Below are 115,343 nucleotides of genomic sequence, written 5' to 3'. Positions count from 1 at the left end.
TCGGCTGCATCGGGCTGAGGGTGGGCAAAGAGACGGTCGTACAGACGAATCTCGGCGGCAATCGCGTGCTCGGCGCTGATCCAGGTGATATTGCCCTTGACCTTGACCGAGTCCGCGCCGGGCGTGCCGCTCTTGGTGTCGGGCAGGTATTCCGCCAAAACCTGGGTGACATTGCCTTGCTCGTCCTTGACGCAGCCGGTGCAACGCACGACATAGCCGTACTTCAGACGCACGGTATTGCCGGGGAACAGGCGGAAGTACTTTTTGGGTGGCTCTTCCTTGAAGTCCTCGCGTTCAATGTACAGGCGACCGGAGAAGGGGAACTCGCGTTGGCCGGCCTCCGGATTGTGTGGGTTGCGCGGTGCGTGACACAGCTCGCTTTGGCCTTCCGGGTAATTGGTAATGATCAGTTCGATCGGGTCCAGAATGGCAACGCTGCGGTCGGCCACCGGGTCCAGATCATCGCGCAGGGCTTGTTCCAGCAGGCTGTAGTCCACATGTTGGGCTGCCTTGGACACACCCAGGCGGTCGGTGAACAGGCGGATGGCACCGGCGCTGTAACCACGGCGGCGCAAACCGGCCAGGGTAGGCATGCGCGGATCGTCCCAGCCCGATACGTGGTTTTCCTGAACCAGCTGGCGCAACTTGCGCTTGCTGGTGACCACGTAGGACAGGTTCAGACGCGAGAACTCGTACTGCTTGGGCAGCGGGTCGGACAACTGACCCAGTTCGACCAGGCGTTCCAGAATCCAGTTATAGAAGGGACGCTGGTCTTCAAATTCCAGGGTACACAGACTGTGGGTGATGCGCTCGAGCGCGTCTTCCACAGGGTGCGCCCAGCTGTACATGGGGTAGATACACCATTTGTCGCCAGTGCGATGGTGTTCGGCATGGCGGATACGGTACATGACCGGGTCGCGCATATTGATATTGGGCGAGCCCATATCGATCTTGGCGCGCAGGGCCATGCTGCCATCGGGGTGCTTGCCGTCGCGCATTTCGCGCAGCAGCTTGATGGACTCCTGGGCAGGGCGGTCGCGCCAGGGCGAGTTCACGCCTTTTTCAGTCAGGGTGCCACGGTTGGCACGCATTTCTTCGGCGCTTTGCTCGTCAACGTAGGCATGGCCCGCGTTCACCAGGGCTTCGGCGAACTGGTACATATAGTCGAAGTAGTCGCTGGCAAAGTACAGGTTCTCTTCTTTATTGAAGGTCCAGTCAAAGCCCAGCCATTTCACCATGTCGATAATGGCGTCCACGTACTCCTGTTCTTCTTTTTCAGGATTGGTGTCGTCAAAGCGCAGGTGGCAGGCACCTTGGTAGTCGCTGGCCAGTCCGAAGTTCAAACAGATACTTTTAGCGTGCCCAATGTGCAGATAGCCGTTGGGCTCGGGGGGAAAGCGCGTACGGATACGCGCGGCATCAACAGCCGCCCCTTCCTGGGTACTGGCCGGGCCTGGCTGACCGGCCCAGGATTTTTGTGCGTAACGGCCAGCGCTCAGATCCTGGTCGATGATCGTGCGCAGAAAATTAGATACGGGAGCGGGAGTGGTGTCAGAGGTCATACACGTTTGAAATAAAGAAGCCGACAGACTAATCGGCCATTTTGCCACGTTCTTGTTTTAGAGGGGTATTTACCCCATGAACGGGTTCTAAAAAATCAGGGAAGAACTTGGGGTAGTATGGTGGCGTTTGCAGGCCAATTCACCCTACACTAGCGCTCATTATGACGCACTCCGCCCTTTCTCTGTCTCATGCCCAGTTTTTCCTTAGCCTGGGCTTCATGCTGCTGTTTCTGGCCCTGGAGCTGGGACTGGCCTGGGTGTTGCTGTATTTCAAGATCAGAACCTTTGGCAACAAGGCCGCGGCCTGGATGGGGGCGTACCGTTTTTGGGTGCGTCTGTTTGCACTGGCGTTTATTTTAAGCTTTGCGGCGTCCATGCCCGTGCTGCTTCAGTTTGGCAGTGTCTGGCCGGGCCTGATGGAGCAGGTGGGTGATGTCATCGGTCCCATGCTGGCCGCCTCCATGCTGTCCTTGTTCATTTTCAAATCCTGCTTTTTGGGTGTGATGCTGTTTGCCCAGCGCATGCTGTCCAATCTGGTTCATACCGTGGTGGTGCTGATGGTGGCCCTGGGCGTTACCGTCACGGCGTTCTGGCTGGTGGCGATTGTGGCCTGGATGCAGGTGCCAACGGGTGTCGATGTGATTGAAGGCCATTATGTGGTGATGGAATGGCTGGATGTGCTCAGCACGCCCGCCTTGCCCTGGTATGCCGGTCTTTTGTTTGCAGGCAGTTTGCTGACGGTGGCCTTTTTCATGTTGGGTGTAACCTGCGCCCAGACCATGCAAAAGCCAGTTACCGACCAGGAGCGTCTGGCCTTTCGCAGTGCCCTGTTTCTGGGCGGGGTGGCTTGGCTGGCCCTGATCCTCGCTGTGATAGGCAATGGTTTCATGACTGCGGAGCATCAGCCTGCCAAGGCAGCGGCTGCGGCGGCGTACTGGGAAAGCGGCTCGCAGCCTGATTTGATTCTGGTGGCGGCGCCCTCCGCCATGCAGGACAGTGTTCTGGGTGTGCTGCGCTGGTCTCATGCAGGTGGACGCTGGTTGGGTCGTAATGACAGTGGCATTTTGATGGGTCTGGATCAGTTTTCCGACGCCATGCCGCCCGTCACCCTGACCTTCTGGTCCTTCCGTGTAGCCGTGCTGGCAGGAGCCTTGATGCTGTTCCTGCTGTTGTGGGTCTTGTTGCGCACTCGCCGTTATGGCCTGGACCCGCACTCTCTTTCTTATAGAGAACGTCAGCTCATGGTGGTCGCCTCGGTGTTGGGCTGGATCATGTTGCTGGGTGGCGCAGCCTACGTCTTGTTGGGCTTTTTGCCTTATCTGGTCGGTAACGATATTCAGGCCGTGCAAGTGCAAAGCACCGAGAGCGTCTTTACCGTCGGGCTGGGTTTGCTGAGTTACGGCCTGGTCTACATCTTGTGCATGATTGGTTTTTTCCAGAAGTTGCGACATGCCGTTCGTTTTGGTGTGGTACCGATCGCGCGTCATCGGGGGCGGGCATGATTGACTCTTTTGCAAATGCGTTGGGCCTGGGCGCCCATGATCCGGCGTTCTGGATGCCGCTGGCGTTTCTGGCCCTGTTCTTTTTGATTATTGTGGCCGGGACGGTTCTGGACGGCTTCGATATTGGCGTGGGCTGTCTGTCCTTGCTGGCACCGGACTCCTTGCGTCCCCGCATGCTGTCATTGCTGAGCCCCTGGCGCGATGCCAACGAGTTCTGGCTGTTTCTTGGCCTGGGTTTGTTTGTCTGCGCTTTCCCCAAAGCCTGGGGGGCGGTGATGGGCGGTCTGTACGGACCGTTATGTGCGCTGGGCGTGGGCGTTTTTGCCCGTTCCGTCTCCTTCGAGTTCCGACTGCGCGCGCCGGTAGAGCGTCAGTCCCGCTGGCAAATGGGTTTTGCCCTGGGGTCCTGGTTGACGGCGTTCTCCCATGGTGTGTTGCTGGCGCAGGTCGTAGTGGGCTTTCAGAGCGATGCCGGTTATATCTGGTTCTCTGTCTTCATGGGCTTTTGCGCTATTGCCGCTTACTGCTTGCTAGGTGCTAGCTGGCTCATCATGCGTGAAGCAGGCGAGCTGCGTGCCCGAGCGGTCAATTGGGGCCGTCGTTCGGTACGCTGGTTTGCGGCCGGTGCCGTGGGTGTGTCCGTCGTGTTGGCCTTTGTGAATGCCGGCGTGCTGCTTAAATGGAGCGACGGGCCGTATTGGGGCTTGGTATTGTTCCTCTGGGCCTTGATTCTCAGCTGCTTTGTGTCGATTGAAATGAGCCTGCAGCGCATGATCAACAGCAGCTATCGCACCACGACCTTGCCCTTTTTGCTGACCCTGTTCGTGATGGTGTCCGTCATGGCCGGGCTGGCGTTCAGCTTCTTCCCCTATCTGATCCTGGACGAGATGACGATCTGGGACGCCGCTGCCGGGGTGCCAGCCCTGAGCCTGATCCTGTCGGCGATTGTGATTACCTTGCCCATCGTGCTGATTTTCAACGTGTGGGTGTACTGGCGCATGTTTGGATTGTCTCGCCCACCTTTGCCGCCCAGCTTTAAAGGCTGACCTTTTTTATGATTGCCCATTCCGTGCTGTCGATGCGCAAGCGTCTGCAGGGTTTCAAGTGGTTGTCTGATATGCCCGCCATGCTGGCCTGGGCGGTCTTGGCTGGTATTTTGGGTGCCTTGGCGACTTTGGCCTTTCATCAGGGCATGCGCTTTGTGCAGCAAGTTGTCACGGGTCAGCACGGCGGGATCGTCGCAGTCACGGAAAGTCTACCCTGGTACATGCGCCTCCTGTTTCCCACCTTGGGCGGTTTGTGTGCCGGTATCCTGCTATGGCTGGCAGGGCGTCTGCCGTCGGGAAGCAATTCTGACTATATGGAAGCTGTGGCCATTGGCGATGGCCGCTTGTCCATTCGCCAGGGGCTGCTGCGATCCTTGTCGTCCTTGATGACGGTGGCCTCGGGCGGCTCGATCGGTCGGGAGGGGGCGATGGTGCATCTGGCCTCCTTGTCCGCTTCCGCGATTGGCCGTTTCACCTTGTTTGGTGAAGCCCGTCTGCGCCTGCTGGTGGCCTGTGGTGCCGCAGCCGGTGTAGCTGCCGCTTATGGCGCTCCGATCGCCGGTGCCGTGTTTGTGGCCGAGATTGTGCTGGGTACCATGACCATGAGCAGCTTTGGCCCCCTGTTGATGGCGGCTGTCAGTGCTCACCTGACCATGCGTATGCTGGGCGGTTATCACGCCCCTTACGAAATGACGAATGTTCAGGCCGTTGCGGGTTGGGACATCTTGCCCTTTCTGGTCCTGGGTGTGCTGATTGGTCTGGCTGCACCCGCTTTCCTGAAATTGTTGAATCTGTTCCGCACCCTGTTCAAGCGTACTGGCCTGGGTTTGCCTTTGCGCTTGGCTTTGGGTGGTTTGTTGCTGGGACTTTTGCTGATTGTCATGCCGCGCGTGGCCGGTAATGGCTTTAGCGTAGTGTCCTCCATGCTGCACAGCGACTGGGCCTGGTACAGCGTGCTGCTTATCCTGGCGTTCAAGGTTCTGGCCACAGGGCTGACAGTTGGTTCGGGCGCTGTCGGCGGTGTGTTTACCCCCGCCATCTTTGTGGGCGCGGCCTTTGGCACCTTGTTTGGTCAACTGACTTTGCTGATCTTGCCGGGTCTGGATTTACCGTTGTACTTGTTCACCCTGGTGGGCATGGGCGCGTTTCTGGGGGCCGCCACCAACGCTCCCTTCATGGCCATACTGATGCTGTTTGAAATGACATTGAGCTATCAGTTGGTGCTGCCCTTGATTGTGGCCTGTGTCATGGCTTATTTTGTGTCCCGTGGTGTGGCCGAGGTCGCCATGTATGAAGTCACCCTGGTGCGCGAGCGGGATGCCTTGCTGCGCCACAAGTTGCGTCACACCACCTTGGCCGAGCTGGTACGTCCGGCTGATACCGTCGTCAGCACCACCACCCAGATGCGCGATGCCTTGCAGATGTTTCTGGACTACCCCGTGCGTTATTTGTATGTGGTGAACGAAGAACAGGTTTATCAAGGTGTGATTGCTCAGCCTGACCTGACTCGAATGTTGTTGGACGACAACGCTGCCCAGGAGCGTGTGGTGGGCGATATTCTGCGCATGGATTTCGTCAAGACGCTCTACCCGAACATGAGTCTGGACGAGGCTCAGGAACACTTTGTGAGCTTTGCTGGAGAGCGTCTGCCCGTATTGAATGGTGACGGCTCGGGTCGTCTGATTGGTGTAGTCTATAAGTCTGCTGTGCTGGAAAAATACTCCGCCATCAAACGCTCCCTGGATGCGAGCGGCGAAGTGATGCTGGATGCCCGGCGCTAAACTCTTTTTGTGACATAAATCATGCGTACAAAAGCTTGCCAGCGAGGCTTGGCAGGCGGGCTGTTGGTCGGTCTTGCCATGCTGTTCGCTGTTCCATTGGCCACCGCTCAAAATCGTGTTGGGCTGGAGAGTTTGTCTGCTACCCGCGTGTATGGCGTGGATGAGGCACAGGCCATTCCGGCCCAGGAACTCCCGCCCGTGGAGCCATTTTTTGATGCTACGCAGTGGCATCGCCAAGGAGATCAGGACTTGCTCAGTCCAGCGGCCTCCATGGATTACACATTTTCCGATTTCAGTCTGAGCGGTGCCAGCACCGCCAGTCTGGCGCGCTCCATCCAATATAGTCAGCAGTCCTCTCCAATTTGGAGTGCCCGCTGGTTGAGCAGTGCGCCCGACCAGGTCTGGCAGTTTGGCGAGCGCAACTGGCGTTATGTGAATGAAGACGGGCTGCAGCTGACCTTGGGCAATGACACGGTTACCGCACCGGACTGGGCGCGGCCCGTGGAACTGGGCGGTATCAATATCACTCAGCAGTTCGAGCAGGGCCCGGCCGGGCCATGGCGTTATGCCCTGGCTGTTGGCGCGCTGGATATGACGGGCAAGCAGGATAACGGGGATCTGGTGTATGGCTCTTCGGCCGGCAGCTTGATGCTCAGCACCGATGTCACCAGTCGTACCAGTATTGATACTCAGATGGAAAGCGCTCGTGATTTTGGGCTGACCGGTCTGGGTGCAACCTATCGATCGCCGGACTTTGGCGTGTGGCAGGCCAGCGTGGCTAAAGCTTCCCATGCGGTGGGGCAAGGTTGGCGTTATCAGGCAGCCTATGGCCTGGATGTGCTGGATGATTTGCATCTGCAGTGGCAGGGTGAACGCTACCAGGACAATTTTCTGGATTTGAGTCGTTACCAGGGCATGAAGGTGGATGCGGCTAGCAGTCGGCAGATTGTCGGCCTGTCCGTGCCCCTGCGCCGCTGGGGTGAAGTGAAGACTCAGTACGAGGTGCAGCAGGTAGTTGCCGGGGGGGAGAACCGCTACCTTGGGGTCACGCAGCAGTTCTGGTACAGTCCCCACCTTAGGGTGGGTTTGCAAGCTCGCCGTCATCTGGAAAGTCGTCAGTCGAACATCGCGCTGCGTTTTTCTATTCCGATTTTTTAAGCAGGCGGCATGGCCCAGTCAGCACTTGAGGTTCTTCAGGAAGTTTTTGGTTATGACAGTTTTCGTGGTTCTCAGCACGAGATTATCGAGACCCTGATCCAAGGCGGCGACGCCCTGGTCTTGATGCCCACCGGCGGCGGCAAGTCGCTCTGTTACCAGATTCCTGCTTTGGTGAGACCCGGCACCGGTGTGGTGGTGTCTCCCCTGATTGCCTTGATGCAGGATCAGGTGGACGCCCTCAACGAGTTGGGCGTTAACGCGGCGTATCTGAATTCCACCCAGGATTGGCAAACTGCCCGCGAGGTCGAGCGCGAGTTTCTGACGGGGCAGTTGGATCTGCTCTATGTGGCTCCCGAACGTTTGCTGACAGACCGCTGTCTGGATTTGCTGGCACGCGGCCAGATTTCCCTGTTTGCCATTGACGAAGCCCACTGCGTATCGCAATGGGGTCACGATTTTCGCCCTGAGTATCTGGGTCTGGACTTGCTGGCCCAGCGTTGGCCAGGTGTGCCACGGGTTGCCTTGACGGCTACCGCCACTCAGTTGACGCGGGTAGAAATTGCCCAACGCTTGAAGCTGGAAGAGGCCCGGCATTTTGTTGCCAGTTTTGATCGTCCCAATATTTGCTACCGCATCATCGAAAAGAACGAGGTGCGCAAGCAGCTCTTGAGCTTCATTCAGGAGGAGCACTCCGGGGATGCGGGGATTGTGTATTGTCTGTCGCGTTCACGCGTGGAAGACACGGCCGAGTTCCTGTGCAAGAACGGTATTCATGCCTTGCCCTACCATGCAGGGTTGGATGCGCAGCAACGCGCCATTAACCAGGCTCGTTTTCTTCGAGAAGAAGGAGTGGTCATGGTGGCGACCATTGCCTTTGGCATGGGCGTCAACAAACCGGATGTGCGCTTTGTGGCCCACATTGACTTGCCCAAATCGGTAGAAGGGTATTACCAGGAAACCGGACGGGCAGGGCGCGATGGCGAAGTGGCCACGGCCTGGCTGGCTTATGGCTTGCAGGACGTGGTGCAATTGCATCGCATGATTAACCAGTCGCAAGGCGATGCGGCACACCGACGCCAGCAGGGTCACGCGCTGGATGCCATGTTGGGCCTGTGCGAAACCATTTCCTGCCGCCGTCAGCGCTTGTTGGCATATTTCGATCAGCAGATCGAACCTTGCGGTAACTGCGACACCTGCCTGGAAGCGCCAGAAGCCTGGGATGGCACAGTGGCAGCGCAGAAAATGCTCTCCACCATCTATAGACTGTGGCGTGAGCGTGGTCAGCGCTTCGGGGCCGGGCACCTGATCGACATTTTGCTGGGCAAGCTGACGGATCGTGTCAAAGAGCATGAGCACGACAAGCTGACCGTCTTTGGTGTGGGCAAGGATTTGACCGATCAAGCCTGGCGCGGAGTGCTGCGCCAGTTGCTGGCGCATAGCTTGGTCACGGTGGACCCGGAAGGCTACGGCACCTTGTTGCTGACCGAGGCCAGCCGTGAAGTGCTCAAAGGGGAGCGGACCTTGATGTTGCGGCGCGAAACCGTAACACGTGGACCGGCTGCACACCGAGTAAAAGGTCAGGCGCCTGCCGGACCTGCTCTGGAACCCGACCAACAGAGGCGGTTCGAGGCTTTGCGCGCCTGGCGTGCGGCTACCGCACGCGAACATGGTGTGCCGGCCTATGTCATTTTCCATGATGCCACTTTGCGCGAAGTGGCTATTCGTTGCCCTAGTTCAGAGGCTGATCTGGAGCCAATTACAGGCATAGGCGTACGCAAAAGAGAGGCCTATGGCGAGGCTTTGCTGCGCTGCGTGCAAGAGTTCCAGACGCAATAGGAAATTGTTAGCAGAGCAAAGTTTGGTTGCATTTTTATGTGCCGAATCTGCTCTGCAGTTCAAAAACCGCTATTCGCTCAATCCGCTATATGTAGTAGAATGACGTCAATATCACACTATATATGGTGTGCATCAACTGACGCTGGCGGCTGCAAAAGCCGCGTCTTCCGTCAATCTTCACCGATTTCCGAGACTGAAATGCAATCAACCGAACAGTTAATGGTCACTAAAAGAGATGGCCGTACAGAACCTATTAACCTCGACAAGATTCACCGAGTGGTTGATTGGGCCGCTGAAGGTCTGAGTAATGTGTCCGTCTCTCAAGTAGAGCTGCGCTCTCACATTCAGTTCTATAACGGCATTCGCACTAGCGACATCCACGAAACGATCATCAAGTCGGCTGCGGATCTGATCTCCGAAGATACGCCTGACTACCAATATCTGGCTGCCCGCCTGGCGATTTTCCATCTGCGCAAAATCGCTTTTGGTCAGTTTGAACCTCCAAGCCTGTTCGATCACGTGACCTTGCAAACCAAGGAAGGTCGCTACGATCCGCATCTGCTGCAAGACTACACGCGCGCCGAGTTCGATGAGCTGGATGCTCATCTGGATCACTGGCGTGACATGAACTTCTCTTACGGTGCCGTCAAGCAGCTGGAAGGCAAGTACCTGATTCAAAACCGCGTGACCAAGCGCATCTACGAAAGCCCCCAGTTCCTGTACATGCTGGTGGCCATGTGCCTGTTCGCCCGTTACCCTGCCGACACTCGTCTGGGCTTTATCAAGCGTTTCTACGACGCGGTATCGCAATTCAAGATTTCCTTGCCCACGCCCATCATGGCTGGCGTGCGCACACCCACTCGTCAGTTCAGCTCTTGCGTGCTGATCGAATGTGACGACAGCCTGGACAGCATCAATGCTACGACCAGCGCCATTGTTCGTTACGTATCGCAGCGCGCCGGTATCGGTATCAACGGTGGTCGCATTCGCGCCGTCGGCAGCGAAATTCGCGGTGGTGAGGCTCAGCACACCGGCTGCCTGCCTTTCTTCAAGATGTTCCAGGCCGCTGTGAAGTCCTGCTCGCAAGGCGGCGTGCGTGGTGGTGCGGCAACCTTGTTCTACCCCATGTGGCACCTGGAAGTGGAAACACTGCTGGTTCTGAAGAACAACCGTGGTGTAGAAGAAAACCGTATCCGTCACCTGGACTACGGTGTTCAGATCAACCGCTTGCTGTACCAACGCTTGATCAAGGGCAGCCATATCACGCTGTTCTCGCCTCATGACGTGCCCGGTCTGTACGAAGCCTTCTTTGCCGACCAGGACGAGTTCGAGCGTCTGTACGAGATGTACGAACAAGATCCCGCCATCCGCAAGCGCAGCCTGCCTGCTGTGGAGCTGTTCTCCCTGCTGATGCAAGAGCGTGCCAGCACCGGCCGTATCTACATTCAGAACGTGGACCACTGCAACACGCACAGCCCATTCCAGGCTGACCGCGCTCCCGTGCGCCAGTCCAACCTGTGCATGGAAATTGCCCTGCCCACCAAGCCTTTGAACGATCTGAACGATCCCGAAGGTGAAATCGCGCTGTGCACCCTGTCGGCTTTCAATCTGGGTGCTCTGGAGTCCCTGGACGAGCTGGACGGTCTGGCTGAACTGATTGTTCGCGCTCTAGATGCTTTGCTGGACTATCAGGACTACCCGGTCAAGGCTGCACTGAACGCAACCAACAAGCGTCGCTCCCTGGGCGTTGGCGTCATCAACTACGCTTACTACCTGGCCAAGAACGGCACCCGTTACTCCGACCCGGCAGCGTTGGGCCTGACCCACCGTACCTTTGAAGCCATCCAGTACTACCTGTTGAAGGCTTCGGTACAGTTGTCGCGTGAATACGGTCCTTGCGACGCCTTTGACGAAACAACCTATGCCAAGGGACTGCTGCCTACCGACACCTACAAGAAAGATGTAGACGGTATTTGCAACGAGCCGCTGCACCTGGACTGGGAAGCCCTGCGTGCTGACATCGTCAAGCACGGTCTGCGCAACTCCACCCTGACCGCCTTGATGCCTTCGGAAACCTCCAGCCAGATTGCCAATGCCACCAATGGTATTGAGCCTCCGCGTGGCCTGGTGTCCGTCAAGCAGTCCAAGGACGGCATCTTGCGTCAGGTGGTGCCTGAATTTGAAAAATATAAGGATCAGTACGAGTTGCTGTGGCAAATGCCCGGTAACGACGACTACCTGAAGTTGGTTGGCGTGATGCAGAAGTTCGTTGACCAGTCGATCTCTGCGAACACCAACTATGACCCACAGCGGTTCGAGGGTGGTCGCGTACCGATGAAGCAACTGCTCAAGGACTTGCTGCTGGCCTACAAATACGGTGTGAAGACCTTGTACTACCACAACACCCGCGACGGTGCCGATGATTCGCATGGCGAAGTAGAGGACGACGGTTGCGCAGGCGGCGCGTGCAAGATCTAAGCAAGGGTAAATAGCATCATGACTACCTATAGTACTTTTTCTAAAACGGATAACGACCAGCTCAAAGAACCCATGTTCTTTGGGCAGCCGGTGAACGTGGCTCGCTACGACCAGCAAAAATATCCGATTTTTGAAAAGCTGATTGAAAAGCAGTTGTCCTTCTTCTGGCGTCCGGAAGAAGTGGACATCACCCAGGATCGGATCGACTACCAGAACCTGCCTGACCACGAAAAGCATATTTTCATCAGCAACCTGAAATATCAGACCTTGCTGGATTCCATTCAGGGCCGCAGCCCCAACGTGGCCTTCCTGCCTCTGGTATCGATTCCGGAGCTGGAAACCTGGATTGAAACCTGGGCTTTCTCCGAGACAATTCACTCGCGCTCGTACACGCACATCATTCGCAATATTGCCAATGATCCGTCCGTTATTTTTGACGACATCGTGCGTAACGAAAACATTCAGCTGCGTGCGGCCGATATTTCTTCGTACTACGACGATCTGATCAGCGACACCATGCTGTATGCCCAACTGGGCGCGGGCGAGCATGAGATCAACGGTGAAACCCGCACGCTAAGCGTCTACGAGCTGAAGAAGAAGCTGTACCTGTGCATGATGAGCGTCAATATTCTTGAGGCCATCCGCTTTTACGTCAGCTTTGCCTGCTCCTTCGCTTTTGCCGAGCGCAAGTTGATGGAAGGTAATGCCAAGATCATTCGCTTGATTGCGCGTGATGAAGCGTTGCACCTGACTGGTACGCAACACATCATCAATATCCTGCGTTCCGGTAGCGATGATCCCGAGTTCGCTCAGATTGCCCGCGAACTGGAGCCGGTCTGCTTTGATATGTTCAAAGACGCGGCCGAGCAGGAGAAACAGTGGGCGGATTACCTGTTCCGCGACGGTTCCATGATTGGTCTGAACAAGGACATTCTGGGACAGTACGTGGAATACATCACCAATATCCGTATGGGTGCTGTGGGCCTGAAGCCTGCGTTTGAGTCCGTCAAACACAACCCCATTCCCTGGATCAACACCTGGCTGTCCTCGGACACCGTGCAGGTGGCACCTCAAGAGGTGGAACTGAGCTCTTACCTGGTCGGTCAGATCGACTCGGCCGTGTCGGCTGGCGACTTCGACGGTATCGAGTTATGAGTCAAGTCCGGACAACTGATCATGACTTTCAGTTGCGGGACGGCGAAACTTTGTTGGAAGGTTTGGAACGAACCGGCCATCAGGTTGAGTATCAATGCAGGAGCGGCTATTGCGGCTCCTGCCGTATTCCTCTTGTGTATGGAAAGGTTGCTTATAAAGAGCAGCCTTTAGCGTATGTCGGCCCAGGCGAGGTTCTGCCGTGTTGTTGCACGGTACTCGAACCGATCATGGTCGACTGTCAGCGCATTGCCCGGATTGAGGAGGAACCGGAGGATCAGTTCGGCTTTACCGGGCTGAATCCCTGATTCCTCTGTCTCCCTTTAGCTGGCCAAGCGCTTTTCTTCCAGCTTTTCCCAACGTTCAAATAACTGCTCCAGGTCAGTGTTGAGCTGATCCAGTTGTTGGTTGATCTCGTCGGCTCGAGCAGAGCCATCTTTATACAGATCCGGTGCGCTCAGCTGTTCTGCCAGTTCGGCTTGCTGGCTTTCTATAGCCGCAATCTTCTCGGGCAGCGCGTCCAGTTCCTTTTCTTCCCACGGGGCCAGACGGCCAGGCTTGTTAGCCTTGTTGTTGCGCTCTGCAGCAGGCTTTTCAGTGGCGGCGGGAGTTGGAGTGCTGGCTGCCGGTGTCTCGGCTTTGGCTTGCGGGCGTTGTGCCAGCCACTCGTCGTAGCCACCCACATACTCACCCCAATGGCCGTCGCCTTCGGCCGCAATCACCTGGGTGACCACGTTGTCCAGGAATGTACGGTCGTGGCTGACCAGCAGCACGGTGCCTGTGTAATCCTGAATCAGGTCTTCCAGTAGCTCCAGAGTTTCGATATCCAGATCGTTGGTCGGTTCGTCCAGTACTAATACATTAGTAGGTTGGGCAAACATGCGGGCCAGCGCCAGTCGGGCACGTTCACCGCCAGACAGACTGCGTACCGGGGAGTGAGCGCGGGCTGCCGGGAACAGGAAGTCTTCCAGGTAGCTCATGATGTGCTTGCGCTGATTGCCAATTTCCACCCACTCACTGCCGGGGCTGATGGTGTCCGCCAGAGTGGCGTTTTCGTCCAGGCGACTGCGCATCTGGTCAAAGTAGCCAATGTTCAGTTTGGTACCGTGGCGTACAGTGCCAGAATTAGGCTCTTGCAAACCCAGCATGATGCGTAGCAGTGTGGTTTTGCCGGCGCCGTTGTGGCCGATCAGGCCAATACGGTCTCCGCGCATCAGCACGGTGGAAAAATCCTTGATCAGGATGCGGTCGTCGTAGCCGTGTGTGACATCTTGTAGTTCAGCGACCAGCTTGCCGGAGCGCTGGCCTTCGGAAATGGCGAATTTGACGTCGCCCGAGCGCTCGCGTCGCTCGGCACGATCACGGCGCAATTGTTCCAGGCGGCGAACACGACCTTCATCTCGGGTGCGGCGGGCTTGCACGCCTTTGCGAATCCAGACTTCTTCCTGGGCCAGAAATTTGTCGAATTTGGCATTTTGTTGCTTCTCTGCTTCCAGGTATTCAGCCTTGCGTTCCTGCCATTGGCTGAAGTTACCGGGGAAACTGAACAACTTGCCGCGATCCAGCTCGACAATCCGCGTTGCTACCACATCCAGGAAACGGCGGTCGTGGGTAATGATGACTGCGCTGCCACGGAAATCCAGCAGCAATTGTTCCAGCCAAAGAATGCCGTCAAAGTCCAGGTGGTTGGTGGGTTCGTCCAGCAAGAGCAGGTCGGGTTCGTTCACCAGGGCATTGGCCAGGGCGACGCGCTTACGCTGTCCGCCCGACAAGCTGCCAGCCAGTGCATCCGGATTCAAGCCCAGCTTGTCGATCAGGGCGTTGACGCGGGCAGGGCGTTGCCAGTCTTCGGCTTCGGTGAAATCGCCACACAGCAAATCGTAAATGCTCAGATTCGGATCCAGCTCCGGTTCTTGTTCGACGGTGGCTACTTTCAGCCCGCCCAGTCGTTTGACCTGACCATCGTCGGGAGCTTGACGTTGATCCAGAATTTTCAAAAGCGACGATTTGCCAGCACCATTGCGCCCGATCAGACCGATACGTTCGTTGCTTTGAATGACCAGATCGGCATGGTCCAGCAAAGCATGGTGGCCGAATGCCAATTGGGCATCGGTCAGGGAAATCAGATTGGTGGACATAAGACTCCAGATAAATCAGCGCGTCCTGCGAATTTCTCTATTGTCGCAGGTTACAATGCATCTGTGAGGCAGGCTGGGCAGTCGCGGTACGCAAGTATCGAGGAAGGTCCGGACTCCATAGAGCAGGGTAGCGGCTAACAGCCGTCCGGCAAGTGTGGTATCACGCCAGACGAGCCGAGGACCAGGGCCACAGAGACGAGACCACAGCAAGGGCTTGCGCAAGCAGGCACAGATACGGCGACTTCCGTGTTTTCTTGTACTTCGGTGCAAAGTGCTGTGGGGTGAAACGCGGTAACCTCTACCCGGAGCAATACCAAATAGGCATACGCAGGCTTTTAGCCCGAGAGGCGGCTCGTCTCAGTATGCGGGTAGGTAGCTAGAACCGGCCAGTAATGGTCGGTCCAGAGGAATGATTGCCGGCCAGCGGGTTCCCGCTGGCATACAGAATCCGGCCTATAGGCCTGTCTCACACTTCTCCCGGCGTTCGCCACCAATTGCACCGATTTCGTACATTTGAAAGCAATTGTTAAGGATGTTGAATCCTTGGCAAGAGTCGCTTGCGCGCATTTTTATAACAATTCACTTTTAATGCGCCCTGCAATTTCTTGATTTCACACAGTATTTTTTTTTAGCCACTTCTAGGATAGTGCGCTAAGTGCTTGTTGTGATTGAAAAAATTGCAACCACTGCCTTGACCGCAAAGGCTTTCCCCCGTAGAGTGGGGAAAAGTAGGAAATAGTGTAAAAAAGTGGGGGAAAATAGTGTTCCAAGGCAGCAGCGCACTCACACTGGATGCTAAGGGTCGGATGTCCATTCCGACTCGGCACCGTGACGCGCTTTTGCAGCAGGAACAAGGCCGCTTGACCCTCACTCGCCATCCCGACGGCTGTTTGCTGGTGTATCCGCGCAGTGTGTGGGAAGAAAAGCGCGAACAAATTGCCCGCTTTCCCATGAGTGCCCGTTTCTTGCAACGCCTGCTGCTGGGTAGTGCTCAGGACGTTGATCTGGACTCCGCTGGTCGGATATTGATCGCTCCCGAACTGCGCACCGCAGTGGGGTTGGAGCGCGACGCCATGCTGCTGGGTATGGCCACCCATTTTGAGTTGTGGAATGCGCAGGAACTGGAACGCCGACAGGCCCAGGATCTGGCTGAAAACTCCACAGACGTATTCGACACTTTTTCTTTCTGAGTAAGTCATGACGCTGGTACATCGATCCGTGCTGCTGGAGCCTACGGTGGCGGCCCTCGTGGATCCGTCCTTTGAGGCCCGGCGCTGGGCGCAAAACCCCGAAATCCAGGGTTTGGTCGATGGTGTGTACGTCGATTGCACTTTTGGTCGTGGCGGTCACAGCCGTCTCTTGTTGTCGCACTTGAGTCCCCAGGGGCGCCTGATCGTGATCGACAAGGATCCGCAAGCGATCGCCGTGGCCCAGGAGCTGGCAGCACAAGATAGCCGTGTGACGGTTGTACATAGTGGTTTTGGTGATTTGGCCCAGGCTCTGGACGAGCTGGATGTGGGGCCATTGCAAGGCGTCATGATGGATTTGGGCATTTCCTCGCCACAAATCGACGACGCAGAACGAGGTTTCTCTTTTATGCGCGAAGGTCCGTTGGACATGCGCATGGATACCAGCGGTGGTTTGACCGCTGAACAGTGGCTGGCCGAGGTCAGCGTAGAAGTTTTAAAGGAGGTCATTGCAGAATATGGCGAAGAACGGTTTGCTTTCCAGATTGCAAAGGCGATTGTTGATCGCCGCCAATCCCGCCCGCTACATACAACGCGTGATCTCGCCGAGCTCGTCGCCGGTGTCGTCCGCACGCGCGAAAAGGGTCAACATCCGGCAACCAGGACCTTCCAGGCTATACGGATTTACCTCAATCGTGAGCTCGAAGAGCTCGCGCACGCGCTTCCGTCAATTCTGAGTCGATTGGCGACTCGGGGCAGGCTTGCGGTGATTGCATTTCATTCACTGGAGGACCGCATGGTCAAACAGTTCATGAACGCAGCTGCGCGTCCCGCGCAGGAACAGTCACGTCTACCTATTCTTGAAAAAGACTTGCCCCAGCCTCTGGTGCAGTCTTTGGGCAGAATCTTGCCCACTGACGAGGAGTCCAGCGACAACCCCCGAGCCCGCTCGGCGGTATTACGTGTGGTGCAACGCACCGACACCCCCATCCACCAGGACTGGATGCGCAGCGCCAGCGAGCGTCTGCTGCAACAGGCCGCCTATAGCCGACAGCCCGCCGGCAAGCGAGGCCGCCGATGATGCGCCTGGTCATCACCCTCTCTTTGGTGTTGATGCTTTCGGCCATCTCTTTGGTGACGGCGCGCTATCAGGCGCGCGAGCTGTTTGTGCAAACCGATCGTCTGGTCACCAAAGCCGGTGAACTGGATACGGACTGGCGTCGTCTGCAACTGGAACGGGCCGAGCTGGCCCGTAACGCTCGCGTGGACGATATTGGTCGCAACGAATTGGGCCTGGTGTTGAGCTCTCCCGAGCGCACTCTCTATTTGCAAGGGGGTGAGCTGAGCTCGACCCAGGTGCAGTCCGGAGGGCGGCCATGAAACGATTCGGTTATCACGAAAATCCCGTCCTGAGCGTCCAGATTCCATTCTGGCGCTCGCGTTTGGTGCTGGTCCTCTTGTTTCTGGGTTTTGGCGCCCTGATCGTCAAGGCTTTGTATTTGCAGGGCCTGTCTACCGAATTTTTGCAGCAGCAAGGCGAGCGCCGTTATGAGCGCACCCAGGTGCTGCCGCCCATGCGTGGCAAGGTTTTTGATCGTACGGGTTCTGTGGTGCTGGCCTCCAGTGTGCCTGTTAAAGCCATCTGGGCTATTCCTGATGATGCTCGGAATGCCAAACCCGAGCAGATCGGTCAGTTGGCCAAGCTCCTTGGTATGGGGCAGTCCGATATCGAGCGTCGTCTGTCCGTTGAAGATCGTAACTTCGTCTACATCAAGCGTCAGGTGGATGTGGATGTGGCGGCTCAAATCGCTGAACTGAAAATCCCTGGTATCCACCAACAAGAAGAAATGCGTCGTTTCTATCCCGAAGGGGATGTCATGGCGCACATTGTGGGCTTTACGAATATTGAAGACCAGGGCATCGAGGGCATTGAGCTTGCCTTCAACTCTGCCTTGTCCGGCACGCCCGGTTCGCGCCGCGTAATTCGTGACCGTCTGGGACGTGTGGTGGAGGACGTGCGCGCCATCATCCCGCCTACCCACGGTCAGGATTTGCACTTGTCCATTGATGCCGGCTTGCAGTTCGACGCGTACACCGCCTTGAAAAAAGGTATGGAAGACGTCAAGGCCAATGCCGCTGCGGCCGTGGTCATGGACGTGAAAACCGGGGAGATTCTGGCCCTGGTGAACTTGCCTACCTACAACCCCAACGACCGGGATGATCGCAAGGGTCCGGCCCTGCGTAACCGTGCCTTGACCGACACCTTTGAGCCCGGTTCCATCATGAAGCCGTTTACCGTGGCTCTGGCGCTGGATATCAACCGCATCACCACCGCCACCCAGTTCAACACGGGCAATGGTCAGTACCGCTACCAAGGTAGCGTGATCAGTGACGTTAGTCGCAACAATGGCATGCTGGATGCTGCCGGTATTTTGCGTCGGTCCAGCAATATTGGCATGACCATGATTTCCGAGCGCCTGACTTCGCAGGAAATGTGGAACAAGTTTACCGAGCTGGGTTTTGGCCGTTCTCCGCAGGCCGATTTTCCCGGTATTGCCAGTGGAAGACTGCGCCCCTGGGAGCGCTGGCGTCCCATCGAGCGCGCCACCATGTCGTATGGCTATGGCCTGTCGGTTTCCCTGCTGCAAATTGCCCACGCCTACACGGCGTTTGCGCGTAATGGCGACATGGTTTCCATGACTTTGCTTAAGCGCGAAGGCAAGCCCGCCAGCGTTCAGGTTTACACCCCTAAAGTGGCCGCGGAAGTTCGCGCCATGCTGGAAGCTGCGGCGGGCCCCGCCGGTGCCCGTCTGGCTCAGGTGCAAGGCTATCGCGTCGCTGGCAAGAGCGGCACGGCCCGCAAGATTGTGGATGGTCGCTACAGCAAGTCCTTGTATCGCGGCTCTTTTGTCGGCTTCGCGCCTGTCTCCGACCCTCGCATTGTGGTGGCCGTCACGATCGACGAACCACATAGTTCCAATTATTACGGCGGGCGTATTGCCGCGCCGATTTTTTCAGAAATTGTGGCCCGGAGCTTGCGACGCCTAGGTGTCCAGCCTGATGCGCCCATAGATTCGCTGGTGGCCGTTGGCCCCGGTGCGGAGAATGTACGATGAACGCCGCAGCAATATTGGAGTGGCTGGCGCAGCATGTAGCGCCCACGGCTAATCTGTGTTTGGATTCCCGCCAGATCAAGGCGGGTGATGCGTTTTTCGCCTGCCGCGGCCATCAGGGTGATGGTCGTGAGTACGAAGTTCAGGCTGTGCAGCAAGGTGCAGTGGCCATTGTGCGCGAGCGGGGCGATCAAACAGTTGATCCCGGTGTGCCTGTTTTGCAGGTTCCCAATCTGGGTGCCTTGCTGGGTGAAGTGGCCCACGAATGGTGGGGCCGTCCTTCCGAGGCCATGACTGTCGTGGCGGTGACCGGCACCAATGGCAAGACGTCCACCGTGCAGTGGGTGGCGTCGGCCTTGAATCATTCCCAAGTGCCTTGCGGCACTATCGGTACGCTGGGCGTGACCTTGCCCGATGGCTCCAATCTGGGTGGCGTCCTGACCACGCCGGACGTGCTGACCGTACACCGTAGCCTGGCTGCTATTCGCGCCCAAGGCGGCAATGCCGTGGCCCTGGAAGCCTCGTCCATTGGTCTGGAACAAGGCCGTCTGGATGGTGTCCGTATTGATATTGCCGGGTTCACGAACCTGACGCATGATCATCTGGACTATCACCACAGCATGGAAGAGTACAAACAGGCCAAGCTGCGCCTGTTCAGTTGGCCTGGTCTGCGTAGCGCCGTCGTGAACGCTGACGATGAAACGGGCCGTGAATTGATGCAGGCCGGTCTGGCCGCCCGTGTGATTTCCTACTCCATGAGCCAGCCCGAGGTAGATTTGCTGGCTCAGGACGTGCATACCGGTGCCGACGGCCAGGTATTCAATCTGGTGACCGCTCACGGCACCGCACAAATTTTGACCCACTTGCTGGGCGAGCATAACGTGGCCAACCTTCTGTTGGTGGCGGGTGTACTGCAAGAAGTGGGTTGGCCTGTGTCCAAGATCGCGCGCATCATGGACAAGCTGGAGTCCGTGCCTGGCCGTTTGCAAATTGTGACGCCCAAGAGCACCGCAGGTCGTCAGCCCTTGCCTTTGGTCGTGGTGGATTACGCTCATACTGCCGATGCGCTGGAACGCGCCCTGCAAGCCTTGCGTGAAGTGGCCAGCGTACGTGGCGGCAAGCTGATTTGCGTATTTGGTTGCGGCGGTAACCGCGACACGGCCAAGCGCCCCATTATGGGTGAAGTGGCGGCTCGTCTGGCTGACAGCGTTCTGGTCACGACCGACAACCCTCGTTTTGAAGATCCTGCCGAAATCATTCGTCAGATCGTGGCTGGTATGCCTGAAGCGCCGGCCGTGCAAATGGATCGGGCTCGCGCCATCCTGTCTTCGATCTGGGCTGCCAGCCCTGAAGATATTGTTTTGCTGGCCGGTAAGGGCCACGAAACCTACCAGGAAGTGCAGGGCGAGCGCTCTGTGTTTGACGATTCCGACTGGGCCAAAGCCGCCTTGCTGTGGTTGCGTGGCGTGCGTTTGAGCACCGATTCCCGCAGCCTGAGCAAAGGTGATGTGTTCCTGGCCCTGAGCGGCGAGCAGTTCGATGGTCATCGCTATCTGGAAAAAGCGAAAGAGCAGGGCGCTGTGGCGGCCCTCGTGGCTCAGCGTGATGCCGACGTCGAACTGCCACAAATTGTGCTGGGCGATACGCGTCGTGCGCTGATGACCTTGGCGACCGAGTGGCGCTCGCGCTTTGACATCCCTGTCATTGGCGTGACCGGCAGCAATGGCAAGACCACGACCAAGGAAATGATTGCCGCGATCTTGCGTGCCTGGTTGGGCGAAGCAGAAAGCTTGGCAACTCGCGGTAATTTGAATAACGATCTGGGCGTACCCCTGTCCATCCTGCGTTTGAGCTCCGAGCACAAAGCCGCCGTTCTGGAAATGGGCATGAACCACCCCGGTGAGATTGCCGTGCTGGCGTCCATGGCTCGCCCCACGATTGCCCTGATCAATAACGCACAGCGTGAACACCAGGAGTTCATGCACAGTGTGGAAGCGGTGGCTCGTGAAAACGGTGCCGTGATCGACGCGCTGCCACAAGATGGCGCGCTGGTGATTCCTGATGATGATGCCTTCAGCGCCATGTGGGCTGAGCAGGCTGGTCAGCGTCCCGTATTGCGTTTTGGCCTGAGCGGTCAGGAAACGGTCTTTGCGGCCGATATGTTTGTCGAGCCAGCTCAAACCCGTTTTGTGTTGCATGTGGCAGGCCAGTCTGCTGCCCTGACCTTGAACAGCCCCGGTATCCACAACCTGCGCAATGCCTTGGCCGCTGCCGCTTGCGCTCATGCCGCCGGTGCGCCGTTGAGCGCGATTGTGCAGGGTCTGGAAAGCTTCCGTCCTGTCACGGGCCGTATGCAGCCCAAGCAGCTGTCTTCCGGTTACCAGTTGATTGACGACACCTACAACGCCAACCCGGATTCGGTACGTGCTGCCATTGATGTGCTGGCACAGCTGAAAGGCCGCAAGGTGCTGGTGCTGGGCAATATGGCCGAGATCGGTGATAACAGCTCCGAATTGCACGCTGAAGTGGGTGCCTACGCCAAAGAGCGTGGCATGGATGAATTGCTGACCTTGGGTGGCGATGCCAGCCATGCTGCCCAGGCTTTTGGTGCGCGTGCGCATCAATTCGAGACTTTGGAAGACATGGTGGCTTACCTGCTGGCCCTGGAGCCGTCTCATGTGTTGATCAAGGGTTCGCGCAGCGCTCGTATGGAGCGTGTGGTTGCCGCCCTGGAAAACCACTTCTCCCATAATGAAGGGGCCACTCATGCTTCTTGAACTGGCACGTTGGCTATCGGACGATCATATTCGCGCCTTTGGGGTGTTTGAGTACATCACCCTGCGTGCTATTTTGGCCAGCGCCACTGCGCTGGCAATTGGCTTGTTGGCAGGACCCTGGGTGATTCGCAAGCTGACCGAACTGAAAATTGGTCAGGCTGTCCGCGCTTACGGTCCGGAATCGCATTTGCAAAAGAACGGCACGCCCACCATGGGCGGTGTCCTGATCCTGATTTCTATCGGTATCAGTACCTTGTTGTGGGCAGACTGGACCAACCGTTTTGTGTGGGTTGTTCTGCTGGTGACTTTTGGTTTTGGCTGGATTGGTTGGGCAGACGACTACAAGAAAGTCGTCAATCGTGACCCCGAAGGCATGTCCTCGCGTCAGAAATTTTTCTGGCAAGCCTTGATCGGTATCGTTGCGGCCGTGTACCTGAGCTTTGCCGTTTCGGTGCCTGCCAATACTGAGCTGTGGCCTTTGTTCAAAGAGTGGGTCCTGAGCGGCTTCACCATGCCCCTGCCTACGCAGGCTGACCTGATCGTGCCGTTCTTCAAGTCCGTCAGCTACCCGCTGGGTGTGCTGGGCTTTGTGGTACTGACCTGGGCAGTGATTGTTGGCTCCAGCAACGCCGTCAACCTGACGGACGGCCTGGACGGTCTGGCCATCATGCCTACCGTGCTGGTGGGCGCTGCCCTGGGTATTTTTGCCTACGTGGTTGGCCGGGTCGACTACTCCAAATATCTCTTGTTCCCCTATATCCCCGGCGCGGGTGAGTTGATGGTGATCTGTGCGGCCATTGCCGGTGCGGGTCTGGCCTTTTTGTGGTTCAACGCCTATCCCGCCCAAGTGTTCATGGGTGATGTGGGTGCGCTGGCCCTGGGCGGTGCGCTGGGCACGATTGCGGTGATCGTTCGCCAGGAAATCGTGCTGTTCATTATGGGTGGCGTGTTTGTGGTGGAAACCTTGTCGGTGATGCTGCAGGTGACCTGGTTCAAGTACACCAAGAAACGCTACGGGCAGGGCAGACGAATGTTCCGTATGGCGCCGCTGCACCATCACTTTGAAGTTGGCGGCTGGAAAGAAACACAGGTGGTGGTTCGCTTCTGGATCATCACCATGATGCTGGTCATGGTCGGTTTGTCTACATTGAAATTGCGATGAATGCGTTGAGTTTTCCTTCGATCCGTAAAGACGGTCTCATGCTTATCCTGGGGTTAGGCGAGACAGGCTTTGCTGCGGCTCGCTGGTCTTTGGCCCAGGGGGCCAGCATTCGTTTGGCGGATACACGCGAGAACGTGCAGGGTCTGGACAAGCTTCAGGCCCTGAGCAACGCGCCTCTGGACGTGCGTCTGGGGCAGAACGCCTTGCAGGCCGATAGCCTGAGCGACGTGCATACCCTGGTGATCAGCCCAGGCTTGTCGCCCCTGGATCCTGCTCTGGCCGCCTTTTTAAGCCAGGCACGAGATCGTGGAATCGAAGTCATTGGCGAGATCGAGCTATTTGCCCGTGCCTTGAAAGATCTGGCTGATCAAGGCCATGAAAGCCGTGTGGTGGCCATTACCGGCACCAATGGCAAGACTACCGTCACGGCCATGACGCGCCACTTGCTGGAGCAGGCAGGTGTTTCTGCACTGGCCGTGGGCAATATCAGCCCTGCTGCGCTGACCGCCCTGTGCGACGCTCTGGAAAACAATGCCTTGCCGCAGGTCTGGGTGCTGGAGTTGTCCAGCTTCCAGCTGGATAGCACTTTTAGCTTGCAGGCGGATGCTGGCGTTGTACTGAATATTTCGCAGGATCATCTGGACTGGCACGGCGGTATGGACGCTTACGTCGAGTCCAAGCAGCGCATGTACAGCATGTGTGATGTGGCCTTGGTCAATCGTGATGATCCAGCCGTTATGGCCATGATTCCCGATGCCAGCCAAGAGTCGGTGCGCAGCTTCGGTTTGGACCAGCCCGCTTTGCTGGGCGATATGGGCTTGCTGACGGATGGCGGCATGCAGTGGTTGGTGGCCAATGAGCCTACCGATTTTGAGCTGCCGGCCACAGGCCTGAAAAAACGTAATGCACCGGCTGAGCCTGCCGTGCGCGGTAAAGGTGGCTTGAAACGCTTGATGCCGGTTGAGGCTTTGCAGATCAAGGGGCGTCACAACGCCTTGAATGCCCAAGCAGCCTTGTTGCTGGCTCGTTGTCTGGGTCTGGGTTGGGCTGAGTTGCTCAATGGTCTGCGCACCTATCAAGGGGAGCCGCACCGTGTCGAACTGGTGCGTGTGATGGACGGTGTTCAATATCTGGATGACAGCAAAGGTACTAATGTCGGCGCGACTGTTGCCGCCTTGCGGGGGTTTGATCAGCGTGTCTGGCTGATTGCCGGTGGTTTGGGCAAGGGCCAGGATTTTGAGCCGCTGGCCGTTGCGGCTGCCTCGAATGTGGCTGAAGTGTTTTTGATTGGGCAGGACGCCAAGCTGATTGCCTCTGTTCTGGACGCTCATGATGTCCGTCATCGTTTCTGCGAGGGTCTGGAAGCTGCTGTGCAAGCTGCTGCCGAGCAGGCGCGTTCGGGCGATGTGGTCTTGCTGTCTCCGGCCTGCGCCAGCATGGATATGTTCAAAAGCTATCACCATCGCGGCATGTGTTTTGTCGCCGCCGTGACCGAGATGGCACTGGATAGAGGAGAGCCGGCATGAGTCTGTTTGCTGAGCTGACCTCGGGTGTCAATGCCGTACGTCCCGGACGCACGGCATTGCCTGCGTTTGATCGCCCCTTGCTGGCCGCCACACTGATGCTGACCCTGTTTGGTTTGCTGATGGTGTATTCGGCCTCGATCGCTCTGGCAGACGGACCGCGCTATGAAAGCTACGGTCGTTACTACTTTGTAATTCGCCACGCCTTGTTCATTGTGGTGGGTGTGGTGCTGGCCATGTTTACCGCAACCGTGCCGCTGCGTGTGTGGCAGAAGTTGGCCGTGCCTCTGTTTGCTCTGGCTATTTTCTTGCTGCTGGTGGTGCTGGTTCCCGGCATTGGCCGTGAAGTAAACGGTGCACGTCGCTGGTTGCCTTTGGGCATCATCAACTTCCAGCCTTCGGAGCTGATGAAAGTAGCCATGGTTCTGTATGCCGCTGATTACACCGTGCGCAAGCAGCAGCACCTGCATACCTTTATTCGGGGTTTCCTGCCTATGGCGGTGGCCCTGGGTCTGGTTGGTGTGTTGCTGTTGATGGAGCCTGACTTGGGCGCCTTCATGGTCATTGTGGCCATTGCGGTAGGCATTTTGTTCATCGGCGGAATTAACGGCAAGTTGTTCTCTGCCTTGCTGGGCATTATGGTCAGCAGCTTCCTTTTGCTGATCTGGCTCTCACCGTGGCGTCGTGAACGTTTGTTCGTGTATCTGGACCCCTGGAATCCTGACAATGCTTATGGCAGTGCCTATCAGTTGTCGCACTCGCTGATTGCTTTGGGCCGAGGCGAATGGTTTGGCGTGGGTCTGGGTTCCAGTGTGGAGAAACTGCATTACCTGCCTGAAGCCCATACCGACTTCATCGTCGCGGTAATTGGCGAAGAGCTGGGCTTTGTTGGCGTGGCCGCCCTGATCCTGACCTTTGGCTTTGTCGTATGGCGCAGCTTCAATATTGGTCGTCAGGCCTGCGCCATGGATCGCTTGTTCAGCGGTGTCGTCGCTCAAGGTGTGGCGCTGTGGTTCGGCGTGCAGGCTTTTATCAATATTGGTGTGGTGCTGGGTTTGTTGCCTACCAAGGGTCTGACCTTACCTTTGGTCAGTTACGGTGGTTCGGGCATTGTGATGAATCTGGTGGCTTTTGCCTTGTTGCTGCGGGTGGATTTTGAGAATCGGCAAATGATGCGAGGTAAGCGCACATGAGCACTCCAACCATCCTGATCATGGCAGGCGGTACAGGTGGGCACATCATGCCCGGGCTGGCCGTGGCTGAAGCCATGCAGCAACGCGGCTGGCAAGTGTTGTGGCTGGGTCATCCCGAGCGCATGGAAGGTAGCTTGGTCCCACAGCATGGGATTAAAATGCTGCCTCTGCGATTTTCCGGACTACGAGGCAAAGGCGTGAAGGCATTGCTCTCTTTACCCTTTACTTTGATCCGTGCCTGCAGGCAGGCGCATCGCTGCCTGCAGGAAGCCAAGCCGGATGTGGTACTGGGTATGGGCGGCTACGTGGCTTTCCCCGGTGGCCTGATGTCTTTTGTGTCGCGCCGCCCGCTGGTAGTGCACGAGCAAAATGCGGTGGCCGGTACGGCGAATCGCTACCTGGCCAAAATGGCGACCAGTGTGTTGACCGGCTTCCCCGGTGCCTTGCCTGGTGCAGTAACTGTGGGCAACCCGGTGCGCGATGCCTTCGTAGGCCAAGGTCCGGCTGCCGAGCGTTATGCCAAACGCAGCGGACCGCTACGCATTCTGGTGGTAGGGGGCAGCCTGGGGGCCGCCGCGCTGAACAAAGTGGTGCCTGAGGCCATGGCGCTGATCCCTGCCGAGCAGCGTCCGCATGTAACCCATCAGTCCGGCCAGCAGCATCTGGAAAGCTTGCAGCAAAGCTACGCAGACAATCAGGTGCAGGCCGACTGCAAGGCCTTTATTGGCGATATGGCGCAGGCCATGAAAGAGGCCGATGTGCTGATTTGTCGCGCCGGTGCCATGACGGTAGCTGAAGTGGCTGCAATCGGCGTAGCGGCTCTGTTCGTGCCTCTGCCACACGCGATTGACGATCACCAGACAGCCAACGCCCGCTACCTGAGCGAATGCTCGGGTGCGTGGCTCAAGAAACAATCGGAGTTGACGGCTCAGTGGCTTGCGCAGTGGTTGCAAGGACTGAACCGTGAAGAGTTAAGTCGTGTGGCCAGCCACGCGCAAGAACATGCACAGTTGAATGCCACGCAGCAGATTGCCGAAGCATGTCAGCAGGCGGCAAGGAGGGTGGGATGAAACACCGCATTCAACATATTCATTTTGTAGGGATTGGCGGCTCGGGCATGAGCGGCATTGCCGAAGTCATGCTGAACCTGGGCTTTGCCATCAGTGGCTCGGATATTCAGGAAACGGCGGTAACTCGTCGCCTGGAACAGCTGGGTGCTCGTATCGTGATCGGCCATAAAGCCGAAAACGTCGCTGGCATGGGCGCGATCGTCACCTCCACCGCCATTGCGGGTGACAACCCCGAAGTGCTGGCCGCGCGTGCCGCCCGCATTCCGGTGGTGCCACGTGCCCTGATGCTGGCCGAGCTGATGCGCTTGAAGCGCGGCATTGCCGTGGCTGGTACGCACGGCAAGACCACCACCACCAGCCTGGTAGCGAGCCTGCTGGGCGCGGCTGATCTGGACCCCACCTTTGTGATCGGTGGTCGCCTGAATTCGGCCGGTGCCAATGCCCGCTTGGGGCAGGGCGATTACATCGTGGTGGAAGCGGATGAGTCTGATGCTTCTTTCCTGAACCTGTTGCCGGTGATGGCCATCATCACCAATATCGACGTCGACCATATGGACACCTATGGTCATGACGTTGCCCGACTGAAAAGCGCCTTCATCGACTTCACGCACCGCCTGCCGTTTTACGGTAGCGCCATCGTGTGCAACGACGATGCGAATGTGCGCGAAATCATTCCTTTTGTATCGCGTCCTGTCACGACTTACGGCATTGATACCGATGCCCAGGTCCGCGCGATCAACATCGAAAGCCGTGGCACCACCATGTGTTTTGATGTGCAGCGCAAAGGGGCCACAGGCGATCTTCCCCTGCTGTCCGTGTGCCTGAATCTGCCCGGAAAGCACAATGTACTCAATGCCTTGGCTGCCATTGCGGTTGCCACTGAGCTGGGTGTCAGTGATGAGGTCATTGCCCGTGGCCTGAAAGAGTTCACCGGCGTGGGGCGCCGCTTCTCCATGGTGGGTGACTTTCCGGTTTCTCAGGAGCAAGGTGGTGGCACGTTTACCGTTGTTGACGATTATGGTCACCATCCTGTCGAAATGGCTGCTACCTTGGCGGCCGCACGTGGTGCTTGGCCTGATCGCCGCATCGTGCTGGCATTCCAGCCGCACCGCTACACACGCACCCGTGATTGCTTTGAAGATTTCGTGCAGGTACTTAGCCAGGCCGATGCGGTCCTCCTTGGAGAGGTCTATCCCGCCGGTGAGGCTCCCCTTGTGGCCGCCGATGGCCGTGCCTTGAGTCGCGCAGTGCGTGTGCTCGGCAAGGTCGAACCCATTTTCGTGGCCGAAATCAGCGATATGGCACAAGCCGTTCTGGACTTTGTCCGTGACGGCGATGTGGTGTTGGTAATGGGTGCAGGGTCCATCAGCCGGATTCCTGCTCAATTGGGAGAAATGGCATGACAGCGGATTTTGGTCGGGTCGGCGTGTTGTACGGCGGCAAGTCCGCCGAACGTGAAGTGTCCTTGATGTCTGGCGCAGGCGTGCATGAAGCGCTGTGCAGCATGGGCGTGGATGCGCATTTGTTCGATATGGGCGAGAAAGGACTGACCGAACTGGCTCAGGCCGGTTTTGACCGCGTGTTTATTGCTTTGCATGGTCGTTACGGCGAAGACGGCACCTTGCAGGGTGCTTTGGAGTGGATGGGCATTCCTTACACCGGCAGCGGTGTGATGGCCTCCGGCTTGGCCATGGACAAGATCATGACCAAGCACATCTGGCAGCACCTGGGTTTGCCCACTCCCGGTTTTGCGCAACTGGATCATGTCAGCCAGGTTGCCGCTGCGGTTGAACGTCTGGGTGTGCCCCTGATCATGAAGCCGCCCCATGAAGGTTCCACCGTGGGGGTGGTGCGTGTGGATCGCCCCGAGGAGGCTGTTGCCGCCTTTGAAACCGCCATGCATTACGACACGGTCGTGCTGGCTGAGCAATTCATTCGTGGTCGCGAATTGACTGTACCCATCATCGGCGTTGGTGCCCAGGCACGTGCCTTGCCCGTGATCGATATTGTGGCCCCACAAGGCAATTACGACTTTGAACACAAGTATTACTCGGACGAAACCCAGTACTTCTGTCCTGCAGATCTGTCGCCTGAGTTGACGGCACATATCCAGGATCTGTCTGTCCGTGCGTTCAATGCACTGGGCTGCGAAGGCTGGGGCCGTGCCGATTTCATGCTGGACGAGCAAAACCGCCCCTGGCTGCTGGAGATGAATACCTCTCCGGGCATGACCAGCCACTCTTTGGTGCCCATGGCAGCCAAAGCAGAGGGCACCAGCTACGCCCAGTTGTGCGTGAACATTTTGGCAACGGCGCGCTGCAAGGTGCAGGCCATTGCTCGCAGCCTATAGAACGGGGAGCCTGACTCATGTTTTCCGATGCACGTCTGACCAACCTGATCGCCAATACGCTGGCTTTGCTAGCGGTGTCGGCATTGGTGATCAGTGTTGTGGTTTGGGCTGTGCGTCGTCCGTACTTCAATATCGAACGCATTCAGATCGAGTCCTCGCAAGGCGAGCGTCTGGCTTATGTGACTCCTGAAGGGGTGAAAGCCACGATTGCCGGTCGCCTGCAAGGCAACTTCTTCACAGTAGATCTGGACAAGTCCCGCGCTCTGATTGAAACGGCTCCTTGGGTACGTCGCGCGCAGATCCGCCGCGTTTGGCCCAATAGCTTGTCGGTACGGATTGAAGAACAGCAGCCGCTGGCCTATTGGAACGAAGACGAAATGATCAACACCTGGGGTGAATCATTTTCGGCCAATAAAGCCGTGGTGCCTGATGACGTGGATTTACCCCAGCTAAGCGGTCCTCCGAATTCGGAGCGTCTGGTGGTGCAACGGTATGCCGAGCTGGCACGCTGGTTTGGGCCGCTGGATGTACAGGTCAGTGAAGTGACGCTGAGCCCGCGCTACGCCTGGGATGTGGTGTTGTCCAACGGCATGCAGCTAAGCCTGGGGCGTGACCCGGCTGCTGATATTGCCGACCCGCACGGTCGTAAAGGTGCATTGCCCTTTGCGGTACGTGTTGAACGATTTGTGCAGGCTTGGCCTGCCTTGATGCAACGGCTTGGCGACCGTGCTTTGCAAAGTGCCGACTTACGTTACCCGAATGGCTTTGCGATAACGCTGGCTCCGGTTTCATCTACCCCTGTGAAGTAAAGAACATATGACTCGTGACATCAAAGACCTGATCGTTGCATTGGACATCGGCACCAGCAAAGTGGTTGCGGTGGTGGCCGAAGTGCTGCCGGAAGGCCGGTTTGAAGTGCTTGGTCTGGGACAGCATGAATCCCAGGGCATGCGCAAAGGGGTGGTCGTCAATATTGAGACGACAGTCAATTCCATCCAGCGCGCTTTGGAAGAGGCGGAGTTGATGGCCGATTGCAAGATCCGTGAGGTCTACACCGGAATTGCAGGCAGCCACATCACCAGCTTTAACTCCAGTGGCATGGTGGCGGTGAAAGACAAGGAAGTCACAGCGACCGATGTGGCACGCGTGATTGAAACGGCCAAGGCCGTGAATATCCCCACCGACCAGCAAGTGCTGCACGTGCTCACGCAGGAGTTCATCGTGGATTCGCAAGAAGATATTCGCGAACCCATAGGCATGAGCGGTCTGCGTCTGGAAGTGCGGGTACACATTGTGACTGGTGCCGTCAGCGCAGCGCAGAACATCGTCAAGTGTGTGCGTCGTTGTGGTCTGGAAGTACAGGACCTGATTTTGCAGCCTCTGGCCTCCAGCCTGTCTTGCCTGACGGCGGACGAGAAAGAGCTGGGCGTGGTGCTGGTAGACATTGGCGGCGGTACGACCGATATCGCCATCTACACCGGCGGTGCGATTCGTCATACCGACGTGATCCCGATCGCGGGCGACCAGATCACCAGCGACATTGCTGCCATGTTGCGCACCCCTACGCCGGATGCGGAAGAGATCAAGCTGCGTTTTGGTGTGGCCAAGCAATCGCTGGCCCATCCGGAAGAAATGATTGAAGTGCCCGGTCTGGGTGATCGTCCCAACCGACAGGTCAAGCGCCAGGCCCTGGGTGCTGTGATCGAGCCGCGTGTGGAAGAGCTTTTTACTTTTGTGCAGCAAAGCCTGCGCGAATCGGGCTACGAAGACTTGCTGTCCTCGGGCGTGGTGTTGACTGGTGGTACGGCCATGTTGCCGGGCATCGTGGAGCTGGCCGAGGACGTGTTCTTGAAACCTGTGCGTATTGCTGTGCCCAGCTATGAAGGTAGCTTGGCTGATGTCATGCGCAACCCACGTTTTTCGACCGTGATGGGTTTGTTGACCGAAGCACGCCTGCAAAGCGCTCGTGGCCGCAAGGTGGCTCAGCAAAAAGGCAGCGTCAAAGGTCTGATGGCCCGTATGAAGGAATGGTTCATGAATTAAGGGCGTTGCAAGACGCTCAGGTCGGGCAGCCTGAAAGGGCGGTCCAGGAGGCAGTTCAAACCGGGTGCGAACCCCTTGGTTGGCAGATGTTTTGAGCTGATTCCAAATTTCAGTTGTATCGGGGAAGTACGTAGAAACTTGACTAATTAAGTGTTTGAGTGGGAGTCAATCATGATGAACTTTGAAATGTTAGATACCAGCGGTAGCGGCACGGTCATCAAGGTCGTGGGCGTGGGCGGCGCAGGCGGTAACGCTGTGACGCATATGATCAACTCTGGTGTTCAGGGCGTTGATTTCATTTGCGCCAATACCGATTCGCAGGCGCTGGCCAGCAGCGATGCACCTATCCAGATTCGTCTGGGCCGCAGCGGCTTGGGCGCCGGTGCCAAGCCTGACCAAGGCCGTGCAGCCGCTGAAACCGCTCGCGAAGAAATTCGCGCAGCCTTGAACGGCGCCAACATGGTGTTTATTACAGCCGGTATGGGCGGTGGCACCGGTACGGGTGCCAGCCCCGTTGTGGCTGAAGTGGCCAAGGAATTGGGCATTTTGACCGTGGGTGTCGTCACCAAACCTTTCTCCTTTGAAGGCAATCGCCGTCTGCGCATGGCCGAAGAAGGGATCGAGGAGCTGAGCAAGCACGTTCACTCCCTGATCGTTGTATTGAATGAAAACCTGTACGACTTGATGGATGAGGACGCAACACAGTCCGATTGCTTCAAGGCAGCTGACGATGTCTTGCACAATGCCTGCGCCGGTATTGCCGAGATCATCAATGTTGAAGGTAACGTGAACGTCGACTTCGAAGACGTGAAAACCATCATGGGCGAGCAAGGCCAGGCCATGATGGGTACCGCTGTGGCTTCCGGCTCGAACCGCGCTCGTGAAGCGGCTGAGCGCGCCATCGCTTGCCCATTGCTGGAAGGTGTGGACCTGCACGGTGCCCGCGGCATGCTGGTGAACATCACCTCCTCGTCGTCCCTGAAGATGCGCGAAACGCGCGAAATCATGGACACCATCCGTGGCTACGCTGCAGAAGACGCCACCGTTATCTTTGGTACCGCTTACGATGAGTCCATGGGCGACAGCCTGCGCGTGACCGTTGTGGCTACCGGCCTGGGTCGCAAGCAAGCGCGCCCACAGTTGGTACAAAACAACGAAGAAGTGTTACGTACAGGTACGGACAACATGCCTGTCATCGGTGCGGATTACGCCAACGCCGACGTGCCTGCCGTCATCCGCAATCCACGCAGCCAGGCTTCGGCTCAGGTGCGTGCACTGGAGACTGCCGGTATGGATCACTTCGACATTCCGGCGTTCTTGCGCAAGCAGGCTGATTAAAAATCAGGTTCGGCGATTACCCGAGTCGCCAATTTGATTTCTCCCACGACTCCCCCTGGGCGTTCGCGCTCAGGGGGCGTAAGTGTTTTGTTGTGTCGTGGTGTTTGACGCTTGACAATTGCTTATGTTTTTAGAAAGCGTATAGTGGATAACCCGTATTACGGTTACAATAGTCTTTGCGAACAACACTTTACAAATACAAGAACAGCCATGCTTCGTCAGCGCACCATCAAGAATGTCATCAGTACCAAAGGAGTCGGCTTGCACTCTGGTCGTCGTGTCGAACTGACACTGCGCCCTGCTGCGCCTGACACGGGTATTGTGTTTCACCGTATCGATCTGCCCGAAATCGTGGATTTGCCCGCACAGGCAGACAAGGTCGGTGGTACGCGTATGGCTTCGGTGCTGATCAAGGATAATGTTCGGGTTTCAACCGTCGAGCATTTGATGTCGGCCATCGCTGGCCTGGGCATTGATAATCTGCACGTGGACCTGACGGCTGAAGAAGTGCCCATCATGGATGGCAGCGCCGGCACATTCGTGTATTTGTTGCGTTCGGCGGGCTTGCAGGAGCAGGAAGCCGCCAAGAAGTTTTTGCGTGTCCTCAAACCCATCGAAGTCTCTGAAGGCGAGGGGCAGGACATCAAGTGGGCCCGTCTGGAGCCCTACGAAGGCTTTGCCCTTCAGTTTTCTATCGATTTTCACCACCCGGCCATTGATGCAACGGCCAATTTTGCCGAGGTGGATTTTGCGCATGACTCGTACGTGAAGACTATTTCACGTGCGCGCACCTTCGGGTTCGCCAGCGAAGTGGAAGCTTTGCGTGCGGCCGGTCTGGCCCGTGGCGGCAGTTTGGACAATGCCATTGTCATGGACGAGTACCGTGTCCTGAACAGCGACGGTCTGCGTTACGAGGACGAGTTCGTCAAGCACAAGATTCTGGATGCTATTGGCGACTTGTACCTGATTGGCCACCCCCTGATTGCACGCTATGTGGCGTGCAAATCCGGCCATGGTTTGAATAACCAGCTGGCGCGTGCCTTGCTGGCCGCCCAGGATAGTTGGGAGCTGGTGACTTTCGAGTCGGCTGCCAGTGCACCCCACGCTTTTTCCAGCGAGTGGAAATTCGCTTGATACTTGCTTAGGGGCCCGATCCTGGTGCTTTGCTTAGCCGCGATGATGACGCAACAAGCGTTCGATGGCTTGCGCCAAGGGACCTTGCGGCAATGAGTCATGCAGCTTTTCAAATGATTCCAAGGCCCGTTCGTCCAGGACTTGTACCTGGCGTGCGGGCTTTTCTGTCACAGCTGCAAACAAATGGGCTTGCACGTGCACCAGCGCCTCGCTAATGTTCCAGCCAGCGGCATTCATCTGCCGTGTGACAGTGGGCAACAGCTGACGCAGCTTGGCCGCATGTGCGGCGCTGGGAACTGCCAGCGTCAATTGCTGTCTGTCTATACGGGCTACTTTACAAGCCTTGCCCAAAGCAGGTGGCAAGGCTTTGCTTACATGGGTCTGCGCCGCCATCAGCTGCCGGGCCATTTCCAGTACCTGGGAACCTTGCTGGTCGCTGGCCAGCCAACCCAAAGCGTGGCTTTGCCCGCTACTGCGTTTTGGCGCGGATGAGGAAAAAGGGGGCTTCCAGGTCATGTTCGAGGTTATACGATAGTGGATCAACATAAAGACTATACGTCCTTAGATGCCAAAGCCAAAGGGGTGCGCCGTACGGTGATCGCCCTGGTGGCTCTGGTATCGCTGGGCGTTTCCGCAGCGGCGGGAGCTCTGGTGCAGTCGCACTGGGGTGAACGCGGGGGCGTGTCGCTGGATGCGGACATGGCCCAAAGCCAGGCCGCTGCCATGCAGGACAACGTTACCCGCCTGGCCGAAAAAGTCGGCGGTTTGCAGGCCAAACTGATCGAGATGGATGGTGTCAGCAAGCGCGTGGCCAAGGCGGCCGGCATTGAGTACACCGATCCGGAGCTGGCCGGTGCCATGCCCGTGCAGGATCTGGCCGTCATGGATAGCATGGATGGAGCCGACCTTGTCTGGAACGCCGACCGTCTGGGCGAGCAGCTGGATAATCTGGCCAAACAGATGTCCGAGCAACAGGACTGGTTTCAGATGCTGGACTCCGTGCTGACCGAGCGTACCGGCAACGAAGCCCGTCTGCCCAATTACCGTCCGGTGGATTATGACGAGGTGGCCTCCTCCTTTGGCTGGCGTCGTCACCCGATTTCGGGCCGTCATGCCTTGCACGAAGGTTTGGACTTTCCAGCACCCAAGGGGACGCCTATCTATGCCGCATCCGGTGGGGTGGTATCGGAAGCCCGCTATATGACAGGTTACGGCAAGCTGGTAGAAATCAATCACGGCAATGGCATGAGCACGCGATACGCCCATGCCTCATCAATCGTTGTTAAATTAGGCGACGTAGTAGAAAAAGGGCAGTTGATCGCCCGTGTCGGATCTACCGGGCAGTCCACAGGCTCACACCTGCACTTTGAAGTGCGCATGGCCGGACATGCCCTGGATCCCAAGCTTTTTCTGCCGGCGCGTGAGTACGTAGAGCAGCAAGTCGCGCAATTGGATTCGGACAAGTAGTTCCGTCTTGCAGCATGTGCGTTAAACTGATTGTTTGCTTGCGCATCCCTTTTAACCAGAGATAGGCTCGAGGCACAGATTCAAGCCCTTGCGGCCTCGCCTACATTGACGACACAAGAATGGTTTCATTGCTGAAAAAGCTTATTGGCAGTCGTAACGACCGATTGCTCAAACAGTACCGTAAGCAGGTCGCCCAGATTAATGCTCTAGAGCCTACTATTCAGGGCCTGAGCGACGAGGCCTTGGCAGCCAAGACGCAGGAGCTGCGCCAACGTGTTCAGGATGGCGCCTCGCTTAACTCGCTCCTGCCCGAGGCTTTTGCTGTAGTGCGCGAGGCGGGTGTCCGTGTATTTGGCATGCGCCACTTTGACGTGCAGATGCTCGGTGCCATTGCCTTGCACAACGGCAAGATTTCCGAAATGCGTACGGGTGAGGGTAAAACCCTGACCGCGACCTTGGCCGTGTACCTGAATGCACTGTCCGGCAAAGGCGTGCACGTGGTGACCGTCAACGATTACCTGGCTCGACGCGATGCGAACTGGATGGGGCGTCTGTACAACTTCCTGGGTCTGAGCGTGGGCGTCGTAGTTCCCCAGCAAGACAATGCCGAGAAGATTGCTGCCTATCAGGCTGACATTACCTACGGTACCAACAACGAATTTGGTTTTGACTACCTGCGCGACAATATGGAATACCGCGCCGAGGATCGCCGCCAGCGCGGTTTGTCCTACGCGATTGTCGACGAAGTTGACTCCATCCTGATCGACGAAGCCCGTACACCGCTGATCATCTCCGGCCAGGCCGAAGATAATACCGAGCTGTACGTGCGCATGAACGTGGTTCCGCCCATGCTGACCCGCATGACGCAAGAGCCTCGTCCACACGAGCCCGAGCCCGAAGGCGACTTCTGGGTCGATGAAAAGGGCCAGCAGGTTCATATTTCCGAAGCCGGTCACGAACGTGCCGAGCAGATCCTGACCGAAATCGGTTTGCTTCCCGAAGGTGAGTCGCTGTACGAGCCACGCCACATTTCCCTGATGCACCACCTGATGGTCGCCCTGCGCGCCCACAACCTGTTCTTCCGCGATCAGCAATACGTGGTCCAGGACGGCGAAGTGGTGATTGTGGACGAATTTACCGGCCGTTTGATGGCTGGTCGCCGCTGGTCGGATGGCTTGCACCAGGCTGTGGAAGCCAAGGAAGGCGTTCGCATCCAGAACGAAAACCAGACGCTGGCTTCGATTACTTTCCAGAACTACTTCCGTATGTACGACAAGCTGTCGGGCATGACGGGTACGGCCGATACCGAAGCCTATGAGTTCCAGGAAATCTATAGTCTTGAAACCGTCATCATTCCACCGAATCGTCCGCTGGCCCGTAAGGACCAAAACGACCAGGTCTTCAAAACCGATGACGAGAAGTTCAATGCCATTCTGAAAGACATTCAGGACTGCCACGAGCGTGGTCAGCCTGTACTGGTGGGTACCACCAGCATTGAAAACTCCGAGCTGATCTCCACACGCCTGAATGCCGCTGGCGTCAAGCACGAGGTACTGAACGCCAAGCAACACGCCCGTGAAGCCGACATCGTGGCTGAAGCTGGTATGCCCGGTCACGTGACCATCGCCACCAATATGGCCGGTCGTGGTACGGACATTGTCTTGGGTGGCAGTATCGAACGTGCAATTTCTCAGGTGCGTGAAGACGAGTCCCTGAGTGCTGAGCAAAAAGAAGCCAAGATCCAGGCTATTCGTGCTGCTTGGGAACCGCTGAACCAGCAGGTCAAACAGGCTGGTGGTTTGCGCATTATTGGTACCGAGCGTCACGAATCCCGCCGTATTGACAACCAGCTGCGTGGGCGTGCCGGTCGTCAGGGTGACCCAGGTTCCTCGCGTTTCTACCTGTCGCTGGAAGATTCGCTGATGCGCATCTTCGCCGGTGATCGTGTGCGCGCCATCATGGAGCGTCTGCGTTTGCCGGAAGGCGAGCCTATCGAAGCCCGCATGGTGACTCGTTCCATCGAATCCGCTCAGCGCAAGGTCGAGGCCCGCAACTTCGATATTCGTAAACAGCTGCTGCAGTATGACGACGTGGCCAACGATCAGCGCAAGGTGATCTACGCCCAGCGTAATGAAGTGCTGGAGTCGGCTGATATTTCCGACACCATCAGCAGCCTGCGCGAAGCTGCCGTCAGTCGTCTGTTCCGTGAATACGTGCCGCAAGACACCATGGAAGAGCAATGGGATATTCCCGGCTTGACCACCGCTTTGCAGAGCACCTTCCAGATTGAGCTGCCTTTGGCTGAAATGCTGGAGAAAGAGTCCAATCTGACCGACGATGACTTGCATGATCGCGTTATCGAAGAATCCCAGCGTCTGCTGCAAGCCAAGATTGATCTGGTGGGTCAGCCTAACTGGGGCAACTTCGAGCGCTCCGTGCTCTTGCAGTCCATTGATACGCAATGGCGTGGCCATTTGCAGGCCCTGGATCACCTGCGTCAGGGGATTCATCTGCGCGGTTATGCCCAGAAAGACCCCAAGCAGGAATACAAGCGCGAAGCTTTCGAGCTGTTCTCCGACATGCTGGACCGTGTGCGTGATGAAGTGGTCAAAGTGCTGATGACCGTGCGTATTCAGACTCCGGAGCAGGTCGAGGAAGCCGCGGTTGAGGTTCCTGCCAACTCCAATGTCCGTTTCCATCATTCGGACTACGATGCTGCCTTGAGCGGTGAAGATCCCGGTCTGGACGAAGCGACCAAGGGCGAAGTGCCACGCGTGGGCCGTAACGATCCTTGCCCATGCGGCAGCGGCAAGAAATACAAGCAGTGCCATGGCCGCTTGAATTGATTCTGACTCAAGCTGCCCAGCCTGCAGGCTGCGAGATCAAACCCCATGAGCCCCTGGCGCATGGGGTTTTTTCTTGGATGCCAGCTTTGTTGCTGCGAACTGATCTGTGAATGGTTATATCCCGCTCATGCAGGGCCGTTTTTCCCTGTAAGCTACGGGACGCAGCTTGGTGCTACCGGCTGCGGCTGATCGTTTCTTCTGTGTGTTTTTCTATGACAACATCTCCCTTATTACATCGTGTTGCCCTGATCGGGGCGGGCGAAGTCGCGCGTTTTTATGGTGCTGCCTTGAAGTTGGCTGGTGTGCAGGTGCCGTTTATCCTGGTGCGCCGGGAAAGTGCCGCAGCCAGCGAACTGGCGCAGCAATTGGGAGCGAAACTGTGTTTGCAGGCGGATACGGATTGGCGGAGTCTTGACGGCGTGTTGTCGGCAGTGACGGGAACACAGGCATACATAGTGGCCAAGGCCGTCATGCCGCATTTGTCTGTGGGAGCGCTGTACATGGATTTGTGTACGGCCGAGCCCCAGGACATGGAGAGCATGGACGCTTTGGCGCAAGAGCACGGAATCGAGCTGGCTGACCTGGCGATTATGGGCTCTGTGCCCTCTACAGGCGCTCAGACGGCTTTGTTGGCGGCAGGGCAAGGGGCAGGCAGGGCTGCGGCGTTTTGGCAGGCTCAGGGCGCTTCTGTGCGTATCTTGCCGGGACAGGCGGGGGATGCAATGCGCTTGAAGCTGCTGCGCAGTTTGATGACCAAGGGGCTGGAGGCCTTGGGAATTGAAAACTTGATGCTGGCCGAGCGCATGGGTTTGCGGGCCGAGCTGTATGAAGTCCTGGAGGATTTGAATCAGCGGGGCTTGCAGGACTTTATGGAGTCCTGCCTGCGCAGCCATCTGGTGCACGGCGTGCGCCGCCGTGACGAGGTTCTGCAAGTGCGTCGTCAGCTGGAGCTGGCAGGGATCGCGCCGCGAGTGACCAATGGCGTACTGGATTTTTTTGAGCACACGGCGCAGACCGAGTCTTTGCAAAGAGCTCAGGCCGTGGGGACCCAGGAGAGTCTGGAAGTGTTCTTGGAAGAGGCCCGACAGTCGTCCTCACGATCTTAGTTGTGTGGAAGGATAGTTTGGTGCGCGTGTTTGAGTTTGCAGCAACTTCTGAGATTGGCTACCACGTTTTTCCCCGGGAAAAGGTAGAGAGCTTGTGCTTAACAAGATAAGGCAAACATACTGAAATCCAACGGACCAACGGACCAACGGACCAACGGACCAACGGACCAACGGACCAACGGACCAACGGACCAACGGACCAACGGATCAACGGATCAACGGATCAACGGATCAACGGATCAACGGATCAACGGGCCAACGCCCCGATATTTTGGTGTTCCAGTGTTCGGATTTTCAGGTTCCCTGGGGCCAAAAGATTCAAAGAGGCGATTTACTCCTTTTGATGCAGAAATCAAAAAACCGGCCAGAAGCCGGTTTTTTTTAATCATACCCGCAGGCGATTTACAGCAAGAACACCGTCGCCAGTCCCAGGAACAGCAAGAAACCTAGCGAGTCCGTCGCAAAGGTCAGCAATACCGAGGAGCCCACAGCCGGGTCATTGCCAAAGCGATCACGCAGAATCGGGATCATCACGCCCAGCGCCGCGCCAATCAACATATTGCCGATCATGGCGGCCATCATCACGGCAGCAATGGCGATCGAGCCGGAGATAAACCAGGCAAAGAATGCCGTTACCGCGCTGCCACAGACACCAACCAGAAAGGTCACCAGCAGTTCGCGCTTGATCAATGGCAGGACGTTGGAACCTGTGACTCGGCCAGTGGCAATGGCACGAATGATCATGGTCATGGTCTGGTTGCCGGAGTTGCCACCAATACCGGCCACAATCGACATCAGGAAAGCCAGGATCACGATGTGGCTGACAGTGTCCTCAAAGCGCGAGGCAATGAAGGAAGCCGTTGCTGCCGTACAGAGGTTGATCAGCAGCCAGGGGGCCCGGTTGCGGATAGCCGTACGGATGGGCGAGAAAATGTCGTCCTCTTGCAGACCGGCACGAGACAGGGCCTGTTCTTCCGAGTCCTCTTGCAGCACGTCCACTACTTCGTCAATGGTGACTCGGCCAATCAGGCGGCCAATATCGTCCACCACAGGAGCAGACACCAGGTCATAACGCTCAAAGGCCCCGGCTGCATCCGAGTCCGAATCCAGTGGATTCAGAGTCAGATAATCGGTGGACATGACGGAGGACACCAGGGTTTCAGGCTCGCTGACCAGCATGCGGGTCAGGGACAGTGTGCCTTGCAGTTTATCGGCCCGGTCCACCACGAAAATCTGGTCAGTGTGGTCTGGCAGTTCCTGCAAACGACGCAGGTAACGCAGGACCACTTCCAGGGTGACGTCCTCGCGTACGCGCACCATGTCAAAGTCCATGATGGCGCCCACGGTGTCTTCGGGGTAGCCCATGGCTTCGATCAGCTGTGCACGCTCCTCGTCCGTCAGGCCGCGCTGCACGGCTGCCACCACATCGGGCGGCAGGTCAGGGACCAGATCGGCAATTTCGTCGGCATCCATATTGCCGGCGGCCGCGATCAGGTCCGCGGCGTCCATGGAACGAATCAGCGATTCACGTGCCCAGTCCGCTACTTCCAGCAGTACGTCGGCGTCGTGCTCGGCATCCACCAATTGCCAGATGGCCTGGCGCTCCAGCTCGGGCAAGGACTCCAGAATGAAGGCAATGTCGGCCGGGTGCAGATCGTTCAGGATGGCCTTGATCTCGCTCTCATGCTGGCGATGGATCAAGCCCTCAAGCAGGTTGGAGCGGTCGTCGTCCTCGAACTGGCGCTGGGCCAGCGATTCCACCACTTCCTGGCGCTTGAGGATGTTTTTCAGGCGATAAAGTGCATGCTGCGCATCCTCGGGCTCCAGGCGGCGTGGCTTGGGAGTGTCACTGGGCGAAGTAGGGGGTACCAGGTTTTCCTGCATAGGCCTGCCTGTCACGAATACTTAGAGAGGGGGCAGCGGGCGGCTGCGGCGCTCGTCATCGGTAGCCACATAGGTAAGCGTGGCTTCCGTTACCTTGACCGTTTCAAGTTGCAGGCGTTTGCGTTCTGCATACACTTCCACCGAAACCGTAATGGAGGTGCGGCCTGTTTTGATGATTTCTGTGTAGAAACTGAGCAAATCACCCACAAACACGGGCTGCTTGAAGGTGAAGGCATTCACGGAAATGGTGGCGACCCGGCCTTGGGCGCGTCGTGTTGCAGGAATCGCTCCGGCAATGTCCACCTGGGACATGATCCAGCCACCAAACACGTCACCGTGAATATTGGCGTCTGTGGGCATGGGCATGACGCGCAGGGTGGGGGCTCCGTCCGGGAGCGAAGAGATGTTGCTTGAAGTAGTCACAAATACTCCCGTATAGGAAGAAAGGGTGGTGGGACAGATGCCCGTCGCGCGGAGCGCACGCCGTCAACAATAGAACCTGCCATTGTAACGGCAAGCTTTGGCCCCGCTATGAAACATTTGTTAAAGCATCAACGGTGTTGCGCCAGCCAGTCCAGAGCCAATTTGGCCCAATAGCTGGCGCCAATAGGAATCAGGGCGTCGTTGAAGTCGTAGCTGCCGTTGTGCAGCATGCACGGACCCATGCCGTGGCCCTGGCTGCGGTGGTCGCCATCGCCATTGCCTAGCCAGACATAGCAGCCGGGGACTTCTTGCAACATGAAGGAGAAATCTTCGGCGCCCATGGAAGGGCGGATGTCCTGACGCAGCTTGTCGGGGCCAACCAGCTCCTTGATGACTTGCGCGCAAAAGGCCGCTTGCTCGGGATCATTGATGGTGGGAGGGTAGCGGCGGTCAAAGTCGAACTCGGCCTTGCAACCCTGGGCGGCACAGCTTTGCTCGCACAGTTCGCGCATGCGGGTCTCGACCAGGTCCAGGGCTTCGGTGGAGAAGGTGCGTACCGTGCCGCGCATGACTGCTTCGTTGGGAATAACGTTATCGGCAGAGCCGGCATGAATCTGGGTAATGCTCAGCACCACGGGTTCGAGGGGGTCCACATTGCGGCTGACAATGGTTTGCAGACTTTGCGCCAGTTGCACGGCCGCCATGATGGGGTCCACGCCCAGATGGGGCATGCCTCCATGGGCGCCTTTGCCTTCAATGCGAATTTCAAAGGTATTGCTGGAGGCCATCATGCCGCCTGGCAAAACCCCGAAGGTGCCGGCAGGCATGCCGGGCCAGTTATGCAGGCCAAAAACAGCTTGCATGGGGAACAGCGTGAACAAGCCATCCTTGATCATTTCGCGTGCGCCGCCAAAACCCTCTTCGGCAGGCTGAAAAATCAGATAGATGGTGCCCGCAAAATCACGGTGCTCGGACAGGTAGCGCGCTGCACCCAGCAGCATGGCGGTATGTCCATCGTGTCCACAGGCATGCATCTTGCCGTCGTGACGGCTTTTGTGTTCGAACTCGTTCAGCTCCTGCATGGGCAGGGCGTCCATATCGGCGCGCAGCCCCACGGATGGACCTTCGCCGCCCGTACCCTTAAGGATACCGACAACGCCTGTCACGCCCAGGCCACGATGTACCGGAATATCCCATTTCTCCAGCCAGGACGCGACTTGATCGGCCGTCCGGGTTTCCTCGAAAGCCAGTTCGGGGTAGGTGTGGAGATCGCGCCGGATGGCCGCAATTTCATGCGACCAGGCGGAAATGGGTTCAAACAGCTTCATGATGCGGGCTTGTCCTTGGGTTTGAACAATAAAGTAGAGTAGAGTTAACCATAAATAAACACGTATTAGGTGACAAGCCCTTGGATACTCAGCAAAAACCTTGGCTCGAGCATTATCCGGCCTCCGTGCCCCATGAGATTCAGTTAGGCGCCGAGCAGACTTTGATCGATTGTCTGGATGCCGCCATGAAAAAGCATAAGGACAGGACTGCGCTGACCTTTATGGGGCATGACATTTCCTATGAACATCTGGACCGTAGCGCGGATGCCTTCGCGGCCTGGTTGCAGGCACAGGGTCTGGAGCGTGGCAGCCGTGTGATGCTGATGCTGCCCAATGGTTTGCCCTTCCTGATTTGCCTGCTGGGCACCATGCGGGCGGGCATGGTGGGCGTCAATACCAACCCGCAATACACCGAACGCGAACTGGAGTTCCAACTGGCCGATAGCCAGGCCCAGGTCATTGTGATTCTGGAAACCTTTGCGCATGTGCTGCAGCAAGTTCCTGACAATGTGAAGCCTGCCCACGTGGTGTTGAGTACCGTGGGTGATCTGATGGGGCTCAAGGGCAGCGTGGTGAATTTCGCCGTGCGTTATTTGAAACGCATGGTGCCGTCTTATTCCTTGCCGGGTTCGCACAGTCTGGAGGCCGTGCTGGAGCAGGGCAGCAAATTGAGCCTGAGCCGTCAGCCCGCCAAACCGGATGATCTGGCGCTGTTGCAATACACGGGCGGCACAACGGGCCGTCCTAAAGGCGCCATGCTTAGCCAGCGCAATTTGATGGCAAACGTCTTGCAGGTGGAGGCCGTGGGCTTTCCCGCTTTGGGTGACTTTAAAGGCCCGGCTTACACCATGATGGTGGCCTTGCCGCTCTATCATATCTTCGCGCTGACGGTTTGCGGTCTGTTTGCCATGTATGCAGGTATGCATATGGTGCTGGTGATGAATCCGCGCGATCTCAATTCGGTTTACAAGGCCTGGAAACGCAATCCGCCTGAAGTCGTTCCAGCGGTGAATACCTTGTTCAATGCGCTGGCGAATCACGAAAAATTCCGTACCTTGCCGTTTGCGCAGCTCAAACTGTGTCTGGCCGGTGGTGCCGCCTTGCAAAAAGCCGTGGCCGAGCGTTGGCTGGCTGTGACGGGCTGCCCTTTGATTGAAGGCTATGGTCTGTCGGAAACCTCCCCGGTGGTGGCGGTGAACTCGACGGATTCACGCGATTACAGTGGCACGATTGGATTTCCCTTGCCTTCAACCGATGTGCTCTTGCTGGACGAACTGGGGCAACCGGTTGCCATGGGCGAACAAGGCGAGCTGGCCGTCAAAGGGCCGCAGGTTATGTCGGCTTACTGGAATCAGCCAGAGGAAACCGCCAATGTCTTTACACCCAATGGTTTCCTGAAAACGGGCGATATTGGTGTCATGGATCAGCAGGGACGTATTCGTCTGGTGGATCGCAAGAAAGACATGATTCTGGTGTCGGGCTTCAACGTCTATCCGAATGAAATTGAAGACGTAGTGGCGGCGCATCCCGATGTGCTGGAAGTGGCGGCGGTGGGGGTGCCCAGCGAACACAGTGGTGAAAGCATCAAGCTGTTCGTGGTCAAACGTAATCCGTCCTTGACTGAAGCCGATATCAAGCAATGGTGCAAAGAGCGTCTGACGGCGTACAAGCGTCCCCGCATTATTGAGTTCCGTGATGAGCTGCCCAAAAGCAATGTGGGCAAGATCTTGCGCCGCGTCCTGCGGGATGAGCAAGCCAAGCCTGAAGCGCAGGCTTGATTTGGAGGTTTGGAGGACGGGGCGATTATTCAGCAAATCGCTGAACCTGGCCTGCAACCTGATCTGCATGAAAAAAGCGAGCCGTTTTAAATGGCTCGCTTTTTTATCGGGCGATGAAGATCGGAGCAGGAAGTCCGGCAACGAGCCCAGGATGTTGCATTAAGGCTTGGGTTTGGTCGGACGCTGTGTCAGCGACGGACGCACCATGCCCAGCAACTCATCGGCAATGTGGGCATTGCCTGCGTAGACGTGACCGCTGACGGGCCAGGGCTCTTCCTGATACAGGTCCTGACACACACCCTTGGCTTCACGCACCAGCAAGGTGCCAGCGGCAACGTCCCAAGGGGCCAGGCCCATTTCCCAGTAACCGTCGTAACGGCCACAAGCCACCCAGGCCAGATCCAGCGCGGCGGCACCCATGCGGCGCACACCACGGCTGCCTGTAATGGAGGCGTTCAGGCTGGGCATGTATTGGTCGGAAAAAGAGAAGTCGCGGAAGGGAAAGCCTGTGGCCAATACCGAGTCCGCCAGTTTTTTCGATGAGGATGTCTGAATACGGCTGCCATTTAACCAGGCGCCCACACCGTACATGGCGGTAAACAGCTCTTCGCGATTGGGGTCGTAGACCACGGCAATGACCGGCGTGTCCTGGGCCAGAACGCCGTTATCCATTTGCGTGCCGGCCGGGGCAATCAGGGCAACTGAGACGGCATAGTGAGGAATGCCGTGCAGGAAGTTGGTCGTGCCATCCAGCGGGTCGATATACCAGGTGGGACGGCCTGTATTCACGCCGCCGCTTTCCTCGGCCACGATATCAATGTCCGGGGTGCGCTCCATCAGCACACTGATGCAGGCCTGCTCGGCTTCATGATCGGCTTGCGACACCAGATCGTTGTGCATTTTGTTGCTGATCACCAGAGAGCTACGGTCCGACGCATAGGCTTGTAAAATAGCGGCGGCGGCATGGGCTGCGGTAACAGCAGCGTCCAGGCAGGCGCTGAGCGGTAAACGTGACAATGGCATGGCAATCCGGTTTTAAAAAAGAAAAGTCTGAAGCTGAGACTTTTCATTGTACGTGTTTGTTGGTGTCAGTTTGATTAAGGCCAGTTTAAGGGGTTAGAGCGTGTGTGAGTGTTGTTATGGGCAGGAAAATTAATGGCTGCCTCTGCGTTTGAGCCCCTGGTCCCGGCCGTTCTGGAATTCAATGAGCATGGCGTGCCTGTCAGCGCGGTGTATCAGGATAGCTATCACCCGGCAGATGGCCCTTTGGGGCAGGCACGACGGGTGTTTCTGCACGGTAATGGTCTGCCCGAGCGTTGGCGGGGGCGATCCCAGTTTACGATTTGTGAAACCGGCTTTGGACTGGGGGCCAGCTTTCTGGCTACCTGGCAGGCCTGGCGTCAGGACCCGGAGCGCAGCCAGCGGCTGCATTTCGTGTCGGTTGAGGCCCATCCTTTCCGCCAGTCAGATTTGGCGATTCTGTACGCCCGCTTGCCCGAGGAGTTGCAGACCCAAGCCCAGGAACTGCTGGCAGCCTGGCCCATACTGGTGCCGGGCATACACAGGCTGGAGCTGGATAGGGGACAAGTCACACTGACCTTGGCCTTTGGGCAAGCCGAAACCATGATGCGCGAGCTGCACTGCCATGCGGACGCGTTTTACCTGGATGGCTTTGCGCCCCGTGGCAATCCTTCCATGTGGTCGCGGTCGGTCCTGGGGCAACTGGTGCGTCTGGCTGCGCCGGGGGCGACAGCGGCTTCCTGGTGCTGTGCCGGGCAGGTGCGACGTGATCTGGCCTCGGTAGGTTTTGAAGTGGAAAAAGTCCCCGGTGCCGGGGGTAAGTGGTGCACCATTCGCGCTCGCTTGCGTGCCCACCTGGGACGACGCAGCAATTTGCCACCACAGCAAGGGCGGGCGGTAGTGATTGGTGCCGGTTTGGCGGGGGCGGCCTGTGCCTGGGAGTTGGCCCGCAAAGGTGTGCCCGTTCTGGTTTGTGATCCGGCACTGAGTCAGGGCCTGGATGCAACGCATCAAGGTCACCGTCTGGCTGCCATCTCCCCCGTGTTCGCCCTGGATGATGCCCCCTTGGCCCGCTTGAGCCGTAATGCTGTTCTGCATGCCTGGCAGGGCTGGAAAGACTTGCCGGAAGCGGCTCGCCCGCGTCGAGTTGGAACCTTGGTGTTTGGGCAGGCGGGCAATAGTGATGCCGAAATTCAGCAGGCGCTGGAGCGTTTGGCCTTTGATCAGGATTGGGTGCAATGGCTGGATCGTGAGCAGGGCTCGGCCTTGGCTGGGGTGCCGCTGCAAGGCGGTGGCCTGTATTTTCCGCAAGGCATGGTGGTGAATCCCGGTGCACTGGTCGCCCATCTGCTGGATCACCCCTTGATTCAATGTCTGCCAGAGCAGGTGTCCTTGCGAGCTGGCCCGGAGCCGGAAGTGTGGGAGGTCTGCAATCGGCAGGGGGAGTGCCTGGAAAGCAGCAATCGTGTACTGATAGCTGCGGCAGCCCAAAGCCTGAGTTTGCTGCCCGACGAGTTCTTGGCCCAGCATCCCCTGCCACGGCTGGCGGCCATGCAGCGTCTGGCCGGGCAGGTGACATACTTGCCTGCCGAACAGGCTTTGACTCGTGGCGAAGTGACTTTAAGCGGTCAGGGCTATATCCTGCCTGTAGGCCCGCAGGGGCAAGTCATTGGTAGCACCTACGAACGTTTGGGTGAGGCTGCCCAGGTCAGCCGCCAGGGTCATCAGCAAAATATAGAAAAAGTTTCTGCCATGCTGGCTCATCCCGCTGTGGCGGTGGCAACACCCGAACAAGGATGGGCCGGTTGGCGCTGTGCTTTAAGTGATCATTTGCCCGTGATGGGTTTTGTGCCGGGCCCGCCCGGTTTGTTTATGGCTGCGGCTTACGGCTCACGTGGTTTGAGTTGGAGCCTGCTGGCAGCCAGTTTGTTTGCCGCTTATTGTCTGGAGGAACCCATTCCTTTGGAGCGGCGTTTGGAGCAAGCCTTAATACCTCGCTAAGGCCCTTTTTTCGAATTATTTCGGCGAAATTTGAAGCAACATTTTCCTTTGTAGCGCAAATACGTCAAAATAGTGGCCTTGTTAAGTAATCTTGAGCGTGACCCTGCGATCAGCATCGTGCCGTTCGCTCCACTCTGACGACGTGACACAATTGTTTAATCATCTGAGTTTGTTGACGACGAAACCGGCCCAGGCCGATTTCGCTTTTGTCGAAACCGATTTTGCGCTGCGCATCGAAGCTCATGCGCCGGGTGTTTTTCGTTTCCGCTGTATGCCGGCTACCCGGCTCGATAATGAAAAGCTCAGTACCCGTGCCAAAGCTTTGGGCGATATGCTGCTGGCCCGCCATGAGGCGGTCAGCGAATTTCAACTGGAAGCAGCCGATTCGGGCTGGCGGATTGAGCAGGGCGAGCTTGCCCTGCACATTCAGGCCAATCCGTGGCGCTTTGAAGTCCGGCGTGGCGAGCAACTGCTCTTGAGCAGTGGCGATCAGCCATTGACACTCGAGCAAGAGCCCAACAGTTGCTGGCAGCTGGCTCTGGCCCTGGCCGAGGAAGATGCCCTGTATGGTTTGGGCGAAACCCTGGGCGAGCTGGACCGCCGCGAGGAAACAGTCGACACCGATCGCCCGGACGACCGCAGCCTGCCTTTGCTCTGGAGCACCCAAGGCTGGGGTTTATACATCAATACCTTCGAGCGGGTTGAACATGATCTGGGTCAGCAAGATCTGGATGCGTACCGCGCTCGTGTACACGCTGCCGACCTGGATTTCTTCCTGTTCCTGGGTGATCCCAGCGAAATTATCAACCAGTACTCCGCCTTGACGGGCCGTGCTGGTCAGCCCGGTGTCACGCCTATGGGCTTGTGGCTGGATGGCGCTCAGGCGCAGGATGTAACGTCCTTGCGTGAGCTGGCCAATCAGTGCCGCGAGCAGGGCATTGCGCTGGATGTGGCCGTCTTGCCGCCACCGGAGCCTTACGATTTTCAGCAGGACAAGCCTACGCTGGAGTGGGATGCCGCCCGCATGGCTGACCCTCGCGACGCTTTCTCTGCCTTGCAGAATGATCAGTTGCAGCTGGCCGCCTGGACTCGTCCTTGCGTACTGGCGGGCACCAGCTTGTTCGAAGAGTGGGAAGATCGCGGTTGGTTGCTTATCAATGATGACGACGGCTGCGCCTATGTCTTCCCTGGCGATGAGCTAAGCGGTGGTCGCGACTACGGTTTGCTGGACCTGACCCACAAAGACGTGTTCCGCATGTGGACCGAGCGCCAGCGTCAGATGGTCGACGATGGTCTGGGTGCCGTGTTGTGCAATGCCCGTTTTGATATTCCGGATGCCATCACCAGCCGTGGTGGCGAGTCTGGCGCCCTGTTGCGTGCAATTTACCCTGTGCTGGCACGTCAGGCCCTGTTTGATGCTGTTGCCGGTCACAAGACACCGCAAGAAGGCGTGGTTGCCAGCCGCGACCTGAGCCCATCTTCCCAGCGCTTTGCCTGGCAGTTGGGCCCGCAGGTGGAAAATACCTGGGCAGGTCTGACGCAATCCTTGAAGTCCGCCTTGGCTACCGGTAATAGCGGCGTGCCTATCCAGATTCATGGCTGGGGCAATGCGGCTGCATCGACTAGCGAAATGACGCCAGAGTTGTATCTGCGTTGGTTGGCCATGTCGGTTTTCTCGGCAAACTTCAGTCTGCAAGGTATTCCTGCCTTGCGTCCTGATGCGTTTGATGAAGAAACCCAGGCTCAGGTTGCTCATTGGCTGGAGTGGCGTTTCCGTCTGGTGCCTTATGTATTGGGCATTATTGAAGACGCCGTGCGTACTGGCTTGCCGGTACAGCGCTCCATGGCTCAAAGCTTCCCGGCAGATGCCCAGGCTCGCTTGTGGGATACCCAGTATTTGTTGGGTCCTGCCTTGCTGGTGGCTCCTGTCTTGCAGCCCGGCCAGGATATCGAGGTCTACCTGCCTGAAGGCGATGCCTGGTGGGATCTGAGCACGGGCTGGCGCTATGAAGGCGGCACCATCCTGAAAATGACCGTGGGTCTGGACCGCTTGCCGGTCTTTGGCCGCGAAGGCCATATGCTGTGTCTGGGACCGGTGGTCAAGCATACATCCGAGTTCAACTCGGCTCGTTTGCTGGATGAGGTCTGGATGTTTGGCATGCCCGAGCACAGCCCGGTTGTGATGCGCAACAAGATTCGCGTCATGCAGATGCAGGGTTCCAGCTACATCAAGGGTCTGGAAGGATTGAAGATCCTGCCGTCCGAAGGGCTGGAGGTCAAACGCCGTGGTGCCGAGGTTCGTATTTCTCGTGCCCGTTAAGCGCTAGACGAGCCTGATCGTCTTTGAATGCCTCCCGGCATTGGGGTCTGACCTCAGTCTCGGGAGGCATTTTCTATTTTCAGCAGTAAATGCTCCTGGATAGATGTTCCGATTTTGTTTCTGAAACAGGGAAAAGGGCTGGGGCGGGGCCTTAGCAAGACGCTGTTTTCAGGTTTTTTAAAGAAAAACGCCTTTTTTCCAATTATTTTGCATTTAGTGCTTGACGGCTCCTTCGAATCAGGCCATAATTTCATCTTTCAGTCGGGGGTCGTTAGCTCAGTCGGTAGAGCAGCGGACTTTTAATCCGTTGGTCGCGCGTTCGAGTCGCGCACGACCCACCACTAAACTGAAACGTAGAAACAAGGCCGCTCTTAGCGGCCTTTTTCTTTGGGCGCTTGCCTTGCACAGCCAAGGTCACATCCGCGCATTGGCCGGTCGGAAATCTTGCTATACAGTGCAGCCCTCAGTATGGTTTCAATATTTCCTTGGGTTATATCTATCTGGTCATAGTCAAATTTGCTTTATGGTAAATTTCGCTTACAGCTCAGGCTTTTATAACTCGACTGACTAACTAGGCTGAGTTCATCTTGATTCGTCTTGAACACATCTCAAAAACCTATTCCTTGGCAGGCAAGACCGTTCATGCTTTGAACGACGTTTCCTTGCAGATTCACCAAGGAGAGGTCTTCGGTATTATTGGTCGCTCGGGTGCTGGGAAAAGTACGCTGATCCGCATGCTCAATCTGCTTGAGCAACCCAGTTCAGGTCAGGTCTGGGTACAGGATCAGGACATCACACGCTTTTCGGGTGCGCAGTTGCGCGCGTTCCGACAGGGCGTGGGTATGGTGTTCCAGCATTTCAATCTGCTCCATTCCCGCACGGTTCTGGATAATGTCTGTTTTCCTCTGCGCCTGGCAGGGGTGGATCGCGCCCAACGTCACGCTCGTGCTCTGGAAGTGCTGGAGCTGGTGGGCTTGAAGGACCATGCCAACAAGTATCCCCGTCAGTTGTCGGGCGGACAGCAGCAGCGCGTCGGTATTGCCCGTGCCCTGGCTAATCGGCCACAGCTTTTGCTGTGCGACGAAGCGACCTCGGCGCTGGATCCGGAAACCACCCAGTCGATCTTGCGTTTGCTGCGCGAGATCAATCAGGAGCTGGGGCTGACGATTGTCCTGATTACGCACGGCATGGATGTCATTCGCTCAGTCTGTGATCGGGTTGCCGTGATTGATGCTGGCAAGATTGTGGAGTGTGGCGAAGTGCTGGATGTGTTCCTGCACCCGCATCACCCCACCACGCAGTCCTTGCTCAGTGAAAGCGGCGTGAACGCTGATGACTGGCACGCGCTGGCCGAAGGGGTGACTGGTAGCGTCATGCGCCTGAGTGTGCGTGGTGTGGCGACGACAGAGCCCCTGATCAGTCGTATTACCAGCCAGTTGGGGCTGAATGTCAGCATCTTGCAGGGAGCCATTGGCCGCATCAAAACCGAGCCCTACGGACAACTGGTCGTGGCCGTGCAAGGGGATGCGCAGGCTAAAGCAGGGCTGGATGCCTTGCTGACTGAATTGAATGTCCAATTTGAGGTATTGCGACCATGAACTTTAGCAACCTGGATTGGGCGCTGATTGGTGAAGCCACGATTGATACCTTGTTGATGACGGGTATTTCGCTGGGCTTTACCGCAATTATTGGTTTGCCATTAGGCGTGCTGCTGTTTCTGACCAGCCGCAAGCAGATGCTGGACAATGCCTGGATCTACCAGAGCTTGTCCCTGATCGTGAATATTTTGCGGTCCGTGCCGTTCCTGATTCTCCTGATCGTCATTATTCCTTTGACACGCATTCTGGCCGGTACGTCGTTGGGGGTGCAGGGCGCTATTCCACCCTTGGTCCTGAGCGCCGCGCCGTTTTTTGCCCGTTTGGTGGAAAACGTCCTGCGTGAACTGGACCCCGGTGTGAATGAGGCCTGCCGTGCCATGGGAGCGAACTCCCGTCAGACCGTTTTGCTGGCTTTGCTGCCTGAGGCGACGACCGGCATTGTGGCGGCCCTGATTGTGACCGCCATTGCCCTGGTGGGGTATTCGGCCATGTCCGGTGTGATCGGCGGTGGTGGCCTGGGTGACCTGGCCTTGCGCTTTGGTTATCAACGATATCAAACGGATGTCATGGTGGTGACCGTGACTATCCTGGTGGTGCTGGTGCAACTCCTGCAGGTGTTTGGAGACGCCATGGTGGCTCGCTTGAGCCGAAAATAAGTCCTGGCAGCTATCGTCATAGTCTTGCCTTTCTGAAACTGGAGTCGCTCATGTCTTTGAAGAAATTTGTTCCCGTTCTGGCCTTGTCCGTGTCGGCTCTGCTGGCCAGCGTGGCCCAAGCTGCCGAGACCCTGTCGGTTGCTGCTACCCCCGTGCCGCATGCCGAGCTGCTGGAGTTTGTGAAGCCTGCTTTGGCCAAGGAAGGTGTGAACCTGGATATCAAGGTGTTCACCGATTACGTGCAGCCCAACCAGCAAGTGGCTGACGGCCATATCGATGCCAACTTCTTCCAGCACAAACCTTACCTGGATACCTTCAATAAAGAACACAAAACCGATCTGGTGTCGGTGGCTGTGGTTCACGTTGAGCCCTTCGGTGCTTACTCCACCAAGATCAAGAGCCTGGATGAGCTGAAAGAAGGCGCGTTGGTGGCGATCCCTAACGATCCTTCCAACGGTGCCCGTGCCTTGCTGCTGCTGCAAAAAGCCGGTGTTCTGACTCTGAAAGATCCCTCCAACATTCTGGCAACCTCGCGTGATGTGGACCAGAACCCCAAGAAGCTGAAGTTCAAGGAGCTGGAAGCCGCTACCTTGCCTCGCGTTCTGGCTGATGTGGATATCGCCCTGATCAACACCAACTACGCGCTGGAAGCCGGTCTGAACCCCACCAAGGATGCTTTGGCTATCGAAGGTGCAGACTCCCCTTACGCCAACTTGATCGCTGTAGCTGCCAAGTCCAAGGATGACCCACGCGTGGCCAAGCTGATCCAGGCTCTGCATAGCGAAGACGTGAAGAAATTCATCGCTGACAAGTACAAAGGTTCTATTGTTCCTGCGTTCTGAATTTGAGTGTTGATACGACTCGCTGTATGAAAAAACCTCGGGATTTCCCGAGGTTTTTCTTTTTTTAAAACTATTAAATACAAACAGTTGTGCTGCTTCGGGTAGGATAGATCAACGCTGGGGCAGGTCATGAGCCTGCGCTGACTTGGGTAAAACATCGAACTGGCTGGTTTTGGGTCAGTCCCTACAGAGGAGTAACGGATGTTCAATAAGAAAATGAAAACCCTGATGGCCGGTTTGGCCTTGGCTTTGGCTTTGCCCGCTGGGCAGGCTCTGGCACAACAAGGCAAAGAGCTGGTGGTCGCAACCGATACGGCGTTTGTGCCTTTTGAGTTCAAGCAAAACGGTAAATACACCGGTTTTGACATCGACCTGTGGGATGCGGTCGCCAAGAAGGCCAATCTGAATTACCGCTTCCAGCCCATGGACTTCAACGGCATTATTCCGGGCCTGCAAACTCGCAATCTGGATGCTGCGCTGGCCGGGATCACCATTCGTGATGACCGCAAGCAAGTGATTGATTTCTCCGATCCTTACTACGAAAGCGGTCTGGCCATTCTGGTCAACACCGATAACTCGGCCATCAAGACTGCCTCCGATCTGGAAGGCAAGACTGTAGCGGTGAAGATCGGTACCGCCACGGTGGACTTCATGCAGCGCTCGGTACCTACTGCCAAGCTCAAGCTGTTCCCCAATATCGACAATGCCTTCCTGGAGCTGGCAACAGGCCGTGTGGACGCGGTGGTGCACGATACGCCTAACGTGCAGTACTACGCCCAGACCGGCGGTAAGGATCGTGTGAAGGTCACTGGCGCCGTGAAAAGTGGCGACTTCTACGGTATTGCCTTTCCCAAGGACAGCGAACTGGTTCCGGTCGTGAACCAGGCTTTGAAAGATATTCGTGCTGATGGCACCTACGACAAAATCTACCAGAAATGGTTTGGTAAACAGCCTGAATAAACAGGCGTAAAGCCAAGCGCATGCCAAGCGGTGATCGCGTGTCGTAACGGGATCACCGCTTTTATTTTTTGACGCTCTGTTGTGGGCGTTTATTCAAAGACAAAGGTAGCACTGTGACTTTTGAATGGGACGCTATCTGGGGGGCTTTACCCAGCCTTCTGGAAGGTACAAAAATGACGCTGCTCATTACCCTTTTGGGGTTGGTGGGTGGCGCTATATTGGGTTTTCTGACCGGGGTGATTACCACCTATATTCGGGTACCGGTCACCTGGCGCCGAGCCGCCTTGTTCGTGTTGGGCGTGTTTGCACTGGGCTTTGCGCTCAAGGGCCTGTCCTGGCTGATGAGCAATTGGCTAAGCTTTGTGCCAGCCTGGATCTGGAGCTCCATACAGGCGCTGATCGCTCTGTCGCTATTGGGTTTTTTCAGACGCTATCTGCTGTATGTACTCTCTTTCCTGTGTCAGCTTTACGTGCTGTTCATCCGCGGCACGCCTATCGTGGTGCAGGTGATGTTCATCTACTTCGCGCTGCCCATGCTGGCCAGTATCCGAATTGACGGGCTGACCGCGGCGATCTTCACCTTGATGATCAACTCCGGGGCCTATATTTCCGAGATTGTGCGTGGTGCCTTGCAATCTGTGCCCAAGGGCCTGAAAGAGGCCGGAGAGGCCATGGGCCTGCCATTTCACAAGATCTTGCGCCACATTATTGGACCGGTGGCGTTTCGCCGCATGATTCCCGCCATGGGTAACCAGTGCATCATCAGCTTGAAGGATTCTTCGCTGTTTATTGTGATTGGGGTTGCCGAGCTGACTCGTCAGGGCCAGGAAATTATTGCGAATAACTTCCGTTCGGTGGAGATTTGGGGAGCGGTGGCGGTGATCTACCTGATCCTGACCAGCCTGATTGCCCTGACTCTGAAGTTTATTGAACACCGCATGAGGATTGTATGAGTATTGTCGAGTTCAAGAAGGTAACCAAGCGCTTTGGCGACAATATCGTGCTCGACGATATCAGTCTGAATATTGATAAAGGCGAAGTGGTTGTGGTGGTTGGCCCGTCCGGGTCGGGGAAATCCACCTTCCTGCGCTGCATCAACAAGCTGGAAGACATTCAGGCTGGCGATATCGTGGTCAATGGTTTGAGCGTCAATGGCACGCCCGCTCAGGTACGCGATTTGCGCCGGGAAGCAGGGATGGTGTTCCAGCAGTTCAATCTGTTTCCACAGATGAGCGCTTTGGAAAACGTCATGTTCGGGCCTATCCATACGCGTGGCACCAGCCGCTCTCAGGCGCGTGAGGAAGCGACGGAGTTGCTGGCCAAGGTCGGTCTGGCCGAGCGTATGAACCATTATCCTAACGAGCTGTCCGGTGGTCAGCAGCAGCGGGTCGCCATTGCTCGTGCCTTGGCGATCAAACCCAAGCTGATGCTGTTTGATGAGCCTACCTCCGCACTGGACCCGGAACTGCGTCAGGAAGTGCTCAAGGTCATGCAGTTGCTGGCTGAGGAGGGCATGACCATGGTGGTGGTGACACACGAGATGGATTTTGCGCGTCGTGTGGGTAGCCGTCTGATCTTTATTGATCAGGGCAGGGTGGCGCACGATGGCCCGCCTGCGGAGTTGCTGAGCAATCCACCTAGCCAACGTTTGAAAGACTTTTTGCAGCACGTGGCTTAAGAGTCTGGCTGGATCGTCGGCTAAAAAAAGCCCTTCAGGATTTTGGCGATGAAGCCAAGGGCCTGAAGGGCTTTCTTGTGACTATCAGCCTGTGCGTGACAGGTCAGCGCTTATCGGGAGGGCGTCACGTAGATGGTGCGCGTGGCAACGACGCGGTTCGCGCCATCCGGCTTGATGCGGATCGTGACCTGACGGGGCGTAAAGCCGGCGGGCAGCTCTGCGGAGCCATTGATGTAGGCGTAACGGCCGACGCTGACAGGCTGGCTGGGCAGGTCCACATTGCCGCTGCGACCATTGCTGTAGCGGCCAGCAGCAACCAACTCCATGGTGCCGGTGAATTCGGCGTCCTTGCCCTTGTCCTGCATTAGCAGCACAAAGTGGTTCAGTTGGCCGTCCGTAACCGAGAACTCGGCAGCGCGAATGCCAGGGGAGGTGCCGCGCGGGTCAGGAGGCATGGCATCGGCAAATAGCGCGATATCCTTTTCCAGCTTGGTGACCATGGCCTGCAGATCGCTGGTCTGTTTGCCCAGCTTGTCTTCCTTCTGGCTGACATCTTCAAGATCGCGACTGGTCTGGTTCAACTGAGCTTGCAGACGTTGCTTGTCAGCATTGGCGCTGTTGAGGTCATAGTGCAGTTGTTCCGACTGCTCCACGGTCAGGCGCGTAGGGCCATAACTTTTTTGCAAGAACAGCAGGCCACCAGCACCTAGGGCAATACCTGTCAAAAGCAGGACAAACCAGCGTGGAATACGGCGTTTTCGACGGCTGGAGCCGTAGGCGGTGGGTTTGAATACGGTGCGTTTGGAGGAACCAAGCATGAGAACAGACGTTCCTGTCAGACAAGGGACTCAAAGCAAATCAAGTCCCGATTACAAAACCCATTAGCATAGACGTCATTGGGGCTACGGAGGCGGGATGGCTGGCTTTGTTGCCCTTTGTTGTGCTTGGAAACGTCTGCCAGCTAGCCTGGAAAATATCAGTTTACTGTGAGGGTGCTAACGATTCCAAGTGTTGGTTTAACTGGGCTAATCGTTCGGGGGTACCGACATCCATCCAGAAACCTTCATGCAGACTGCCCAGCACCTGCCGGCGCTCGATGGCGGCATGCAGCAGGGGGGCGGCTTTGGCAGGCTGATCTTTGGGCAGATGGGCAAAGAGTTCGGGTTTGTAGACCCCTATGCCGCTCAAGGTGGCGCTGCGGGCACCCGCAAGGGTTTTGGCACATAGGTGCAATTGTCCTTCTTGCATGCCAAAGTCGCCTTCGGGGTGGTGGGGCGGGTTGGGTGTCAGGATCAACCAGGCCTGCTCCCGGCCAGCTTGCAAACGTTCGGCCATGGCAAAGGCTTGGGCAGGATCCCAATCGGACCAGATATCGCCATTCATTAACAGGAAAGGCTGGCCCTGGAAAAAATCCAGTGCCTTGGCAATGCCACCGGCAGTTTCCAGGGCAGATGATTCAGGCGAGTAGCTCAGGCGCAGGCCCCATTGGCTGCCATCACCCAGAGTGGATTCAATCTGCTCACCCAACCAGGCGTGGTTGATGATGACTTCTCGAAAGCCGGCTTTGGCCAGCGCGCGCAAGTGCCAGACGATGAGAGGCCGACCACCTGCCGGAATCAGGGGTTTGGGGCAGGTGTCGGTCAAGGGGCGCATGCGCTCACCTCGACCGGCCGCCAGAATCATGGCGCGCATCAGACCGTCATGCCCAAAACAGTTTGGCGACCTTCCAGGCGGTTCAGCAGGCGCAGCAAACCGTTAAAACACTCGTAGCGGCTGGCCACCTGATGTACATAGCCCAGCAGGCGGGGCATATGGTCCAGATAATGATGTTTGCCGTCACGCAGAGAGAGGCGGGCAAACACACCCAGAATGCGCAGATTGCGTTGCAGGCCCATCCATTCGTATTGCTGGTGGAACACGGCAAAGTCGGCAGGCACATCCAGGCCGGCTTCCATGGCGGCTTGCCAGTAGCGAATTGCCCAGTCCAGTTGCTGCTCTTCCGTCCAGGTAACACGCGCGTCCATCACCAGGGAGGCAATGTCATAGGTGATGGGGCCAGCCAGGGCGTCCTGGTAGTCGATAACACCGGGCTCGCTTTGGCCGGGCAGGGGCATCATCAAATTAGGGCTGTGGAAATCCCGGTGCACGAGTACAGTAGCGCTTTGCACATTGGCTTGAACCAGCTCGGCAAAGGTTTTGCGCAACATCTCCTGATCTTTTTCGCTCAGTTCGAACTGGCGATGTTTTTGGATGTACCACTCGGGGAACACCTGCAGCTCTTCCAGCAAACGCTGTTCGTTGTAGGAAGGCAAGCCCGTGGTGTCGGCTTGTTGCAATTTCACCAAGGTCAACAGCGTACTGCGGTACAGTTTGTCCAGCTCGCTTTGCGGCATGGGGTTTTTCAGCGCGGTCTGAAAATTGTCCTGACCCAGATCGCTGAGCAGCAAAAAGCCTTGTTCAGTGTCTGCTGCCAGGATTTCGGGCACGTGGATGCCCGTCGGTGCCAGCAGTTCGGTAACGTGCACAAAGGGCTTGCAGTCTTCCGTGGCCGGAGGCGCATCCATCAACACGACGGTTCGATCCTGGGCTTGCAGGCGAAAGTAACGGCGAAAGCTGGCGTCGCTGGAGGCCGTTTGCAGGCTGTCCAGATCCAGTCCAAACCGGGACTTCAGGGTGTTCAGCCAGGTAATTGCTTGCTGCAAACGAGGGTCGGTAGCGGCAGAAATAGAAGCAGACATAAATAAAGGGAAGCAGAAGATCGTAACGGATTAGTGTTTAGCAGTGCCGCTAAACGGCAGGCTTAACTATAATACCGGGTCGCCAGGGTTTTTCGTCTCTGGTGGAACAAATGCAGGACATAAATGCAGGACACAACTGGAGGCGCAGTCTTAGTGCGAGTTGCGGCGTGGTATATCGTGTTGATGATGACAGGCATGGGGGTCGCCCAGGCTCAGTCGTCCGTGCGTCCGTCTTTAAAGACGTCCCCCGGTTTGCAAGTGCGCAAGCTCCAGGAAGAGGATATGGCCGTCTATCTGATAGGCGACCAGATGAAAACACTGGAAGATGGCACCTTGCGTCTGGAAGGCGGTGCCCAGGTCCGGCGCATTGATTCTGTCGTCAAAGGCGACCGGATCGACTATCAGGAAAAAACCGGCCAGGTGGAAGTACGTGGCAACGGCTTGATCATGCGTGATGGGGCCCTGGTGCGCAGCCCGGAGTTTGATTACAACCTGGACGCGGATACAGGGCGCATGTCGTCCCCGGAGTTCTGGCTGGGGGCCACCGGCGGTAGCGGTACCGCGACGCAGGCTGATATTCTCAGTTCCAACCATATGCGGCTATCCGATGTGAATTACTCGGGTTGTCCATGTCCTGAGCCTGCCTGGTATATCCAGTCGCCCAAGGTTGATCTGTATTCCAAGGAAAACGAAGGGGTGGCGCGTAATGGCGTCTTGTACTTCAAGGGTATGCCCCTGTTGTATTCTCCCTACCTGACCTTTCCGCTCCGTAAAGAGCGAAAGTCCGGTTTCCTTTTGCCTACTTACGGCATGACGACGCGGGGTGGTGTAGACCTGAGCGTGCCGTATTACCTGAATCTGGCCCCTAATTACGACGCCACCCTGACGCCCCGCTTCATGGCTAAACGCGGCGCCATGTTGGGGGGGGAATTCCGTTATCTGGGTGACAGCTTCTCCGGAGAGTTGACCGGTAACTATCTGCCTGATGACAAGGAGCTGGGTTATAAACGCTGGCTGTTCATGGGGCAGTATCGTCAGAGCCTGCCTGCCAGTTTCTATTTGAATGCGGATATCCGCCGTGTCTCGGATGATGATTATTTCCGTGACTTCAGCAGTTTTGGATTGAACGATTCCACCATTCAGGATCTGGCCAGCACGGTGACTCTGGGTTGGGGCGGTTCCAAGTATTTCCGTTCTCATGTCAGTGCGACGCGCTATCAGACTTTGCAGGACTCCTCGTCCTGGTATCGTCAGCCGCAGTACGACAAATTGCCAGAATGGTATTTGGGCGCATCCCGTTATAACTGGGGTGGCTTTGATGTGGTCAGCGATAACTACGCGACGCGTTTCCGCATGCCCTTTTATAGTGGCAACCTGAGCGAATTCGATAATATGCGCAGTACCCGTCTGGCTCCAGATGGTACGCGTTTCTCGTCTTACACAACGGTGGCTTACCCCATCGTTCGCCCAGGTTGGTACATCACGCCCAAAGCTGGCTTGCATATGAGCCAATACCAGACAGACTGGTATGTGGGTGATCCTAATATGGCGCGTTTCGCGGACCGGGCCCGTACGCAAAGTCGTGTCTTGCCTATCCTGTCCCTGGATACCGGCATGACCTTCGAGCGTGACACCACCTTGTTTGGCAACGACTCCATTCAAACCCTGGAGCCGCGTGTTTACTATCTGTACGTGCCTTATCGCGACCAATCCTCGCTGCCCTTATACGACACCAGTCTGGCCAGTTTCAACTTTGCCCAGGCTTTCAGCGAAAATATCTTCTCCGGTGGTTGGGACCGTATCTCCAATGCAAACCAGGTCACCGTGGGTCTGACGTCCCGCTGGCTGGATGCCGACACGGGCTTCGAGCGTCTGGTTCTGCAGGCCGCTCAGCGCTTGTATTTTGATAAGCAAACCGTAACACTGGGCGATGAAAAAGCGCGTACCAGTACTCGTTCCGATTATCTGGTCGGTGCCAGTGCGGCTTTGACCAATACGTTCTCGGTCAACTTCGATGCGCAATTCAACCCGGACGAAAAACGCCGCAACCGTCTGGCCTCCGGTATTCGTTGGCGTCCTAAACGCCTGGCAACACTGGGTTTGAACTATCGTTATGAACGTGACCCCCGTCAGGTTGTTGATCCAAACTTTACGCCCGTTGACGAAGATCATCGTGGCAAGGAATACGTCTCCATGACTGGCCAATGGCCTTTGAGCAACAAGGTGTACGCTGTGGGACGTTACGATTACTCCATCCAGGAAAGCCGTGGCACGCAAACGGTGCTGGGGCTGGAGTATAAAGGCGACTGTTGTTGGGCGGCTCGTGTGGTGATGCAACGCTATGCGGTTTCGGCCAGGGAAACCAATAAGGCCCTATTCTTCCAGCTGGAGCTATCCGGTTTGGGCGGAATTGGCAACGACCCTATCAAAATGCTGCGTGACCGTGTGATTGGCTATGAACCCGTCACCAATCCCGTACAGGAAAAAATGATTCATGAGAGGTATGAATAATATGCGTTTCAGCTTGAAAAACCGTACCCTGTCATTGGCTTTGATGGCCGTCATGGGGCTGGGCACGGCTCAAATGGCTCAGGCGCAGTCCAAGCCCGCTGCAGCCAAGGCGGCACCCGCTGCTTCCTCCCAGTTTGTGGATGGCATTGCTGCCGTGGTTAATGACGAGGTGATTACCCTGCGTCAGGTTGATCTGGAAGCCGCACAGGTGCTGGAACAGTTAAAGCAGCAGAAAATTCCTGCTCCTGATCATGACATCTTGCGCAAACAGGTTTTGCAACGGCTGATCAATGAGCGCCTGGAGCAGCAGGAAGCTCGCGCCATGGGGATTTCAGTCGGTCCACAGCAAGTGGATGAAGGTGTGCGCATGATTGCTTCGCGCAACAATATGACCGAAGCTCAGTTGCGAGCCGAGATTGAAAAAAATGGCATTAGCTGGGAGCAGTACCGTGCCAATCTGAAGCAGGAAATCCTGCTGGATCAGTTGCGCATGCGAGCGGTCGACAGCAGCATCAATATTACGGACGCCGACATTGATATTTACCTGCGCTCTCAAGGTGGCGCAGGTTTGGGCAATTTGGGACAATCGGCGGCACAGGCGCAGAATGCACCTGTCAGTCTGGCGCAGATCCTGGTGCGTGTGCCTGAAGGCGCGAACTCCAGCGAAGAAGCGCGTTTGCGGACCAAAGCAGAAGGCCTGCTGGCCCAGGTTCGTTCCGGCGCAGACTTTGCTGGTTTGGCTGCCTCCAACTCGGATGGTCAAGAGGCCCTGAGCGGTGGTGCGTTGGGAACTCGTTCCTTGTCCGACTGGCCAGACTTATTTGCACAAGCTGTCCATAACCTGGCCCCCGGCCAGGTTTCCGACCTGATCCGCAGTGGTCAAGGCTTCCATATTCTGAAGGTGCTGGAGCGTGGCGGTGCTGCGCCTAGCAATACTTCGCCTGTGCCTAGTGCGGCATCGGCGCAGTCCGGTCCCATGATGGTGACCCAGACTCATGCTCGCCATATTCTAGTCAAGCTGTCCAAGGTTATGACTTCCGAGCAGGCTCGTCAGCGCATTGAGCAACTGCAAGTGCGTTTGCGCAATGGCGAGTCCTTCCAGGATCTGGCCAAGCGTTACTCGGAAGACAGCAGCGCACCACAAGGTGGTGATTTGGGTTGGCTCTCGCCTGGCGAGACTGTGCCTCCGTTCGAGCAAGCCATGGACAAGCTGCAACCCGGCAACGATACCGCCGTGGTGGAGTCCCAGTTTGGCTGGCACCTGATCCAGGTGATCGAGCGCCGTACCCGCAATATGGAAGGTGAGTACAAGCGCATGCAGGCCCGTCAGGCTCTGTTCCAGCAGCGTGCCGAGCCTGCCTTTGAAGATTGGCTGAACAGCCTGCGCGGCCGCGCTTACATTGATAACCGTTTGGACCCCGAGTCCAGCACCCGCCGTCGCTAAGGATAAGTATGGCCCAGCATCAGGCGCGCAAGCGCTTTGGACAGAACTTTCTGGAAGATGAGGCCATCATCGACCAGATCATCCGTGCGATTGGCCCTCGGCCTGTCGATAATATGGTGGAAATTGGTCCGGGCCTCTCGGCCCTGACCCGACCGCTGACGCAGGCGCTGGAGCGTTTGCGTGTGGTCGAGATTGACCGTGATCTGGCAGCCCGTCTGCGTAATCACTATTCGCCCAGCAAGCTGGAAATCATTGAGGCTGATGCCTTGAGTGTGGACTTCGGTGCTTTAGGCCCGAATCTGCGTATTGTGGGTAATCTGCCGTACAACATCTCCAGCCCCTTGCTCTTTCATTTGCTGGACTATGCCGATGCCGTGGTGGATCAGCACTTCATGCTGCAACGCGAAGTGATTGATCGCATGGTCGCCAAACCCGGCTCTTCAGACTACAGCCGCCTCTCGGTGATGTTGCAGTCGCGCTATCGCATGGTGAAGTTGTTTGAAGTGCCGCCCGAGGCATTCAACCCACCACCGCGTGTTGTGTCGGCAGTCGTGCGTATGGTGCCCCTGGCGGCAGATCGTCCCCAGGCGCGTGACGGGCGTGTGTTCAGCCAGGTTGTGGCGCGGGCCTTCTCGCAAAAACGCAAGATGTTGCGCGGTGGTCTGGGTGACTGGACGGCTCATATCGACTGGGAGGCGCTGGAAATTGCACCTACCAGCCGTCCGGCTGATTTGTCCCTGGAACAGTACATTGCCCTGGCCGATCACCTGATGGATAAGGGCGTTATCCAAGCCGCCTGATAGACAAAACTCCATAATGAACGACACCCCAAAACGGGATATAGATTCCGTTTTGGGGTGTTTTTTTATGAGGGACACCGTTGAGGCCATACGGAATGATCGGCCATTCCTGGCTGAGTCTGCAGTGGCAGAGTTTCCTGCCCTCATGCAGAGCCCTGGCTCCTAGCCAAAGAACCAATAGCAGACCGCAATCGAGGCCAGCACGCCTGCCAGATCAGCAATCAAGGCGCAGGAAACCGCGTGGCGGGCACGTTGGATGCCGACCGCACCAAAGTAAACCGCCAGCACATAGAAAGTTGTCTCTGTGCTGCCCTGCACGGTCGCACCCAGCAGGGCCGGGAAGCTGTCCACGCCGTGATGCTGCATGGTTTCAATCAACAGGGCACGAGCGGCACCGGCTGAAAAGGGTTTGACCAGAGCGGTAGGCAAGGCATCAATAAAACGCGTATCCAGTCCGGTCAGGTTCACCAGCCAGCGGATCACGTCCAGCACGATATCCAGAGCGCCAGAGCTGCGTAGCACGCCCACAGCGCACAGCATGGCCACCAGATAGGGCAACAGATCCCTGGCAACACTAAAGCCTTCTTTAGCACCTTCTACAAAGGCCTCATACAGAGGAATCTTGCGTCGCCAGCCCATCAGCAGGAAAAGCCAGATGATGGACAGCAAGGTCAGGTTGCCCATCAGAGAGGACAGCGACTGGATGGCTGCTGCACTGAGCGTAGCCAGCAAGGCCATGAAAGAGCCCAGGATCAGCGCAAAAACGCCAAACCACAGCATCAGAACGGGATCAAATAAACGCAGGCGCTGAACCAGGGCAACGCTGAGCAAGCCCGCCAGGGAAGAGGCGGTGGTGGCCAGCAAAATAGGCAGGAACACCATCGTAGGATCGGGCGCACCTTGCTGAGCCCGGTACATGAAGATGCTGATGGGGATCAGCGTCAGCGACGAGGCATTCAGCACCAGAAACAGGATCTGGGCGTTGGTGGCCGTGTCCGGATGTGGGTTCAGCGTTTGCAGCGATTTCATGGCCCGCAAGCCGATGGGCGTGGCGGCGTTGTCCAGGCCCAGGCCATTGGCCGCGAAGTTCAGCGTGATCAGCCCCAGAGCAGGGTGACCGGCAGGCACACCCGGCATCAAGCGGCTAAATAGTGGGCCCAGCCAGCGAGCCAGGATATCGATCAGCCCGGCCTTCTCGGCAATTTTCAAGAAACCCAACCACAGGGTGAGCGTGCCAAAAAGCAGCAGCATCAGTTGCACGGACAGGGCGGCCATATCGAACAGGCTGCGCACCATCTGCGCAAAAATTTCGCTATTTCCCCCGACCAGCCACTGGTAAAACCCGCTGACGGCGGCAATCAGGAAGAAAAACAGCCAAAGAGTATTGAGCATAGTGTTGGCAGAAAACAGGGCAGGGAAAAGCCAAGCTAGATTGTCGCAGAATACAGGCGGGTTTTAGCGGCTACGGTATGTAAGGGCTGTGGCACAAATAGTCGCAAAACACGATTTGGGCACGTTTGTGCCAAGTTGAACAATTAGGGGGAAGCATAAAAAAAACCGGCCAATTAAGGCCGGTTCTGTTTGCTTTAATCCACGCGCCCTTTGGCCTGGATCAGTTCAATCTTGTAGCCATCCGGATCTTCTACAAAGGCGATCACGGTGGTGCCGTGCTTCATCGGGCCTGCTTCGCGTACGACTTTGCCGCCACGAGCCTTGATGTCCTCACAGGCTTTGTAGGCATCAGGCACTTCCAGTGCAATGTGGCCATAGCCGTCGCCCAGATCGTAGGAGGGGGTGTCCCAGTTGTGGGTCAGCTCCAATACGGCGGCTTCGGACTCGTCCTGATAGCCAACAAAAGCCAGGGTGAAGCGGCCGTCCGGGTAGTCGGACTGGCGCAGCAATTTCATGCCCAGCACTTCGGTGTAAAAGGCCAGAGAACGGTCCAGATTGCCGACACGCAGCATGGTGTGCAGGATACGCATAAGGTAGAGCTCCTAGAGTTCAACCTGCCTTAAAGCAGGGGCAGGGTGCCTGGATCATATTGTCGTAATTGATTGCGCGCATTGACAAAATCAGGGTAGAGCGTTTCGACCAAGGCCCAGAAACGTGGGCCGTGATTCATCTCTTGCAGATGCGCGACCTCGTGAGCGACGACGTAATCAATGATGGATGGGTGAAAGTGTATCAGGCGCCAGTTCAGCATAATCGTGCCGTCACTGTTGCAGGAGCCCCAGCGTTTGGCGGGGGCCGCCAGTCGCAATTTGCTGGCACTCAAGCCCGACAGGTTCAAATAATGTTGCAGCCGCTGCTCAAACCACTGTTTGGCTTGTTTTTGCAGCCAGGCCTGCGTCAGTTCCTGCACACGCTGTGGTTCGGCACCGACGGGCAGGGGGAGTGACAGGCGTTGACCTCCTTGAACCTGACCGGCTCGTCCGTCGAAATGTACCTGCTGAATCTGCGGGTTCAGGCTAAGGCGGATGGGCTCGCCCATAAAGGGCAGGGTGTCGCCATCGACCCATTGCAGGCTTTGCAAGGCCAGTTGTTCACGACGCTGCTGGTATTCGCGCAGCTTGCGCAGTATCCAGGCGCTTTTGCTGTGCAGCACCTGCTCGGCCTGACTGATCTTGACCCAGGAGGGCAGGGCAACGGTCAGGCCACTGTCGTTAATGGTCAAGCCCAGAGTCCGGCGGCGGGAGCGTTTGAGCTGATAGCCAATGGTGTGGCCATCCAGCTCCACCTGCTGCCATTGCACGCCTTCCGGCAAGCTTTCGGGCCGGACAGTCAGGGCACTTTGGGGGGGCAGAGCGGAACCGGCGGGCGGCTTTTCTTGCCGCTGCGCCGGGTGGGGAAAGGCCGTGTCAGGAAACAGAGCCAGTTGTGGGGGGACCGTCATAGCGTTCCGGGTTCAAGACGCGCATTTCGGTTTCAATCCATGTCTGTACGCGTTGGTTTACTTCTTCAGGGGTCAGCCCCGCAGGATCAATGGGAGGACCAAAGGAGATAGTAACCAAGCCCGGCGTCTTGATAAAGGCATTGCGACGCCAGCATTCGCCCGCATTATGCGCCACGGGAATAATGGGCGTGCCAGTACGGCTGGCCAGCAAGGCGCCACCCATCTTGTAGCGGCCGGTAGAGCCTGGGGCGGTACGGGTGCCTTCGGGAAACAACAAGGGCCAGCGGCCTTCGTCAATGCGCTGCTGCCCGATCTTGATCACCTGTTCAAAGGCATCCCGGCCCTTGGCACGGTCAATAGGGATCATGCGCAGCAAAGCCAGCCCCCAACCAAAGAAAGGGACTTTGTGCAGTTCACGCTTGTACACAAAGCACACCTGACGCGGCATGTAAGAAGGAAAGAACAGCGTTTCCCAGGCCGACTGGTGCTTGGACAGGATGATGGCCTTGCCATCGGGCAGGTTTTCCCAGCCCTTGGTCTGCCAGCGTATGCCCAGGATCGTGCGCGCACCCCAGACAGCCAGACGTGGCCAGCCAGTGGTAAAGCGATAGCGTATATCCAGGGGCAGTGGCGCAATAATCAGGCAGGCAAAGGCGTAGGGGATAACGGTAATCAACAAAAAGAGTTGATAGAGTGAAGCGCGGATAATGCCCATATCAGTTTCCGTGGAGCCATTTGTCGACAACAGCGGCCAGATCGGCCTCGACGCGCGTGCCTTCGGGCAAGCCGCCTTTCTCTAGGGTACGCATGCCTTTGCCGGTCTGGACCAGCCAGGGGGCACAACCGGCTTGGCTGGCCGCTTGCAGATCGCGCAAGGAATCGCCCACCGAGGGTACGGCTTGCAGGTTTACTTCATAGCGATGTGCAATGTCGCGAAACATGCCGGGGGCCGGTTTGCGACAGGTGCAGCCATCATCCGGGCCGTGCGGGCAAATAAAGATGGCGTCGATAAAGCCACCCAGCAAGGCCAGTTCACGGCGCATCTTGGCATGGATGGCATTGAGCGTGGTCATGGAAAACAAACCACGCGCCAGACCGGACTGGTTGGTGGCAATGACCACCTTCCAGCCGTTTTCGGTCAGGCGGGCCAAGGCCTCCAGACTGCCTGGGATGGCCTCCCACTCTTGTGGGCTTTTGATAAAGGCATCGCTGTCATGGTTGATGACACCGTCCCGATCAATGATGGCAAGTTTCACTAGTTAGCCAGCCTGGAAAGATCCGCAACCTGGTTCATCAGTGCATGCAGCTTGGCTAGCAAGGCCAGGCGATTGGCACGGATGGCAGGGTCTTCGGCCATGACCATGACGTCCTGGAAGAAGTTGTCCACGGCACCACGGGCCTGGGCCAGCGTGGCCAGGGAAGCATCAAATTCACCGGCTTCAAACTGGGCCTGGGCAACGGGCTGCAATTCCTGAATCTTGGTAGCCAGCTCGCGCTCGGCGGGCTCGACCAGCAGTTGGTCGTCCAGTGTTGCCTGTTCGCCTTCGGCTTTCTTGAGCAGATTGCTGACGCGCTTGTTGGCGGCAGCCAGGCTCTCGGCTTCAGGGCGTTGGGCAAAAGAGGCGCAAGCCTGAATGCGGGCGTGAACCTGTTCCAGTGGTGGGCGCAGGGCCAGCACGGCATCGACCACGCTGCGCTCGTAATCGTTGCTGAGCTGATTGCGGTAACGCTCGTAGATGAAGGTCTGAACCGCATCGACCGTGTCATCGGCCAGAACCCCGTCCTTGAAGAAGGAAGCGGTGGTGTTCAGCAGCGTATCCAGATTCAGGCTATTGGCCTTCAATTGGGAACCGGCTTGCAGTTGTTCGTAGGCGCTGATCAGGCCCAGAGCCGCACGGCGCAGGGCGTAGGGGTCGCGTTCGCCAGTTGGAGCCAGCCCAATGCCCCAGATACCGACCAGAACTTCGGCGCGCTCGGCCAGGAACAGAATGGCTTGGGTCAGGCTGGCATCTGTGACAGCCTGGTCCAGACGGTGACGGTATTGCTCGCGAATAGCCAGCACGATGTCCTCGGGCTCGCCATCGCCTTGGGCGTAGTAAGCGCCCATCACGCCTTGCAGCTCGGGGAACTCGCCCACCATATTGGAGTTCAAGTCCGCCTTGGCCAGCAAAGCGGCACGACGGGCGTGCTCTTCATTCGCGCCCAGTTGCTTGGCAATGTAGCCAGCCACGGACTGCAGGCGCTCGATGCGGTCCAGCTGCGAACCCAGCTTGTTGTGGTACACGCTGCCAGCCAGTGTGGAAACACGCTCGGCCAAAGTTTGCTTGCGATCGGTTTCAAAGAAGAACTGAGCGTCCGCCAGACGGGGGCGCACCACACGCTCGTTACCTTCGATGATGTTGCTGGGATCATCCACCTTCATATTGCTGACGATCAGGAAGCGATTGGTCAGCTTTTGTGTGGCGGGGTCAAACAGCGGGAAATACTTTTGATTCAGACGCATGGTCAGAATCAGACATTCGGATGGCACTTGCAGGAACTGCTCGTCAAACTGGCCCACGTACACGGTGGGGTATTCGACCAGAGCGGTGACTTCGTTCAGCAGGGCTTCCACTTCGGGATCGTTGCCCAAGGTGGAGTTCAGGCGTTTGGCTTCAGCTTCCAGGTCGGTGCGAATCTGCTCGCGACGAACTTCGAAGGAAGGAACCACCCAGCCTTGCTCCTGGACTTGTGCGGCCCAGCTGTCGGCATCACGGATGTCGAAGGGGACATCGCACATGAAGCGGTGACCGTGTGTCTGGCGACCGGCTTGCAGGCCCAGGGCGCTGACGGGAACGATGTCCGACCCCCACAGGGCGACCAGGCCGTGAGCAGGGCGTACAAAGCGCACGCTGCTGACACCATCGGCCAACTGATAGCGCATCACTTTAGGGATGGGCAGGTGGGTAATGGACCATTCCAGGGCCTCTTGCAGACCGTCTTTCAGGGCGGCGCCAGTGGCAATGCCGCTGGCGTACAGGTAATCCTGCTTGCCATCGGATTCGCGCAGCAGGTCGCTGGCCTTCAGATGCTCCAGGCCTTTGGCAGCCAGGCGCTTGGCTAGTGCCGGTGCGATCTCACCATTGGCATCCAGGCCAATATGCGCGGGCATCAGCTTTTCGGTATAAGGCTGGTCTTCGGCTTGCTGGTACGCAGCGCTGAACCAGGCCGCCAGACGGCGAGGCGTAGCATAGGCGCGCACTTCACAGTTCGGGGCCAGCAGGGCTTGCTCGCCCAATACTTTTTGCAGACCTTCGCTAAAGGCTTGCCCCAGCTGTTGCAGCGCTTTGGGGGGCAGTTCTTCGGTGAACAGTTCAATCAGCAAAGGTTGTGTCGAGGAGGCATTCATTACTTGGCCTCCGAGGATTTGTTGCTCAGCATGGGGAAACCTAGGCGTTCGCGGGAGTCGTAGTAAGCCTGTGCGACAGCGCGGGACAGATTGCGGATACGGCCAATATAGGCAGCGCGCTCGGTCACACTGATGGCGCCGCGGGCATCCAGCATATTGAAGGTGTGGGCAGCTTTCAGCGTTTGCTCGTAAGCGGGCAGGGCCAGCGGCACGTCAATGATGCGCTTGGCTTCGGCTTCGTAGTCGTTGAAATGCGCAAACAGTACATCGGTGCTGGCGTGCTCGAAGTTGTAGGTGGATTGCTCCACTTCGTTCTGGTGGAACACGTCGCGGTAATAAATACGCTGGCCGTTGTGACCTTCGGTCCAGACCAGATCGTAGACGCTTTCCACACCTTGCAAGTACATGGCCAGACGCTCCAGACCGTAGGTGATCTCGCCCGTGGTTGGCGTGCAGTCCAGACCGCCTACTTGCTGGAAGTAGGTGAACTGGGTGACTTCCATACCATTGAGCCAGACTTCCCAGCCCAGACCCCAGGCGCCCAGTGTCGGGTTTTCCCAGTCGTCTTCAACAAAACGGATGTCGTGCGCTTTGGGGTTGATGCCCAAGGCTTCCAGCGAGCCGATATACAAGTCCAGAATGTTTTCAGGTGCGGGCTTGAGCACGACCTGAAACTGGTAGTAGTGTTGCAGGCGGTTGGGGTTGTCCCCGTAACGCCCGTCTTTGGGGCGGCGCGAAGGCTGCACATAGGCAGCGCGCCACGGTTCAGGGCCGATGGCCCGCAAAAAGGTTGCCGTATGAGAGGTTCCGGCACCGACTTCCATATCGTAGGGCTGAAGCAGAGCGCATCCGTGCTTGTCCCAGTATTGCTGGAGCGTAAGTATGATTTGCTGAAAGGTGAGCATGAGCAATGGCCAGTAAAGCGAGAATCTGCAAAATTTTTCTATTTTAGCGTGAACTGCGCCCTTGCAGCAGAAAAGCGCCCGCAATGGGCTATTTTGGCCGTCCGGGCCATGGGCAAGGCCGCTGTGTACCGGGCGGTCAAGTTGTTTTTAGACGTATCATATGCGTTTGTCCAAATACTGCTTATTTGCTGACCTGATCTTGAAACAGAATCTCGGGCGGCAGTCTAAAGGAGGCTAGGTCCATGAGTGAACTTGTCACGCTTGAACGTATCGGCAAGGTGTTGTTGATTACTTTGAACCGTCCCGAGGCACGCAATGCCATCAACCTGGAAACCGCGCAGGCGCTGGCCCAGGCTCTGGATGAGTTCGATGCCGACCCCAGCATTGCCGTAGGCGTGCTGACAGGGGCCAACAATACCTTCTGCGCCGGTATGGATTTGAAAGCCTTTGCCAAGACTGGCCAGCGCCCTTATGTAGGCGACCGCGGCTTTGCCGGTATTTGCGAGCGTCCGCCTGCCAAACCTCTGATTGCTGCTGTGGAAGGCTACTGCCTGGCCGGTGGTTTTGAAATTGCCCTGTCCTGCGATTTGATTGTGGCGGCCAATAGCGCCAACTTTGGCCTGCCTGAGGTGAAACGCGGCATTGTCCCCGGATCGGGCGGCATGGTGCGCTTGCCTAGCCGTATTCCTTACCACATGGCCATGGAAATGGTGCTGACCGGTGGTATGTACCCTGCAGCCCGTATGGCTGAGCTGGGTCTGGTCAGCCGTCTGGCCGAACCCGGCAAAGCTACCGAGCAGGCGCTGGCACTGGCCGAGCAGATCGCCGCCAACGGTCCTTTGGCCGTGCAAACCGCCAAGAGCATCATTTCCCAGTCGCGCGACTGGCGTCAGTCGGATCTGTTCGATCTGCAGCGCCCCCGTATCGCCGGCATTTTTACCTCTGCAGACGCCAAGGAAGGCGCGACGGCTTTTGCCGAGAAGCGCGAACCTGTCTGGCAGGGCAAATAGTTTCCCCTTGTTCATCCCGTTTTTTATATAGACGCCACCATGACCACGATCAAAGAAGACGATCTGATTCAGTCCATCGCTGATGCGGTGCAGTTCATCAGTTACTACCATCCCACCGACTATCTGGAACATCTGGCCCGCGCTTATGAGCGCGAACAGAACCCGGCGGCCAAAGATGCCATCGCCCAGATCCTGACCAACTCGCGCATGTGTGCCGAGGGCCATCGCCCCATCTGTCAGGACACCGGGGTGGTGAACGTATTCCTGAAAGTGGGCATGGGTGTGCGCTTTGATACCAAGCGTTCCTTGCAGGAGCTCTGTGACGAGGGGGTGCGTCGCGGTTATCTGAATCCGGATAATCCACTGCGTGCCTCCATCCTGAACGACCCCTTGTTCACCCGTAAAAACACGCGCGATAACACACCCTGTATTGTGAATGTGGAACTGGTCGCTGGGGATCAGGTTCACATTCAAGTGGCCGCCAAGGGCGGTGGTTCGGAAAACAAGAGCAAGTTCGTGATGCTCAACCCCAGCGATTCTCTGGTGGACTGGGTGCTCAAGACGGTTCCTACGATGGGCGCTGGCTGGTGTCCTCCGGGCATGCTGGGTATTGGCGTGGGCGGTACGGCTGAAAAAGCCATGCTGATGGCCAAGGAGGCCCTGATGGAAGATATCGATATGTACGAGCTGCTGCAACGCGGCCCGCAAAGCAAGCTGGAAGAGCTGCGTATCGAACTGTATGAGAAGGTCAATGCTCTGGGTATTGGCGCGCAAGGTCTGGGCGGTTTGACCACCGTGCTGGACGTGAAGATCAATACCTTCCCGACTCATGCCGCTTCCAAGCCTGTGGCCATGATTCCCAACTGTGCGGCAACCCGTCACGTACATTTCTCGCTGGACGGCAACGGCCCCGCCGAGCTGGCACCTCCGCCGCTGTCGGCCTGGCCTGACATTCACTGGGCGCCGGACTACAACAAGTCCCGCCAGGTGAACCTGGACGAGCTGACTCCTGAAGAAGTGGCTTCCTGGACGCCAGGTCAGACCTTGCTGCTGTCGGGCAAGATGTTGACTGGCCGTGACGCCGCCCACAAGCGTATTCAGGACATGCTGGAAAAAGGCGAATCCTTGCCTGTGGACTTCACCAACCGCGTGATTTACTACGTGGGCCCGGTTGATCCTGTGCGCGACGAGGCCGTTGGTCCAGCAGGCCCGACCACCGCCACTCGCATGGACAAGTTTACCGAGATGATGCTGGCCAAAACTGGCCTGATCTCCATGATCGGCAAGGCCGAGCGTGGCCCAACCGCGATTGAAGCGATTCGTGCTCACAAATCGGCTTACCTGATGGCTGTGGGCGGTTCCGCGTACCTGGTTTCCAAGGCCATTCGCAATGCGAAAGTGGTGGCTTTTGAGGACCTGGGTATGGAAGCCATTTACGAGTTCGAAGTTCAGGACATGCCCGTGACCGTGGCTGTGGACTCGCAAGGCGTGTCCGTTCACAACACTGGCCCTGCCGAGTGGCGCAAGCGTATCGCAGAGATCTCTTTGGTCGCTGTGTAAGACGTGAAACGGGAAGCTTGGGCTTCCCGGCGCTATAGATAGAAAACCCGCCTGAGTGTTTCTGGTCTGCTTGTAATAGCAGCGTCAGCACAACATTCAATGCGGGTTTTTTTATGTCTGTCGTTTGTATGAGCTTTGCTTGGCTGCCTGAATGTTCTGGTTTTAGGAGAGGCTCATTACCGCCACAGATGCCAGGACCGTATATTTCTGGCGGCTCAAGAGGTCGCGTAAACAAGAATTCGATCTGTTGATCTGCCTGCCGCTAGAAGCAGATGATCTCAGGCCCGCTCTTTGCCTGGGCACTGGCTTTTTCAGCATTGCCCGTTCAGGACTTGATCAGCAAGCCGCGCAGTAATAAATCCAGTGCAGCCAGCCCTTTTACCAAGCGGGCATCCCCATCCTCTCCCTGCGCAATCCAGAAGGCGGCTTCGGCCAGACTGCCGTAAATCAGGGAAGCCAGGGCGTGGGGATCTGCCTGTTCAATCCGACCTTGATCCATCAGTGCCTGAATCAAGCCTTCCATTGAACCCACGCAATACTGATGCGATTCGGGTGATGCGCCCCCCAGTACGGCCTTGGCATCACACAAGACAATGCGCTGCATTTCCGGTTCCAGCGCCATTTCCAGATAGGCATGGCAGCGGCGTACAAACCCGTCCCATGCGTCCTCGGAATTGTTTGAAATAGCCTGCAGGCGCTCGTCCATTTCCGCATCGATCTGGTCGACCACCGCCGCCAGCAAACCCTTTTTGTCACCGAAATGATGGTAGAGCGCACCACGTGTCAGGCCCGCTTGCGCTGTCAACTCGTCCATGGATGTGTCGGCATAGCCACGTTCCGCAAAGAACGTGCGAGCGGTGGCCAGCAGCGTGGCGCGGGTTTCTTCCATCTCGGCGCGGGTACGGCGTGCCATAGTTTCTCCTTACATACGAGTTGAATGTATATTTACATGCACGGCGTATGTATATATCATTTTAAACATACGCCCTGTATGTATTGTCGACGCATCACCGTGTCGTGGCAAGCGGGCGCTCACGGAGAATGTAATGGCTCAGCCTTATCGAGAACTTTTTGCCGCGCCTGGCACACGGGGATTCGCCCTGGCCGGGCTGCTGGCCCGGATTCCGCTGCCCATGATAGGGATAGGAATCATCACCATGCTGTCGCAACTGCGGGGCAGCTATGCCTTGGCGGGGGCGGTGTCCGCCTCCTTTGTATTGAGCTATGCGCTGCTATCGCCACAAGTGTCCCGTTGGGTGGACCGGCGTGGGCAAAGCCGTGTTCTGCCGCTAGCAACAGCCATTAGTGTTCTGGGCTTGTTGCTCTTGTTGGGGGCGACATGGTGGCAAGCGCCTGACTGGACCTTGTTTGCAGGCGCGGTGCTGGCCGGTTTCATGCCTAGCATGTCGGCCATGGTGCGTGCTCGCTGGACGGCGATTTATCGTGGGCAGGATCGCTTGCAAACAGCGTATTCGCTGGAAACCGTGCTGGATGAAGTCACCTTTATTGCCGGGCCGCCTTTGTCGGTGGGTTTGGCGGTCCTGGTGTTTCCACAAGCCGGTGTGCTGGCTGCTGCGCTATTGCTGATTGCCGGTGTGTCGGCTCTGTTATTGCAAAAGGGGACTGAGCCGCCGATCCAAGCACAGGAGCAGGGCAGCCGCCCTTCGGTCCTGCGTCTGAATAGTGTGCGTTTGCTGGCATTGCTGATGGTCGCCATGGGTGTGATTGTGGGCACCGTGGATATTGTCAGCGTGGCCTTTGCCCAGCAAATGGGGCAGCCGGGGGCGGCCAGCCTGGTGCTGTCGGCTTACGCCCTGGGTTCTTGCGCAGCAGGTCTGGTGTTTGGTGGTTTGAAGCTGAACATCCCTTTGCATCGCCTGCTGCTGTTGGGCGGTTTGGCTACCGCCGCTACGACCTTGCCTTTATTGCTGGTGGCCAGCGTGGCACAGCTGGCAGGGGCGGTTTTGCTGGCTGGTCTGTTTTTCGCCCCCACCATGATTGTGGCCATGTCGCTGGTCGAGCGTGTGGTGCCGGAGCAGCAATTAACCGAGGGCATGACCTGGCTGCTGGCTGGTCTGAATATTGGTGTGGCTATGGGGGCTGCCGCTTCGGGGCGGATGGTGGATCAGGGCGGAGCCAGTTCCGGCTTTATGGTTGCGCTCTATGCCGCTGCCCTGATCGTCTTGCTTGCCTTGTGCAGCTATCAAAGTTTGCGCGCCCCTGTAGTAGCCCGCTCCTGCGCTGTCTAGCCTTCTTTCTTTGAGCATGTAGCGATGAATACCTCTTCTCTATCCATGACCGGGCAGCCCAGCAAGCGGCAGTCCTGGCTGGCCGTTATCGCCGTTGGCCTAGCCACTTTTTCTGTGGTCACGACGGAAATGCTGCCCGTAGGTTTACTGACTCCCATTGCAGACAGTTTGCAGACTTCCACGGGGACGGCTGCTTTGCTGATTTCCTTGCCTGCCTTGTTGGCAGCCCTGTTTGCGCCTCTGGTGGTGCTGGCCTCTGGTGGCGTGGACAGACGCCGCATTCTGTGCGGTTTGCTGGCCTTGCTGGTGATGGCCAATATAGCCTCCGCCCTGGCTCCCAGCATCGCCTGGATGCTGGCCGCCCGTGTTCTGGTTGGTTTTTGTATGGGAGGCATCTGGGCCATTGCAGGTGGCTTGGCATCCCGTCTGGTTCCGGCTCAGTCTGCAGGTTTGGCAACCTCGATCATCTTCGGTGGGGTTGCCGCCGCTTCTGTGTTGGGCGTGCCATTGGGCGCATTGATGGGTGAACTGGCTGGATGGCGCTGGGCGTTTGGCGGCATGGCGCTGCTGAGCGCTTTGGTGTTGATCTTCCATCTGGCCGTGATTCCGCCCCTGTCCGTGTCGCGCTCGACCACATGGCGTCAGTTCGCCGAGCAGTTTGGCAATCGGCAGTTATGGTTTGGTTTGCTCTTGACCCTGATTCTGGTCGCGGGGCATTTCAGCGCATTTACCTTTGTGCGTCCGCTTTTGCTGGCTGTTTCCGGCATAGGTGCTCAATGGATAGGAGCCTTGTTGTTTGCTTATGGAGTGGCCGGGATTGTGGGCAATTTCCTGATCGGGATGTCGGCGGCCAAACGCACTGAAGCCAGCTTGATGGCCATAGCGTTGGGTCTAAGCATCACTGCTTTGCTTTTCTTGACAGTGGGTAGATCACCGCTGAGTGGAGGTGCGATTTTGCTGCTTTGGGGCCTGGCGTATGGCGGGGTGTCGGTAGGGCTGATGAGCTGGATGATGAAGGCCGCTGCCAATGCTGTTGAGGTGGCTACGGCGTTGTACGTGGCTGTGTTCAATATCGGCATAGCGCTTGGCTCCTGGCTGGGCGGGCAGACTGTGGATGCCTACGGTTTAAGCGCGAATCTGGGGTTGGCTGGAGCCGGATCGTTTGTTGTGTTTTTGCTGCTTTTCGGAACAATTTTGCATCAAAAAAAATGAGCAGAAAAAACGGGCCCGGACTGATTTTTCCGGGTTTGCCAGGGCGCAAGCGCGGGTTATTGCTTATTGGAGTTTTGGAGGAGCGCTGCGACGATGTCTGTCAGAACTCCTTGAAATATTCTGTACATCGTTATGTTGTACGGTATAGGGATGCTTTCTGGCTGACCTCCCTTATGGGCACACAACGTCGGTATGGGTGGTCTTAATTAAGGGCCTTGTATGACGCAACTTCAGCGCTCCATCACTATTCCGCAGCTCAACCCCACAATCTGGAACACTCTTGAGCTCGTGCGCTTACGCCAAACCCCCTGGCACAAGAAACAAGCAGTTTTTGAACAATTACAGTCGCTGGGATTAGTCCAAGCCATCCCGCAAACGACGCAGACTCCTTCCCCTTTCCCCGCTCCCCTGATAGCCATGTTGACCGAAGAAGGGCGGCAATTGCTGGAAGCTCGATCCAATCATCAAGAGGCCTTGATCAAGCTTTTGGACGCGTGATCCTTTAGCTTGAGCTGGTTTGGCTGGCTTGTCCTTTGCCGGACAGGCCAGGCCGCTTGCCCTCTTTGAACGTTTTCTGGATAAGTGACGCCTTGAGCGAAAACTGTATAATGCTGTTTTTATATACAGTATTTCGATCATGGAGCTATCGCGCAAACTCGAAATTCTGGCCGACGCGGCAAAGTACGATGCCTCTTGCGCCAGCAGTGCCGCGCCCAAACGGGATTCCCGTGGGCGTACGGGTCTTGGGGCCAGTACGGGGGCCGGCATCTGTCATAGCTTTACGCCTGACGGGCGCTGCGTATCGCTGCTCAAAATACTGCTGACCAATTTTTGTCAGTATGACTGCCTGTATTGCGTGAACCGGCGCTCCAGCAACGTGCCACGCGCGCGTTTTCGGCCTGCCGAAGTGGTTGATCTGACGCTGGATTTTTATCGGCGTAACTATATAGATGGTCTGTTTCTGAGCTCGGGCATCATACGAAGTTCGGACTACACCATGGAGAGCCTGGTCGAGGTGGCGCGCTCCTTGCGCGAAGATCACCATTTTCGCGGCTATATCCACCTTAAAACCATTCCTGATGCAGATCCCCAGCTGATTACGTTGGCTGGTCTTTATGCAGACCGCCTCAGCGTCAACATCGAGCTTCCCACAGACGCTGGCCTGAGCCGTCTTGCGCCCGAGAAAAGTGGGCATACGATCAAGCGCGCCATGGGCGTCATTCGTCTGTCCCAGGAACAGGCTCAGGAGGAGAAGCGGCCTAAAGTGCCTGCCGGGCAAAGTACACAAATGATTGTCGGTGCGGATGCAGCGGATGACCGCAATATCTTGCAAACGGCGCAGACCTTGTACGGAGCCTACAAGCTCAAGCGGGTGTATTACTCGGCATTCAGCCCCATCCCGGACAGTTCGTCGGCGCTGCCAGCCCAGCCGCCGCCGCTCTTGCGGGAGCATCGTCTGTATCAGGCCGATTTCCTGCTGCGTAGCTACGGTTTCCGGGCCGAGGAGCTGTTTCAGGATAAGGGCGATTTACCCTTGGACATTGATCCCAAGCTGTCGTGGGCCTTGTCCAATCGAGCGGTTTTTCCGGTAGATCTGAATCGGGCGCCCGAGCGTCTGATTGCGCGTGTTCCGGGTATAGGCATACGCAATGCCAAGCGCCTGGTCGAGCTTCGTCAGATGCGGGCGATCCGATATCAGGACTTGATTCGCTTGCGGTGTTCCATCAAGACATTGCAGCCGTTTGTAGTGGTCCAGGATTACCGTCCCGGCCTTGCTGAAGCCGCGTCAGACAAGCTGCGACGCATGCTCTCGAGCAATCCGCAGCAACTGAGCTTGCTATGAATCCTCCTTGTGTGACGACCTTGCTTCTTTCTGGCAGCAGGAGCCAACAGTCATGATGACTCTGATGGTGAACGGCGGTTATCTGGCCTGGCGTGAGCAGGCATTACGCGCTTTGGCCGAGGGCTGGTCGCCGGAGGAGCTTTGTTGGGCAGAAGCAAGCCCGGCTTCGGGGCGGCAAGGGCAGCAAATCGGGCTGGAGTATGAAGCACTCCATACGCCGCTTTCCCCGCCTGTTTCCTTGCAAGAGCCCCAGGCGCAGCAGCCCGTTTCCAGTGTGTCTGTGCGTATTTCCAAAGGACTGGCTGCCTTGTTGCAGGATGCGGCCCTGTGTCGTGCGCCGGCGCGTTGGGCTTTACTTTACCGTGTCCTGTGGCGCTGGCATCAGGGTGATCGCAGTGTGGAGTCTGTAGCAGACGAAGATGGTGCCCGTTTGTACGAGATGGCCAAAGCGGTGCGTAAGGAAAAACACGACATGATGGCTTATGTACGGTTCCGCCATTGTGGCAAGGGCATGCAGCCCGAGTACTGGGCCTGGTTTGAACCTGAGCATGATGTGCTGGAGTGGATTGCAGACTATTTCTCCAAACGCATGGGGGGCACGTCGTGGTGTATCGCGACGCCGCAAGGGCTTGCACTGTGGGATGGTCGGAATCTGCAGCTGCAGGATGCCCCCGACAATATAGAGGCGTTACGGGCGGGCCCGGCCGATGATCAGGTGGAGGCCTTGTGGCTGCGCTATTACCAAAGCATTTTCAATCCCGCTCGGCTGAATGAAACCGCTTTGCAGCAGAGCATGCCAGTGCGATTCTGGAAAGGCCTGCCCGAAGCCAGCTTGATTCCCGCCATGATTAGCGAGGCCCGTAATGGCGCCCGGCGAGTGGGGCAGTTTAGTGCGGTAGCCCGGATGCCAGGCAAGTCAGTCGCGGTGGAGGCCCACAGCGCACAGCCATACCGCAGTGAACCGTCTGTACTGGAAGCCTGTCGTCGCTGCGGCCTATGGGAGCACGCTACGCAAGCCGTGCCGGGAGAAGGCCCGACAACAGCGCGTATGATGTTGCTGGGCGAGCAACCCGGTGATTACGAGGATTTGGCAGGGCGTGTCTTTGTCGGTCCTGCAGGGCGGGTTCTGGATCAGGCTTTGCAGCGTGCCGGTATTGAACGCAATGCGCTGTATCTGAGCAATGCCGTCAAGCATTTCAAATGGAAAGGGCGAGGCAAGCAGCGTTTGCATGTCAGCCCCTCTCAAGCCGAAGTGCAGGCATGTGGGCACTGGTTACAAGAAGAGCTGGCGCGTCTTGAACCTGCTGTCATCGTCACCTTGGGAGCGACGGCCTTGACTGCTTTGCTGGGAACCCAAGTGCCGCTTGCTCAGTATTTGGCCAAGCCGTTTCTTTTAGGGCAGACGTGGGTAATTGCAGCTTGGCATCCTTCGTATGCGCTGCGTGTGGACTCTGCGGCCCGCCGCGAGGAAATTGTCAGCAGTATTACCCAGGTCTTGCAAATGGGATGGCGGCTGGCGACAGGCTCCGCTATGGACGAGGGCCTGGCCGCGGGTATCAACTCAGCCGCTTGATTTCCTGATCTTGCACGTTGACCAGTAACTCCCTGATGTGGCCTTGAGCCAGTTCAAGTTCAGGAGCCAGATCAGCCAGCGGTACCAGCACAAAAGCACGTTCATGCATGCGGGGGTGGGGGACGATCAGCCGCTCCGTGTTGATCTGCTCTTGCCCGTAAAGCAGCAAGTCCAGATCCAGGGTGCGGGGTGCGTTGCGGTACAGGCGCGTGCGGCCGTGCTCTTGCTCGATGGCTTGTAGTCTGTCCAGCAAGGCCTCGGGAGCCAGGGTGCAGGTGAAGCGAACGACTGTATTGACGTAATCCGGGCCACTGGAATCGACGGGAGCCGTGCTGTAGAAATGGGCCAGCGTCAGATCCTGGATGCCAGCAGTAGCGGCCAGTTCAGCCGCTGCTGTGTCCAGAGTTTGTCGTGCTTCGCCCAGATTCGCGCCCATGGCGACGAAAACGGTGGTGCTGCCTGGAATCACGATTCGCTTCCACCCGTTGCGTTGCTGCGCTTGGCGTTGGAGCGACGGCGGCGGGTACGGCGCTGACCGCTGCGCGAGCCGGTAGCGGCGGTGCCAGCAGGTTTGCGCACGGCAATCATATTGCTGCGTTCTTCGTCACCGGCATCGGCCAGATCCATCCACCACTGCGCCTGCACGCTATCCACCTCTTTGGCTTCGGCGCGTAGTTGTAAAAAATCCACAGCGGCACGGAAACGAGGTTGTTCCGTCATGCGCCAGATAGCGCGATTGGCGATGCGCTCAAAACGGGGCTGCATGAACCAGATTTCGCGCATATCCGACTGGAAGCGCTTTTGAATCGGCATGATGCGGCTTTGTTTTTCCAGGATCAGGTCGGCGGCTTCCAGCAAGGCTTGCTGGGGATGCATGTCCTGGGCACTGCGTCGTTCCCATTCTTGCTTGACCAGCTTCCAGAGCAGGCAGGCATAGATAAAGCTGGGGCTGACCGATTTGCCAGCACGAACGCGGGTGTCGGTGCGGGCCAGGGCCATGTCCAGAAATTCAGAGCCACCGGGCAGGCGTTGAACCGGCTCGACCATAGGCAAGAGCTTGCTGTGCAGACCCAGCGCCTGCAGGCGCTGGATGCAGTCCATGGCGTGGCCGCAGTTCAGCAGCTTGAGTGTTTCGTCAGCCAGACGGGACTCGGGGACGTTCTCGATCAGACGCGACAAGGAACGAATGGGCGCATCCGTTGCCGGTTCAATGGTGGCATCCAGCTTGGAGGCAAAGCGCACGGCACGCAGCATGCGCACCGGATCTTCGCGATAGCGGGTTTCCGCATCACCAATAATGCGTACCTGACGGTCTTTCAGATCGGCTACCCCGTTGTGGTAGTCGATGACGGTTTCAGTCAGGGGATCGTAGTACAGCGCGTTCAGTGTGAAGTCGCGGCGTGCGGCATCGTCTTCGATGGTGCCGTACTCGTTGTCGCGCAGGATGCGGCCATGTTCGTCCGTTTGCTTGCCGCTATCATCGGCTCGGAAGGTCGAGGTTTCGATGATTTCCTGGCCAAACACCACGTGAACCAGGCGGAAGCGGCGGCCAATGATGCGGGCACGACGGAACAGGGGGCGGATTTGCTCGGGTGTGGCGTTGGTTGCCACGTCAAAGTCCTTGGGCTCCAGGCCCACCAGCAAATCGCGCACCGCGCCGCCCACGACATAGGCTTGATAGCCTTCGTGGTTCAGGACCTCGCACACTTTGATGGCATGACGCGAGACCAGACGCCGGTCTATGCCATGTTCTTCTCGTGTGTAGCGGCGCGGCCCTTTGGGACGCGCGCTTTTGGCTGGTTTGAGCAGCCGGTCGACAAATGTTTTTATTGTTCGCTTGAGCATGCGTCTGATTTTACGATTTGCTGTCCATCATGTCAGCGAACAAATCGATGACGACCCAATTGCGTTCGGTGGCCACGGCACGCAGCTTGTCGCTGGGGTTGGTTGCCACGGGGTCGGTCACCACTTCCATCAGGGGCAGATCGTTGGGCGAATCGCTGTAAAACCAGCTGCGCTCGAAGTCGGCCAAAGTTTTGCCCATGGTTTGCAGCCACTGTTCTACACGGGTGATCTTGCCAGCCTGAAAGCTGGGCACGCCGCTGATCTTGCCGGTGTAGCGGCCGTCTTTCATTTCGGGGGTGGTGGCGATCAGGTGGTCTACGCCCAATGCCACAGCAATGGGGCGTGTCACAAATTCGTTGGTAGCGGTCACGATCGCCACCAGATGGCCCTGGTCCTGATGTTGGGCCAACAGTTCGCGTGCAGCGGGGCTGATCGAGGGCAGGATCACGGCCTGCATGAATTCGTCCTGCCAGGCCAGCAACTCTTCCTGGCTGGCATTGGTGAGCAGGCCCAACATGAATTCGGCCGATTCCTCGGCCGTCAGCAATCCCTGGTTATAGCGTTCCATCAGGTCTTCATTCAGACGAATGGCTTCAGCGGGGTCACCGACGCGGCCGGTACGGGCCAGGAAGTCAGCCCACTGGTAATCGCTATCTAAAGGAAGCAGAGTGTGGTCCAGATCAAACAGGGCAATAAAAGAAGAAGCAGTCATGACTCAACTAGAAGATTGGGTCTGGCTGTTGGCCAGAAGTTCTTTGAGCAGGGGTAAAGTGATGGGGCGTTTCTTTACCAGTGAATAATTGTCCAGCGCATCGATCAGTGCGCTCAAGCGGTTCATATCGCGATCGTAGTGAGTCAGTATCCAGCTGAGCACTTCCGCTTGCAGCTGCAGACCGCGGGCAGCGGCTCGCTGTTGCATGGCTTCGGCCCGATGGGCGTCCGACAGGTATTCCAGCCTGAATACCAGGTCCCAGCCCAGGCGTGTGCGCAAGTCCTCGCGCACGGACATGGTTTTGGGAGCCCGGTCGCCGGAGACCAGCAGCGTGAAGGCGTCTGGCCGGGTGGCCGACTCGCGCCAGCGATTGTACAGTGCAAATACGGCAGCCTGTCCGTGCTCGTCAAAACGTTCGATATCGTCGATGGCCAAGAGGCTGGGAGGGGCTTTGTCATCGGTAGCGATGTCAAAGATGGGCTGGGAGGGTGTATCTGAACTAAAATAGCGGCTGTCGTCTTGACTGGCCATCGCCCGCAGCAGATGTGTTCGACCTGCGCCGGGCGGTCCCCACAGGTAAACCGCGCGTCCTGGACTGCACTGACGCAGAGCCTGCAACGCAGCCTGATTCGCTCCGGCAACAAAGTTGTCCAAAGAGGCAGGCGGTGCTGGAGATATATCCAGAATCAGTTGCTCGGTCATGTGTCGTACAATTTCGTCCAACTCGCAATTTTCACATATCCCACGGCTTTTCCCATGAAAAACACTACTTCTGTTTCCTTGACCTACCGCGATGCAGGCGTGGATATCGACGCGGGCGATGCCCTGGTCGATCGTATTAAACCACTGGCTGCCAAAACCATGCGTGCAGGCGTCATGGCTGGAATCGGAGGCTTTGGCGCTTTGTTTGAAGTGCCTACCCACCTTAAAGAGCCCGTTCTGGTGTCCGGCACCGACGGTGTTGGTACCAAACTACGCCTGGCATTTGACTGGCAGCGCCACGACACTGTGGGTATAGACCTGGTGGCCATGAGTGTCAACGACATTCTAGTCCAGGGCGCAGAACCCTTGTACTTTCTGGATTACTTTGCCTGCGGCAAGCTGTCGGTCGACACGGCTGCTCAAGTAGTTAGCGGCATTGCCAAGGGTTGTGAACTGTCCGCTTGTGCCCTGATCGGTGGTGAAACGGCAGAGATGCCCGGCATGTACCCCGAAGGCGAGTACGACCTGGCCGGTTTTGCAGTGGGAGCGGTAGAAAAATCGCGCATTATCGATGGCAAGTCCATTGTTCCTGGTGACGTGGTTCTGGGTCTGGCTTCCAGCGGTGCCCACTCCAACGGCTACTCCCTGATTCGCAAGATTCTCAAGCACGCCAACGCCAAGCCTACCGACGAGCTCGATGGCCGTCCTTTGGCTGACGTGGTCATGGAACCCACCCGCATCTACGTGAAATCCGTGCTGGCTGCCTTGGCTGCCCACGGTGCGGACATCAAGGGCCTGGCTCACATCACGGGCGGCGGCTTGCTGGAAAACGTGCCACGCATTCTGCAAAAGCACCTGACTGCCCGTCTGAAGCGCGATTCCTGGACCATGCCTGCCTTGTTCCAGTGGTTGCAAAGCAACGGTAACGTGGCCGACGAAGAAATGTACCGTGTGTTCAACTGCGGTATCGGCATGATCATCATTGTTCCTGCAGACAAGGCAGACGCCATCAGCGCCACTTTGTCCGAGCAAGGCGAAACCGTCTACCAATTGGGCGAAATCCTGGAGCGTCAGGAAGGTCAGGCACAGACCGAAGTGGTCTAAAAACCTCTGATCTTTCCCTCAGTAAAAAAGCCAGCTCATCGAGCTGGCTTTTTTTATTCCTGCATCCTGCTTTGAATTGCCCTGTATTACCGCATCGAATCTGATGTATTTGATTTTCAAATAAATATTATATGGATTTGATTATGTCGTTTTTCGAGCTAATCCGAATTTAGGTATTACTCGTACATTCCATAATGTTCCCCGATCAGCAAGGCTCCTACAGTAGCGGCAAGCACATAGAAATTTCAGCTGAAATGTTAGAAGCAATTTCTTAGGGGGAAGAAAATGGAGCACAGCGATTTATCTTTGAAAGACCCGCATCCTGCTTTGCACAACGAAGACTTGGCGCCTTTGCCACGACAAAAACGCTTGTGGGGCTGGTTCGAGATTTTCAACGTCTGGTCTAACGATATTCAAAGTCTGTTTGGCTACACCTTGGCCGCCACCTTGTTCATTTCTTATGGTTTGAATGGTTGGGCCGTGTTTGCCGGCATCTTGCTGGCCGGTTTTATTGTGATGGGGCTGGTGAATCTGAGCGGTAAACCCAGCGTGCTGTATGGCGTTCCCTATCCTGTGATTGCCCGTATCAGCATGGGGGTGAAGGGCGCCAAATTCCCGGCCTTGGTGCGTGGGATTGTGGCTATCTTCTGGTACGGCGTGCAGACCTACTTTGCCTCCACGGCCTTGGCGCTGTTGTTCAATGCCTTGCTGGATCACCCCGGCGGAGCCTTGTTCCTGGGGCTGGATTGGGTGGGCTGGGTGTCTTACGTGGTGGTTTGCATCCTGCAGCTGGGTATTTTCCTGATGGGCATGAAGTGGATTACGCGCTTCCTGAACTGGGCGGGCCCGTTGGTGTATCTGGTGATGTTCGCCTTGCTGGCCGTGATCTGGTACAAGGCTGGCGGTGGTTTGCTCGATAAAGTGGGTGAGATCTTTGCCGGTAAAGGCTCTTACGAAGGCGGACCCTTGATGGCCTTTGGTGCGGTGGTGGGCACTATGGTGGCGTACTTTGCTGCCGTTGTGATCAACTACGGCGACTTCTCGCGCTTTGTGAAAGACGAGCGCAGCATGCGTATCGGTAACTTCATGGGCTTGCCTGTCAGCCTGGCCGTGTTCTCCTTCCTGGCCTTGTTCATTACCGCCGGTACAGCTGTGTTGTTTGGCGAAACCTTGACCAACCCTACCGATATTGTGGATCGCGTCGATAGTCTGGCTTTAACGGTGATCGCGGCTTTGACCTTCTTTGCCGCAACCGTGGGTATCAACCTGGTGGCGAACTTTATTCCACCGGCCTTTGATTTGGCCAACCTCAAGCCCGAGCTGATCTCTGCCAAGATGGGCGGCATTCTGACAGCCGTAATTGCTTTCTTTATCGGTGCCTTGTGGCTTCCCTTGATCAGCGCTATCGGCATTACGGGTTTTGTGGACACCTTGGGCGCCTTGCTAGCTCCCTTGTACGGCATCATGATTGTGGACTTCTACTTGATCCGCAAACAGCGTGTCGTGGTGTCGGATCTGTTCAGCCTGGCAGAAAGCGGTACCTACTACTTCCAGAACGGCTGGAACAAGCGTGCAATGGCCGCTTTCTTCCTGGCGGCGGTGTTCTCGGTAGCGACCGTCTGGGTGCCTGCGCTGGCGAATATGGCGGGTTACGGCTGGCTGATTGGTGCCTTGTTGGGTGGCGCGTTCCAATACGTGGCCATGCGCACCAAAGTTTTGCCCAAGCTGAGCGGCGCTTCGGTGTAAGAGGCGTTTCGGGTAAAAAAACGGTCTCTTTGAACGGCCCCTTGGCAGTCGGATACCATCCGGCCGTCAAGGGGCCGTTCCTACGAGCGAGCCTGGTGTATCAGGCTGGCCAGATCTGGCGTGCCGCTTGCACAATCTGCTCGGCGGCTTGCGGGCTCTGGCAGTTGAATTGCAGACGCTCGGGTTCGGAGCGTAGCCAGGTCAATTGACGTTTGGCTAGCTGGCGAGTCGCGGCAATCGCCTGTTCGATCGCCACGTCCAGACTGACTTCGCCGTCCAGATACGACCACAGTTGCCGATAGCCCACACAGCGAATGGAGGGCAGACCGGGATGCAAATCAGGGCGCTGGTACAGTTTCTCCACTTCCTGCAGCAGCCCTTGCGCGATCATGTCGTGATAGCGAGCCGCAATGCGCTTATGCAGCCAGGATCTATCTTCTGGCTCCAGGCTCATGGTGACGTACTGATGGCTCTCTTCTTGCGGCTGGGCTTTGTCCTTGAGCCAATCGCTCATGGTCTTGCCGCTGACATGGAAAATCTCCAGCGCACGTTGAATGCGCTGGCTGTCGCGGGGAGCCAGTCGGGCAGCCGTCACCGGGTCGATGCGGGTCAGTTCCTCGTGCATGCCGGGCCAGCCAATTTCCTGGGCACGCTCATCCAGTTGCTGGCGAATGGCAGGGTCTGCCTGCGGTAAATCGTTCAAGCCTTCGCGCAAGGCTTTGTAATACAGCATGGTGCCGCCACATAGCACAGGGTAATGCCCGCGCGCCCGGATTTCTTGAATAAGACGGGTTGCGTCGGTGGCGAACTCTGCGGCTGAGTAACTCTCTACCGGGTCGCGTATATCCAGCAAGTGGTGGGGGATAGCGGCTTGTTCTTCGGCGCTGGGTTTGGCGGTGCCAATGTCCATGTCACGGTAAATCGTGGCCGAGTCCATCACAATCACTTCAATCGGCCAGTGTTGCGCCAGGATATGCGTGCTTGCGCTTTTGCCGCTGGCCGTCGGGCCAGCCAGGCACAGAATGGGTAAATCGTTCATTGTCCACGCATAAAAAGTTTGTCCAGCTCGCTGAGCTTCCATTGGAACCAGGTGGGGCGGCCGTGATTACACAGGTCGGCCCGGTCAGTTTGTTCCATCTTGCGAAGCAGAGCGTTCATCTCGGGGATGCTCAGGCGACGATTGGCGCGCACGGCGCCGTGGCAGGCCATGGTGGAGAGCAGTTCATTGCGTTGCTCATCCAGGTGGCGTGACGAGCCTACCTGAGCCAGATCGCGCAGTACGGCACGGGCCAGCGATTCGATATCGCCTTGAGCCAGAAGGGCGGGGACGGCGCGCACGGCCATGGTGGTGGGGCCTGCCGGGTTCATGCTCAAGCCCAGATCGGCCAGGGTTTCCTGATGCTCATCCAGCAAGGCGATATCACTTTCCGAGCAACTGAATACGACCGGCACCAGCAGATCTTGACGAGGCAGTTCGCGGCCATCCAGAGCCTGCTTCAATTGTTCGTAGACCACGCGTTCATGTGCGGCGTGCATGTCCACCAGAATCATGCCCTGGCGGGTTTCGGACAGGATATAGATGCCGTGCAACTGGCCCAGGGCCATGCCCAAGGGAAACTCGTCCGTCGCGCTGTCTGCCTCGCTTTGATAGCTGGTGACTGGTGTGTTGCTGGGTGCAGGCTCAATCGGACGGTACATGCTTTTCCAGTCCACATTGCCGCCGCCAGATGGCTCGCGCAGGCTGAAACTGGATTGCCAGCCTTGGCGAGCTGGATGGCTGTACGGCATGGCGGGTTCGCTGCTGGTATAGGAGCTGCTGGGTGCGCCAGGAGTGGCCGAAGGGTAGGGTGTGCCCGTTATAGGAGGCTGGGTAGCGCCTTCAGGTAAAGGCATGGCGGCAACAGGCGTTTCGCCGGCCATGCTGCCTTGCGCCAGGGTTTGTCCAACAGATTGCAGCACGAAGCGGTACACGGCACCGCTGTCCCGGAAGCGAACCTCGTGCTTGGCGGGGTGTACGTTCACATCCAGCGTGGATGGGGCAATGTCCAGAAACAAGGCATAGGCAGGCTGGCGATCTCCATGCAGTACATCGGCATAAGCACTGCGTATAGCATGTGACACAGTACGATCACGCACAAAACGGCCATTCACGAACAGGAACTGTTTGTCTGCACTGGGGCGAGCATGGGCGGGGTGAATCACCAGACCGCGCAAACTGATCAGGCCTTGTTCCTGGGCGACAGGCAGGCTTTGCTCAATAAACTCTTTGCCCAAAATATCCAGCAGACGCTGTTCCAGCGTGCCGCTGCGCCAGTGGCGTTGGGGCTTGTCATTGTGAAACAGTCGGAAAGCGATCTGCGGCTGTGCCAGGGCAATGCGCTCCAGCGCGGTCACGCAGTGGCCGTACTCCGTGCCTTCCGTACGCAGGAACTTGCGACGGGCAGGGATTTCGTCAAATAGCTGACGTACATCCACATGCGTGCCAATCTGCCCGGAGGCGGGCTGGGGTTCGCTTTGACCCAGTGAGTACTCCCAGGCGTGCGGGTCGTCCTGGGTGCGCGAGTTGATCGTCAGACGGGCTACCGAGGCAATAGAGGGCAGGGCCTCACCCCGAAAGCCCATGGAGGCCACGGACTCCAGTTCTTCCAGCGAGCGAATCTTGCTGGTGGCATGTTGCAGCAGCGCCAGGGGCAATTCTTCCTGGGTGATGCCGTGGCCATCGTCGCTGACAGAGATGCGGCGTATGCCGCCGCCGTCCAGGCGAATCTCGATGGCACTGGCTCCGGCGTCAATCGCGTTTTCCAGCAATTCCTTCAGGACAGATGCCGGGCGCTCGATAACTTCACCGGCTGCAATTTGGCTTACAAGCAGGTCCGGGAGTGGGATAATACGGCGTCTTGATGACATAGGGCGGCTGGCCTTGTGTGTATTCAGGGTTGAACATTACACGTTCAACGGGTTTCAAACGGTAGCGGCTTATTTTAACCGCTTGCTCTATGGTGTCGGTCTGGCCAGTATCGGACTGGCTGGATTGTTATTTTGGTGTGGAACTATGCCCGATTTACTCAGCATGATCCTTCATATTGACCAGTACCTGGGTGTGTGGGTCGAGCAGTATGGAGCCTGGATTTATCTTGTTCTGTTCTTGATTATATTTGGCGAGACCGGGCTTGTGGTTCTGCCATTCCTGCCGGGCGATTCTCTGCTGTTTATTGCTGGAGCCTTTGGCGCTTCGGGCATGCTGGACCCGGTCATGCTGGGTGGCCTGCTGATCGTGGCAGCCGTGCTGGGTAATACCGTGAACTATCACGTGGGTCGGTATATAGGCCCGAAAGTCTTTACTCAGGAATCCCGGTTCCTGGATCGTCGTGCGTTGGTCAAAACCCATGCTTTCTATGAAAAGCATGGTGGCAAGACCATCGTCATTTCCCGCTTCCTGCCTTTGTTCCGTACTTTTGCGCCTTTTGTAGCGGGTGTGGGCCATATGAATGCCATGCGCTTTCAGATGTACAACATTACTGGCGCGGTACTGTGGATTTGCAGCTTGATTACCCTGGGCTACTTCTTTGGTAATGTGCCTTTCATCAAGGCGCATTTGAATACCATTGTGCTGATTGGTATTGCGGCAGCGGCAGTGCCTGTTGTGGCTGGGGCCTTGTGGAAGATCTTCAAGCGCAAGAGCAAGGGTGATGCGACTTTGTAGGATTTGAGATCGGATTGTTTGCTTGTTAAAGGTTAAGGAAAGGACGCCAGTAGGCGTCCTTTTTTATTTCGGGAACCTGTCAGATATCGCTGTTGTGGGCGAGGGGGTAAAAGCTGTCGCAAAATCTGGGTTCAAGTGTTCAAGTGTTCAAGTGTTCAAGTGTTCAAGGTAACTATTGGCACTCTCCGTATTTTTGAAAAAGCCGCCTCTGTTTCAGCCTTTAGCAAAGAATGCCTCAGTTTTCTTGAGGGGGAGCCGCTAGTCTGCAGGCGGGGCCCTGGCCCGTGCTGCGCACGGGTACCCTTGTCTCTTGAGCTATCCAGGCGCCCCGTGAACTCGCGCGATAGCTCGTCCCCCGGACGAGCTATAAGCGTCGCGCTCAAACAGCACGGGGCTTGTATCCTGGATAGCTCAAGAGCCTGCGGCCAGAACCCTGACTCGCCTGCAGACTAGCGGCTCCCCCTCAAGAAAAGGCCATGCCGATTCAGGTTCAAACAGGTCCTTGCCCAAAGATGCTCTCTTTTCTGAACAGCTTCAGACTCTATAGAAACAAAAAAAGCGCAGCATTTTTGCTGCGCTTTTTTCATCGAACCAAGCAGATAGTTAGCTACGGCTGGCCAGTGCCGGAAACTCGGCAAAATATCCCCGGATGCCGGTCAGAATGGCTTGGGCAATCTTGTCCTGATGCGAAGAACTACGTAGCAGACGCTCTTCTTCCGGATTACTGATAAATGCCGTTTCGATCAGAATCGATGGAATATCCGGTGCTTTCAGCACAGCAAAACCAGCGCGTTCAACATTGCGCTTGTGCAGGCGGTTGATCTTGCCGATCTCGCCCAGCAGGCGCGAACCCACTTTCACCGAGTCGTTAATCTGTGCGGCTGTGGACAGGTCCAGCAGAATCTGTGCGACCTGACGGTTGTGGGAACCCAGGTTCAGACCACCGATCAAGTCAGCATCGTTCTCTTTCTTGGCCAGCCAACGGGCCGCCGAGCTGGTTGCACCGTTCTGGGACAGGGCGTAGATGGACGAGCCACGCGCACTGGGCTTGATCCAGGCGTCGGCATGAATACTGATGAACAGGTCCGCTTTCACCCGACGCGCTTTCTGTACACGCACTTGCAGCGGCACGAAGAAGTCCGAATCACGCGTCAAATAAGTACGCATATTGGGTTGCGCATCAATCAGACGCTTCAAGCGTCGGGCGATATTCAGCACCACATCTTTTTCACGGGTACCACCGGGGCCGATGGCACCGGGGTCCTCTCCACCGTGGCCGGGGTCCAGCGCAATCAGCAACGGACGATTGGGAGTACCCGGCGTGGCTGCAGGCGAAGGGGAGCGCGGTGGAGTCGTGACAGGAGGCGGCGTACGAGCGACGGGCGGCAAGGTTTGCCCTTGTACCGTGGGCACAGGAGCATCAGGCGAGTTTTGAGCCAGGCTTTCCAGGACGGAAGCCAGGGGGTCGTTATCGTCCTGAATTTGCAAGGCCAGCAGCGGGTCTTGCGCCACACGCGGGTACAAGTCCAGCACCAGACGGTACTTGTATTCGCCAACGGGCTTGAGCGTAAAAATCTGGGGAGCGACGGCCTGTTTCAGATCCAGCACCAGACGCACGACGTCGGGGCGGTTCTGGCCCACGCGCACGGAGCGAATGTAGGGATCATTGGGGCGGACCTTGGAAACCAGCTCCTCGATGGTGCGGTTCATGGTCAGGCCCTGGATGTCCACCACCATGCGATGGGGGTTTTCCAGTGTGAAGTGCTCGGCCTTGAGCTCGCTATCCATTTCCAGGGTGACGCGGGTGTATTCGTCTGCCGGCCAGGTACGGACGGCCACGATGGTGCTGGCGTTCGCCAGCCGCGGTATGACGGGAAGCAGGAACAGGGTGGTGGCCGTGGCGACGAATCGGCGACGGGCCTTGCCGGCTGGGGCTACTTCTGCAGGCTGGGGGCGAGTGTCGTAATCCATAGCGTTCCTTTGGCGCTGCGTGCATCCAGGGTGGCCAAACGACCGTCACCGCAATAATCCAGGTGTAAATCCAGATCGGGCTCGGGCAATAAATCCCCTGCTTTTTCGGGCCATTCGATCAGCACAACAGCATTGTCTTGCAAAATATCGCGAAAACCTGCGTCGACCCATTCTCGTGGATCGCTAAATCTATAAAAATCAAGATGATAGAAGTATAAGCTAGAAACTTTATAACTTTCAAGCAAAGCGTAGCTAGGACTTTTGATACGACCGGTAACGCCACAAGCCCGTAACAGGGCCCGAACAAAGTGGGTTTTACCGGCGCCCAGGTCACCATGAAGATGAATTCGGCCACCCACAGGCACACCGGGAACCTGACCGCTTAGCAGCGGGGCAAGGCGCTCGGCCAAGGCGGTGGTGGCGTCCTCGTCAGGCAAGGACAGGGTTAAAGTTTGCGGATTCATAGGCTTGGATCAGGTAGCGAGGGATAACCACAATGGAATGGTCAAGCCCGCTAGTATAGTGCCGATCGACATGGTCAGCGCGACCAGACGGCTATCGGCTCCCATGCGGGCAGCCAGTACGTGGGCAGAAGAGGCCGTAGGCAGGGCAGCAAATACCAGTAACATCTGGCGCTCCAATGTGCTCATATCCAACACCCAGGCAATTGCCAGGGCCGCCAAGGGCAAAGCCAGCAGCTTGATGGCCGTAATCCAGCCGATCAAGGCCCCCGCACGCCGCGAGCCTTGCAGGGACAAGGTGGCGCCTACACACAACAAACCAATCCCCAGGGCACAAGCCCCCAAGCGGCTAAAGGCCAATTGAACCGGGCCTGGTACGGACAAACCAGCCAGATTCCAGGCCAGTGCAGCAACAGTAGACAGAATCAGGGGATTTTTAAGCAGCTCGATGGCGATACGGCCTTGTTGTCCGCGCGCCAGCACGGTTACTGCCACCATATTGGCCATGGGAACAGAAAAACCCACCAGTAAAGCCATGACGGCTACGCCCGATGGCCCGGCAATCGCACTGGCCAGAGACATCCCCAAATAGGTATTGAAGCGAAAGGCGCACTGAGTCAGGGCCGCGTGCTGCAAATGTTCGGGTTTCAGAATGGGCAGGGCCAGCCAGGCCAGAACCGTGCCTACGGCAATTAAAACAGCCGCAGCGACCAATAAAGGCCAGGTATCGCCCAGATTGAGCGGAATGCGGGTAATGGAATCAAACAGCAGGGCTGGAAACAGGACGTAATAGACTAGCTTCTCCGCACCCTGGAAAAAATCCCGGCTGAAATGAAAGCGATGCAGCAGTAAAGCCCCCAGTGCAATTAACAGGAAATCGGGCAGAATCAGCGGGAATATTGTGGCCATGATGAGGGTAAATAGAAGCAGATATAGGTATATCCCCTGTAGGTATCTGCTTTCAGAATTAACAATTGATGGGGATTAGCTGCGCTATTATTGGTTAGTTCCCCTTACCCAGGGGATGGATCTACAAAAAGACTAAAGAGGAGATGTTCCCATGATAGAGAAGTTTCCCAAGAAATTTGCGCTGCTATCCCTTTGTGCAAGTTTGTCCATGATCGGCACGGCTAATGTCGCTCATGCTCAAGCGGATTATCCGAATCAAGCGATTCGCGTCATTGTTCCTTTTGCGCCAGGCGGCTCCACCGATATTGTGGCGCGCATTGTGACCAAGGGCATGAGCGAAGTGCTGGGCCAGTCCATGGTGGTAGAAAACAAGGGTGGTGCCGGGGGCGCTATTGGAGCGGCAGAAGCGGCTCGCGCCAAACCTGACGGCTATACCTTGTCAATTGCCACCATCTCGACTCTGGCAGTGAATCCCGCTTGCCGCCCCAATGATTTGCCTTACGACCCCTTGAAAGACTTTGTGCCGGTCAGCAACTTTGCCAACCTGCCCAACGTGATCGAGGTCAACCCCAAATTCCCGGCACAGAACTTCAAGGAGTTCGTGCAGCAACTGAAAGACAATCCAGGTAAGTATTCTTACGGCAGCTCGGGCACTTGCTCGGTGCTGCACTTGTTTGGCGAAGCCTTCAAGCTGGAAACTGGCACCGACATCGTGCACGTTCCTTACCGTGGTGCCGGCCCGGCTGTAACGGATGCGGTCGGTGGCCAGATCAATGCCATGTTTGATAACCTGCCTTCGTCCATGGCCCAGATCCAGGCTGGCAACTTGCGCGCATTGGCTATTGCCTGGCCCGAGCGCCTGCCTGCTCTGAAAGATGTGCCGACCTTGGCCGAAGAAGGCTACCCGCAGCTGAACAGCCCGGCCTGGTATGGTCTGCTGGCGCCCAAGGGTACGCCGCCTGAGATCGTTGCCAAGCTGCATGCAGCTGCCGCTGAAGCCTTGAAGAAGCCCGAAATTATTTCGGCTCTGGAAAAGCAGGGGGCAACACCGTCGGGTAATTCGCCTGAAGAGTTCGCCAAGGAAATCAAGGAGCAGTACGACTGGGCCCACGACGTGGTCAAGAAAGGCAATATCAAGCTGGAATAAGCCTTGGACTTTAAATGTCAGCCATAAAAAAACCGGCCTGTGCAGGCCGGTTTTTTATTTCAGCCCCAAGGCCTAGCCACGATTGGCTTGCAGCACGGTCAAGGCCGTCATATTAATGATGCGGCGTACGGTGGAGCTGTAAGTCAGGATGTGTACAGGAGCATTGGCGCCCATCAGGAAAGGACCGATGGCCACGTTGCTGCCAGCAGCGGTTTTGAGCAGGTTGTAGCTGATATTGCCAGCGTCCACGTTCGGGCAGACCAGCAGGTTGGCCGATCCTTTCAGCGAAGAGTTAGGCAAGGTGCGGCTGCGCAGGGCTTCGTCCAGCGCGCAGTCGGCGTGCATTTCGCCGTCCACTTGCAGCTCGGGAGCCTGTTCCTGAATCAGCTTCAGGGCCTCGCGCATCTTGGGACCGGAAGCGGCCGAGTCCGAACCGAAGTTGGAGCGCGACAGCAGGGCGACCTTGGGTTCCAGGCTCAGCGTGCTCAACATGCGGGCGGCTTCAATCGTGTATTCCGCAATTTCCTGTGCGTTCGGGTCGTCGTTGACGTGCGTGTCAGTCAGGGCAACGGTGCGCTCGCCCAGCAGCAGGATGTTCATGGCGGCGTACACGCTGGAGTCGGGTTTGCGACCGATCATCTCGTCGATGTAGCGCAGGTGGTTGTGGTAGGAACCGATCGTGCCGCAGATCATGCCGTCGGCATCACCCAGGTGCACCATGGTCGAGCCAATCAGGGTCAGGCGGCGACGCATTTCCACGCGAGCCATTTCCTTGCTGATACCGCGACGGCACATTTTTTCCCAGTACGTGGTCCAGTACTGGTGGAAACGGTCGTCAGACTCGGGGTTGGTCACTTCCACATCCACGCCCAAACGCAGGCGCAGACCAAATTTCTTGATGCGGGACAGCAGCACGGCAGGGCGGCCAACCAGAATCGGGTGGGCCAGCTTCTCGTCCACAATCACTTGCACGGCACGCAGCACGCGTTCTTCTTCACCTTCGGTAAAGACGATGCGAGCCTTGCCGCCTTCGCGCACCAATTGCTTGGCTACGGCAAACACGGGCTTCATGAACGCGCCGGAGTGGTAGACAAACTGTTGCAGCTTGGCGATGTAGCCTTCCAGGTCAGCGATAGGGCGGGTTGCCACGCCTTCTTCCATGGCGGCTTGAGCCACGGCGGGGGCGATGCGCACGATCAGACGTGGGTCGAATGGCTTGGGGATCAGGTAGTCGGGGCCAAAGCTCAGGCCGTAACCACCGTAGGCAGCGGCCACGGCTTCGTCTTGCTCTTCTTCAGCCAGAGCCGCAATCGCGCGGGCAGCAGCTTTTTCCATGCCACGGGTAATCGTGGTGGCGCCCACATCCAGCGCACCGCGGAAGATGTAGGGGAAGCACAGCACGTTGTTGACCTGATTCGGGAAGTCCGAACGGCCGGTTGCCATGATGACGTCATCGCGAGCAGCTTTGGCCACTTCAGGCAAAATTTCGGGGGTGGGGTTGGCCAGCGCCATCACGAAGGGACGGTCTGCCATTTTCTGCAGCATTTCAGCTTTCAGTACGCCACCGGCGGACAGGCCCACGAACACGTCAGCATTTTCGATGACATCAGCCAGCTTGCGTGCTTCGGTTTCTTTGGCGAAACGGGCCAGTTCAGGAACCTGGTGACCAGGGCGGCCTTTGTAGACCACGCCGTCAATGTCGGTGACCCAGACATTTTCTTCGGGCAGGCCCATGTCCACCATCAAGTCCAGGCAAGCCAGTGCGGCCGCACCGGCACCGGAGGTCACAACCTTGATCTTCTTGATATCTTTGCCGACCACTTTCAGGCCGTTCAGGAAAGCCGCCGTCACGCAAATGGCGGTACCGTGCTGGTCGTCGTGAAAGACGGGGATGTTCATGCGTTCGCGCAGCTTGCGCTCCACTTCAAAACACTCGGGTGCCTTGATGTCTTCCAGGTTGATGCCACCGAAGGTGGGCTCCAGACCGGCGATGATATCCACCAGCTTGTCGGGATCGGTTTCGTTGATCTCGATGTCAAACACGTCCAGGCCAGCAAATTTCTTGAACAGAACGGCCTTGCCTTCCATCACGGGCTTGGAAGCCAGGGCACCAATATTGCCCAGACCCAGCACAGCGGTACCGTTGGAGATCACGCCCACCAGATTGCCCCGGCCGGTGTAGCGGAAGGCGTTTTTCGGGTCGACCACGATTTCTTCGCAGGCGGCAGCAACACCAGGGGAATAGGCCAGGCCCAGGTCACGTTGGCTGACCAGGGGTTTGGTCGCGGCAATGGTGACTTTGCCGGGAATGGGGAACTCGTGGTAATCCAGGGCGGCTTGTCGATCTACAGGTGAACTCATCGTGTCCTCTTGCTCAGGCGCCAAACAGGTGTTTGGTGAAATCCAGGGAAGGCGTGGCGAATAGTGCGCCAGCGCCGGCTTTCAACAAGTGTAGATAATTAAACAGTCCGCAGTATTAGGGCTTATTATTGCCCTATTAGTAAATGCTTATAGATAGGGGTAAAGGCTTGGAAACAAACGATATCGCCCATCGCCTGGTACAACGACTCAGGTTGCGTCACCTGGCTCTGCTGATCGAAATCGACCGCTTGGGCTCGCTGACCAAAGTGGCGGATTTAATGGCGATGACTCAGCCTGCGGTCACTCAAGCCTTGGCCGAGGTGGAGCAAGTCTTTGGCACACCGCTATTCCTGCGTTCATCGCGTGGTATGGAGGCAACAGCGCAAGGGCAGATCGTGATTTCACGTGCTCGGGCCATGGTGCAGGACATGGAGTTGTTGAGTCTGGACTTGCAGGCGCACAGCATGGGGCGGCAAGCACATTTGCGGCTGGGGGTGATTCCCCTGGTGTCCGGCAAGCTGGTTTCCACGGCCTTGCGGGCAACTCGCCCTCAAGGGCAGGTGGTGTCCGTCAGCATTACTGAGGGGCTAACGGAAACGCTGCTGGAACAACTGCGTGATCACGCTTTGGATGCAGTGGTGGCGCGCAGTTCTCCGGACTTGAATATGAAAGGGCTGCGCCATGAAGCCTTGTACGCGCAGCAACCACGCTTGATTGCCAGCCGGGAACTGGCGGGGCGATTGGGCCGACGCAAGTTGGATTGGGCGCAATTGCAGGATCTGGACTGGATTCTGGGACCGCGCAATACCCCGATGCGGCGGCAGGTGGCGAATCTGTTTTTGCGGGCAGGCTTGTTGGAGCCGGTGCCCAGTGTGGAAACCTCTTCACCCAAGCTGATCGGTGAACTGATCGTGAATCACTCCCGTGCTGTGTCTGTGGTCCCGACCGAAATTGCTGAAGAACTGGTGCGCGTGTCCGGCGTGGCGATTGTGCCGTACTCCTTTGAGTGGGGCTTGTCGCCTATCGCGCTTTTTACTCGGGTGGCCGGTCAGCAGCGTCCGGTGGACACGTTGTTCGCGCAGGAGCTGAAACGGGTGTGCACTGATAAGACTGTGCCTTTGGAGCGGGGGGCTTTTTTCTACTAATGTCGTTCTGTCTGCTGCGGGCTGATTGCTAGTGTTACACCGTGAGCGCCCTATGCTGAGCTTGCCGGGCAAGAGCTGGAAGCAGGATGTCATACCTGCTCAAAAAACCGGAGCAGCTCAGTGGTAAGAACCACCCCCCGCTTGTATGCCCAGGAGTCTGGAAGGGGGGGCGGTGTGCAGCGTCCGGTTTATTAATGCCGGGGCTATGCAAGCAGTGGCTTACTGGTTCACATACCAGATGGCCTTGGTTTGCTGGTACTGATCCAGGGCTTCCATTCCCTTGTCCTTGCCGCCAAAACCGGACAGTTTGAAGCCGCCAAAGGGCGCGGTGATATCACCTTCGGAAAAGCCATTTACCGAAACGGTGCCTGCCTTGATTTTGCGCGAGACACGCTGCGCCCGCCGTACATCAAGCGTGTAGAGGGAGGCGGCCAGGCCATATTGGGTATCGTTTGCCAAGGCGATGGCTTGCTCTTCTGTCTCGAAGGTCGTGATGGCCAGAACGGGGCCGAACACTTCCTCCTGGAACAGGCGGTCTTCCGGGGTGATGTGATCGAAGATGGTGGGCTCGATATACCAACCACTGCCCAGGTCACTGTGAATGCGCCCCCCATGAACCAACTTGGCGTTTTTGCCGGGGTTCTGCAGAAAGCTGGCCACTTTTTCAAAGTGCGCTTGTTCTACCATCGGCCCGATAGACACATCCGGGTCCGTAGGCAGACCTACTTTCCAGGAGCTTAGCCCCTGTTTGAGTTTTTGCAGTAGCGTATCTTTCAGGCTGCTGTGTACGATCAGGCGGGAGCCGCAGCTGCAGTTTTCGCTCATGTTCCAGAATGCGGCCGCCAGGATGGACGGAACTGCTTCGTCCAGCAGGGCATCCTCAAAAACGACCTGGGGGCTTTTCCCGCCGCATTCCAGCACGACCTCCTTCAGATTGCTTTCTGCGGAATACTTCAGAAACAGGCGACCCACTTCGGTGGAGCCGGTAAACGACACAATGTCCACGTCACCGTGCCGGCCCAAAGGCTCTCCGACTTCCTCGCCTGTGCCTGTGATCAAGATCAGGGCTCCTGCGGGAACGCCTGCCTGATGTGCCAGCTGTGTCATGCGGTAGGCGCTCAGGCTGGTTAGCTCGGACGGTTTCACAATGACTGAATTGCCGCACACCAGCGCAGGGGCAACTTTCCAGGCGTACATTTGAGCCGGGAAATTCCAGGGCAGGACGGCCGCCACCACACCAATGGGCTCCTTGGTGATCAAACCCAGTGCGTCGGAGCCGGTTGGGGAAATTCGACCAAAGCATTTATCGGCCGTCTCTGCATACCAGCTGAAGGTATCGATGGTGGCGGGCATGTCGGTGTTCAGGCATTCAGTAATGGGCTTGCCTGCGTCCACACAATCAAGTGCGGCCAGTTCCTCGGCGTGTTGCTCCAGCAAGGCCACCCATTTGAGCATGATTTTCTTGCGTTCTGCCGGAGACAACTCAGACCATTCGCCGGACTCAAAGCTTGTGCGCGCGGCAGCGACCGCTGCTTGTACATCCGAGGCTTGGCCGGCAGCGATTTTGCCAATTACGGCCAAGTCGATAGGGCTGACGTTATCGAGCAGGGCCGAAGCCGTGGTTTGATAGCCAGGAATCAAATGGGAAGCGTGCAGCTTTCCGGCGCGGGCCAACTCAAAGACAGTCTCTTGTTGCGTGGGCATTCAAGCCTCCTGTTCTACTTGATAAGCGTTGATCTGGGCCAGGAAGTCATCTCGTTCCTGCGCGTCGACTGGCAGCAGAGGCAAGCGTACCGAACCGACATCAATGCCGTGACGCACGCAGCCCAGTTTGGCTTTCTGGTTGTAGTTGCCCGACTCCATGGCGGCAATGGCGGGCAACATGGCAGCCATCATGCGACGTACCGTGTCCCAGTCTTCTTGCTCGGCGGCTTTCAGCATTTGGACCTGCTCGGCCGGAAACACATTGGCTCCGCCACTGATCCAGCTGCGCACGCCCCAGAACAGGAAATCGGCCGCCTGGTCATCGCAGCCGCAAACAACCTGGAAGTCGGGCAGATTGGCATTGACCATGGCAACCACCCGGCTGAAGTTGCCGCTGCTCTCCTTGATGCCCACAATGTTTTTGACCTTGGCCAGTTCGTAAACGGATTCAAGCTCGATCTGGATGCCAATGCGTGCCGGGAAGTTGTACATGACGATGGGCAGTTCAGTGGCCGCGGCGACCTCCTTGAAATACGCCACCACTTCATTCTGGCCGGGCAGGCTGTAAGGGGTGGGAGAGAGCATCAGTGCCTCATACCCTAGCTCTTCCGCTTCACGGATTCGGCTGATGGCCTCGGCAGGTGACATGGAGTTTACGCCGGCAATCAGTGTTGTGCGGCCACGGCCAGTTCTGGCAACAATCTCCAGCACGCGGCGACGCTCCTGTGCACTGAGCGCGTAGTATTCGCCCGTGGTTCCACAAGCCACGATGCCGCCTACTCCGGCTTCAATAAAACACTCAACCAGACGTTCCAGCGCAGCTTCGTTTAACTGGTTGTTGGCGTCAAACGGGGTAACGATGGGAACGAGGATTCCGTTCAGATTCATGATGTCTCCAGATTATTAATAGTTGATCTATCGGTTTATTCGATGACTTTGCGGGTGAAGGCGCTGAGGTAGGCCATCAGCGTCTCGGAGCCCTGCAAGGCCTGTTCGGGGTTTCCATCCTGGATGCCTTCGGCCAGGGTCAAATGAGCTTGGGCTCCGGCCTCCAGGTCCCCTTCATATTGATAGGCGTACCAGAACCGTCGGCACTGAACGATCATGGGAGTGACCGCTTGCACAGCAAAGGTGTTGCGACAGGCCTGGTGGATGACTTCGTCCAGATGCTGGTCGGCCAGCATGTAGGCGTCGATATCCTTGGCGTCGGCAGCATCCACCATGGCCTGGGCGTGACCGAGCAAGGCGCTGCGCTGGGCTGGAGTCGCCCAGCGGGCGGCGCCCTGCACAATCAGGCGCTCCAGGACACGGCGCGTTTCAATCAGAGTCAGATGTTCAGCCACACGGATTTCACTGACACGCAGGCCGCGGCGGGGCTGTTGCTCGATCAATCCCAAGGCCACCATGCGCATCAGGGCTTCACGCAAGGGGGTGCGTCCCAAACCTGTCATTTCCACCAGATCACTTTCTACAATGGCCTGACCAGGCTCCAGTTTGAGAGTGGCAATTAACTGCTCAATCGCTTGATAGGCGATTTCAGCGGCACGAGAAGAGGGGGTGGGGGCGCTACTCACGGAGACTCCAATATAAAAATTGCGTTAAAAGCCGGACACTTGCTGGGGTAGCCAGGTGGCAATCGCCGGAAACAGGGCGACGATCAGCAAGGTCAGCAATTGAGCAAGAATAAACGGCACTACACCTCGACAAACTTGTCCGTAGGTCATGTCTTTCGGGGCAATGGACAGCAGGTAGAAAATGGATGAGGCCAGAGGCGGTGTCAGATAGCTGGTCTGAATGACAACGATCACCATCACGCCAAACCATAAGGGGTCCAGCCCGCTTGCCACAATAAAGGGCAGGAAAAGCGGAACGCAAATCAGCACGTTCGCTGTCCAGTCCAGTACAAAGCCCAGCAGAAAGACGATGCCCAGGAACAGAATGATCGTACCTGTACTGCCCAGTCCCAAGTCGCTGGTCAGCATCTGTACCAGCTTGGCACCTCCATTGGCCGCGAAGGCGCCGGTAAACATGGTGCCTCCCGCCACGATCAGCATGATCATTGCCGTAATGCGTACCGTGATTCGCAAGGCTCCACTGAAAACTTCCCAGTTGAACTGACGGTAGAAGATACAAAGAACAGCGGCGGCAGCAGCGCCCAAGGCGGCGGCCTCGGTGGGTGATGCGATGCCTTTCATCAAGGAACCCAGAACAGCGATGATCAGCAGCATCATGGGAACCAGACCACGCATTGTGATACTGATTTTTTCCCCCAAAGGTCGGCGCATATCCTCGTCATCTGCCCGTGGGCCCAGCTCTGGCTTGAGCGTGGTGGCGATCAGGATGTAGGCCACAAAGAGCGTGGTCATCAACAGGCCCGGAAAGAGCATGGCAGCAAACAGCTCGCCAACCGGAACCTGTGCCAGGGAGGCATAGACGACTGCGACCACCGAGGGAGGAATCATGGTGCCCAGGGAGCCCCCGGCGCAGATCGTGCCCGCGATCAGCGAGTTGTTGTAGCGAAAGCGCTTCATGGCCGGGATGGCCATCAGCCCCACCATGATTTCTACCGCGCCAACCACGCCTGCTGCAGCGGCAAAGGTCGCCGCCATGGCGATGGTGGCAATGGCCAGCCCGCCTGGCAGGCCGCCCAGCCATAACTGCATGGTGCGAAACAGGCGTGCGGCAATGCCCGAGCGCTCCAGCAGGGCTCCCATCAGCACAAACATGGGAATCGCTGACAGGATATGGTTGGTGGCCGCTCCATACAAAGCACCATACATCTGGTCAAAGACCATGGGGCCAAAGGCGTACCAACCGGCCAGAAAAGCGGGCAGGATCAGCGCAAAAGCCACGGGCATGCCCTGAAAAATCAGCAGGAACAGAGCAGGGAACATCAGTCCGGCGATCCATAAATTCATGGGCTCACCTCGACGTCAGCAGTGTTCTGTTCTTTGACCGCACAGCGCAAGCCATGGGCCAGCAGTTGCAAGGTAAAGGCGATCAGGCCAATCGCAATGCAGGCGTAGAAGGGCCACATCACCGGGGCCCAGGGGCTGACCATTTCGACTTCGTTCAGCTTCCAGGCCATCCAGGCTTTCTGTATCCCGACTTTGCTCAAGATGGCAAACAGCGGAAACAGCACCAGCAGGTACAGGAGCACGTCAGACATACGGGCCAGGGACTTGGGCAAGTGCTTGCGAACCACATCAATGCTGATGTGTTCGTTCTGACGCATCACCCAGGCCATGCCCAGCAGAAAAATAGCCCCATTCATCATGTACGCCACATCAAAGGCCCAGACGGTGGGGGCATGCAGAACATAACGGGCAAACACTTCCCATACCATGGCGGTGACCAGGATTGCCGCCGCCATTTCCGCCAGCCGAGCGCTTGCAAGAGCGATAAAGTCGATCAGTTTTGAAATAGGCTGCAGCATGGCAGCTCTCCTTCAGAAAGTGGGACTTAGTCTCGGATCAGGTAATTGCTTTCACTGCGCCAACGGTTCAGGAATCCGTCGTAATCAGTCAGCAAATTCTTCATGTAGTCGTTGCCCGATTGCGCTTGCGCTTCGGCTTTCTTGTGTACCCAATCATTGCCGGCATCCGCCAATTGCTTGATGAAGGCCGGGTCCAGAGTGATGACTTCATTGCGACCCTGGCGGTACTTCTCCATGGCTTTGATGTCGGCGTTGTAGAAGTAGTCCAGGGATTGGTGGGTGGTCAGTTCAGCAGCGGCCTCGATCAGTTGCTGCAAATCGGCCGGCACTTTATCCCAGGTTTCCTGCTTCAGGACGACTTCCCACATAAAGGTGGGCTGATGCACACCAGGGACCACAATGTATTTGGCGGCCTGATGAAAACCTTCGGGGGTATTGGAGGAGGGGGTAGCCCATTCCACCGCATCGACCCCTTTGCGCTGCAACAGGGTGTACGTGTCGCCGGGTGGCACCACGGTGGGAACGGCACCGAAATAGTCTTTCATTACGTCCGCCCAGGCACCGGAAGTGCGATATTTCAGGCCTTTCAAGTCCTCTGCAGTTCGGATGGGGGTGTTGGAGTGGGCCAGCACTTCCGTCGAACCCAAACCGACAATCATGGTTTTGAGACCGTTTTTGGAACGCAGCTCCTGCAGTTTTTCCTTGCCGCCGCCTTCATACAGCCAGACGCGATAAGCATCAGGTCCCATGCCACCGGGGTAGCCAGCAAAAATGGCATTGGCCGGGTCCTGGTTGACCAGGTAGCTGGAGGTGGAGTGCCCCGCCTCTACCACGCCGGTCTCTACCGCTTCAAAAACTTTAAGGGCGGGAACAATAACACCTGCTCCAAAGGGCTGAATCTCGACACGATCCCCCGTCATGAGCTTCACGTTCTTTGCAAAACGCTCCAGAAAATTCTGATAAAACGGGGAGCCTTCGGGTACGGAAGTTGGTACGCGCCAACTGATTTCGGCCGCTTGCGCCGAGGCCACGCTGCTCAGCAGAAACAGGCCGGCCAGGGTGGATGCAACAAGTTTGGATTTCATGTTTGTCTCCGGTGGTTTTTTTATAGTCCAGCTCCGTCGCAGGCTGGCGGCCAGCGTCAAAGCATGGAATGGATCTTAATATTTTCTAAATATATTAACAACATATTTAGATTGGGGTTTGTCCTAGAAAGAGCCGGAGGTGGCTTGCTGATTGGGTTTCGGTGTTCGTTTTGGATGGTGGAGGGACAGGGTAAGGGCGTTCCAGACCTGGTTTTGACGCGGATTTTCAGCGGTGAAATCATTCGTGATGCGGATTTTTTCATGCTTGTTTGAAGCACTGCGGGGCAGCCTTGTTGAGCTGTTTCAATCCTTTCGTCCCCGCGGTCTAGCTGGTACACTTTGCGACTGCTTTTTTAGAAGCGCACGGCGGCAGGACAGGGTCTTTGGACCGTTCTTTTGCTGTAGCACTTTCGGTAGCAGCAGGCAGGAAAATGGCTGGTTTTTTACGAACAAGAGAGGGCGTCGAATCTACTCTTGCGTGTTGTAAAGCCTGGATTCCTGCGGTGCATGTAGTGTCTGGCCCGCCTGGGCCCACTGCGCAGACAAGCCACCGGGCCCATAGTTAAATGGATATAACTTTCCCCTCCTAAGGGAAGATTGCAGGTTCGATTCCTGCTGGGCCCGCCATTCTTATGCATGACGCCTGCCCGGCTTCATGGTCCTGAAGGCTCGTTCTGATAGGCCGGGCTTTGATATCCCACTTGATGATTAGCATCCTGTGCTTTTTGCGCAGTGCTGTTCGTGCCCGCTCGTTTTCTTTTTTCGAGCCAGCCCTGTTTTGAGCAACAAGGCTGGCTTGAGCACCTGACTAATCGTTCATGATGACAATTCAAGAGTCATGCGCGCTATGGAATGCGGGAGGCGCTAATGGAACGGTCGATTGTCAAAACCCGGAGATGAGCTTCTGGGGTTCTGTTGCTGTCCCCATGCTTTGCCGGGATTTCTTGTTGAGGACAGATAGTCATCTACATTCCCGGTCCAGAGCTTGAATCCCAGACAACTTTTCCATTTGTCTTGTTGATAAAGCCAGTGAGTTTGGCAAACGGAGCAGCGAAACAGGCTCTGTGCTCCCTGGTCTCCATAGTCCTCTGTTTTGGTGACGCGTTCCATATAAGCATGCTTAGGTGTATGCGCTTTGGAAAGCGGCAGAGTCTGGCACAAAATACACATGGTTTTATGGTCAATCTTGCCCACTTCTTGCTCCTTTTTAAATAAAGGCTATGGGAAATAGCGTGTTTTAAAAAAAGACAGCAATGTACTTTCTACAAAAACTATCAAACTGAAAGCAAGATAGTCAGCCCGCATCTTACAAATCTTGTTGGGGCTTGGGTAGTGTCAGCTGTAAAAGGATATTTCGTTCGCAAATACCCGTAAAAAAAATAGAGGAGTTCTTGTCTATCCTTGCATCAGACAAGGGGATAAGGCTGGGTCAAATCGTTTGGCTGGCTTGTCGTCGGTGTGACTCAAGTCGATGGCAGGAAGATCAGGTGTGTCCTTGATCGAGCTGTGTTTGAATTTTGCCCAGTTTCGTTTTTATTTGAAATATATGAGGCGGGCTCCCGACTAAACTGCTTTTATTTATAAGGAATTTGCCATGAAAAATGACAAGCGTTCCTTGGAAAAAGACCCGTTTTCCTCCTCTGCGTGCAGGCAGGAGGAGCCACCCGTGGTCAAACCTTGCAAGCCAGATTCTGTAGACAGTTTGTTTGACTGCTTTGCCAAGACCGTGACCCGCTTTGCCGGCTCGCCCATCATGTTCTCTGTTGCTGTTTTAGCCGTGCTGGTCTGGGCCTTGTCCGGGCCTTATTTTAATTATTCGGAGACCTGGCAGTTAATTATCAATACCGGAACCACGATTATTACTTTCTTGATGGTGTTTTTAATTCAGCAAAATCAGAATAAAGATAGCAAGGCACTGCATATAAAACTTGATGAGCTGATTATTTCACTGACAGATGCCAATGAGCGCTTGATTGATGTTGAGGAGCTGGATGAAAAACAGCTCAAGAAATTGGAGGCCTATTATTCTTCCATCGCGTTGAAAGCACGCCGACGTCTGGACGGCGATACATAAAGATAAAAGGGCCTTGCGGCCCTTTTTTTACAGCATCTTGTTGCGTTGCTGCTCGGCCCGCGAGGCCCCGATCGGCGTTTCGACTTGCTTTTGCTCTTCTGGCGGAGGCAGCACGGCAGGAAATCCCAAGGATTGAATCCACAGCTCGCGAGACCAACCCTGGGTATGGTACAGGTGATGGCCCTCATCGGGAGCGACGGCGTCATGAGCCTGTTTGAGTAAAGTCGCCAGTTTCTTGTCTTTGCTCTGCTCGCCAACCAGGCCAATCAACTGCCAATTCAGATGGTCTTTGGTTTCGGCCAGAATGACACATTCGGATGCGACCAGCTCTGCCGCTTTCGGATCCCCTGCCTGTTTGGCCAACCCCATGGCCTTGACCAGTGCAGAGGCGATCTGTTTCAGTACTTGTCGGCCGGGTGTTTGTTTGGCGGGGTCCAGTGCCAGCTCCTCAAAGATACTTTTCAGCACCTGTTGGTGTGTCAGTGTTTCTTCCAGGTAGCCTTCCCATTCTTTTTTCAGGTCCGCGTTATTGGCACAGGAAATGGCTGCTTTATAGACTTGCTCCCCACCCAATTCAGTTTCCAGGGCTTGATACAAGAGTTCATGCAGCTGTTCGGTGTTGGCTTTATGTAATGTCATTGTTCGCTCCAGTCCAGAGGTTGAGGGTTGGAACTGACACCATAAATGCTGCGGGGCGTACAGATTATGCGATTTGATGAGGAGTGATACGGGCTGTGAATGGCGTAAGGCTTGGGTAACAATATTGCCCGATCGGGTTTGAAAAGGGTTATTGGAGCTGCCCTGCAAACCGTCTGCTTGCCTGTGGTAGGATTGTGCGCTTTATTGCAGCTTCGATGCGGGCTGAGGGCCTGTGCATCGGATTTGCCACTCCATTTTTGAACGCATCGTCTCGTCCGGCTGAATCTCTTTCAGTGCCAGGCTGATGCACCGCAGCAGGGTAGTCATGACACTCCAGGGTTGGAAACGCCGCGTTTTTTACGTGGGTTTGTTCGAGTTTTTTGCCATTGTTTTTTCTTCTTTCTTGCTGGCGTACTTTGCCGGTGGGGAGGCTTCAGAGTCCGCGCCCATTGCTGTGGCGATCTCGGTGATTGCGATTGTCTGGAACTACGTGTTCAACACGGCGTTCGAGCATTGGGAATCCCGCCAAGCTGTCAAAGGCCGCAGTCTGTTGCGCCGCAGTGTGCATGCCATCAGCTTTGAGGCTGGTCTGGTGATTGCTATCGTGCCTTTGTATATGTGGTGGTATCAGGTCGGCTTGCTGGAAGCCTTGCGTATGGAAGTGGCCATTCTGGTGTTCTTCCTGATTTATTCCTTTATCTTCAGCTGGACCTTTGACCGGGTGTTCGGTTTGCCGGCCAGTGCGGCTTGACCCCGTCGTCCAAGAAAAAGCCGCGTAATGCGGCTTTTTTTGTTTCTGCTGGATTGGCTTTCTCACTGCACCTGAGCTTCCCGCCGCGCCTGACAGATACGGGCGTGGTGTACGTCTGCCCACTTCACCAGTTCTCGCATAGGTACCAGAAAAGACTGCCCCAATTCGGTCAGCGTGTATTCCACGCGGGGCGGTACTTCGGCGTATAAGGTCCGTTGTACAAACCCATCGGTTTCCAGCCTTTTGAGCGTACGCGAGAGCATTTGACGGGAAATATCACCGATTTCCCGACCCAGCTCATTAAAGCGCAGGGTGCCCGGTGCCAGCGATTCCAGGATCAGCAGGCTCCATTGGTCGCCAATCCGATCCAGTACATCCCGGATGGGACAGGGTTGTTCAAATTCTTCCTGAATGGGGCTGGAAGCCAATGTGGCTGCGCTTGATGAGGACATGGCGGCTTGCTTTCCTGTGTTCAATAGTCACTTCCGTGTGACCTGGTATGGCCTGCGTGACTTCTTGTGGGCTGTCAAAAAACTGTCTAGCATCACGCTTAATGGTCTACTTTCTAGACCAAGTCTTTATTTGAGCACACAAGGAGCTGTTATGTCTCGTATTGCATTGATAGGTGCTTCTGGCGAAGTCGGTTCGCGCCTTTTGAAAGAACTCTCGGATCGCGGTCATACGGTGACAGCGATTGCTCGCCATACTGAAAAAATTGCCAGCCTGCCCAATGTCACCGCAGTTCAGGGCGATGTGAATGATCTGGATGGTTTGATTGCGCTATTGAAAGGGCACGATATTGCAATTAGCGCGGTTCGTTTTGCGTCGTCAGATCCTTCCAAGCTGATTACGGCGGTTCGTGCGGCCGGTGTGCCGCGTTATCTGGTGGTAGGCGGTGCCGCCAGCCTTGAGGTGGCCCCCGGTCAGCGATTGATTGATCAGCCTGCTTTCCCGGACGCTTACCGGACCGAGGCCTTGGGTGGCATTGCCTTTCTGGATCAGTTGCGTCAGGAAAAAGAACTGGATTGGACTTTCCTGTCGCCCTCGGCAGAGTTTGGCCCCGGTCAGCGCACAGGCAAATTCCGTATCGGCAAAGACAGCCTTTTGGTCTCCGACCAAGGCAGCAAGATTTCTTATGAGGATTACGCCATCGCTTTGGTGGACGAGATTGAACGTCCTGCCCATTCGCGCCAGCGCTTCACCGTAGGTTATTGAATAGGGAGTGGGACTGATGAAAGGTTTAATTCGATGGGTATCTCCAGTTTTATTAGCGGGCTCTTTCTTGTTGAGCACAAATGCAGCGTTGGCTGCCAATTCGCCGACTCGTGATGTGGCTCAGGAAGAGAGCAATCGCAAGCTGGTGGTCGATTTTTACGACAGCTTCTTTAATAAGCATCAGGTGCAGGAAGCGGCGGCGGTCGTAGCTGAGGACTATATCCAGCACAACCCGGAGGTGCCGGACGGAAAAGCGCCTTTCGTGGGGTATTTTGATGGCTATTTCAAAGAGAACCCGCAGTCTCGCGCACGGATTGTGCGTAGTGCCGCAGACGGCGATCTGGTTTATCTGCATGTGCATTCGACCAATGGCAAGGCCGATCGCGGGCAGGCTGTGATGGATATTTTCCGGGTGCAAGACGGCAAGATTGTGGAGCACTGGGATGTGATTCAGGCCGTGCCCGAGCAGGCGGCCAACAGCAATACCATGTTCTAAGCTCACTATTCGGGCAACCCGTTCTTTACCACCGATAAGGCAGCAGCCTTGCGCGGCGCTGTAAGGGGGCAAGACTTTGCCCCGTTATAACGAGGACTTATGCTTACACCAAATAAAAGACCCGCCAGCCATGGCGGGTCTTTTTGATAAGGGGGGTAAGCGGAGTTCTTCTTTGGGCAACCGTTTGTGTTGTTGCTTGGTGAAGTTTCGATTGCGAGTTGTCTAAGCCGCCTGCATCTTGATCTTGGCTTCGCGAATCGGCAGGTTGACGATGGCCGCCAGTACGGCCAAGACAATATCAGCCCACCACATCCAGCTGTAGTCACCAAAGCGGGTCAAGGCGATCCCCCCCAGCCATGCGCCCAGAAAGCCGCCGATCTGGTGCGAGAACAAGGCCAGACCAAACAGGGTTGCCAGATAGCGCGTGCCAAACAGCTTGGCGACGATATTGGCGGTAGGGGGCACGGTAGCCAGCCAGGTCAGCCCCAGGCCGATGGCAAAGATGTAGAACACCAGATCGGTTTTAGGCATCATCAAGTACCACAGGATCAGCACGGCGCGCGAGGCATACATCAGGGCCAGCACGTATTTGCTGCGCCAGCGGGCAATGCAGGAGCCGGCGGCAATACTGCCAAAGATATTGGCCAGGCCGATCAAGGCCAGCGACCAGCTTGCTACCGAAGGTGGCAGCCCGCACAAATCAATTTCCCCCGGTAAGTGGGTGACTAGAAAAGCAATGTGAAAACCGCAGGTGAAAAAGCCCAGACTCAGCAGCAAGTAGCTGCGATCCTTCATGGCGCTTTTCAGTGTCTCGGCCAGACCGGGACCGCTGACAACAGGAGCTGGGGTGGCTGCGGCTTTTTCGGGCTTGCTGCCCGGACTTAGCTTGCGAATTAGAGGCAGGGTCAGCAGGGCGGTCAGGGCCAGAACCCAAAAGGTCGACATCCAGCCGACCCAGCCGATCAGCTTTTGCACCACGGGGGCAAAGACGAACTGCCCGAAGGAGCCACCGGCATTGATCAGGCCCGAGGCCTGACCGCGGGCGTGATCCGGAATACGTTGGGCGGCAGCGCCAATCAAGGTGGAGAAACTGGCCGCGCCCGAACCAATATTGGCCAGCAGGCCCAGCGTCAGGGTCAGCCCTAGCCCGGTACCAATAAACGGCGTTACCGCACAGCCCAGTGCCAGAGTCAGAAGGCCCGCGATCAGAACCCGGTCCGGGCCCCAGCGGTCGGAGCAGGCACCGGCAATAGGCTGGATGGCCCCCCAGGCAAGTTGGCCCACGGCCATGGCAAAGCTGATGGACATGATGCCCATGCCGGTTGCCTTATCAATGGGGCCAACGAACAGGCCAAAGGATTGGCGTATCCCCATGGTAACCATCAGGATGCCAGCAGCCGCCAAAGTCACCGTCATGACGGCGGGCTGGCGCAAGGATTGAAACATGGGGTCCCCTCTTATTATTCAGGTTTGAATTATCTGGCGAAATGTCACACAGGTGCAATCTCCTGCTTTTATGAAGAGCGATGGAGCGGACAGTGTTGTAATCCGCTGCTATCCAGTTCCAGTTCCAGTTCCAGTTCCAGTTCCAGTTGCGGGAGGAGGAGGAGGAGGAGGAGGAGGTGGTGGCTGCGCGTGGCAGGAAGTGCAGGGAGCAGAACCAGGCTGTTTATTGTGACGTTTGAGGGTTCAAGCAATTGCGTGACAAAAAAAAGACGGGCTGACTGCGCCGTCTTTTTATACCTGCTGCCAAGTAAGATCAGCCTTTTTCCAGGCCAGCCTGTACGGGGCGCGCCCCCAGCTTGTCGATCAGAACCTGGGGATTGATACCCAGCAAATAGCCGCGTCGGCCACCATTGATGTAAATGGTGTCAAACTCCAGCAGTTCTTCTTCCAGCCATACGGGTATGGCCTTGCGGGTGGCAAAGGGCGAGGTTCCGCCAACCATATAGCCCGAATGGCGTTGAGCCACATCCGGTTTACAGGGGGCGATCTTTTTCGCGCCGGTTTGGCGGGCCAGATTCTTGGTGGAGACTTCACGGTCACCGTGCATCACGATGATCAGGGGCTTGGCGTTTTCATCTTCCATGATCAGGGTCTTGGCTACCCGGTGCAGGTCCAGACCCAGCTGGGCTGCCGCTTCCATGGCTCCGCCATGATCGACATAGTTGTAGCTATGCTCGGTAAAGGAAATGCCATTTTTACGTAGCCACTGTGTGGCCGGTGTTTCGCTAACGTGTTTTTCTTTAGCCATATCTTGGTAGTGCGCTCAGGCGCGTGGATGATGGGCTGCGTGCAAGGCTTTCAAGCGCTCACGTGCCACATGAGTATAAATCTGGGTCGTGGAAATGTCGGCGTGTCCCAATAGCATCTGCACCACGCGCAAGTCGGCGCCGTGATTGAGCAAATGGGTCGCGAAAGCATGACGTAAAACGTGCGGGGACAAGGGGGCCAGAATACCGGCCTGAACCGCATATTTCTTGACGATCAACCAAAAAGACTGGCGGCTCATGCAAGTGCCGCGTCCTGTAATAAATACAAAGTCGCTGCGGCGCTGGCCCAGCAAGGCAGGGCGGGACTCCTGCATATAACGTTCGATCCAGTGCAGGGCCTCCTGTCCCAAAGGCACCAGCCTGTCCTTGCCCCCCTTGCCCTGGTCGATGCGCAGCACGCCATCGCTCAGGCTCAGGTTCTGCAAGGGCAGTTCAGTCAGTTCCGTGACGCGCAAACCGCTGGCATACAAGGTTTCCAGCATGCAGCGATCGCGCAGCCCCAAGGGATTATGTATGTCCGGGGTAGCCAGCAGGCGTTCTACCTGTTCTTCGGACAAGGTGTGCGGGACGCGTGGGGCCTGTCGGGCGCTGCTCAATTCCAGGCAGGGATCGTCCTGCCGCATGCCTTCTTGCACTGTCCAGTTGTAAAAGCGACGTAAGGTGGCCAGCCTGCGATTGGCTGTGCTGGCCTTGCTCTGATCTGCCTGGCTGGCCATCCATTCCCGCAAATCCTTGGCTTCCAACTGTTCCAGCGCTTTGCCTTCGCGCTCTTGTTGAGCCCATTCCTCCAGGCGTTCCAGATCCTGCCGATACGCTTGTTGGGTGTTGGCAGACAGGCCGTCCTGCAACCAGAGCATGGTGATGAAATCGGAAATCAGACTGGCTTGCGTCATGAGGATGGAAGAGTCGTAAAGCGTGCTTTTGGCAGCCGGAATGTAGCTGGAAAGCCATCATGCTATCACTCCGAGATGATGAGCTTCATTCAGCAGAAGGGTAGATTTACGCTATATACCTATATATATTTCCTGATTATACTAATTCGTTACACCTGCCCTTGGAGGAGAAAACAATGTTCAAACGTGTCGTATCGGTCGCTGCCTTATCCCTGTTCTTGCAAGGCACCGCGCAAGCCGATGAATTGGTTGTGGCCGCCGCCGCCAGTCTGACCAACGCCTTCAAGGAATTGGCTGGCCAGTTTGAGGCAGAGCATCCTGGCACCAAAGTGCTGACCAGTTTTGCGGCATCGGACGTGCTGTTGCAGCAGATCGTCAATGGCGCTCCTGTGGATGTGTTTGCTTCGGCAGATCAGAAAGCCATGAACAAGGCCGAAGAGGCCAAGGCTGTGGATCCTGCTACCCGCAAGAATTTTGTGCAGAATCAGGTTGTGCTGATTGTGCCTAGCGACAACCCTGCCAAGGTTACGAACGCTGGCGATCTGGGCAAGGCGGAAGTCAAACGCGTTGCTTTGGGTAATCCGGCTGTCGTCCCTGTGGGTCGCTACACCCAGGCTGCTCTGGAAAAGGCCGGTCAGTGGGATGCAGTCAAACAGCGTGAAATTCTGGGCCAGAACGTGCGCCAGGTGCTGGATTATGTCGCTCGTGGTGAAGTGGAAGCCGGTTTCGTGTTCGCGACTGACGCGGCCATCATGAAAGACAAGGTGGAAGTGCTGGAAGTGCTCAAGACCACGGAACCTGTCACTTACCCGATCGCCTTGGTGCAGCGCGAAGGCCGTAATGACAAGGCTCAGGCTTTCCAGGATTTCGTCATGTCTGAATCCGGACAGCAAGTGCTGGCAAAATACGGTTTTGCCAAGCCTTGATAGGATTTTGATCGTCGGATGACTTCACTTTGGATTCCTCTGTGCTTATCGCTCAAGGTCGCCGGTTGGGCGACCTTGTTTGCCTGTGTGCTGGGTATAGGAGTGGCCTATGCCTTGTCGCGCTGGCAGTCGCGCTGGTGTGATCTGCTTGATTCCATCTTGACCTTGCCCATGGTTTTGCCGCCTACCGTCATCGGCTATTACCTGCTGGTCTTGCTGGGTCGGCGCAGTGCCTTTGGGCAATGGCTCTCCAGCATGGGCATTGAGCTGGTCTTTACCTGGCAGGGGGCGGTGATTGCCGCCACTGTCGTGGCCTTTCCCATGATTTTGAAGGCAGCGCGTGCGGCTTTTGAGGACGTGGACCCCCGCCTGGAAAATGCGGCCAGCGTGCTGGGTCTGAAGCCCTTGGCCATCTTCTTTCGTGTCAGCCTGCCTTTGGCAGCGCGTGGCATCATGGCAGGCGTTTTGCTGGCCTTTGCCCGCGCTTTGGGCGAGTTCGGCGCTACGTTGATGATCGCGGGCAGCATACCGGGGCGCACCCAAACCATGTCCATCGCCATTTACGAGGCAGTCCAGGCAGGGGAGGATCAGCAGGCATTGGTGCTGGTCGCTATTATTTCGATTACCTGTGTGCTGGTCCTGTGGAGTACCAGTGCCTTGTCACCCCGTCACGTACGCCGTAAAAGAGGGATGCAATGAGCCTGACTGTACAGATTCAACGCACCGTGGTCAGCGAGGCCCGTCATTTTGACTTGAATATCCAGATTCAAACCGAAGCCCGTCATATTGCCTTGTACGGGCCTTCGGGTTCGGGCAAGTCCTTGACGGTGCAAAGCGTGGCGGGCTTGTTGCGGCCCGACCATGGCCGCATTCAAATTGGCAATCAGGTCTATTTTGATTCTGAAAAAGGCATCAACCTGAAACCACGCGAGCGTCGGGTAGCGTACCTGTTTCAGGACTACGGCCTGTTCCCGCATCTGACGGCGGCACAGAATATTTGCTTTGGTCTGAACACGGGCTTGTTCAACCGCTCCGTGCGAGACATGCCTGTGGCTGCCCAGCGTTGGGTAGAAGCGTTTCAGCTGGAGTCGGTATTAAGCAGCTATCCCGCCCAACTGTCGGGCGGGCAAAAGCAGCGTTGTGCCTTGGCGCGAGCCTTGGCTATTGAACCTCAGCTGCTTTTGCTGGATGAGCCTTTGGCGGCCCTGGATCAGGACTTGCGTGCGCGTTTGCGGGCTGAACTGGCTCAGTTGCAAAGCCAGATCGATATTCCCACTATCCTGATCACACACGATCCTGAGGATGCCAGGGCCCTGGCCCAAGAGGTCTATCGTATTCGCGATGGACGCATTATCGAATGCTGTACCAGCGCGGATCTGGAAGTTCTTACAGCGTAGCGATCATCACGCTGGATGCCTTGAACAGTGCATAGGCGGATTGGCCTGCTTCCAGGTGCAAGCGCTGTGTGCTGTCCAGGGTGATGCTGGCGGTGACTGTCAGGCCCTGTGGCAGTTCCAGACGTACTTCTGCATTGACGGCACCGGTAATGACATCGGTAATCGTGCCGGGCAGTTGATTGCGTGCGGACAGGGAGTTACGGGTGTCGCCCGTGCCAATCATGATCGAGGACGCTTTCAGAAAGGCCAGAACTTTCTGCCCCTCACGCAGGCCCAGGTTTTCCGTGCTTTCTCGTGTGATGGACGCGACCACGATTTGGCCCTGGCCAATATCCACATGAATTTCGTCGTTGACGGCTCCCGTTTTAATCGTGGTAACGATACCGGGCAGTTGGTTGCGAGCCGAAGTTTGCATGATCATGGTTTGGAGTAACTCCATTTGAGTTGCCACGGAAGGCATTAAACGACCAATACGGCTCATGAAGCGTTGATGCAGCCGGTCGTAGGTTTGATACAGCTCCAGCAGTTCGACGGCTTTGGGCGTCAGGGTGGCACCGCCACCACGATGACCGCCCGTACTGCGCAGCACCAGAGGTTCGCCCGCCATATTGTTCATGATGTCGATGGCGTCCCAGGCCGCCTTGTAGCTGATGCCAATATGACGGGCAGCGGCAGAGATCGAACCCTGCTCGGCAATGGCGGCCAGCAAGGCCATACGGCGGGCGCTACCCCAGGTATGGTCGCCAGTGCGCAGCGACAGGCTGCCGGTTAATTCGGTATTGGGGGTGTGTGAACTAGACATGGTGATAAGTGTAAGGGCGGGAGCAAACTAGGGATAGAGCGCCGGTACAATGGCCGGATCAGCGCTGCTGGCCGTTCTGTTTTCTTGCAACCTTAACTGGTTTTTTCTATGTACGACACCCCTGCTGTTTCCATGGCTCAATTGCAGGAGCTCAATAGTGCCGAGACGGTTGTCTTGACCGTGAACAAGCGCTATGCGCGCCGCCTGCTGGGACATTTGTCGGCCCGTCTGGCGGGTGCTGGCGGGACGGTTGCCGTACCGGAAATTGTG

General features: G+C 56.9%; 99 protein-coding genes, 2 tRNA genes and 1 other RNA gene (2 of these 102 cut by a window edge). 62 read left to right on the top strand and 40 right to left on the bottom strand.

Annotated elements, in window-relative coordinates; translation table 11 throughout:
• A protein-coding gene (locus tag OSH04_RS06140) for a glutamine--tRNA ligase/YqeY domain fusion protein (RefSeq protein WP_035271102.1) crosses the window boundary here: on the bottom strand, positions 1-1,562 show its 5' portion. The gene continues 196 nt to the left of window position 1, outside the view; the window shows 1,562 of its 1,758 coding nt (coding positions 1-1,562); it begins with the start codon at positions 1,560-1,562; its stop codon lies off the left edge, out of view.
• 161 nt (positions 1,563-1,723) lie between these two features.
• Here OSH04_RS06140 and OSH04_RS06135 point away from each other — a divergent pair, with 161 nt between their 5' ends.
• The 8 genes from OSH04_RS06135 to yfaE all read left to right on the top strand — a co-directional run bounded on the left by OSH04_RS06135 (position 1,724) and on the right by yfaE (position 12,823).
• Positions 1,724-3,064 carry a cytochrome ubiquinol oxidase subunit I gene (locus OSH04_RS06135; RefSeq protein ID WP_081055354.1) on the top strand — a complete coding sequence of 447 codons (1,341 nt, stop codon included), beginning with the start codon at positions 1,724-1,726 and terminating at the stop codon, positions 3,062-3,064.
• Complete coding sequence (locus OSH04_RS06130) at positions 3,061-4,110, top strand: cytochrome d ubiquinol oxidase subunit II (RefSeq protein ID WP_009455069.1); 1,050 nt, start codon at positions 3,061-3,063, stop codon at positions 4,108-4,110. Before OSH04_RS06135 ends, OSH04_RS06130 begins: the two co-directional genes overlap by 4 nt.
• Before the next feature lie 8 nt (positions 4,111-4,118).
• Positions 4,119-5,891: a ClcB-like voltage-gated chloride channel protein gene (locus tag OSH04_RS06125; RefSeq protein ID WP_266108116.1), complete on the top strand. Its 1,773-nt coding sequence runs from the start codon at positions 4,119-4,121 to the stop codon at positions 5,889-5,891.
• Positions 5,892-5,912: 21 nt separating this feature from the next.
• The gene (locus tag OSH04_RS06120) at positions 5,913-7,049 is read left to right on the top strand and encodes a fimbria/pilus outer membrane usher protein (RefSeq protein WP_266108115.1); all 1,137 of its coding nucleotides are present in this window, start codon (positions 5,913-5,915) and stop codon (positions 7,047-7,049) included.
• 9 nt (positions 7,050-7,058) lie between these two features.
• On the top strand, positions 7,059-8,885 hold the full coding sequence (gene recQ, locus OSH04_RS06115; protein WP_035271096.1) for a DNA helicase RecQ: 1,827 nt from the start codon (positions 7,059-7,061) through the stop codon (positions 8,883-8,885).
• A gap of 198 nt (positions 8,886-9,083) precedes the next feature.
• Entirely contained in the window at positions 9,084-11,363 is a 2,280-nt protein-coding gene (gene nrdA / locus OSH04_RS06110; RefSeq protein WP_035271093.1) for a class 1a ribonucleoside-diphosphate reductase subunit alpha, read from the top strand.
• Positions 11,364-11,381: 18 nt separating this feature from the next.
• Positions 11,382-12,518 carry a class Ia ribonucleoside-diphosphate reductase subunit beta gene (gene nrdB, locus OSH04_RS06105; RefSeq protein WP_026485169.1) on the top strand — a complete coding sequence of 379 codons (1,137 nt, stop codon included), beginning with the start codon at positions 11,382-11,384 and terminating at the stop codon, positions 12,516-12,518.
• Positions 12,515-12,823, top strand: a complete 309-nt coding sequence (yfaE, locus tag OSH04_RS06100; protein ID WP_009455057.1) for a class I ribonucleotide reductase maintenance protein YfaE — start codon at positions 12,515-12,517, stop codon at positions 12,821-12,823. Before nrdB ends, yfaE begins: the two co-directional genes overlap by 4 nt.
• A gap of 15 nt (positions 12,824-12,838) precedes the next feature.
• Here yfaE and OSH04_RS06095 read toward each other — a convergent pair whose 3' ends face one another.
• A complete protein-coding gene (locus OSH04_RS06095; protein WP_083054110.1) occupies positions 12,839-14,653 on the bottom strand; it encodes an ATP-binding cassette domain-containing protein in 1,815 nt (604 codons plus the stop codon).
• A gap of 65 nt (positions 14,654-14,718) precedes the next feature.
• Here OSH04_RS06095 and rnpB point away from each other — a divergent pair.
• From rnpB to lpxC, 16 genes are all read left to right on the top strand, one after another.
• Positions 14,719-15,125, top strand: an RNA gene (rnpB, locus tag OSH04_RS06090) — RNase P RNA component class A.
• 289 nt (positions 15,126-15,414) lie between these two features.
• Complete coding sequence (gene mraZ, locus OSH04_RS06085; protein ID WP_009455053.1) at positions 15,415-15,843, top strand: division/cell wall cluster transcriptional repressor MraZ; 429 nt, start codon at positions 15,415-15,417, stop codon at positions 15,841-15,843.
• Positions 15,844-15,850: 7 nt separating this feature from the next.
• Positions 15,851-16,921, top strand: a complete 1,071-nt coding sequence (gene rsmH, locus OSH04_RS06080; protein WP_266108114.1) for a 16S rRNA (cytosine(1402)-N(4))-methyltransferase RsmH — start codon at positions 15,851-15,853, stop codon at positions 16,919-16,921.
• Positions 16,918-17,220: a cell division protein FtsL gene (gene ftsL, locus OSH04_RS06075; RefSeq protein ID WP_009455049.1), complete on the top strand. Its 303-nt coding sequence runs from the start codon at positions 16,918-16,920 to the stop codon at positions 17,218-17,220. The genes rsmH and ftsL overlap by 4 nt, the downstream gene beginning before the upstream one ends.
• Entirely contained in the window at positions 17,217-18,956 is a 1,740-nt protein-coding gene (locus OSH04_RS06070; RefSeq protein ID WP_035271088.1) for a peptidoglycan D,D-transpeptidase FtsI family protein, read from the top strand. The genes ftsL and OSH04_RS06070 overlap by 4 nt, the downstream gene beginning before the upstream one ends.
• Positions 18,953-21,730, top strand: a complete 2,778-nt coding sequence (gene murF, locus OSH04_RS06065; protein WP_266108113.1) for a bifunctional UDP-N-acetylmuramoyl-L-alanyl-D-glutamate--2,6-diaminopimelate ligase MurE/UDP-N-acetylmuramoyl-tripeptide--D-alanyl-D-alanine ligase MurF — start codon at positions 18,953-18,955, stop codon at positions 21,728-21,730. Before OSH04_RS06070 ends, murF begins: the two co-directional genes overlap by 4 nt.
• A complete protein-coding gene (mraY, locus tag OSH04_RS06060) occupies positions 21,720-22,892 on the top strand; it encodes a phospho-N-acetylmuramoyl-pentapeptide-transferase (protein WP_035271084.1) in 1,173 nt (390 codons plus the stop codon). The genes murF and mraY overlap by 11 nt, the downstream gene beginning before the upstream one ends.
• On the top strand, positions 22,889-24,418 hold the full coding sequence (gene murD, locus OSH04_RS06055) for a UDP-N-acetylmuramoyl-L-alanine--D-glutamate ligase (RefSeq protein ID WP_266108112.1): 1,530 nt from the start codon (positions 22,889-22,891) through the stop codon (positions 24,416-24,418). The genes mraY and murD overlap by 4 nt, the downstream gene beginning before the upstream one ends.
• Complete coding sequence (gene ftsW / locus OSH04_RS06050) at positions 24,415-25,608, top strand: putative lipid II flippase FtsW (RefSeq protein WP_022983452.1); 1,194 nt, start codon at positions 24,415-24,417, stop codon at positions 25,606-25,608. The genes murD and ftsW overlap by 4 nt, the downstream gene beginning before the upstream one ends.
• Complete coding sequence (gene murG, locus OSH04_RS06045; protein ID WP_266108111.1) at positions 25,605-26,678, top strand: undecaprenyldiphospho-muramoylpentapeptide beta-N-acetylglucosaminyltransferase; 1,074 nt, start codon at positions 25,605-25,607, stop codon at positions 26,676-26,678. The genes ftsW and murG overlap by 4 nt, the downstream gene beginning before the upstream one ends.
• Positions 26,675-28,081 (top strand): UDP-N-acetylmuramate--L-alanine ligase, encoded by a 1,407-nt coding sequence (murC, locus tag OSH04_RS06040; protein ID WP_239055172.1) that lies wholly within the window; start codon positions 26,675-26,677, stop codon positions 28,079-28,081. The genes murG and murC overlap by 4 nt, the downstream gene beginning before the upstream one ends.
• Positions 28,078-29,028, top strand: coding sequence for a D-alanine--D-alanine ligase (locus OSH04_RS06035; RefSeq protein ID WP_266108110.1), 951 nt, complete (start codon positions 28,078-28,080; stop codon positions 29,026-29,028). Before murC ends, OSH04_RS06035 begins: the two co-directional genes overlap by 4 nt.
• Before the next feature lie 17 nt (positions 29,029-29,045).
• Positions 29,046-29,837 carry a cell division protein FtsQ/DivIB gene (locus OSH04_RS06030; protein WP_009455041.1) on the top strand — a complete coding sequence of 264 codons (792 nt, stop codon included), beginning with the start codon at positions 29,046-29,048 and terminating at the stop codon, positions 29,835-29,837.
• Between the two features lie 7 nt (positions 29,838-29,844).
• Positions 29,845-31,071, top strand: a complete 1,227-nt coding sequence (gene ftsA, locus OSH04_RS06025) for a cell division protein FtsA (protein ID WP_009455039.1) — start codon at positions 29,845-29,847, stop codon at positions 31,069-31,071.
• Between the two features lie 171 nt (positions 31,072-31,242).
• A complete protein-coding gene (ftsZ, locus tag OSH04_RS06020; protein WP_035271073.1) occupies positions 31,243-32,409 on the top strand; it encodes a cell division protein FtsZ in 1,167 nt (388 codons plus the stop codon).
• A gap of 210 nt (positions 32,410-32,619) precedes the next feature.
• The gene (gene lpxC, locus OSH04_RS06015) at positions 32,620-33,543 is read left to right on the top strand and encodes a UDP-3-O-acyl-N-acetylglucosamine deacetylase (RefSeq protein WP_026485180.1); all 924 of its coding nucleotides are present in this window, start codon (positions 32,620-32,622) and stop codon (positions 33,541-33,543) included.
• Positions 33,544-33,576: 33 nt separating this feature from the next.
• On the opposite strand, the gene OSH04_RS06010 is transcribed toward lpxC, so the two are convergent.
• Complete coding sequence (locus OSH04_RS06010) at positions 33,577-34,059, bottom strand: DciA family protein (RefSeq protein ID WP_115634326.1); 483 nt, start codon at positions 34,057-34,059, stop codon at positions 33,577-33,579.
• Positions 34,060-34,077: 18 nt separating this feature from the next.
• Between OSH04_RS06010 and OSH04_RS06005 the strand changes: the two genes are divergently transcribed.
• The 3 genes from OSH04_RS06005 (at position 34,078) to OSH04_RS05995 (ending at position 38,962) form a co-directional block, all read left to right on the top strand.
• Positions 34,078-35,010 carry a M23 family metallopeptidase gene (locus OSH04_RS06005; RefSeq protein WP_035271071.1) on the top strand — a complete coding sequence of 311 codons (933 nt, stop codon included), beginning with the start codon at positions 34,078-34,080 and terminating at the stop codon, positions 35,008-35,010.
• 119 nt (positions 35,011-35,129) lie between these two features.
• The gene (secA, locus tag OSH04_RS06000) at positions 35,130-37,856 is read left to right on the top strand and encodes a preprotein translocase subunit SecA (protein WP_035271069.1); all 2,727 of its coding nucleotides are present in this window, start codon (positions 35,130-35,132) and stop codon (positions 37,854-37,856) included.
• Between the two features lie 212 nt (positions 37,857-38,068).
• Positions 38,069-38,962 (top strand): DUF1932 domain-containing protein, encoded by an 894-nt coding sequence (locus OSH04_RS05995; protein ID WP_266108109.1) that lies wholly within the window; start codon positions 38,069-38,071, stop codon positions 38,960-38,962.
• A 402-nt stretch (positions 38,963-39,364) separates the two neighbouring features.
• On the opposite strand, the gene mgtE is transcribed toward OSH04_RS05995, so the two are convergent.
• From mgtE to OSH04_RS05980, 3 genes are all read right to left on the bottom strand, one after another.
• Positions 39,365-40,846, bottom strand: coding sequence for a magnesium transporter (gene mgtE / locus OSH04_RS05990; RefSeq protein ID WP_266108108.1), 1,482 nt, complete (start codon positions 40,844-40,846; stop codon positions 39,365-39,367).
• A gap of 21 nt (positions 40,847-40,867) precedes the next feature.
• A complete protein-coding gene (locus OSH04_RS05985; RefSeq protein WP_003803527.1) occupies positions 40,868-41,212 on the bottom strand; it encodes an acyl-CoA thioesterase in 345 nt (114 codons plus the stop codon).
• Positions 41,213-41,397: 185 nt separating this feature from the next.
• A complete protein-coding gene (locus OSH04_RS05980; RefSeq protein ID WP_266108107.1) occupies positions 41,398-42,597 on the bottom strand; it encodes a M20 aminoacylase family protein in 1,200 nt (399 codons plus the stop codon).
• 80 nt (positions 42,598-42,677) lie between these two features.
• On the opposite strand from OSH04_RS05980, the gene OSH04_RS05975 reads away from it, so the two are divergent.
• Complete coding sequence (locus tag OSH04_RS05975; protein WP_266108106.1) at positions 42,678-44,375, top strand: AMP-binding protein; 1,698 nt, start codon at positions 42,678-42,680, stop codon at positions 44,373-44,375.
• Positions 44,376-44,534: 159 nt separating this feature from the next.
• On the opposite strand, the gene OSH04_RS05970 is transcribed toward OSH04_RS05975, so the two are convergent.
• Entirely contained in the window at positions 44,535-45,398 is an 864-nt protein-coding gene (locus OSH04_RS05970) for an inositol monophosphatase family protein (protein ID WP_060185615.1), read from the bottom strand.
• Positions 45,399-45,530: 132 nt separating this feature from the next.
• Between OSH04_RS05970 and mnmC the strand changes: the two genes are divergently transcribed.
• The 9 genes from mnmC (at position 45,531) to glnQ (ending at position 55,450) form a co-directional block, all read left to right on the top strand.
• Positions 45,531-47,396: an FAD-dependent 5-carboxymethylaminomethyl-2-thiouridine(34) oxidoreductase MnmC gene (mnmC, locus tag OSH04_RS05965; protein ID WP_266108105.1), complete on the top strand. Its 1,866-nt coding sequence runs from the start codon at positions 45,531-45,533 to the stop codon at positions 47,394-47,396.
• Between the two features lie 151 nt (positions 47,397-47,547).
• Positions 47,548-49,716, top strand: a complete 2,169-nt coding sequence (locus OSH04_RS05960; protein WP_115634325.1) for a glycoside hydrolase family 31 protein — start codon at positions 47,548-47,550, stop codon at positions 49,714-49,716.
• 265 nt (positions 49,717-49,981) lie between these two features.
• Positions 49,982-50,057, top strand: a tRNA-Lys gene (locus OSH04_RS05955).
• Between the two features lie 246 nt (positions 50,058-50,303).
• Entirely contained in the window at positions 50,304-51,314 is a 1,011-nt protein-coding gene (locus tag OSH04_RS05950; protein ID WP_247965900.1) for a methionine ABC transporter ATP-binding protein, read from the top strand.
• Positions 51,311-51,970, top strand: coding sequence for a methionine ABC transporter permease (locus tag OSH04_RS05945; protein ID WP_022983463.1), 660 nt, complete (start codon positions 51,311-51,313; stop codon positions 51,968-51,970). Before OSH04_RS05950 ends, OSH04_RS05945 begins: the two co-directional genes overlap by 4 nt.
• Before the next feature lie 50 nt (positions 51,971-52,020).
• Positions 52,021-52,812: a MetQ/NlpA family ABC transporter substrate-binding protein gene (locus OSH04_RS05940; RefSeq protein WP_009455007.1), complete on the top strand. Its 792-nt coding sequence runs from the start codon at positions 52,021-52,023 to the stop codon at positions 52,810-52,812.
• A gap of 228 nt (positions 52,813-53,040) precedes the next feature.
• Positions 53,041-53,772 (top strand): glutamine ABC transporter substrate-binding protein GlnH, encoded by a 732-nt coding sequence (glnH, locus tag OSH04_RS05935; RefSeq protein ID WP_373568170.1) that lies wholly within the window; start codon positions 53,041-53,043, stop codon positions 53,770-53,772.
• Between the two features lie 173 nt (positions 53,773-53,945).
• Positions 53,946-54,725 carry an ABC transporter permease subunit gene (locus tag OSH04_RS05930; protein WP_022983464.1) on the top strand — a complete coding sequence of 260 codons (780 nt, stop codon included), beginning with the start codon at positions 53,946-53,948 and terminating at the stop codon, positions 54,723-54,725.
• Entirely contained in the window at positions 54,722-55,450 is a 729-nt protein-coding gene (glnQ, locus tag OSH04_RS05925; RefSeq protein ID WP_009454997.1) for a glutamine ABC transporter ATP-binding protein GlnQ, read from the top strand. Before OSH04_RS05930 ends, glnQ begins: the two co-directional genes overlap by 4 nt.
• 110 nt (positions 55,451-55,560) lie before the next feature.
• On the opposite strand, the gene OSH04_RS05920 is transcribed toward glnQ, so the two are convergent.
• From OSH04_RS05920 to OSH04_RS05910, 3 genes are all read right to left on the bottom strand, one after another.
• The gene (locus OSH04_RS05920; RefSeq protein WP_009454993.1) at positions 55,561-56,268 is read right to left on the bottom strand and encodes a hypothetical protein; all 708 of its coding nucleotides are present in this window, start codon (positions 56,266-56,268) and stop codon (positions 55,561-55,563) included.
• 163 nt (positions 56,269-56,431) lie between these two features.
• Positions 56,432-57,142, bottom strand: a complete 711-nt coding sequence (gene murU, locus OSH04_RS05915; protein WP_083054101.1) for an N-acetylmuramate alpha-1-phosphate uridylyltransferase MurU — start codon at positions 57,140-57,142, stop codon at positions 56,432-56,434.
• On the bottom strand, positions 57,142-58,188 hold the full coding sequence (locus OSH04_RS05910) for an aminoglycoside phosphotransferase family protein (RefSeq protein ID WP_266108104.1): 1,047 nt from the start codon (positions 58,186-58,188) through the stop codon (positions 57,142-57,144). The genes murU and OSH04_RS05910 overlap by 1 nt, the downstream gene beginning before the upstream one ends.
• Before the next feature lie 123 nt (positions 58,189-58,311).
• On the opposite strand from OSH04_RS05910, the gene OSH04_RS05905 reads away from it, so the two are divergent.
• Genes OSH04_RS05905 through rsmA form a run of 3 tightly spaced genes read left to right on the top strand, consistent with a single transcriptional unit; the run spans position 58,312 to position 62,943 of the window.
• Positions 58,312-60,699, top strand: a complete 2,388-nt coding sequence (locus OSH04_RS05905; protein ID WP_309544372.1) for an LPS-assembly protein LptD — start codon at positions 58,312-58,314, stop codon at positions 60,697-60,699.
• Positions 60,692-62,143 (top strand): peptidylprolyl isomerase, encoded by a 1,452-nt coding sequence (locus tag OSH04_RS05900; RefSeq protein WP_035271041.1) that lies wholly within the window; start codon positions 60,692-60,694, stop codon positions 62,141-62,143. Before OSH04_RS05905 ends, OSH04_RS05900 begins: the two co-directional genes overlap by 8 nt.
• Positions 62,144-62,151: 8 nt before the next feature.
• Entirely contained in the window at positions 62,152-62,943 is a 792-nt protein-coding gene (gene rsmA, locus OSH04_RS05895) for a 16S rRNA (adenine(1518)-N(6)/adenine(1519)-N(6))-dimethyltransferase RsmA (RefSeq protein WP_060185620.1), read from the top strand.
• A 162-nt stretch (positions 62,944-63,105) separates the two neighbouring features.
• Here rsmA and OSH04_RS05890 read toward each other — a convergent pair whose 3' ends face one another.
• The 7 genes from OSH04_RS05890 to glyQ form a co-directional block, all read right to left on the bottom strand.
• Positions 63,106-64,335, bottom strand: a complete 1,230-nt coding sequence (locus tag OSH04_RS05890; protein WP_083054098.1) for a nucleoside recognition domain-containing protein — start codon at positions 64,333-64,335, stop codon at positions 63,106-63,108.
• A gap of 194 nt (positions 64,336-64,529) precedes the next feature.
• A complete protein-coding gene (gene gloA, locus OSH04_RS05885; RefSeq protein ID WP_035271035.1) occupies positions 64,530-64,925 on the bottom strand; it encodes a lactoylglutathione lyase in 396 nt (131 codons plus the stop codon).
• Positions 64,926-64,954: 29 nt separating this feature from the next.
• Entirely contained in the window at positions 64,955-65,836 is an 882-nt protein-coding gene (locus OSH04_RS05880; protein WP_266108103.1) for a M48 family metallopeptidase, read from the bottom strand.
• Complete coding sequence (locus OSH04_RS05875) at positions 65,802-66,551, bottom strand: lysophospholipid acyltransferase family protein (RefSeq protein ID WP_009454973.1); 750 nt, start codon at positions 66,549-66,551, stop codon at positions 65,802-65,804. Before OSH04_RS05875 ends, OSH04_RS05880 begins: the two co-directional genes overlap by 35 nt.
• Before the next feature lies 1 nt (position 66,552).
• Entirely contained in the window at positions 66,553-67,092 is a 540-nt protein-coding gene (gene gmhB, locus OSH04_RS05870; protein WP_026485199.1) for a D-glycero-beta-D-manno-heptose 1,7-bisphosphate 7-phosphatase, read from the bottom strand.
• Positions 67,092-69,224, bottom strand: coding sequence for a glycine--tRNA ligase subunit beta (gene glyS, locus OSH04_RS05865; protein WP_266108102.1), 2,133 nt, complete (start codon positions 69,222-69,224; stop codon positions 67,092-67,094). Before glyS ends, gmhB begins: the two co-directional genes overlap by 1 nt.
• Positions 69,224-70,129 carry a glycine--tRNA ligase subunit alpha gene (glyQ, locus tag OSH04_RS05860; protein WP_026485201.1) on the bottom strand — a complete coding sequence of 302 codons (906 nt, stop codon included), beginning with the start codon at positions 70,127-70,129 and terminating at the stop codon, positions 69,224-69,226. The genes glyS and glyQ overlap by 1 nt, the downstream gene beginning before the upstream one ends.
• Between glyQ and OSH04_RS05855 the strand changes: the two genes are divergently transcribed.
• Genes OSH04_RS05855 through OSH04_RS05845 form a run of 3 tightly spaced genes read left to right on the top strand, consistent with a single transcriptional unit; the run spans position 70,076 to position 72,699 of the window.
• The gene (locus tag OSH04_RS05855; RefSeq protein WP_162473396.1) at positions 70,076-70,321 is read left to right on the top strand and encodes a hypothetical protein; all 246 of its coding nucleotides are present in this window, start codon (positions 70,076-70,078) and stop codon (positions 70,319-70,321) included. The genes glyQ and OSH04_RS05855 overlap by 54 nt on opposite strands.
• A gap of 50 nt (positions 70,322-70,371) precedes the next feature.
• Complete coding sequence (locus OSH04_RS05850; RefSeq protein ID WP_257113070.1) at positions 70,372-71,139, top strand: crotonase/enoyl-CoA hydratase family protein; 768 nt, start codon at positions 70,372-70,374, stop codon at positions 71,137-71,139.
• A 39-nt stretch (positions 71,140-71,178) separates the two neighbouring features.
• Positions 71,179-72,699, top strand: coding sequence for a fumarate hydratase (locus OSH04_RS05845; protein ID WP_022983469.1), 1,521 nt, complete (start codon positions 71,179-71,181; stop codon positions 72,697-72,699).
• 325 nt (positions 72,700-73,024) lie between these two features.
• On the opposite strand, the gene OSH04_RS05840 is transcribed toward OSH04_RS05845, so the two are convergent.
• A complete protein-coding gene (locus OSH04_RS05840) occupies positions 73,025-73,612 on the bottom strand; it encodes a TetR/AcrR family transcriptional regulator (RefSeq protein WP_254002741.1) in 588 nt (195 codons plus the stop codon).
• A 133-nt stretch (positions 73,613-73,745) separates the two neighbouring features.
• On the opposite strand from OSH04_RS05840, the gene OSH04_RS05835 reads away from it, so the two are divergent.
• The 5 genes from OSH04_RS05835 (at position 73,746) to OSH04_RS05815 (ending at position 79,576) form a co-directional block, all read left to right on the top strand.
• Positions 73,746-74,948 carry an MFS transporter gene (locus tag OSH04_RS05835; protein WP_022983470.1) on the top strand — a complete coding sequence of 401 codons (1,203 nt, stop codon included), beginning with the start codon at positions 73,746-73,748 and terminating at the stop codon, positions 74,946-74,948.
• A gap of 24 nt (positions 74,949-74,972) precedes the next feature.
• Complete coding sequence (locus tag OSH04_RS05830) at positions 74,973-76,160, top strand: MFS transporter (RefSeq protein ID WP_060185627.1); 1,188 nt, start codon at positions 74,973-74,975, stop codon at positions 76,158-76,160.
• A gap of 219 nt (positions 76,161-76,379) precedes the next feature.
• Positions 76,380-76,658 carry a hypothetical protein gene (locus OSH04_RS05825; RefSeq protein ID WP_022983473.1) on the top strand — a complete coding sequence of 93 codons (279 nt, stop codon included), beginning with the start codon at positions 76,380-76,382 and terminating at the stop codon, positions 76,656-76,658.
• 139 nt (positions 76,659-76,797) lie between these two features.
• Positions 76,798-78,003 carry a putative DNA modification/repair radical SAM protein gene (locus OSH04_RS05820; protein WP_009461276.1) on the top strand — a complete coding sequence of 402 codons (1,206 nt, stop codon included), beginning with the start codon at positions 76,798-76,800 and terminating at the stop codon, positions 78,001-78,003.
• A 52-nt stretch (positions 78,004-78,055) separates the two neighbouring features.
• Complete coding sequence (locus OSH04_RS05815) at positions 78,056-79,576, top strand: UdgX family uracil-DNA binding protein (RefSeq protein ID WP_266108101.1); 1,521 nt, start codon at positions 78,056-78,058, stop codon at positions 79,574-79,576.
• Here the strand turns inward: OSH04_RS05815 and folK are convergent.
• Genes folK through hda form a run of 4 tightly spaced genes read right to left on the bottom strand, consistent with a single transcriptional unit; the run spans position 79,560 to position 82,835 of the window.
• On the bottom strand, positions 79,560-80,012 hold the full coding sequence (gene folK / locus OSH04_RS05810) for a 2-amino-4-hydroxy-6-hydroxymethyldihydropteridine diphosphokinase (RefSeq protein WP_266108279.1): 453 nt from the start codon (positions 80,010-80,012) through the stop codon (positions 79,560-79,562). The genes OSH04_RS05815 and folK overlap by 17 nt on opposite strands.
• Positions 80,013-80,041: 29 nt before the next feature.
• Positions 80,042-81,421 (bottom strand): polynucleotide adenylyltransferase PcnB, encoded by a 1,380-nt coding sequence (gene pcnB, locus OSH04_RS05805; RefSeq protein ID WP_009461279.1) that lies wholly within the window; start codon positions 81,419-81,421, stop codon positions 80,042-80,044.
• A 10-nt stretch (positions 81,422-81,431) separates the two neighbouring features.
• Positions 81,432-82,133 carry an HAD family hydrolase gene (locus OSH04_RS05800; RefSeq protein WP_266108100.1) on the bottom strand — a complete coding sequence of 234 codons (702 nt, stop codon included), beginning with the start codon at positions 82,131-82,133 and terminating at the stop codon, positions 81,432-81,434.
• Positions 82,134-82,136: 3 nt separating this feature from the next.
• Positions 82,137-82,835 carry a DnaA regulatory inactivator Hda gene (gene hda, locus OSH04_RS05795; RefSeq protein WP_022983475.1) on the bottom strand — a complete coding sequence of 233 codons (699 nt, stop codon included), beginning with the start codon at positions 82,833-82,835 and terminating at the stop codon, positions 82,137-82,139.
• 54 nt (positions 82,836-82,889) lie between these two features.
• Here hda and purM point away from each other — a divergent pair, with 54 nt between their 5' ends.
• Positions 82,890-83,939: a phosphoribosylformylglycinamidine cyclo-ligase gene (purM, locus tag OSH04_RS05790; protein WP_266108099.1), complete on the top strand. Its 1,050-nt coding sequence runs from the start codon at positions 82,890-82,892 to the stop codon at positions 83,937-83,939.
• Positions 83,940-84,224: 285 nt separating this feature from the next.
• A complete protein-coding gene (locus tag OSH04_RS05785) occupies positions 84,225-85,685 on the top strand; it encodes an NCS1 family nucleobase:cation symporter-1 (protein ID WP_137431383.1) in 1,461 nt (486 codons plus the stop codon).
• A 100-nt stretch (positions 85,686-85,785) separates the two neighbouring features.
• Here OSH04_RS05785 and miaA read toward each other — a convergent pair whose 3' ends face one another.
• Both miaA and mutL read right to left on the bottom strand, forming a co-directional pair.
• Positions 85,786-86,724, bottom strand: a complete 939-nt coding sequence (gene miaA, locus OSH04_RS05780) for a tRNA (adenosine(37)-N6)-dimethylallyltransferase MiaA (protein ID WP_266108098.1) — start codon at positions 86,722-86,724, stop codon at positions 85,786-85,788.
• A complete protein-coding gene (gene mutL / locus OSH04_RS05775) occupies positions 86,721-88,592 on the bottom strand; it encodes a DNA mismatch repair endonuclease MutL (protein ID WP_266108097.1) in 1,872 nt (623 codons plus the stop codon). The genes miaA and mutL overlap by 4 nt, the downstream gene beginning before the upstream one ends.
• Before the next feature lie 145 nt (positions 88,593-88,737).
• Here mutL and OSH04_RS05770 point away from each other — a divergent pair, with 145 nt between their 5' ends.
• Positions 88,738-89,388, top strand: a complete 651-nt coding sequence (locus OSH04_RS05770; protein WP_026485215.1) for a VTT domain-containing protein — start codon at positions 88,738-88,740, stop codon at positions 89,386-89,388.
• 603 nt (positions 89,389-89,991) lie between these two features.
• Here OSH04_RS05770 and OSH04_RS05765 read toward each other — a convergent pair.
• Genes OSH04_RS05765 through OSH04_RS05755 form a run of 3 tightly spaced genes read right to left on the bottom strand, consistent with a single transcriptional unit; the run spans position 89,992 to position 92,729 of the window.
• Positions 89,992-91,359 (bottom strand): N-acetylmuramoyl-L-alanine amidase, encoded by a 1,368-nt coding sequence (locus OSH04_RS05765; RefSeq protein WP_009461284.1) that lies wholly within the window; start codon positions 91,357-91,359, stop codon positions 89,992-89,994.
• Positions 91,323-91,823 carry a tRNA (adenosine(37)-N6)-threonylcarbamoyltransferase complex ATPase subunit type 1 TsaE gene (gene tsaE / locus OSH04_RS05760; RefSeq protein WP_266108096.1) on the bottom strand — a complete coding sequence of 167 codons (501 nt, stop codon included), beginning with the start codon at positions 91,821-91,823 and terminating at the stop codon, positions 91,323-91,325. The genes OSH04_RS05765 and tsaE overlap by 37 nt, the downstream gene beginning before the upstream one ends.
• A gap of 9 nt (positions 91,824-91,832) precedes the next feature.
• The gene (locus OSH04_RS05755; protein ID WP_009461286.1) at positions 91,833-92,729 is read right to left on the bottom strand and encodes an AEC family transporter; all 897 of its coding nucleotides are present in this window, start codon (positions 92,727-92,729) and stop codon (positions 91,833-91,835) included.
• Between the two features lie 208 nt (positions 92,730-92,937).
• Here OSH04_RS05755 and OSH04_RS05750 point away from each other — a divergent pair, with 208 nt between their 5' ends.
• Positions 92,938-93,876: a tripartite tricarboxylate transporter substrate binding protein BugE gene (locus OSH04_RS05750; RefSeq protein ID WP_022983479.1), complete on the top strand. Its 939-nt coding sequence runs from the start codon at positions 92,938-92,940 to the stop codon at positions 93,874-93,876.
• 72 nt (positions 93,877-93,948) lie between these two features.
• On the opposite strand, the gene OSH04_RS05745 is transcribed toward OSH04_RS05750, so the two are convergent.
• On the bottom strand, positions 93,949-96,237 hold the full coding sequence (locus tag OSH04_RS05745; RefSeq protein ID WP_035271015.1) for an NADP-dependent malic enzyme: 2,289 nt from the start codon (positions 96,235-96,237) through the stop codon (positions 93,949-93,951).
• Positions 96,238-96,380: 143 nt separating this feature from the next.
• Between OSH04_RS05745 and OSH04_RS05740 the strand changes: the two genes are divergently transcribed.
• Positions 96,381-97,382 (top strand): LysR substrate-binding domain-containing protein, encoded by a 1,002-nt coding sequence (locus OSH04_RS05740; RefSeq protein WP_035275544.1) that lies wholly within the window; start codon positions 96,381-96,383, stop codon positions 97,380-97,382.
• Between the two features lie 219 nt (positions 97,383-97,601).
• On the opposite strand, the gene OSH04_RS05735 is transcribed toward OSH04_RS05740, so the two are convergent.
• Genes OSH04_RS05735 through dctP form a run of 6 tightly spaced genes read right to left on the bottom strand, consistent with a single transcriptional unit; the run spans position 97,602 to position 103,607 of the window.
• Entirely contained in the window at positions 97,602-99,086 is a 1,485-nt protein-coding gene (locus OSH04_RS05735) for an aldehyde dehydrogenase (protein WP_060185635.1), read from the bottom strand.
• Positions 99,087-99,974, bottom strand: a complete 888-nt coding sequence (dapA, locus tag OSH04_RS05730) for a 4-hydroxy-tetrahydrodipicolinate synthase (protein ID WP_035271009.1) — start codon at positions 99,972-99,974, stop codon at positions 99,087-99,089. It abuts the gene before it with no gap.
• Positions 99,975-100,009: 35 nt separating this feature from the next.
• Entirely contained in the window at positions 100,010-100,660 is a 651-nt protein-coding gene (locus OSH04_RS05725; protein WP_035271006.1) for a GntR family transcriptional regulator, read from the bottom strand.
• 24 nt (positions 100,661-100,684) lie between these two features.
• On the bottom strand, positions 100,685-102,004 hold the full coding sequence (locus tag OSH04_RS05720) for a TRAP transporter large permease (RefSeq protein WP_226349781.1): 1,320 nt from the start codon (positions 102,002-102,004) through the stop codon (positions 100,685-100,687).
• Positions 102,001-102,522, bottom strand: a complete 522-nt coding sequence (locus tag OSH04_RS05715; protein WP_009461299.1) for a TRAP transporter small permease subunit — start codon at positions 102,520-102,522, stop codon at positions 102,001-102,003. Before OSH04_RS05715 ends, OSH04_RS05720 begins: the two co-directional genes overlap by 4 nt.
• 26 nt (positions 102,523-102,548) lie before the next feature.
• Positions 102,549-103,607: a TRAP transporter substrate-binding protein DctP gene (gene dctP / locus OSH04_RS05710; RefSeq protein WP_266108095.1), complete on the bottom strand. Its 1,059-nt coding sequence runs from the start codon at positions 103,605-103,607 to the stop codon at positions 102,549-102,551.
• Positions 103,608-104,159: 552 nt separating this feature from the next.
• Between dctP and OSH04_RS05705 the strand changes: the two genes are divergently transcribed.
• Positions 104,160-104,234: transfer RNA gene (locus OSH04_RS05705), tRNA-Arg, on the top strand.
• Between the two features lie 967 nt (positions 104,235-105,201).
• The gene (locus OSH04_RS05700; RefSeq protein WP_026485221.1) at positions 105,202-105,681 is read left to right on the top strand and encodes a low affinity iron permease family protein; all 480 of its coding nucleotides are present in this window, start codon (positions 105,202-105,204) and stop codon (positions 105,679-105,681) included.
• Between the two features lie 27 nt (positions 105,682-105,708).
• On the opposite strand, the gene OSH04_RS05695 is transcribed toward OSH04_RS05700, so the two are convergent.
• Positions 105,709-106,320 (bottom strand): hypothetical protein, encoded by a 612-nt coding sequence (locus tag OSH04_RS05695; protein WP_035270998.1) that lies wholly within the window; start codon positions 106,318-106,320, stop codon positions 105,709-105,711.
• 325 nt (positions 106,321-106,645) lie between these two features.
• Here OSH04_RS05695 and OSH04_RS05690 point away from each other — a divergent pair, with 325 nt between their 5' ends.
• The gene (locus OSH04_RS05690) at positions 106,646-107,071 is read left to right on the top strand and encodes a PACE efflux transporter (RefSeq protein ID WP_009461311.1); all 426 of its coding nucleotides are present in this window, start codon (positions 106,646-106,648) and stop codon (positions 107,069-107,071) included.
• Positions 107,072-107,133: 62 nt separating this feature from the next.
• On the opposite strand, the gene OSH04_RS05685 is transcribed toward OSH04_RS05690, so the two are convergent.
• Complete coding sequence (locus OSH04_RS05685; RefSeq protein WP_203145041.1) at positions 107,134-107,523, bottom strand: winged helix-turn-helix transcriptional regulator; 390 nt, start codon at positions 107,521-107,523, stop codon at positions 107,134-107,136.
• Between the two features lie 151 nt (positions 107,524-107,674).
• Between OSH04_RS05685 and OSH04_RS05680 the strand changes: the two genes are divergently transcribed.
• Positions 107,675-108,286 (top strand): NAD(P)-dependent oxidoreductase, encoded by a 612-nt coding sequence (locus tag OSH04_RS05680; protein ID WP_009461315.1) that lies wholly within the window; start codon positions 107,675-107,677, stop codon positions 108,284-108,286.
• Positions 108,287-108,302: 16 nt separating this feature from the next.
• Positions 108,303-108,782 (top strand): nuclear transport factor 2 family protein, encoded by a 480-nt coding sequence (locus OSH04_RS05675; protein ID WP_083054084.1) that lies wholly within the window; start codon positions 108,303-108,305, stop codon positions 108,780-108,782.
• 222 nt (positions 108,783-109,004) lie between these two features.
• Here OSH04_RS05675 and OSH04_RS05670 read toward each other — a convergent pair whose 3' ends face one another.
• From OSH04_RS05670 to xerD, 3 genes are all read right to left on the bottom strand, one after another.
• Positions 109,005-110,228 carry an MFS transporter gene (locus OSH04_RS05670; protein WP_266108094.1) on the bottom strand — a complete coding sequence of 408 codons (1,224 nt, stop codon included), beginning with the start codon at positions 110,226-110,228 and terminating at the stop codon, positions 109,005-109,007.
• Positions 110,229-110,541: 313 nt separating this feature from the next.
• The gene (ybaK, locus tag OSH04_RS05665; protein WP_266108093.1) at positions 110,542-111,036 is read right to left on the bottom strand and encodes a Cys-tRNA(Pro) deacylase; all 495 of its coding nucleotides are present in this window, start codon (positions 111,034-111,036) and stop codon (positions 110,542-110,544) included.
• Between the two features lie 15 nt (positions 111,037-111,051).
• Positions 111,052-111,948 (bottom strand): site-specific tyrosine recombinase XerD, encoded by an 897-nt coding sequence (gene xerD, locus OSH04_RS05660; RefSeq protein ID WP_266108092.1) that lies wholly within the window; start codon positions 111,946-111,948, stop codon positions 111,052-111,054.
• Positions 111,949-112,124: 176 nt separating this feature from the next.
• Between xerD and modA the strand changes: the two genes are divergently transcribed.
• The 3 genes from modA to OSH04_RS05645 are packed head-to-tail and all read left to right on the top strand — an operon-like array spanning position 112,125 to position 114,271.
• Positions 112,125-112,874: a molybdate ABC transporter substrate-binding protein gene (modA, locus tag OSH04_RS05655; protein WP_266108091.1), complete on the top strand. Its 750-nt coding sequence runs from the start codon at positions 112,125-112,127 to the stop codon at positions 112,872-112,874.
• A gap of 18 nt (positions 112,875-112,892) precedes the next feature.
• On the top strand, positions 112,893-113,573 hold the full coding sequence (modB, locus tag OSH04_RS05650) for a molybdate ABC transporter permease subunit (protein WP_009461324.1): 681 nt from the start codon (positions 112,893-112,895) through the stop codon (positions 113,571-113,573).
• Positions 113,570-114,271 carry a sulfate/molybdate ABC transporter ATP-binding protein gene (locus tag OSH04_RS05645; protein ID WP_266108090.1) on the top strand — a complete coding sequence of 234 codons (702 nt, stop codon included), beginning with the start codon at positions 113,570-113,572 and terminating at the stop codon, positions 114,269-114,271. Before modB ends, OSH04_RS05645 begins: the two co-directional genes overlap by 4 nt.
• Here OSH04_RS05645 and OSH04_RS05640 read toward each other — a convergent pair.
• Complete coding sequence (locus OSH04_RS05640; protein ID WP_137431442.1) at positions 114,261-115,073, bottom strand: TOBE domain-containing protein; 813 nt, start codon at positions 115,071-115,073, stop codon at positions 114,261-114,263. The two genes, OSH04_RS05645 and OSH04_RS05640, sit on opposite strands and share 11 nt — an antisense overlap.
• 108 nt (positions 115,074-115,181) lie before the next feature.
• Here OSH04_RS05640 and OSH04_RS05635 point away from each other — a divergent pair, with 108 nt between their 5' ends.
• Positions 115,182-115,343: the start of a PD-(D/E)XK nuclease family protein gene (locus OSH04_RS05635; protein ID WP_266108089.1), read on the top strand. It continues 2,487 nt past the right edge of the window; only the first 162 of its 2,649 coding nucleotides appear in the window; its start codon is at positions 115,182-115,184; its stop codon lies beyond the right edge, outside the window.

The sequence above is a fragment of the Alcaligenes nematophilus genome (genome assembly GCF_026344155.1).
In the GTDB taxonomy this organism is placed as follows: domain Bacteria; phylum Pseudomonadota; class Gammaproteobacteria; order Burkholderiales; family Burkholderiaceae_B; genus Alcaligenes; species Alcaligenes phenolicus.
The sequence above is the reverse complement of the archived record's forward strand: the minus strand, read 5'-3'. Positions and strand labels throughout refer to the sequence as shown.

Bases quoted from the DNA above. Each gene is read 5' to 3' on its own strand.
- OSH04_RS05690 (WP_009461311.1), top strand. From the start codon at position 106,646: ATGACACTCCAGGGTTGGAAACGCCGCGTTTTTTACGTGGGTTTGTTC.
- recQ (WP_035271096.1), top strand. From the start codon at position 7,059: ATGGCCCAGTCAGCACTTGAGGTTCTTCAGGAAGTTTTTGGTTATGAC.
- OSH04_RS05735 (WP_060185635.1), bottom strand. From the start codon at position 99,086: ATGCCCACGCAACAAGAGACTGTCTTTGAGTTGGCCCGCGCCGGAAAG.
- OSH04_RS05890 (WP_083054098.1), bottom strand. From the start codon at position 64,335: ATGCTCAATACTCTTTGGCTGTTTTTCTTCCTGATTGCCGCCGTCAGC.
- OSH04_RS05800 (WP_266108100.1), bottom strand. From the start codon at position 82,133: ATGACTGCTTCTTCTTTTATTGCCCTGTTTGATCTGGACCACACTCTG.
- OSH04_RS05715 (WP_009461299.1), bottom strand. From the start codon at position 102,522: ATGCTGCAGCCTATTTCAAAACTGATCGACTTTATCGCTCTTGCAAGC.
- ftsZ (WP_035271073.1), top strand. From the start codon at position 31,243: ATGATGAACTTTGAAATGTTAGATACCAGCGGTAGCGGCACGGTCATC.
- glnQ (WP_009454997.1), top strand. From the start codon at position 54,722: ATGAGTATTGTCGAGTTCAAGAAGGTAACCAAGCGCTTTGGCGACAAT.
- OSH04_RS05645 (WP_266108090.1), top strand. From the start codon at position 113,570: ATGAGCCTGACTGTACAGATTCAACGCACCGTGGTCAGCGAGGCCCGT.
- tsaE (WP_266108096.1), bottom strand. From the start codon at position 91,823: ATGAATCCGCAAACTTTAACCCTGTCCTTGCCTGACGAGGACGCCACC.
- ftsA (WP_009455039.1), top strand. From the start codon at position 29,845: ATGACTCGTGACATCAAAGACCTGATCGTTGCATTGGACATCGGCACC.
- OSH04_RS05785 (WP_137431383.1), top strand. From the start codon at position 84,225: ATGGAGCACAGCGATTTATCTTTGAAAGACCCGCATCCTGCTTTGCAC.
- OSH04_RS05750 (WP_022983479.1), top strand. From the start codon at position 92,938: ATGATCGGCACGGCTAATGTCGCTCATGCTCAAGCGGATTATCCGAAT.
- OSH04_RS05980 (WP_266108107.1), bottom strand. From the start codon at position 42,597: ATGAAGCTGTTTGAACCCATTTCCGCCTGGTCGCATGAAATTGCGGCC.
- modB (WP_009461324.1), top strand. From the start codon at position 112,893: ATGACTTCACTTTGGATTCCTCTGTGCTTATCGCTCAAGGTCGCCGGT.
- ftsL (WP_009455049.1), top strand. From the start codon at position 16,918: ATGATGCGCCTGGTCATCACCCTCTCTTTGGTGTTGATGCTTTCGGCC.
- lpxC (WP_026485180.1), top strand. From the start codon at position 32,620: ATGCTTCGTCAGCGCACCATCAAGAATGTCATCAGTACCAAAGGAGTC.
- murU (WP_083054101.1), bottom strand. From the start codon at position 57,142: ATGCGCGCCATGATTCTGGCGGCCGGTCGAGGTGAGCGCATGCGCCCC.
- OSH04_RS05945 (WP_022983463.1), top strand. From the start codon at position 51,311: ATGAACTTTAGCAACCTGGATTGGGCGCTGATTGGTGAAGCCACGATT.
- OSH04_RS05840 (WP_254002741.1), bottom strand. From the start codon at position 73,612: ATGGCACGCCGTACCCGCGCCGAGATGGAAGAAACCCGCGCCACGCTG.
- OSH04_RS05680 (WP_009461315.1), top strand. From the start codon at position 107,675: ATGTCTCGTATTGCATTGATAGGTGCTTCTGGCGAAGTCGGTTCGCGC.
- pcnB (WP_009461279.1), bottom strand. From the start codon at position 81,421: ATGCTCAAGCGAACAATAAAAACATTTGTCGACCGGCTGCTCAAACCA.
- OSH04_RS05745 (WP_035271015.1), bottom strand. From the start codon at position 96,237: ATGAGTTCACCTGTAGATCGACAAGCCGCCCTGGATTACCACGAGTTC.
- xerD (WP_266108092.1), bottom strand. From the start codon at position 111,948: ATGACGCAAGCCAGTCTGATTTCCGATTTCATCACCATGCTCTGGTTG.
- nrdB (WP_026485169.1), top strand. From the start codon at position 11,382: ATGACTACCTATAGTACTTTTTCTAAAACGGATAACGACCAGCTCAAA.
- OSH04_RS05920 (WP_009454993.1), bottom strand. From the start codon at position 56,268: ATGCTTGGTTCCTCCAAACGCACCGTATTCAAACCCACCGCCTACGGC.
- OSH04_RS05755 (WP_009461286.1), bottom strand. From the start codon at position 92,729: ATGGCCACAATATTCCCGCTGATTCTGCCCGATTTCCTGTTAATTGCA.
- OSH04_RS05815 (WP_266108101.1), top strand. From the start codon at position 78,056: ATGATGACTCTGATGGTGAACGGCGGTTATCTGGCCTGGCGTGAGCAG.
- OSH04_RS05700 (WP_026485221.1), top strand. From the start codon at position 105,202: ATGAAAAATGACAAGCGTTCCTTGGAAAAAGACCCGTTTTCCTCCTCT.
- secA (WP_035271069.1), top strand. From the start codon at position 35,130: ATGGTTTCATTGCTGAAAAAGCTTATTGGCAGTCGTAACGACCGATTG.
- OSH04_RS05640 (WP_137431442.1), bottom strand. From the start codon at position 115,073: ATGTCTAGTTCACACACCCCCAATACCGAATTAACCGGCAGCCTGTCG.
- OSH04_RS05995 (WP_266108109.1), top strand. From the start codon at position 38,069: ATGACAACATCTCCCTTATTACATCGTGTTGCCCTGATCGGGGCGGGC.
- mutL (WP_266108097.1), bottom strand. From the start codon at position 88,592: ATGTCATCAAGACGCCGTATTATCCCACTCCCGGACCTGCTTGTAAGC.
- OSH04_RS05905 (WP_309544372.1), top strand. From the start codon at position 58,312: ATGCAGGACACAACTGGAGGCGCAGTCTTAGTGCGAGTTGCGGCGTGG.
- OSH04_RS05910 (WP_266108104.1), bottom strand. From the start codon at position 58,188: ATGTCTGCTTCTATTTCTGCCGCTACCGACCCTCGTTTGCAGCAAGCA.
- OSH04_RS05685 (WP_203145041.1), bottom strand. From the start codon at position 107,523: ATGTCCTCATCAAGCGCAGCCACATTGGCTTCCAGCCCCATTCAGGAA.
- OSH04_RS05930 (WP_022983464.1), top strand. From the start codon at position 53,946: ATGACGCTGCTCATTACCCTTTTGGGGTTGGTGGGTGGCGCTATATTG.
- OSH04_RS05825 (WP_022983473.1), top strand. From the start codon at position 76,380: ATGACGCAACTTCAGCGCTCCATCACTATTCCGCAGCTCAACCCCACA.
- OSH04_RS05675 (WP_083054084.1), top strand. From the start codon at position 108,303: ATGAAAGGTTTAATTCGATGGGTATCTCCAGTTTTATTAGCGGGCTCT.
- OSH04_RS05845 (WP_022983469.1), top strand. From the start codon at position 71,179: ATGACCACGATCAAAGAAGACGATCTGATTCAGTCCATCGCTGATGCG.
- OSH04_RS06125 (WP_266108116.1), top strand. From the start codon at position 4,119: ATGATTGCCCATTCCGTGCTGTCGATGCGCAAGCGTCTGCAGGGTTTC.
- OSH04_RS05850 (WP_257113070.1), top strand. From the start codon at position 70,372: ATGAGTGAACTTGTCACGCTTGAACGTATCGGCAAGGTGTTGTTGATT.
- OSH04_RS05835 (WP_022983470.1), top strand. From the start codon at position 73,746: ATGGCTCAGCCTTATCGAGAACTTTTTGCCGCGCCTGGCACACGGGGA.
- dctP (WP_266108095.1), bottom strand. From the start codon at position 103,607: ATGAAATCCAAACTTGTTGCATCCACCCTGGCCGGCCTGTTTCTGCTG.
- rsmH (WP_266108114.1), top strand. From the start codon at position 15,851: ATGACGCTGGTACATCGATCCGTGCTGCTGGAGCCTACGGTGGCGGCC.
- OSH04_RS06095 (WP_083054110.1), bottom strand. From the start codon at position 14,653: ATGTCCACCAATCTGATTTCCCTGACCGATGCCCAATTGGCATTCGGC.
- OSH04_RS05830 (WP_060185627.1), top strand. From the start codon at position 74,973: ATGAATACCTCTTCTCTATCCATGACCGGGCAGCCCAGCAAGCGGCAG.
- OSH04_RS05985 (WP_003803527.1), bottom strand. From the start codon at position 41,212: ATGCCCATGCCCACAGACGCCAATATTCACGGTGACGTGTTTGGTGGC.
- OSH04_RS06130 (WP_009455069.1), top strand. From the start codon at position 3,061: ATGATTGACTCTTTTGCAAATGCGTTGGGCCTGGGCGCCCATGATCCG.
- OSH04_RS05820 (WP_009461276.1), top strand. From the start codon at position 76,798: ATGGAGCTATCGCGCAAACTCGAAATTCTGGCCGACGCGGCAAAGTAC.
- OSH04_RS06070 (WP_035271088.1), top strand. From the start codon at position 17,217: ATGAAACGATTCGGTTATCACGAAAATCCCGTCCTGAGCGTCCAGATT.
- rsmA (WP_060185620.1), top strand. From the start codon at position 62,152: ATGGCCCAGCATCAGGCGCGCAAGCGCTTTGGACAGAACTTTCTGGAA.
- OSH04_RS05670 (WP_266108094.1), bottom strand. From the start codon at position 110,228: ATGTTTCAATCCTTGCGCCAGCCCGCCGTCATGACGGTGACTTTGGCG.
- nrdA (WP_035271093.1), top strand. From the start codon at position 9,084: ATGCAATCAACCGAACAGTTAATGGTCACTAAAAGAGATGGCCGTACA.
- glnH (WP_373568170.1), top strand. From the start codon at position 53,041: ATGGCCGGTTTGGCCTTGGCTTTGGCTTTGCCCGCTGGGCAGGCTCTG.
- OSH04_RS05740 (WP_035275544.1), top strand. From the start codon at position 96,381: ATGCTTATAGATAGGGGTAAAGGCTTGGAAACAAACGATATCGCCCAT.
- OSH04_RS05695 (WP_035270998.1), bottom strand. From the start codon at position 106,320: ATGACATTACATAAAGCCAACACCGAACAGCTGCATGAACTCTTGTAT.
- OSH04_RS06010 (WP_115634326.1), bottom strand. From the start codon at position 34,059: ATGACCTGGAAGCCCCCTTTTTCCTCATCCGCGCCAAAACGCAGTAGC.
- folK (WP_266108279.1), bottom strand. From the start codon at position 80,012: ATGGGCGCGAATCTGGGCGAAGCACGACAAACTCTGGACACAGCAGCG.
- OSH04_RS05770 (WP_026485215.1), top strand. From the start codon at position 88,738: ATGCCCGATTTACTCAGCATGATCCTTCATATTGACCAGTACCTGGGT.
- OSH04_RS05900 (WP_035271041.1), top strand. From the start codon at position 60,692: ATGAATAATATGCGTTTCAGCTTGAAAAACCGTACCCTGTCATTGGCT.
- ftsW (WP_022983452.1), top strand. From the start codon at position 24,415: ATGAGTCTGTTTGCTGAGCTGACCTCGGGTGTCAATGCCGTACGTCCC.
- OSH04_RS05940 (WP_009455007.1), top strand. From the start codon at position 52,021: ATGTCTTTGAAGAAATTTGTTCCCGTTCTGGCCTTGTCCGTGTCGGCT.
- hda (WP_022983475.1), bottom strand. From the start codon at position 82,835: ATGACCGAGCAACTGATTCTGGATATATCTCCAGCACCGCCTGCCTCT.
- glyS (WP_266108102.1), bottom strand. From the start codon at position 69,224: ATGAATGCCTCCTCGACACAACCTTTGCTGATTGAACTGTTCACCGAA.
- OSH04_RS05875 (WP_009454973.1), bottom strand. From the start codon at position 66,551: ATGGGCATTATCCGCGCTTCACTCTATCAACTCTTTTTGTTGATTACC.
- yfaE (WP_009455057.1), top strand. From the start codon at position 12,515: ATGAGTCAAGTCCGGACAACTGATCATGACTTTCAGTTGCGGGACGGC.
- mraY (WP_035271084.1), top strand. From the start codon at position 21,720: ATGCTTCTTGAACTGGCACGTTGGCTATCGGACGATCATATTCGCGCC.
- OSH04_RS05765 (WP_009461284.1), bottom strand. From the start codon at position 91,359: ATGGATTACGACACTCGCCCCCAGCCTGCAGAAGTAGCCCCAGCCGGC.
- OSH04_RS06030 (WP_009455041.1), top strand. From the start codon at position 29,046: ATGTTTTCCGATGCACGTCTGACCAACCTGATCGCCAATACGCTGGCT.
- OSH04_RS05720 (WP_226349781.1), bottom strand. From the start codon at position 102,004: ATGAATTTATGGATCGCCGGACTGATGTTCCCTGCTCTGTTCCTGCTG.
- murD (WP_266108112.1), top strand. From the start codon at position 22,889: ATGAATGCGTTGAGTTTTCCTTCGATCCGTAAAGACGGTCTCATGCTT.
- murC (WP_239055172.1), top strand. From the start codon at position 26,675: ATGAAACACCGCATTCAACATATTCATTTTGTAGGGATTGGCGGCTCG.
- OSH04_RS06035 (WP_266108110.1), top strand. From the start codon at position 28,078: ATGACAGCGGATTTTGGTCGGGTCGGCGTGTTGTACGGCGGCAAGTCC.
- OSH04_RS05880 (WP_266108103.1), bottom strand. From the start codon at position 65,836: ATGACGGTCCCCCCACAACTGGCTCTGTTTCCTGACACGGCCTTTCCC.
- OSH04_RS06120 (WP_266108115.1), top strand. From the start codon at position 5,913: ATGCGTACAAAAGCTTGCCAGCGAGGCTTGGCAGGCGGGCTGTTGGTC.
- ybaK (WP_266108093.1), bottom strand. From the start codon at position 111,036: ATGGCTAAAGAAAAACACGTTAGCGAAACACCGGCCACACAGTGGCTA.
- murG (WP_266108111.1), top strand. From the start codon at position 25,605: ATGAGCACTCCAACCATCCTGATCATGGCAGGCGGTACAGGTGGGCAC.
- modA (WP_266108091.1), top strand. From the start codon at position 112,125: ATGTTCAAACGTGTCGTATCGGTCGCTGCCTTATCCCTGTTCTTGCAA.
- OSH04_RS05970 (WP_060185615.1), bottom strand. From the start codon at position 45,398: ATGCCATTGTCACGTTTACCGCTCAGCGCCTGCCTGGACGCTGCTGTT.
- dapA (WP_035271009.1), bottom strand. From the start codon at position 99,974: ATGAATCTGAACGGAATCCTCGTTCCCATCGTTACCCCGTTTGACGCC.
- miaA (WP_266108098.1), bottom strand. From the start codon at position 86,724: ATGAACGATTTACCCATTCTGTGCCTGGCTGGCCCGACGGCCAGCGGC.
- murF (WP_266108113.1), top strand. From the start codon at position 18,953: ATGAACGCCGCAGCAATATTGGAGTGGCTGGCGCAGCATGTAGCGCCC.
- gloA (WP_035271035.1), bottom strand. From the start codon at position 64,925: ATGCGTATCCTGCACACCATGCTGCGTGTCGGCAATCTGGACCGTTCT.
- mnmC (WP_266108105.1), top strand. From the start codon at position 45,531: ATGGCTGCCTCTGCGTTTGAGCCCCTGGTCCCGGCCGTTCTGGAATTC.
- glyQ (WP_026485201.1), bottom strand. From the start codon at position 70,129: ATGCTCACCTTTCAGCAAATCATACTTACGCTCCAGCAATACTGGGAC.
- mgtE (WP_266108108.1), bottom strand. From the start codon at position 40,846: ATGCAGGAAAACCTGGTACCCCCTACTTCGCCCAGTGACACTCCCAAG.
- purM (WP_266108099.1), top strand. From the start codon at position 82,890: ATGAAAAACACTACTTCTGTTTCCTTGACCTACCGCGATGCAGGCGTG.
- OSH04_RS06135 (WP_081055354.1), top strand. From the start codon at position 1,724: ATGACGCACTCCGCCCTTTCTCTGTCTCATGCCCAGTTTTTCCTTAGC.